We start from the raw sequence: 84,941 nt of genomic DNA, 5'->3' as shown, positions 1-84,941 counted from the left end.
AATATCCATTTTCAAACGCTTCTTTAGTTCTGTGGGGATCGTGAAAATATTCCCTGAACAAATATGGACTTTTAATAAGAATTTCATCCTCTGTTCCAATGACGACATTACATTTTTCCGGAACCCTTCCTACTGAATTCTTTTTGTAAGGGATGGAAGGCGAATAGTAGGCTACAAGCAATGCTTCGGTGGAACCATAGTTCTCCAGAATCCTAGTTTGGAAACATGACTCAAATTGTTTCATCAAATCATAATGAAGTTTTGAGGAGCCACAAATCACATATTTCAATTCCCCCTGAAACTTTCTGCTATACCGATTGCTCATATGCAATAGAGCTGACAGCATGGAGGGTACGGAAATAAATAAATTCCCTCCCCAATCGTGTACAAGGGAATCAAATTCTGCGGCGATTTGGGCGTTGAATGTTCTTGTTAGGATCGTCGAAGCGCCAAAAATAAAAGGTTGCAGCGTGCTGTATGTCCATCCGTCGATATGATAGACAGGCATGGATTGGATAAACCGAGTACTTTCATTAACAGTCAAATCGTCCCCATAATCTTGGATATTCTCTATAAATGAACCGCAATAAATGATTGTGCCTTTAGGTTCTCCCGTGGTCCCAGTAGTGAACATAATTGCTATGGGATCGTCTGGGGTAAGTTGAGCATCCATGAACGTTTGATTAACTTGCGGAACTAATCGAGTAAAATCAACCTCATATGTATTAATGAACGGGAAAGTAAGGTCGTTGTGGCTTTTATGGAGAATAAGCTGCGGATTCAACTTGCTAATAATACTGTCGAGCTTGTTAGGCCCATAGGTAGTAGACAACGGTACACAAACCGCACCAAGCCTTAAGATGGAGAAGTAGGAAATTACAAATTCAATTTCGTTATCAAAAAATACGGCTACGTTGTCTCCTTTTCTTACATTTTTAGACCATAGTATATCTGCTAGATTAGCCGTGAGTTGCTCCATATCTTTGTAGGTCAGAATTAATTTCCTTTGGGGCTCAATAATGAAAGGGCGATCAGAAAATACTTTAAAATAATGTAGCAGAAAGTTATCCTTCACGCTGCACCTCACATAGAGTATTTGGCATCACGCAATTCGGGGAATTAGTCTTATGTAGTTGTTCAATCGTTTGCACAAATGGAAATGAAAACCCTTTATCTGCATATATATTACTTTCATATTCTATTATTTGTCAACCATAAAAAAAATTGCCGTTTCATTTGTTGTTTCCATCGGAATTTAGCCAGGTACGAACCACCGCTGTGCATATTCGGAGGAGAGATGGTATAGTGTAGGTTGGCAAAAATGAAGTGTTCGCGAGGTTAAGATGAAGAGTTCGATGAATCAACTACTGTTTCACTCCGCGCCGCAGGGCGTACCCGGAGCCAAGGCTCCACGGGCACCGAAGGCTTCGGCCCGGACAAGCCTGGAGCTGGTGCCGCTGGGCGACCCGGATTCCGCCTATTTCCGGGAACTCGAGGCGGGCGGCATCCTGCTGAATGCCGCACAGATCAAAGCGGTGCGGCATGGCGATGGGCCGCTGCTGACGCTCGCCGGGGCCGGCTCCGGCAAGACGAGCGTTCTTGTATGCCGGACCGGCTATCTGCTGTCCATGCGCCGGATTCCGCCCGGCAGGCTGCTGCTGCTGACGTTCTCAAGCCGGGCGGCCGCCGAAATGCGGGAGCGGATCGGCCGGCTGCCGGGCATGCAGGAACGGAACCTGTCCGGCCTTCAGGCCCGGACATTTCATTCCTTCTTTCTCTATTTCCTGCGGCGTCAGGGAGTGAGGGAAGATATTTTTCACGAGACGCGGCGCCAGCATATTCTATTGCAGACGATAATGCGCGAAATGGGGCTGGCCAAGGATGCCTACCCTCCGGAATCGCTGCTCTCGATTCTCTCCTCCGTGAAGATGAATATGCAGGGTGCGGACACCCTGCCGGATCTGACCGAATCGGATAAGGAAATCCGGGAAATTCTGCTGCGCTACGAGAGATGGAAGCGGGATAACGGCAAAATCGATTTCGACGACGTGCTGCTGGACGCCTACCGGATGCTGCTGGAGCGTCCCGAGCTGTTGGCAGAGCTTCAGCGCACATATTCCCATATCATGGTCGACGAATTCCAGGACACGAACGCGCTGCAGTATGAGCTGATCCGGATGATCGCCAGCCCCCTGAACAATCTAATGGTAGTCGGGGACGACGACCAGACGATCTATTCCTTCAACGGCGCGCGCAGCGACTTCATTCTGGAGTTCGAGCAGGTATACGAGAATGCCAGGGTGATTACGCTGGATATCAATTACCGTTCGGGACCATCAATTATCGGGCTTGGAAACGGGATCATTCAGGGCAACATACGCCGCCGTTCCAAAAGCCTGCGGGCGGCCGTTCCGGACACCGGACGGCCTCGGTATCTCCGCCCCGCCACCGCCGACGAAGAAGCGGAGGCTCTCGTGAACGAGATCATCTCCTCCGTGGAGCGGGGAGAGCGCAGGCATGGCGACTTTGCCATCCTGTACCGGGCTCAGAGCAGCAGCCGTGCCGTGCTGGAGCGGCTGCTGCTTCAGAACGTGCCCTACGTCGATTACGGCGAAGGGCGGCTGCTCTATGAGCACTGGCTCATCTCGCCGGTGATCAGCCATTTGCGGCTCTCGGTGAACCGCCGGGATTTCGAAGCGATGGAGGATATCCTGCCAACCCTGTATGTGAACCGGGAGCAGGGGATGACCCACATCAGGCGAATGGAGGCCGTACAGCCCAAGAAAGGGCCGCTTGTCTATCTCTTAAGCCTGCCCGGCCTGGCGGACTTCCGCAAGGAGGCCATCTCGGACCGGCTCGCGATGATCCGGGGTATCCGGACGCTGACCCCGGTTCAGGCCATCCGGCAGCTTCGGACTTCCTTCTATGATTCCTTCGTCCTGGCGGATGAGCGCCATCAAGCGACGCTTCACCGGGAGACGCTGAAGGAAATGCTGGACGAGCTGGAGCTGTCGGCAGGAAGGTTCGGCGAGCTCCAGCTGTTTCTCGATTTCATCGACGATGTGACGGCGCGGAATGCGCATCACAAGGAGCCCGGCGGGAACGCGGGCGAAGCTGGCGACCGGGTCTCCCTGATGACGATTCACAAGTCGAAGGGGCTGGAGTTCCCGGTCGTCATGCTCCTCGGCGCTTCCGAGGGCATTCTCCCGCACAGCTCCGCGCTGGACGCCGGCCGTCTGAAGGACCGCAAGACGGCCGAAGGCGGCGGCGCCGACGCGCAGGCGCTGCTGGAAGAGGAACGGCGGCTCGCATATGTCGCCGTGACCCGGGCGCGGGAGGAGCTGTACATCAGCTCTCCCGCGCTGCACGGGGGCCGCAAAGCCCCGGTGTCCCGCTTCATGCTGGCGGCCTTCGGCGCCAGCCCCGAAGCCGCCGCCGCTACAGAGGCGGCGGGCGGGACACTGGCCGCCGGGCGCAGCGGCGGCCAAGCCGGCGCGGGCCGCGGGCGCGCCGGAAGCGATGCGGCGCCGGCTGCGCACGGCGCCGCAGAAGGCCGCGCGCGAAGCAGCGCCGGCCATGCTGGCGGCGCGGCAGGCGGAACGCGCCGCGCCGGGTTCTCGGCCGCCGAAGCGCTGGCGGCCGAGAACGCCCTGCTGGACCGGTCCGAGGCCAGCCTTCCGGACCGGGACATTCCCGCCGCCTGGCCGGCGGGACCCGGCGGGAGCGGCCGCTTCGGCGGCGGCGCGGCGCGCCACGGGGGCAGCGCCCGATCCGGCGGCGCTTCGGACAGCGGGGCGCGCGGCTCTGGGCGCACCCGCACCGTCGCCGTCTGGAGCTGTCCCGCCGGGTCCTGTCCCGGCTGGATGCGGGTCAAGAGCGGCGGCGCCGATGACGGCCTGAGCCATAAGCCCTGCCCGCTCTGCGGCTCGCCGATGATCCGAACAACCCGGGAAGTCCCGCTATAGCCGAGCTGGCTCGCGGCTCCCGGAAGCCAAAAAACTCCGGCCGCCCTCATTCAAGAGGATGCGGCCGGAGTTTTTTGCAATCCATCAGCATGGGATCGGTCTTCCCACCTGTCACTTGTTCAGTCTTCTCATTTGTCGCTGGATCAATCTTCCCATCTGTCACCTGATCGTTCTTCGCACAGGGCTGATGCCGGTTGCGGCCCCCGCCTTGTCACCGCGAATGAAGCAGCAGCTTCGTTCTTAGCAAATCACCCTCAGGCTTAACCTGCCCTCGGCACATTACGTCCAGGCCCACAGGAAAGCGTCCCGGTCCCAGGCGATCCGCCCGCGGTGCAGCTTGCGGAAGATCTTCTTCACTTCCTTATCCAGAGAAGCGTTGCCGTTCTCGTTCACATAGATGAACTGCTCGCCAAAGTTCGCTCTTACATAGTCGATCGCATCGGCCTGGTAGAGGGTCCCCGTGAACCGGATCTCCTTGACCATCCATTCGGCTACCGTCTGCGCTGTTGGTGCCGCTGTATCCGTCATACCACATACCGCCTCATTTCTGTCCTCGCTTCAGCTCTATCTTACCAGATTCATCAGCCAGAGGAACAGGATGAAGACGGCAGCCGTTGCGCCGAATGCAATCAACGCGTTCAACAGCCGCTCGCCGGCGTATTCCTTCGGCTTCACAGCGGCTCTCGCATTGCGCGGCAGGTATTCCTCCGGTTCGTCGTGAGCCAGGAAGCTGACCTCCCTGGCTTTCTCCGATTTGGATTTCGGGTGATCGGGGAACACGAGTCTCCCTCCCCTTTCTTCCTGATTTCCAAGGATTATACCATATTTTTCTATAAATGTAATGTGATCTTGTACCCAATTATGGGGACTGTCGCTCGCCAGGAGCCTAACTGCGCCGCACTGCGGAGTTCACCACTCCGTACCGGTACAGCACCTTCCGGCCGAACCAGCCGAACAGGCGGTCCGTGAAGAAGCCCATGAAGCCCAGGCAGAACAAGCCGACGAATATCCAGTCCGTGCGGAAGAATAACCGCGAATTCCAGATTAAATACCCTACACCTTCATTGGCGGCGATCATTTCCGCCCCGATGATAGCCATGTACGAGGTGCCCATCGCCAGGCGAACACCGGTATAAATATGGGGCGTCGTCGCCGGAATGACCACATGGAGCAAAATTTGCCACTCGCTGGCGCCCATGCTGCGGGCCGAGCGGATTTTATCCTCCTCTACGGCCAGTACGCCGGTCAGCGTGTTCAGCACGACGATGAAGAAGGTCGCGTACATAATCAGTGCGATTTTGGACTGCTCCCCGATGCCGAACCAGACCAGAAACAGCGTGATGAAGGCAATCGGCGGGATAAACCGGATGAAATTCAGGAAGGGTTCGGCAAAAATCCGGATGATCCGCACCCGCCCGATCGCGAGTCCCACCGGAATCGCCAGCAGGCTCCCGAGTGTCCAGCCGATCAGGACGCGGAGGAAGCTGATGCCGATATACTGCATAAGAGTGCCGTCCATCAGCAGCTCGCGGCCCCCTCGAACCGTGCTCCACGGTCCCGGAATGACGTCCGGCCCATACATCAGCGCCCCTATCTGCCACAGCAGCAGCACCGCCGCCCACAGCAAGGTCACGGAGACCCATTTGCGCTCGATCCATTTCATTGCTCTGTTCACCCGCCTTTAGTGTTCAAAATGGCTTTCGATTTGCCCCAGCAGCTTGTTGAACTCGGGAGCCGTCACATCCCGCGGATAAGCCTGGGCGTTCTCGTAAATATCGGTAATTCTCGAAGACGGACCGACGGACATGATGCCGATCCGCTGCCCCAGCAGCAGCGCCTCCTGAATGTCATGCGTCACGAAGATGACCGTCTTGCCGGTCTCCCGCCAAATCCGCACCAGCTCATTCTGCATCGTCCGGCGCGTCATGGCGTCGAGCGCTCCGAATGGCTCATCCATCAGCAGAATTTCGGGATCATTCGCCAATACTCTCGCCAGCTGCACCCGCTGCTTCATGCCCCCGGACAGCTCCTTCGGAAATTTCTTCTCATGGCCGTCCAGACCCACAAGCCCGATATAGCGGTCCGAAATGACGCGGCGCTCGGCTTTGGGGGTCTTTTTCATCCGGAGTCCGAACTCCACGTTCTCACGCACGGTCAGCCAAGGAAAAAGAGAAGAATCCGCCTGCTGGAACACAACCGCCCGGTCCTTCCCCGGCCGCTCCACCTCCTGCCCGCCGATCCGCAAGCTGCCTCCGCTCTTGGCGACGAATCCGGCGACAATGTTCAGCAGCGTCGACTTGCCGCAGCCGCTGGGGCCGAGAAGAATGAAGAATTCTCCCCCCTTGATGACCAGATCGACATCCTTGATGATATAGTGAAGCTCTCCGGAAGTCTGTTCGCTGTAGCTCTTGCGCAGCGCTTCAATCTGAATGCCGTTCCGCTCGGTATGACTGCTGTTCCGCTCTGCGGGCAGGGACATAATGATGCACCTCCTATTTGGTGTAGGTCACTTGATCAGGCAGCGCTTGACGCAGCGGGTCCAGGCTGATTTTATCCGCCAGGTCGAAATCTTTCTCAATAATGCCGCTATCAACCATGTATTTCTTCTGTGAGGCAAGACTGTCATAGGCCGCCTGCGAAAATCCAACCTTCCATACGTTCTTCGGCAGATCCTTGAGCGTCGCTTCCTTCGGCTGCTTCAGTTCCTTGTACATCAGGTCGGCCGTTTCATCCGGATGAGCCTGCGAGTATTCAGCCGCCTGACTGACGGCTTTCAGGAAGCCCGCGACTACGTCCGGATGACTCTTGATCAGGTCATTCCCGGACACAATCCCTGTGCCGAGCCGAACCTTCGTCTTCGACATATCGCTCAGCTCATGGACGCCTTGCAGGCTCTGAAGCTTCTCCAGAATCGCCGCCCCGGTGAACCAGGCCCCATCGACGGAGCCTTGCTTCAGAGCAATGTATGCCTCGTCAAAAGCGCCCTGCCCAACGAGTTCGGCATCCTTCACATTCAAATTGTTCTGCTTGAAGTACTCATCCCAGAGATAGGGCAGGAACGTGCCGCGCATGAAGCTCAGCTTCTTCCCCTTCAAATCCTCCGGTGTCTTAATTTCGTCCTGGACGTACAGCTTCCACTGTGCAGCCGCATCATCGGTCGCCTGACCGGCCGAGGCGATGATGGCGTAATCACCCTTCGACACGGCGTTCAGCAGCGGGAAGTCCGCGCCGTAGGCCACATCGACCTGCTTGATGAACAGCGCGTTAACGCCTTCGGCCGGGGTTCCGAAGTTGACGATTTCGGCGTCGATGCCGTTGTCCTTGAAGAAGCCCTTCTCCAGCGCTGTGCGGAACACGGGGTTCGTGCCGGTATCCGCGATCTTCAGCTTGTAGAGCTCCTTTGGAGCTGCAGCGGAATCGGACGAAGCCGCGGCATCGCCTTTGGAGCTGCAGCCCGAAAGAATCAGGAGAAGCGAGAGCAGAAGCAGCAGCGGCGAAGCGGACTTGGTTAACTTATGATTCACGGTTATACACCTCTTGGATTAAGTATGGGTGGAAAATAATGCATCTTCGCTTGTTATCAGCAGCTATTACGGCAAGCCCGGGAGGCCCGCCCTGATGGGGCGCCTCTCCGGGAATGTCGGGCCTGGCTGCCGCCGCTCACGCCCGGCGGCGGCCTTCATCCGAAGTCGCGACGCAGGCCGCGCCCTCCACGAAGGGCAGCGTTGTGGCGACGCTGACGACTGAATCGCTGCCTTTGGCGGCCGCGCCCGGAACTCTGAACTGCGTGGCGTCAATCGGTTCAATGGCCGTCTCCTCGGGCTTCGCCAGCTGCGGCACCCATTCATAGGGGAGACGATACGAGCGATAGACCATGTTGGTGTTTCTCTTATCCGTATAAGGAGAGATGTACTCCCAGACCACTTCGTAATCCTCCGTCACTTCGAAGAGACGGCCGTTCGAGCCCTCGGTAATCAGCGTATTGCCGTTCGGCAGCCGCTGCGCCGAGCTGATGTACGGGCTGTAGAATTTATAGGAGTCGGTCGGCACCGAGAAGCCGGCCTCGGCTCCGGTATACTGCCACACGACTTCCAGAGTTTCCGGGTCGATCTCCAGAACCCGGGAGTGGTCGCGGATCGCGTTCTTCTGTCCGAACGGTGAAGCGGGATTTGGCAAGCCGTAGCCGCCCCAGCCGCCGTTGTCGAATACGAGCAGATTGCCTTCGCCCGGCAGGCCCTTCGGAATGATATGGGCGTGGTGCTGGCCGATGATCCAGCCGATGTGCTTCACTTCCGGCAGCGAGTAGTCCGGTCCGAGCCGCCAAACGATGCTGCCGGTTCTCCGGTCCGTAATCGCAATGATGTTGGCTTCGCGGGCATCCCAGATAATGTTGTCCGGATGGAACCGCTCGTCGCCCTGGTCATACAGCCGGTTAGGCCCGACATACGAAGCCGAGTTGATATGCAGCCAGTCTCCGACACCGCCGCCCAGATCCCCGAAGGACCGTGTGTTGGGGTCGCGGAACAGCACATTCCGGGCCGCCTGGTCAAAGCCCAGTTCCTCGAAATGGTCGCTGGCCTTCCACTCCCACAGAACGCTGCCGTCCCAGTCCACTTCAAGAATGACGTCATCCAGCAGCTCTTTGTCCGAGATTTCCGGCTGATGAACGTTTTTGTGGGCAAGCACCAGCGTTTTGCCGCCGGTTGCATTCGGTTCAAGACCCGGTGCGTAATAGCCGACCGGATTGCCCTCGCGCTGATAGTCATGATGCTGGCGGGCATACCACAGCGGCTCATAGCCGGGATCTTCGATATGCTCGTAGCCGTTGTATTTCCAGACGATGTTGCCGTCCCAGTCCACCTGAACGAGATCAACATTATCCTGGATGCCGAATTTCGGATCTCTGCGCCCAGTGCTGCCCAGCACATAACCGCCTGGAAGCACCTTGGCCGGGAAGCCGATCAGTCCCTTCCACAGACGTACTTCGCGGCCGTTCATGTCGATCAGAACGACGCCCTCATCCCCCGCCTGATAGACGGTATAGCCGCCCCAAGCCTTGTCCGGATTATAAAGTGTTGCCCCTGTCGGATATACGGTAGGAAACCCCATACTCACATTTCTCCCTTGTTATATGAATTATTATTGAATTAATAAGTCAAATATCGGCTTTGTGTCGTTACTGACTTCGGCTTCTGCTCGGTTCCTCCGGGTGTTAACGGCTCGGCATTCCGCTTCGCAATCTCCATGACCGCTTCGGAGAAGCCGTCCAGATTGCCGATTACCTTCTCGAACGCTCTTGCCTGAGAGTTGAGCTCTTCGGCCCCGAATCCCTCGAACAGAAGCGTAATACACGCCGATCCCACATCCCGTTGACGCTCGAACATCTCCTGTCCCTTGTCCGTGATCCCGAGAAGCACGGTGCGCCGGTCGCCTTCCTTCCTTCTGCGAACCGTGAAGCCGGCCGCATCAAGCTTGTCGCAGAGCGCGGTGATGGCACCCGAGGTCAAATCAAGCTGCTCGGCCAAATCACTGAGTCTCTGCTCGCCTTCCCGGATGATCTTGTGCAAAATCAGCATTCCGGGCAGCGCGATCCCTTCCACACTGATCCGGTCTCTCTCCTTCACGAACCTTCTGACCATCTTCCGGAACAGCCAGTCTGCCTCCTCCAGCCTTTCCCAATCTGCTTCCTGCATGTCTCATGCTCCTTTACCCTTTGTTCAAGCCGAATAAAAAAGGCTCCTGCAGCGCGCCCATAGGAAGGGTAGCGATGCAGGAGCCTTTGGATGTCCAATCAGCTCATCGTCATTATTCACTATTCATTAATTCAGCGTTGAAAGATCATATCCGAATAATAAACCCATTATTCACACTAGTCAAGTAGGTATTTGAAAATCTTAAGCTTATTTTAAACCTTCCTTAAGGCTCCTGTCACATTCGCAGGTTAAAATAGAGTCATGGGCGGCACCTTTTCCCGCCCGGCACGTAATAACTGATGTCGGAACCTGATCCGAGCCTGCAACCAATGATTGCACCATGAACGGCAGCCGTTCCCCGGAGCGTACCGGGAATTCAAATCCAACACACGAAACGAAGAGAGGAATCACATATGAATCTGAATCGAAATATCAAGCGAGTGATGATTGTCGGAACGATGGTTGTCGTAATGTCCATCGGAGGAAACAGCTGGGGGGCCAAGAGCGTCAGCGCCAGCCCCGTAGCCAAGCTCTCCGCAGCCGTTCCCGCTGCGGCCGCCGGAACGATGTCCTCCTCGAAGCGCGACAACTTGCTGGGAGCGCTCAACCAGTCCTCGGACGAGGACTTCTACTACGCCCTGTATGAAGGGCGTTCACTGGCCGACATTGCCGAAGGCAGCGGGGCCGATGTCTCGCAGGTGATCCAGTTACAGAGCGATCAGCTCATCGCCCAGCTTGATGAGCGGCTGGCTTCCGGCAGCATTACCCGTGAGCAGTATTACGACTACATAGCGGAGGTGCCGGACATTATCCGAAGCAGCGTCTATCAGTTGTAAGCGACATCAACAAAACGCAGCACATACGCAGACGACCCGCCCCCCATAGCCTGGAGGGCGGGTCGTGTTTGTTATTACCGGACATTCTCGCCGGTAAATGCTCCCTTAACCCGAGCGGGTCTAGCCCCGTCCGGGGACGCTTTGCTTCTGCCGGTATTCGGTCGGTGTCAGCTGAAATCTTCTGCGGAAGATCTGGGTGAAATGCCGCATATCCTGATAGCCGACGCATTCGGCGATTTCGCTCAGCTTGAGCGGGGTGTTCAGCAGCAGCAGCTTCGCCTGGTCCAGCCGCAGCGAAGTGACGTATTCCTTAAAGCCGAGCCCCGTCTTCTGCTTGAACAGCTGGCTGAAATAGGCCGGGTTCAGATAGACGACGGATGCCATTTTCTCTAAGGAGAGGTCTTCGCGGTAATGCTCCTTGATATACTGCAGTGCCACATCGATGGCCTTCTCGCTGCTTCGCTTGACGTTCTCCGGTTCAAAGGCCTGGGTGTTGAACGCTTCCCGCAGCCGGTTCACGACCTCCGGCACGACATTAAAGTCCGTGTTCAGCCCGGAGTGGATGATCTGGAACGGAACCTTGAGCACCCGCCCGAGCTGGCTTTTGACATTGTCCTGAAACGCCTTGATCCCTTCCCCGTCCTTCAGGCTGATCAGGCCAAGCAGCGTCGCCTGGCCGAAATTGACGACCACGCCGCAGCCGTGCTGTTCGATCAGCTCGGACAGCACGTTCTCCACGATAAAGTGCTCCAGGCGCAGGCTGTTCTCGCCCTCCATCCGTACCATCGTCAAATAGAAGCTCCGGTAATCCTGAACAAACGGACCGATATCAAGGTTCCCGATATCAAGCCCGGACGCCAGCCGACGGAACACACCTTCCTGCAGATACTTTAGGCTCGTCTTCAGCCGCTCGCCCTCCAGCGAGAGCCGGCTGTCCCGGCGGATCTCTTCGGCTAGACTGTCGATAAGCTCATGCAGCCGGCTTTTACCGATCGGCTTCAGCAGGTAATCCCGGGCGCCGAGCCGCACCGCCTCCTGGGCGTAGGCGAATTCGCTGTGTGCCGAGATGACCACCCATTTGACAAACGGGTATTTGCGTTTGGAGATTCGCATAAATTCCAATCCGTTCATGCCCGGCATCAAAATATCGGTCAGCACGATATCGATCCGCTGCTCTTCCATGATGCGTACCGCCTCTTCCGTAGAAGCGGCGGCCTCGACATGGTACTCCGGATGAAGCTGGACAATCGTGCGGCTTATTCCTTCCCGGATGGCGCGTTCATCATCAGCAATCAAAATATTCATGAGTCGGCTTCTCCTTTCCGCGGACGCGGCACGACGATGGCAACCCGCGTTCCCTCACCGGGATAACTCTCGATATGCAGACCATAGCCTTCACCGAACATATTCCGCAGCCGGCTATGCAAATTCTGGAGCCCGATTCCGCCCTTGCCGGATTCCTTCGGACTCTCTTCCTCCAGCGAATCTCGCAGGCGCTCCATCGCTTCCGGCGACATGCCTGCGCCGTTATCCTCGACGACAATCCGGAGCGCGCCGTCCTCCTCCCGGGTGTACACCCGAAGCAGGCCCTGACGGTTCAGCGGCTCCAGTCCATACTTCACCGCATTCTCGATAATCGGCTGAACGGACATCTTCGGCAACTGGACGTCGAGCCACCGCTCGTCGATATCCGTCACGACCTGAAGTCTGCCCTCCAGCCGGATCGAGATAATGGTGAGGTAATGGCCGATTTGCTCCAGCTCCTCCCTTAGCGTAACGGGGGCGCCGCCTTCCCACTGGCTGCTGTAGCGGAACATGGACGACAGGGAGAGCACGAGCTCGCCCAGCTGGTCATTGCCTTTTTCATCAAGCATCCAGTAGATCATATCCAGTGTGTTATAGAGAAAATGCGGGTTAACCTGCGACTGCAGCGCATGCAGCTCGGCGTTCTTCTCGCTGACGGAGGAAATTTTGACCCGTTCGATAAGCTCCTCGATCCGCCAGACCATCCGGTTGAATGACGCGACCAGAATGTTGATCTCCTGATAAGAGGCTACGCTCAGTGTGCCCCGGAAATTCCCGATCTCCACCTGCTTCATTTCGCGGATCAGCTTCTTGAGCGGCGACGATATGGTCCGGGAGACGATGGAGGCGATCAATGTGGATACAATGATCAAAATGGTGAAGACGATCAAAATGTACCGCTGCATCTGCATAAGCTCCACGTTGAGATCCCGGTCTGGCGTAACGCTGACGACCCATAAATCGGAGAAGGGCAATCTCGATGCGGCAAGCAGCTGGTCCGAGCTCTGCCTCACCACCACATCCTGGGCGCCGTCCAGAAAGTCAAGATCCTTAAGCTCCTGATCCGCTCCCTCCGATGAGGAGATGATGCTGCCCGACTTCGCCATCAGATAGACCTGGCTGTGCTCCCCCAGCTTCAGATTGTCCAGAGCGTTCAGCACCGGCTGGGGATTCATCTCAAACAGCACGAGGCCGATCGGCTTATGCTCGTTCAGATCGTAGATTTGCCGTCCGAAGGCGAATACCGGACTTTTCTCCTCCCGGTCGATGAGGGATTGTTTGTAGACGCCGAGCCATACCATTTTGCCCGAGGAAGCCTGTACCTGACGGTACCAGCTCTCGCTGCGGTAATTCGGGTCCAGCACATTGAAATAGTTGCCGTAATTATAGACCTTGCCTTTATCTGTAAGAACATGGATGCCGACCAGATCATCCCGTGAATAAAAAATAGCTCCGAGAATATTCGTGATCGTTCGTTCGTTAATGTAAGCAACCGCCGGCTCTGTCGTTTCCTCGTTCAGCAGCCGGATCATGTCGAAATTGTTGCTGAGCGATTTGGAGAGGCTGTCATAGCCCTGATACAGCAAGCTGAACAGACCGGCCGTCTGCGCCGCATTCTTCTGCGACAGGTCGCTGATCTTCTCGTGCAGCTGAACCGTTGTCCGGTTGTAGTACAGCAGGCTGACCACCAGCAGAATCCCTGACATGCAAAAAAGAAACAGCAGAAACAACCGGTGATGTATGGAATGAAAGCCTCCTCGCAAAACAGACTCCCTCCCTCATCCTGGCGTTTCCGCTGTGCCTCTATTATAGATCGGGCTGTTGCCCTTTTCAATGAATCGCTTACAGTCCTGAACAATCGCTTACGGCAAGCATTGCCCCGCATCACCCGGAACCCCGGAGGATTTGAACTTATTGGCCGTTGTTATCTTTGGATTTCTGACGGGATTCCCTTCGTCCTAAACTCAGCCCTTTACCGCTCCGGCAACCATGCCCTTCGTGATCTGGTTCGAGAGGAAGAAGTAGATCAGAATAACCGGCAGCGCGCCCATGATCAGGAAGGCTCCGATATCCCCGTAATTCACCGAATACTGGCTGACGAATGTGTAAATCCCGAAGGGCAGCGTCTTGAGCCGCTCGGATGAGATGAAGGTCGCCGCCAGGATGTATTCGTTCCAGATCGAAATGAAGGTCAGGATGCAGACCGTCATCATCGGAGGAACCGACACCGGCATAATGATGCTCCGGAAGATTCGGTAAATGCTGGCTCCATCAATGAAGGCCGATTCCTCGATCTCATGGGGGATGCCCTTCATGAATCCGCTCAGGATGAACACGGAGATCGGCGTCGAGAACGCGATGTAAGGCAGAATCAGGGACAGATGGGTGTTCAGGATATGCAGATGCTTGAAAATAATCATCAACGGCAGCAGCGTTGCCTGCATCGGGATCATCATCCCCATCAGGAACACGGTCATGACCGCTGTGCCGTAGCGCCACCGGAAGCGGGTGATCGCATAGGCGACCATCGAGCTAAGCACGATGACGCAGATCATCGTAACCCCCGTGACGAGCACGCTGTTGGACAAGTACTTGAGATAGCTCCCCGACTCGAAGGCCTCCTTGTAGTTATGCCACTGCCACACCTTCGGCAGCGAGAAGAAGCTTCCATCCATGATTTCTTCATTCGTCTTGAGCGAGTAGAACAGCAGCCACAACAGTGGATACAGCTGGGTGATGATGGGCACGGCGAACAGCACATACACGAGCCCTTTCTTGATTTTGGCCCGTCCTTGGGTCCGGCTCTTATACTCCGGCTCAGACTGGGCCGGATAACGGATGCCTTTCTCCCGGGAGAGACGGAGCTCCGATTTATTTTTGATTTCGAGCATTGGCCCGCACTCTCCTTTCCTAGCTGAATTTTCGTTCAAGCTTGCCCATAACCGTATTGATGATGACGGTACAGATCAGGCACAGAATAACCAGGAAGGCGGCGATGGCGCTTCCGTATCCGTATTTGAGCGACAGGAACGAGCTGTTATACATATGCGTGGAAATAACGTCCGTAGCGTGAGCCGGTCCTCCGCCGGTCATGACCATGACCAGTTCGAAGGCCTGAAGCGAGCCGATGAACGCCAGCACCAGCGATACCTTGAATATGGGCACGATTAGCGGCAGCGTAATGTGACGGTCGGCCTTGAAGCCGTCCGCGCCGTCGATTTTGGCCGCTTCGTAAATTTCGTCGGGAATGTTCTGAACACCGGTGTATTGAATCAGCAGATGATAGCCGAAGTACTGCCAGAGCGATACGAAATACAGGGCGAACATGGCGATCTTCGGTTCGGTAAGCCAGTTATGCGTCCAGCTCGAGAGTCCGAGAGCCGCCAACACGCCGTTCAGCATGCCGCCCGCCGAGACCGGATTATAGATCGTCTTCCACAGCTGTCCGATGATCACGATCGACAGGATGACGGGTGTAAAATAAATCGAAACGAGCGTATTGCCCTTCTTCACATGACGGCTCAGCATAATGGCCATCCACAGACAGAGCGGGATTTCCAGCATGGACGCCACGGCGTACAGCAGCGTATGCCGGACCGCCGGCCAGAAGACGGGGTCGCTTGTGAACATCGTCTTGAAATTGGCTAGTCCTACAAATTTCGCGCCGGTAATGCCGTCCCATTGAAGAAGACCGGTATAGAACGATACAGCGATCGGCATAAATACAAGACATACATATAACACTAGACAAGGCAGCACGAAGACGGCTATCGTCCGTGCAGGCACCTTCAGTACTTTCATAGTTCTCCGCCCCTTTATCCCCGGATTCGGCGCCGGGGAGGCCCTAAAGTTGGGCCCCCCACTACGCCTTGCCGCTTAAACTCTAAGGTTTCTTCTATTTATTGGATTCGTATGCAGATTGATGCTCCTTGGCGACCTGAGCGGAATCCACTTTTTGCACGAACAGATTCTGGATACTGCTGAGATGCACCTGCGAGGTTGCCGGGTTCATCGTATTGTCGAAGGAGAGATCCCCGCCTTTGACCTGGTTGAACAGACCGGCAACGGTGATAGCCAGATCGGAATAACCGGCAGCCTTCAGGTCGCCGTCAACCTTCTGACCAATGCCGACCGCATTCTTCAGGTCGAACTGCGTCTTCGGCAGGTTCAGCGTGAAATAGTTCAGGAAGTCCTTGGTCTCCTGCAGATGCTCGCTGTTGGCCGAAATCGCGAACGCGCTGCCTGGAGCCAGCATGAATTCGTTCGGATCGCCCTTGCCGTCAACGGTCGGGAACTGGAACGCTCCGACCTTGCCGGCAACGGAGGAAGCGTCGATGGCGCCCGTCTCCCAGGTGCCGATGATCCACATGGCCGCCTTGCCGGATTTGAAGATGTTGCCGCCTGCGTTGGCGTCAATCGATGTCGCGCCGTCCGGGAATGCACCGGCCTGAACGAGATCCTGGAAGCGGTCGACCGCTTCGATAAAGGCGGGGTCATTGAAGGTCTTCTTGCCGTCAACAACATCCTTCAGGAATCCGGGGCCGCCGTTCGTGCGGAGCAGAATGTTCATGAAGAGGAACGAACCGGTCCAGGAATCCTTCTCTCCGATGGCCAGCGGCGTAATGCCTTTGGCTTTCAGAGTCTTCACATCCTGCAGGAATTCGTCGAACGTCGTCGGCGGTGACGAGATGCCGGCCTTCTGGAACAGGTCTTTGTTATAGAAGACGACCTCGATATTGTTGCCGTCCGGCAGCGCATACACATTGTTGTTGAAGCTGTAATAGTCGAGCAATCCGGCTTGATAGGTGTCCTTCAGTCCGCCCTTGTCGATGACATCGTTGAGCGGAGCGAGCAGACCGGCATCGACGAACGGCTTCATCTGCGCCGCGGGGTTGACCATCGTAATATCGGGAATTTCCTTGGAAGCCGCCTGGGTCTTCAGCTTCACTTTCTGCTGGTCGGTGTTCAGCGTATCCAGTTCAATGTGGACATTGGGATGTTCCTTCTCGTACTGGCTGACCAGCTGGCGCACCATCTTGTAGTTGGGTGTCGTCGGGTCCGGGTAGATGTTCTGAAAGGTAATCGTGACCTTCTTGCCGCTGTCTCCTCCGCCAGTGCTTCCCGAGCTTGGGCTGGCGCTGGATGATGATGTATTTCCATCGTTGTTATTCGAACTTCCACATGCTGTCAAGCTCAGCGCCATGGCGGCGGTTAATGCGATGGACAGCATTTTAAATCGCTTTCCTGTAGCCATTTATCGTAACCCCCTGTGCTTTGTGATGTCTTCATTATTATTCAGTACAGCGCTTCCAACAAGATGTAAAATAAAGGATTGAGGTTTGTTTTTTATAGGTATGCACAAAACGCCTGCAAGCCCCTGACCGAGCGGCTGCAGACGCTGGTCACATACATGCACAGGAAGCAGCAAAACTGCCCTTTGAATCACTCCATACTCACCATCGCCTCCTGCGGATCGCCCCCGTTCTGCTCGTGCAGCTTCTTCGCCACATCCTCTACAATGCCCTTTGAATGCCGCCAATCGGAGAAATCATAGGCATGCAGAAACCCGCCGATTTTATAGCTGTCGCTGTTAGCGGCAATCCATGCGTAATCCTGAGCGCTGACCAGCAAAATCCGTTCGGATATGCTGTTGATTTGTCCGAACAAGGGGTCTGTTACCGCATTCCCGACAGGGAAGGATCTTGCACCCTCGGGCGAATCGATGCTCAGCTCGGCGGGCTTCTCATCCATCACTCGTCCGTAGCCGTCATTGACATCGTATGGAAGTCAAAACACAAAGAAACCAACCCCCGCAAGGATTGGCTTCTCTCTAACTTATAATTTGATCCTATTACAGCTCCATCGGCTTTCACACCTAGGCCTCTTTCCCATCCGCCTTCCCGCGCTTGATGTCCAGAATATCCAGCACGAACACGAAGATCGGAATGCCAAGAATCAGGCCCCACACGCCCAGATAATGTTCGGAGAACAACAGCACAATGAACGTGTAGAACATCGGCAGATTCATCTTGGAGGACATCAGCTTCGGGTTCAGGAAGTAGCCTTCGATAAAGTGCAGTACAGCGATCATGATCAGCACATACACCACCATCATCAGGCCGCCAATGTTGTAGCCGATGATGCACAGCGGAATGAGCGAGATGATAAATCCGGCCACCGGAATGAGACTGAGCAGGAAGATCATGACGCCCAGCGCGAACAAGTACGGGAAGCCGAGGATGGTCAGTCCGATCACGGTAAACGATGTATTGAACAGCGCGATCAGAATCTGCGCCTCGATCACCTTGCCGAAGGACAGAATGAATTTCTGCCCGAAGTATTCCAGCTCGTTGTAGAACCACGCAATTTTGCTGTTCTTCATCCGGGAGGTGAAAGACACGATCCGGTTTTTTTCCAGAATGAAGACAAAGCTTAGAATAATCGACAGCACAAACGTCGTGCCCCAGTTGCCGATCGTTGTAATATAATTGAAACCACCTTGCAGGTACTTCTCATAATTAAGATCTTTCACCGTGGTGAACAAATATTGGACGATATCATTCTGCGGAATGTTGTCCGGAGTCAATGAGATGAGGAAGTTGGTCAACTGCTTGACCTGGTCGAATACCTTGGGCAGATAATGAACCAGCGCCAGCACGAGCGTTGTAATCATCGCCAAATAAAGGATAATAATGATCACTTTACTGTTCACTCGCATATAGCGGCTGATCCGCTTGCTCAGCAGCACCTGGAAGCTGTTCATGATATAAGCGATCAGAAACGTAAGCAGCACCAGATTGAGCATATCCCGAATCCCGTACAGCAGCAAGCATACCAGCAGTAAAACCCCGAATCTGCGGACCGTCAAGTTCGAAAAATAACGCTTAAGCAATTCCATTGTCTCTCTCCATTCGCCTGCATTTGACACTACATTTTATTCTACCCTACTCTGTGGCTCTCCGCACTCTCTAAGCTATACGGCATAACCAGCCATGTGTTTCAGCTTTACGTAAAATCTCGTCTTTCATACCCTTACCCGGCCGGTTGGACCCGTATGCAATACATAAATTAGCTGAAAATGCAAATATGCCCGTAAAGAAGCGGGGCAAGCTCTTGCAGGCGGAGAGCAGGACATAGACCGAAAAGAGGGGAAGCTCCTCATGAGACGGAGCTTCCCCTCTTTTATTGGAACAGATAGGTATTGCTTCAATTCGCTCCTCGGGACATCCTTGGATTTCCCGGACGTCCGGTTCGCCAAGAACGTACCTGTACAGCTTGAATTGGTCGGAAGGATACTCGGCGATATACGACCGTCTTGCCGTCCTTGCTCCATATGACTGAGGGCAGGCTTATGTAAGGCCGCTTGACGGGAAGATCGGTAACAGAGTCGTCCTCTTCCTTGAACAGCGCCTGTTTGCGCTCCGCTATGAGCCCGCAGGCGAAAGCCAGAACATCGCCGTCAGGGGACAGGAATCAGTCGAAGGAGGTCACCTCTTCCAGCTTGCTGTATACCGTCTCCCTCAGCATGTCAAAAAGAGAACTCGATCCCTTTATCCAAATCGGTCATCGAAAGCTCATAGCCCACCCGTCCTATTCCGACACTTCCACCGTTATCGCTCCCCAGCTCTCGGTGGCCTCACCCTCGCTCGGAAGGACGCTGAAAGTCGGAGCATTGATATAGATACGATAAGACCCCGGATCTTTCAGGGTAATCGTGCCGCTGAACGCCCCATCTTTTACCGGGCAATTTTGGGCAGCTACCCTCTTGAAGTCCTGCATGACATCCTTGTTGTCCGGCTCGTAACGCTGAATGACCAGCTTCAATTGTGTGACCGGATATTCAGGGATGTCGGCCACTCTTCCCGCAACCGTGAAGGATTGCCCGGCCTTGAGCTCCAAATATCCCCCGGACGGGGAGGTTACGGTCAGAGCCTTCGTTCCAGCCTCCGTCAGGCTTACCGGTACCAAGGATGGATCGACCGGATTATACCTCACCCGTATGCCTCCTGCACCCATTCCAGGTGAACTGATCTCCAGCGGGTTGATGCCCGGCTCCAGCTTAACGCTCACTTGGAGCCGGTTATAGAGCGCCCCGTTCAGGGAGATGTCCTTCCCGACGATCTGCGAGCGGACTTCATCGTTCCAGGCCCCCGCTCCGAGAGCGGACAGCGTGCTCGGCGTATACAGCCTTTTATCGTATAGTACGGTAAAGACTGCCTGCGCCTCTCCGGTCTCCCAGAATGGCTGCAGGACCTCCGCTTTCTTGTCGCTCCATCCCCAGACAAGCCTGCCGCTCGACATCCCGGACGAAATACCGAGCAGCGGAAGCGCCCGAACCGGAATATACATCGCCCCCTTGATCAGCAGCGGCGCCGGTATCGTATAGGTTTCAGCCGGCATCGCCTTGTCCTGTGCATCGTATATGAGGGTTGAACCCGCACGGAAGCGGAATTCACCCCAGTTCGTAACCACCCGGGCCTGATGCTTCGAAGAATCCCAAAGGGCGGAACTGGCTGCTCCCGAGCCGCTCAAGGCCCTAAGAGGAACGTACAGGCTGCCGGCACTCCGAACGGGCGCAGCCGTCTTAAAGGGTTGTCCGTCAAGGGATGCGCTCCCATCAGACAGGCTGATCTTCAGCTCGTGCCGGATCAGCTCGAATTTCATAACATCCTGAACCGCAGACACACTCCCGTCGGCAGAAGCCGTGGCAGATGACAAGCTCCCCCCAACAAGCAGCGTAATCCCCAGCAGCAGGGCCAATCTCTGTGTGAAAAATTTCATTCTCATTTCCCTCCCGCTTTCAAAATTATTCCATCTATTCTGACGGCTTCCCCGAACGAAAGTTACGCAGGCCGGACTCGAAATTCATGAAAAAATCGCTGAGGGAGGAATAGGGAAGTGGGCGCCTGCGCTTCGAAAAGCAAAATCAGCCCTTTGAAAATACCGGTCTTGCGATGAGCTTAAGGCCCGCCGCATGATGAGCGCCGTCCCGGATTCGGCAGGCAGTTTGTTGCGGAACGCGAAATCCACCCGCATATGTGTTGTTTGTTTTTCACATAACAAAAATAACGATATTATGTTTACTTCGCACGGAATTTTGTTTATTTACTAAATTTTTTATTTACTTATTAGATGTTATGTTTATTTACTACAGTTTTCTTTCCTAATATCGTGTCACTCCTGCACAATTAGAGAAATTTTTTCCACAAAGCCGCTAAAAACACAAAATAATTATATGTAATCGCATAACAATATGCTAATATCTGAATAACAAATCGATACTCCTTAACGCGGTGCTGGAGAACAGGACCGAGGTACAGAGAAGGAGAACAGCAGAAAATGAACGAGGGTATTTGATTCTATTGTAAGCGCAACCAAATATGTTGCCCTCATATCATGACAAGCATGGAGGTTATTTGTGAAACCGCTTGCTTTCATGTCACGTGGGTTTGCATAAAAAAAAATTTAATGAGGTGGTAATGCGTGTCTTTGCGTAAGTGGTCCATGACCTTGGTCGCATTTGTTCTGCTCTTCTCAGTAATCGTTGTCCCTCCGGCAAAAGTAAGTGCGGCTAGCGGATTTTATGTAAGCGGAACCAAGCTAATGGGTTCCAACGGCAGCCCTTTTATTATGCGGGGTGTCAACCATGCACACAACTGGTATAAGGATCAGCTCTCGACAGCTCTTTCGGCTATTGCCAAGACCGGCGCCAATACCGTCCGGATCGTGCTGTCCGACGGCAAGAAATGGTCGCTTGACGATGTAAATACCGTAAAAAATATCATCAGCCTGTGCGAGCAGAACAAACTGATCGCCATCCTGGAAGTGCATGACGCCACAGGAAGCGACAGCTATTCCGATCTGGACGACGCAGTGAACTACTGGATCAGCATCAAGGACGCACTTATCGGCAAAGAGGACCGCGTTATCATTAACATTGCCAACGAATGGTATGGAACATGGGATGGCTCTGGCTGGGCCAATGGCTACAAGCAAGCCATTCCGAAGCTGCGAAACGCAGGCCTGAGTAATACCCTTATCGTTGACTCGGCAGGTTGGGGCCAGTATCCGGCGTCCATCATTAACTACGGTACTGAAGTGTTCAATGCCGATCCTCAGAAGAACACGATGTTCTCCATCCATATGTACGAATATGCAGGCGGTAATGCGACAACCGTTAAGTCCAATATCGACGGAGTCCTGAACAAGAATCTCGCGCTCATCATCGGAGAGTTCGGCGGGCAGCATACGAACGGCGACGTTGATGAAGCGACTATCATGAGCTATTCCCAGGAGAAGAGCGTCGGCTGGCTGGCCTGGTCCTGGAAGGGCAACAGCAGCGATCTGGCTTATCTGGATATGGCGAATGACTGGGCGGGCAACTCGCTTACTTCCTTCGGCAATACGGTCGTTAACGGCAGCTACGGAATCAAATCGACCTCCGTGCTGAGCAGCGTATTCGGCGGCGGTTCCGGCTCAGGTTCCGGATCGGGCTCAGGTTCAGGCTCCGGAAGCTCTGCAACTACTTTATACGATTTCGAATCAGGAACCCAGAGCTGGCAGGGCAGCAACGTGTCCGGAGGCCCTTGGACAACGAACGAATGGAAGTCGACTGGAACTTATTCCCTGAAGGCTGATGTGAACCTCTCTGCCAATTCTGCGCATTACCTGTACTATACCGGCGACCAAAGCCTGTCCGGCAAAAGCACGCTGAAAGCGACGGTCAAACATGCTTCCTGGGGCAGCGTCGGCAGCGGAATCTATGCGAAGCTATATGTGAAGACCGGATCGGGATGGACCTGGTACGACAGCGGAGCGACGCTGATTAACTCTTCCGGCGGAACAACGCTGAGCCTGTCCCTAAGCAGTATCCCGAATCTGTCCCTGGTCAAGGAAATCGGCGTTCAATTCCTGGCCTCCTCGAACAGCAGCGGCCAATCGGCTGTCTATGTGGACAGTGTGACAGTTCAATAATCATCAACTACACCGTAGCATCCATGCTACGCAAGAATGCCCGGTTCGCTCCTGAACCGGGCATTCTTTATGGCGTTTTATAATCGCTTCATCAATTCCACGACCTGCTCTGTCGTGCGAATGCGGCCGATGCGGGGAAAGATCGTCTTGCAGACGTATTCATGCTCCTCTGCGTTTCTGGCCGTCATGGCATCCGTGACAAAGACCTGGTTGTAACCGTGCTGGTACGCCTCCCGGGCCGTCGTGTCAACACCGATCGAGGTGGAGATGCCGCAGAGCACGATGGTGTCGATGCCCCGGCGGCGGAGCTGCAGGTCCAGATCGGTTCCGTAAAAAGCGCCCCACTGGCGCTTGACGATCAGGTGTGCGCCGGGAACATCGCCCAGTTCAGGCACGAGCCGGTCGAAGCCCTCGGGCAGAGCCCCGCGCCCCGTCACCAGGTCCGTCTTCGGGGCCGGCGCATCCTTGCCGTCCGTCCAGGATACGGTGACGAGTACGATATACGCGTCCCGCGCCGCAAAAGCATCCTTCAACCTCACTGCCCGCTCCACGACCTGCGCACCTGAATAAGGCGCGGCCGGGGCAGTTCCGGCGATTCCGTTCTGCAGGTCGATGACGACAAGCGCCGTTTTGTTCGGGTCAAGCAATTCCCCGTTGTGACTCATCATTTCGTTCATATGCTCTCTCCATTCCGGTTTTTCATTTTCGTTCAAGCCTCGCCCTTCCGACCGGCGTTCACTGCAAATGTCTGTCTGTTCGCCTTCATTTTCCGGTACACATTCGTATACACCCAGACCGCGTTCAGCAGCAGCAGCGCGCTCGTAAAGGGGAACACGTACCGGACGCCAAGATGGCCGGCTATCTGTCCGCCCAGTACTGAACCGCCAAAGACGCCCAGGTATCCAGCCGAAATGGTGAATCCGAAGACCCGGCCCGTCATGTCGTCCGGCGTAATAATCTTCACCAGCGTATTAACGGAGGGACTGAGCCCCGCCACCGTAAGTCCCAGCAGGAAGCGCAGAAGCATCAGCTCCCATGGGGTGCGCACGAACGCCTGCGGTATGATGATAATGCCTGCTGCAATCAGGGCATACAGAATGACCTTGTAGGCGCCGACGCGGTCTGACATCCGTCCCAGCACAGGAGCGGCCAGCATGTTCGCCACACCCGACGCCGAGAAGATCAGCCCGGCCAGCAGGGCGACGTGGGCGGCGTTCTTCGTCAATTGATCGACATAGACGGTGATGACCGGCTCTACCGAATAGTTGGCCAGCGAGATCATGAAGAAGGTCAGGAACAGCGTTAGCGTCAGCTTTTTCTCCGGAACCCGGCTCCAGACCTGCCGCAGACTCTGCGTCTTCGTCTCCTTGCGGACAAAGTTCTCCTTCACGTACAGCAGCGTCGTCACGAATGCGATCAGCATGAGCGCGCCCGTGATGAAGAAGACGTTCCGCATGCCGAAGGTCTCGCCGATATACCCGCCGACCAGCGGCCCAAGCAGCGAACCGGCGATGTTCGCCGTCGACAGCGTGCCGAGCGCCACACCCGCATGCGCCTTGTCCGTCTGGGTCGCAATCAGCGTCGTGCAGGCCGTGCTGTAGCCGGTGATGACGCCCTGAAGCAGCCGAAGTCCGACCAGCACATACACATTCGGTGCGAATCCCATGCAACCGATGACCAGAGCCATTCCGAGGCTCGCCCGCAGCAGCATCGGCTTGCGGCCGAACCGGTCGGCGGCGCGTCCCCAGATCGGCGAGAAGACGGCGGAGACGATATACGTCACGCCGAACGCGATGCCGGAGAGCTGGGCGATATGCGAGTCGCTGCCCACTCCCAGATGCCGGATGTACAGCGGCAGAATCGGCGCAATCTGGCTCATCCCGATGCCGGTGACGAACATGCCGAACCAGCAGACAATCAAATTCCGTTTCCACAAAGGCATGCCTCAAGACTTCCTTCCGCACCAAGCGTAGATACGAATTGCCATGAACAATCCATAACCCATTGTATAGCCGGAATTCACCTTGGAACATGCACAAACCTGAACTCCATGGACATTTTTGCTGTGAAATTCGATGGACAGACTCTTCGAACCGCTTGGATGGCAGGCCCAAATATCCGGACGCGGTAAGTTCGTAATGACCAGGTACACTGTCAAATTACGCCGATAAAAAAAGCATCCCTCCGCCTCAACCAGGGCAAAGGGATGCTGAGAGAATGCTTATCGCGCCACCGAGGACATCGCTGCTGGGCGGCCGATCGATACGGACAGCTTGCCGTCCTTCAGATCCACCGTCAGCACCGAGCCCTCTTCGGCTTCGCCGGCGATCAGCGCCCGGGCAACCGGCGTCTCCAGGCTCCGTTGGATGAATCGCTTCAGCGGCCGCGCGCCGTACACGGGATCGAAGCCTTCCTTCGCGATGAAGGACTCCGCTGCGTCGGTCAGCACGAGACCGACCTGACGGTCTGCGAGGCGGGCCCGCAGGCCGTCCGCCAGCTTGCCGACGATCTGCCGGATTTCTTCAAGCGCCAGCGGCTTGAACATGACGATATCGTCGACACGGTTCAGGAACTCGGGGCGGAAATGGCCCCGCAGCTCCTGCATGACGCGCTCCTTGACCGCGGGCGTCAGATCGCCGTTGTCATCCGTGCCCTGAATGAGATGCGGCGAGCCGATATTCGAGGTCATGATGACAATCGTGTTCTTGAAGTCGACGATGCGGCCCTGCGAATCTGTCAGACGGCCGTCATCGAGCAGTTGCAGCAGGATGTTGAACACATCCGGGTGCGCCTTCTCGACTTCGTCCAGCAGCACCACGGTATACGGCTGGCGGCGGACCGCTTCCGTCAGCTGGCCGCCCTCTTCATAGCCCACATAGCCCGGAGGCGCTCCGACCAGCCGGGATACGCTGTGCTTCTCCATATATTCGGACATGTCGATCCGAATCATACCGTCCTCGCGGTCGAACATCGCTTCGGCCAGCGCTTTCGCCAGCTCGGTCTTGCCGACGCCGGTCGGACCGAGGAACAGGAACGAACCGATCGGCCGGTTCGGGTCCTTGATGCCTGCTCTTGCCCGCAGCACGGCATCGGCGACGAGCGATACCGCTTCGTCCTGGCCGACGACGCGCTTGTGCAGCGTCTCTTCCAGCCGCAGCAGCTTCTCGCGCTCGCCTTCGACGAGCCGGGTCACCGGAACGCCGGTCCAGCGGGAGACGATGTCCGCGATCTCGTCCTCGGTGACCGCCTCGCGCAGCAGCCGGGCGTCGCCGTCCTGATTCGCGGCTTCCTCGGTGGCCTTCACCTGCCGCTCAAGATCGGGAATGACGCCGTAGCTCAGCTCGGCCGACTTGTTGAGATCGTATTCCTCCTGCGCGCGCTCCAGATCCTTGCGCGCCTGCTCCAATTTCTTCTTCAGCTCGCGGATGCCGGAGATGGCCGATTTTTCTTTTTCCCAGCGGGCCGTCATTTCCATATGCTTCTCTCTGAGATCGGCCAGCTCACGCTGGAGCGATTCGAGCCGACGCTTGCTGGCGTCGTCGGTTTCTTTTTTGAGGGCAGCCTCTTCGATCTCCATCTGCATCAGCCGTCGGGTCACCTCGTCCATCTCGCCAGGCATGGAGTCGATCTCGGTCCGGATCATCGCGCAGGCCTCGTCGACGAGGTCGATCGCCTTGTCCGGCAGGAAGCGGTCCGTGATATAGCGGTTCGACAGAACACCGGCCGCTACAAGGGCACTGTCATGGATTTTGACGCCATGATGCACCTCGAACCGCTCCTTCAGCCCGCGCAGAATCGAGATCGTATCCTCCACATCCGGCTCGCTGACCAACACCTGCTGGAAGCGGCGCTCCAGCGCCGGGTCCTTCTCGATGTACTTGCGGTACTCATCGAGCGTCGTCGCACCGATACAGTGCAGCTCGCCCCGGGCCAGCATCGGCTTCAGCATATTGCCGGCGTCCATCGCGCCTTCCGTCTTGCCCGCGCCGACAATCGTATGCAATTCGTCGATGAATAGAATGATCCGCCCATCGCTCTCCTTGATTTCCTTCAGCACGGCCTGGAGCCGCTCCTCGAACTCGCCCCGATACTTCGCCCCGGCGACCAGCGCGCTCATATCCAGCGAGAAAATCGTCTTGTCCTTCAGCCCCTCCGGCACGTCGCGGCGGACGATCCGGTGGGCCAGCCCTTCGACGATCGCCGTCTTGCCGACGCCAGGCTCCCCGATCAATACCGGATTATTCTTCGTCTTGCGGGACAAAATACGAATCACCCGCCGGATCTCGCCGTCGCGGCCGATCACGGGATCGATCTTGCCCGCCCGTACCTCAGCGACAAGATCGCGGCCGTACTTCTCCAGCACCTCGTAGGTGGCTTCCGGCTCGCGGCTCGTCACCCTCTGATGGCCGCGAATCTCCGCCAGCACCTGCAGAAGCTTCTCGCGGGTAACGCCGAGAGCCTGAAAGACGCGGGCAACCTCGCCGTTCCCCGCTGCTCCACCGGAAGCCATCGCCAGCACAGCATGCTCTACGGCAACGAACTCATCCTGCATCGCGGCCGCTTCCCGTTCAGCCTCTTCCAGAACCGCAATGAGCGCCGGTGATGCGTAGCGCCGCATCGTCTGCGCGCCCGAGCCGCCGACGGACGGCTTGCGGTGCAGCAGTTCTTCCGCGCCCCGCAGCATCTCGGCGACGGGCACATTCATCTTCTGCAGCAAGCGGGGCAGCAAGCCCTCCTGCTGCTGAATCAGCGCCTTCAGCAGATGGGGGCTGTCGATCTCCTGATGTCCGGCGGCGCTCGCCAGCGACTGCGCTTCGGCCACCGCCTCCTGCAGCTTCTGCGTCAATTTGTTAAAGTCCATAGATGTCCCATTCCTTTCCTCTCCAAATTGCAGTACTCGAATCATTTTATTAACGATTGATTACGGGACAATTGATGTACAAGAACGTATTCCGGCGCCGATTGTCCGTTGCCGGGGGATAGTCGTTGGTAGGGATAGTTCGCTTCCAGGACGTCTCCCGGGATTGCCCGCTGGCGGGGATATAGTCCGTTGCCGGGGGGTCGTCCGTTGCCCCGGATAGCCCGTTGCCGGGAGGCGTCCGTTGCCGGGACGCCTCTCGGGATTTGCCCGCTGCCGGGGATATAGTCTGTTGCGGGGAATAGTCCGCTGCCCGGGGACAGCCTGTTCAGGGATAGCCCGTTGCCGAAGTTCTTCCGCCGCTGCGGATTATCCCCGTGAAGCCGCTCCGCGCCGCTGTCCCCGCTTCTTCATCCCCGCCTCATAGCCCGAGGCCTGCTCAAGCTGGCGGTACAGCGATTTCTCCGTTTCGCTTACGGGCTGCGGTACATCAATCTCGATGTCGAACAGCACGTCTCCATCGGTGCCGTTCTCCTTCTTCAATCCCTTGCCCGGAATGCGCAGCGTCTGGCCAGGCGCGATGCCGGCGGGAATCTTCAGCTTGACCGCGCTTCCGTCCGGCAGCACGGCCTTGGCTCCTCCGCCAAGCACGGCCTGCCAGGGCGCAATCCGCAGCGTTCCCCGCAGGTCGCCGCCGCTGACCTCGTAGGTGTCATGCGGACGAATCCGCAGCACTATCAGCAGCTCGTTCTCCTCGGGGCGGTCTCCACCGCCTTTTCCCGGCACCGTTACCACTGTACCGTCTCCCGCCCGGGGCGGGATGCTGACGTTCACCGTCCGGCCTCCCGCCTGGACGGTGACACTGCCTCCCTTGTACGCCTGGTCCAGCGTAATGTCGAGCTGGGCTTCCATCATGCCGCCCATGCCGCCCATATTGCCCATGCTCCCCATTCCGCCCTCGCCTCCGAAGCCGGCTCCCCCGCCTCCGGAGAAGAAGTCGAAGCCCGCCCGGTCCGCCGCGCCCCGGCTGCCGAAGAACCTCTCGAACAGATCGCCCTCCGGCATATCCGAGCCGCTGAACGAATAGCTCCATCCTCCGTCCTGCGGCCCCCGGGACGAGCCTCCTGACGATGCTCCACGTCCGAAGCCGTAAGCGGGAGCCTCATCATAGACCTTCCGCTTCTCTTCGTTCCCGAGCGTCTCGTAAGCTTCGGCGATTTTTTTGAACCGTTCCTCCGCCTCCGGCGCTTTGTTCACATCGGGATGCCACTGCTTGGCAAGCTTCTGGTAGGCTTTTCTGATCTCCTGCCTGGACGCGTTCTTGCCGACTCCAAGCACGTCGTAATAGCTCTGCTCCGCCACTTGTTCGAACCTCCTTTCATCCTCTACCCTTTTCTTCACCTGTTATCAGGGGTATAAACGCATATCCGCCCGGCTCCAAAGAAAAAGCGCATTATAGCGGGAATAACCATCTACAATGCGCTCCTTCTATGACTGATGTTCTCGCCCATTTCGGCACAGGCCTAAGCCGGAGGCCGGCGTTAATACCGATAAGCGGCCTCAGCGCCTGCCATCCTTACTCACTGAACTTACTGATCTTCGCCTTCGATTTCAATGCGCTTGCCGCCCGCCTGCTGCCGCTTCGGAACTTCGAGCTTCAGGACACCGTTCTTCAGGGAGGCGCGAATGCCATCTTCCTCAATGTCCTCGACATAGAACCGGCGGATGAATTCGCCATATCGGCGTTCTCTGCGTACAGTCTTGCCTTCCGTATTCTCTTCGGTGTTCTCTTCTCCGCGCACCGCCTTGATTGTCAGGTACGGGGCTGTATAGTCGATATCGATGTCGTCTTTATTAAATCCCGGAAGCTCCGCTTCGATCAGATAGCTGCCATCCTTCTCACGGATATCCGTGCGGAAAGACAGTGTGGAACTCTTGATCGGAGCGAAGAAGTCGTCGCTGAACAGATCGCCGAAGCTTTTCGCCAGCTGGCCGAAGGCCTCGTCACGACGTTTTCCAAATGGAACCAGATCAAACATTCTGCATTCTCCTCTCAAAATTCAAATTTGGGTCGGTCGGTTTGACTTTGACTTTATTTGACCTTATGCCTTAATTATAGTCCGTTGCACCGATGACTTCAAAGGGCATTTTCGCGTAAAACAAGCCAAAATCAGCCGTATGATCCCGTTTTACGAGGTCCAGATTTCCATTTCCATCAATTTGACCTTTTTTGACCTTTTGATCAACTTCTCATTGCTTCTCTCCTATTTTTTCTGAAAAAACCCTTTCTTATCCGTAAAAAAGTTCCTCGGCTTCTTTCGGCTACTCGACCCTCGTCTCCCTGACTGGCAGACTCTTTGGCTCTCCGGCTTTCACCTTCGACATCCAACATCCCGATTCTCCACTCACCGCCTAAATGAGCTCCCGCTCCGCCAAATTCCGAGAGATATCCTCCCGCAGCACCGCAGCCGCGATGTTTAAGCCGCCTTACCTGATTCAGCGCCCCGGGTACCCGGCGTCCGCCGCTTCCACAGGTACAGCGTCAGCCCCGCATAGAACAAGACGACCACGACGCTCATATCCCCCGCGATATACTTGGCAGCCTGCGACTGCTCCGCGAGCACGGTAGACAGGATCATCCAGAACAGGTTATGACTCGTATGCAGCATGGAGGCGGCCCAGACGCTTCCCGTCCGCAGACGAAGCTCGCCGATCACCGGAGCCAGAAAGACCGTGCTCGCCAGCGCAAGCGGGAGCAGAAGCCACAGATTCTCATTGCTGTGATATTCCGTCGTATTCAATATGACCGGAAAATGCCACAGTCCGTGGATGAGGCCGTTCAGCAGCATTGCTTTTTTCGTGCCCATTCCCAGCATGCGCGGCAGCAAATAGCCTCTCCAGCCCAGCTCTTCACCCATCGACTCCACACACACAGATTTCACATAGACCAGTACGATCACGGCGGGGAACGCCTTCCACGGGATTCCCTGAAAATCCGCCGGAATGTCCAGCTTCGACCAGCCCAGCGCCCAGACGATGCCGGAGCCCACAGCCAGGGGAATCAGAGGTATCAGCAGCGCAAAGAACGCCCCCCGCCATCCCGGCAGCTTCTTAAGACCAAGGGCTGCCCAGCCCTTGCGGGAATAACCATCGCGGGTCACAACCAGCATCATAATCAGCACCGCCAGAGCGGGTGTCAGCATGTAGAAAAAGCCGCTGATCCCGGGAATATAGCTGCATCCAAGCCCCAGCGCCAATACCAGCACCGTATAAATCGCCGCCTTGACGGAATCCTTCAATCCGGTAAACATCTTCATCATCCTTTTCTTCATCCGGTCACTCATGCCGGGAGTTGATTTCTTATGAATTCAGCTTACGGCAAAAAAGTCATACCCGGTCAGTGACGAACGGCTAAAAAGAAAAGCGCGCCCTCCCGGTAAGGAAAGACGCGCTATTAACGTGCGGTACAGGCGGCTGGCGGTGCGGCGGCATATGCGGATCAGACAAACCGTTTCCCCATAATTCGCCTAAAAGTCATGTAGGGGATCGCCCGTCATATGACCGGCTGCCCCGTCTGTGACTCTCCAGGGCATCGGCCGCTTCGGACTTCAAGGACTGGCAGCGTCAGAACAAACCCTCCTCAGCCGCCTTCCGCATGGCGGAGGCCCGGTTCTGCACATTCAGCTTGGAATAAATGCTGGAGATGTAGTTCTTGACCGTGCCCTCGGACAAATACAGCCGCTCCGCGATCTGGCGGTTGGCCAGACCGTCCGAAATGCAGCGAAGCACCTGCAGCTCGCGTTCGGTCAGGCCGCCGAATGACTCCTTCGCGGGAGCCTCTCCGCCTGTTATGCCGCCGCTTCCGGTCAGGCTCCGCGCGAACAGGGCGCGGGCCACCTCCTGCGTAATCATCGTCTCGCCCCGGCGGACGAGGCGGATCGCGCCCGCCAGATCGGCCGGGTCAATCGCCTTCAGGATATAGCCTTCCGCGCCGGCGTTTAGCGCGCCGGTCACAATATCCATCTCCTGAAAGGTCGTCAGGATGATGACCTTCACCTCCGGAAGCTTCGCCTTAATCTCCCGGGTTGCCTCCACACCGTCCATGACCGGCATATGAATGTCCATCAGCACGACATCGGGCAGCAGGCTTTCCGCCAGCGCCACGGCATTCCTTCCGTTCCCGGCCATGCCGGACACCTCGATGTCCGGATTCATGCCAAGGACGATGCCAAGGCTTTTGCGGATCAGATCCTGATCTTCGGCGATCAGCACGCGAATCTTATCCATATTCAGGCTCCTTCCTCCATCATCGTACTGCCCGCCAGCCGGATGGCCGGAACAGTGCAGACCAGCTTCATTCCCGCGCCGGGCGAGGATGACAGTTCAAGCGTTCCGTTCAAGCCTGCCAGACGGTCGCTCATCGACTGCAGTCCAAAGCCCTTCACGGGCTGATCAGTCCCGATCCCATTGTCCTCGGCGGTCAGAACCACCTCACTCTGTTGAAACGCCAGCGTAATCCGCGCTTCTTGTGCCATGCCGTGGCGCTTCGCATTCGTCAGCGCCTCTTGAAGGCAGCGGATCAGCGTCAGCCTGATTCCGTCCGGCAGGAGATACTCTTCGCCTTCCACTGCAAGCGGCACCTTCATGCCGGTATGTATTTCGAATTCGCCGGCGATCCGCCTCAGGGTCAGGCTGAGCCGGCGTTCCTCCCGCTCGGGGGCAATCGCGTGGATATGCCGCCTTACCTCGTCAAGGCCGCTCCGCATATGCGCCAGCAGCTCGCGAAGGCTGTTCTTGGCCTCCACAGGATCATGGTCCATCAAATAATAGACCGCATCCAGCCCCACGATGGAGGCGGTAAACGTATGCCCGACCGTGTCATGCAGCTCCCGCGACAGCCGTCCCCGCTCTTCGGCCAGCGTCAGTTCCTCGATCTGCCTTGCGTAGAGCTCCAGCGTCGCGTTCTGCTTCCGGATAATGCCGTACATGCTCCGGATTTGCTGGTAGGAATCAACCAGCCTGCGGAAGCAGAAGCCGATGACAAGAAGCACGAGCCAGTTGGCCAGCGCATCGACAGCTTCTACTCTCGAAACTTCCGGCAGTCCGCCGGCCAGCAGGATCGGAAGCGCCAGGGCGACCGGCAAGGCCCAGGCCAACTGCCTTCCCGTGCAGAGATAGCCGAGCGTCAGGAAGGGAACCTGAAAGAACGAGAATAGATGCCCTTGGCCACCTCCGGCCAGCAGGAACAGAATTCCCGTGATCGCCAGCTCGGCGGCGGGAGCCGCCCAGCGTGGAGCCTTGGGGCTCCGGTGCAGCGCCATGGGCAAAGTGAAGGACAGGACATACCCGAATGCTCCAAGCTCGAAGAGCAGAGGCGGGACCTGCTCCTGATGAAGGTACCACATTCCCGATATCCCCCACACCGCCCGGATCACGAACATGACCCCGTCCAGCCAGTGCCGTCTCGACACCCGCATATTCAAGTGAATCTCCCCTTTCCCCACAGCTTTCCTCAATTCGTTACTGCCGGTTCATTACTGTAAGAATAATCCACACAAAGGCTTCCCGGCTACCCCTTCCTGAATATTAGAAAAGCTCTAATCGGAGTCTTGCCGAAGAGGCTTCTGAGTCCTTTCCTTAGCGGTTGTTTTTAAATAAAAAAAAGGCGGTTCGCCTTAATACAGCGCCCGCCACAAATAAAACGTCGCGTAGGCTTCCCAGCCCCGCCATTTCCCGAACATCTCCGTAAGCTCCGCCACTGTCGGCTTCCGGTCCATGCCGAGCAGGGAACGGACCGCGTTATGCAGCCCAACGTCGGTCACCGGAAAAGCGCCGGCATCGTACAGACACCGCATTCCTACATAGTGGGCTGTCCAGGGGCCGATCCCCTGGATGGACGTAAGGCGCGCCAACATTGCCTCCGAATTTGGCAGCGCCAGCAGCTCCGCCCGGCTGAGCTCTCCACCCGCAATCAAGGTGGCGACGGTCCGGATCGTCCGCGCCTTCCCCCGGCTCAGCTGAAGGGTGCAGAGCTCTTCCTCCGAAGCCGCCAATAGCGCTTCCGGCTCCGGGAAGAGATGATAGCGGTGCCCCTCCCACAGCATCGACTCTCCATACTGCTCCGCTAGCCTTGCCTTCAGCCGATAGGCAAAGGCGAGGTTAACCTGCTGGCCGAGGATCGCCCAGCAGAGCGCTTCGAACAGATCGGGAATGCCAACGATCCGTAAGCCCCGGTAGCGCTCTGTCAATGGACCGAGCAGATGATCGCTCCCGGCCAGCTCATAGAATGGCCGGAGATCACGATCCAGGTCGAACCAGTCGGTGATATAGCGAGCCAGAGCCGCCGCAGCGTCCTCTCCCGGCGGCTCCCCGTCCAGCAGCACCACCGACAGCCGTCCCGGCACCGGGGAGACCAGCCGGATCAAGAGCGGCTGCCCGTCCCCGTGAAACAGACGGGTTACCCCCTCTTCGTCCGTCCGGTACAGACATTCCAGCGGAGAGCGGGCCATATAGTCCAGGCAGGCTTCCCAGTTGAACAGCTCCGGCAGCGGAAGCTCAAAAAGCAAATCGCTCATGGCCGGCCTCCGCTACATGATGAATGCCTTCCAGCTGCAGCAGCTCCTGCTTCAGCTGAAGCCCCCCCGCATAGCCCGTCAGCGTGCCGTTCGCCCCGATAACCCGGTGGCAAGGCAGCAGGACAGGCAGCGGATTCTTTCCGTTGGCGGCCCCGACCGCCCGCATCGCTTTTGGCCGGCCGACCGCAGACGCCAGCTCCGCATAGGTTATAACGCGGCCGTAGGGAATGCCGCCCAGCGCCGTCCATACCTCGCGCTGGAATGATGTGCCGCGAAGATCGAGCGGCAGGCTCTTGAAGTCCTCCGGCTTCCCGGCGAAATAATCCTCCAGCCGGGCTACCGCCCCCCATTCCCGGAAGGGGGCCTCCTCGGCAAGGACGAGGCTTCCCGGTGCGAAGCGGTTCAGCCAGGCCTGGGCCGTCTCTTCCGTGTCATGCTGAAAGGACAGGCGGCACAGCCCTTCGCCGCTGCCCCACAGCGTCCATTTCCGGTTCCCCAGCTCAAGGGTATGCCGGTAAATTACATTCGCGTTCATTCGCGATCCCTCCTTGATGTTGTTCCCGGTATGTCGTAGGCGATACACCCTCATGCCGCTGAAACCAGGCGGCGAAATGCGAGGCCCCGCGCAGGCCGACCGCCCGTCCGATCTCGGCCACGGGCCTGCCGCTGCCTTGCAGCAGCTCCCGTGCCCGGGCAAGCCTCACCTGCTCCAGCGCTGAGGCCGGTGTTACGCCGGTCACCGTCTTGTAGACGCGGTGAAGATGGGACGGGCTGATCTTCAGCCGCTTCGCCAGCTCCGGCAGCGTCAGCCGTCTGCCGTACTCGGCGGCTATCACCGCATTCGCCTGCGCCGCAAGCACGGCATCGGGCCGCAGCGCCCCGCCTTCCTCGGGGCGGCACCGCTTGCAGGGGCGGAAGCCCGCCTGAAGCGCCTCCTCCAGCGAGGGATAGAATGTGATGTTGTCCGGCTTCGGCGTTCTCGCCTTGCAGGAAGGCCGACAGACAATGCCGGTCGTCCGGACTCCCGTATAGTAAAGGCCGTCATAGGCAGCGTCGCGATTGACGACCGCCCGGTAGACAAGGTCGAACAATTCCTGTTCCATGCAGCAATCCCTCCACATCGCCCATTATACACGGTTAACGTACCCCGGAGACTGCCCTGGAACAGGATAGCAAGATTTCGACAGCCGGAAGGGTCCTGCGGAGCGTCAGGAAACAGCGCGAATACCGGAGAGTTTAGACGGAAAGGGAAGGCCCCGGACGAAATAACGCTGCTGCGCCGAACAATGCGCTGGGCAAGAAGCAAAGGACAGCGATGCTCGCTCGATTCACTAAGGAGAGTACTAAGCGCCGCTTGGCCCTGGTTCTAAGACCAGGGACCGATCCTAGAATCGGCTCCCGGACGGTTTGGCCGGGGATTGGAGCGGCTTATACTTGAACGGTAGCCAAGGAGCGGAACGATAAAGAGGTCCCGGGCCTCTTCCCAATCAGGTCCGCTTAGGAACGGCCGGTTTAAATTGCGTTTACAGAAATGCTTTTTAATGATTCTGTTCCGGCCCGAATGAGGCCATCCATTTTGATTTGAGGTGATTTCCATGAAATCCGGCGCTTTATCCGCGAGCAACAACAAATTCCTGGTCATGGCCGGCCTTCTGATCGGCCTGATCTTCACGGAGCTCGACGAAACCGTGGTATCGACGGCGATGCCGACCATCATCCGCCAGCTCCACGGTTTGGCCCTGTACGGCTGGGTGGCCGGCATCTATATGCTTGCCCTCACCCTGTTCATGCCGATTCTCGGCAAGCTGGCCGATCTGTACGGCCGCAAGCGCATCTACTTAAGCTGCATGACGCTGTTCATCGGCGGCTCCCTGATCAGCGGGCTTGCCCAATCCATGACGATGCTGCTGGCCGGCCGGGCCATCCAGGGCATCGGCGCGGGCGGCCTTATGCCGCTGGCGCTCGTAATAATCGGCGAGCTCTTCCCCCTGGAGCAGCGCGCCAAAATCCAGAGCCTCTTCGGCCCGCTCATGATTATCCCGCAGCTGCTCGGCCCTACGCTCGGCGGCTACATCGTTGGACACCTCAGCTGGCATTGGGTGTTCCTGATCAATCTGCCGGTAGGCGTTATTGCCGCCACCCTGCTCTCGAAAGGGCTGAAGGAGACCCGAGGCGAAGAGAAGCCCCGGATCGACTGGGCCGGAGCAGGCACGCTGATGTCCGCTCTGCTCACCCTGCTTCTGGCGCCCGTGCTGATCGACAACCAGGGTTACGCCTGGTCATCTCCGGTCATCCTTGCACTGCTGGCGGCATCCCTTCTGCTGTTCACGCTGTTCGTAATCATCGAGCGGCGAACGAGCGAGCCGCTCATCCCGCTGCATCTGTTCCGCAACCGGAACGTCGTCGTGCTCTCCATCCTCGTCTTTACGCTGATGCTGGGCATTATGGGAGGCATCGCCCTGTTCCCGTTCTTTGCCCAGAATGTCATGGGCCTGACGCCGACGGCTTCCGGCTATATGACTCTGGCCTTTATGGCGGGCGCGATCCCGACCAGCATCGCGTTCGGATTTCTGATCACCCGTGTCGCTTACCGGACACTGTTCATCTCCTTCTTCACGCTGCCGATATTGGGCTTCTATATGCTGTCCCATATCGGCGTGCACACCGGAGTCCTGTACATCATCGCCAGCTTCGTCATTCTGGGCATCGGAATGGGGGCGCTATTCGGAGGAGACAACCTCATCGTCCAGGAATCGGTAGACAAAAAGGACAGCGGGATCGCCCTCTCCACCGTCCAGCTGTTCCAGTCGCTCGGCGCGACGATCGGACTCAGCGTGTTCGGCAGCCTGCTGTCCGGACATATCAGCAGCGGCGTCGAGCCGCTCAAAAGCCAGCTGCCGCCAGGTACAGCGGACAATCTGGCTTCTGGCGGCATTCCCGCCGGCATTTCGCCGGGATTGGCGGACGAGGTGAAGAACGTATTCGCCCACGCTTTCCAGAACATATTCTCCATCTCGCTGATCTTCGTCGTTGCAACCTTTATCATCTGCTGGTTCCTCAAGAAGGAAGTGCTGACACCGGAGACGAAGGAAGAAGCCGCGGCCTGACCGCCATTCCCGGACCGTTGATAACCGCCTGGTGCATCCTGCCAGACCATCCGTCCCGCCGACAAGACCGCAACCCGCACCGGGCTGCGGTCTTTGCTTGTCCCGGCAATTGACCGCCCCCTATTCCAGGATAAGTCCCCCATTCTTGCGCAGACTGCTGTGAATCCGTCTCTTCTCTACTCTTGCAGACCCGGCGGCTAATCAATAGCCGGGATTACTTGCAGAGTGCTGCATCGGTTTATCTGGTTCCGAAGCCCTTCCCCGGAACTTCGCCAGCTGTGCTGGGTCTCTTTTTCGCAAAAAATGTGATATAAATCGCAATTCTCTACAATTTTCAACAGGATTTTTTGACATGCCGTCGAATTAACTCCTCATATACGGGATATCGGACCAGATATCTGCTTACATATATGACGGTCGGTTTGACCTATGGGAGGACTGGAAATGCAAAAACGTCCATATTCGGAAATCGAGCCGCAGCTTCGGACAGGGGATTTGATCCTGTTCAGCGGTCAGTATGAAATCAGCAAGCTTGTCGAGAAACTGGAGGGAAGTCTTTGGTCCCATGTCGCTATGGTCGTACGCATTCCGGAGATCGAGACTCCGCTGCTGTGGGAGTCCACTGCGCTGACGAATTTGCCCGACGCCCTGATGCATGATCACCTGACCGGGCCGAAGCTTGTCGATCTGCGGCAAAGACTGGAGACCTACGGCAGCGATGTGGTTCCCTATGTGCCTCCCCGCTATGCGGTGAGACCGCTGGAAGTGGAGCGGACCGAAGAGATGATCTCCAGCCTGCATGAGCTGTTCACGAAGCTTCACGGCATTCCCAATCCGGGACAATGGAAGATGATTCTGGAAGTCATTGAAGGACGGTTCTTTCATATCCGTTCCAAGCTGGACAACTACACATGCAGCGAGCTGATTGCCGAGTCCTTCATCGAGATGGGCCTGCTCGATCCGAAGGCCGTTATCAACGGCTTCATGCCCAGCGATTTCTCCAGCGACGGGCATTTGAAGCTGATCAAGGGACAATTCGGGGATGAAATCGAAATCGATCTCACCGAAAGCCTGTCCCGGAACTGACCGGACGGAGATGAAAGCTCTGCACACATCCGTATCTAAGGCGGCCTGCCTCATCGCCGCCCTGCCGCGCGCGTTAGCGGGCGGCTTGATTGCGGTTCTGCTACTGCTGTCATTCGGTTCCGGGGCGGCTGCGGCTCCCGTCGACCAGCCCGATGATTCCGCCTCCCTTGCCGGAAATACAGACCTGCAGGGCATCCTGCGCATCATGGAGGACAAGGACGGCTCACTGACTCCCGAGCAAGCGGCCGATCCCGCCATGGATGCCCTTTACGAGCCCTACTCTTCCAGCGGGTTCGCCGGCACCTTGAGCAAGTCCGTCTACTGGGTGAAGCTTGATCTTTACAACGATGCGGTCAGAACCAGAGACTTCATGCTGGAGCTCAGCAAGCCTCAGCTCGGAAAGGTTACGCTGTATCAATTCAACGATGAGCGCAAATTAACAAGCGAGACCGTTACGGGCAGAAGACTGCCCTTCCATGACCGCAGCTATATTCACCGCAACTTTATTTTTCATCTTTCTTTCGCGCCGATGTCCGGGGAGAAGCTGTATTTCAAAATCGAGACCGATACCTTTCTCCAGCTTCCCATGAAGCTGTGGGATACACAGAGCTTCCTCGAAAAAGAACAGCACCAGGACCTGCTGTTCGGCGTCTATTACGGCATTATGCTGGTCATGGCCCTCTATAACATTTTCCTGTTTATTTCCATCCGGGAACGGACTTATTTGTATTATGTGCTGTTTATACTGTCTTTTGCCGTCATGCAGGCAGTTTGGGACGGCTTCGCCTATCAGTTCCTCTGGCCGGACTTCCCCGGCTGGGAGGTGAAGGCCAATCCGGTATTTATTACGCTGACCGGCTTGTTCGCCTGCCTCTTCTCCCAGAACTTCCTGGCGGTGCCGAAATACTCGCCGCGCATGGCCCGGATCATGCGGTTCTTTACCGGTCTGCTCATCTTGTCGCTTCCGGCCATATTGCTGCTGTCGCCTGCTGCCGGTACACGTCTCGCGGTCTATCTTTGCTCCATCAGCATCCTGCTCTGTCTCGGGGCGATTCTCGCCGTCCGGTTCCGCATCCGCTCGGTGTTCTTTTACATTTTCGCCTGGATCGTGTTGTTCGCCGGCGCGCTGCTCAATATTTTGGCTGCCTATAAGCTGATTCCCCTGAACTTCTGGTCGCTGTATTCGATCCGGTTCGGCTCGGCCGCCGAGACGGTTCTTCTGTCGCTTGCGCTCGCCGACCGATTCAACGGCATCCGTCATGAGAAGACGCTTGAGGAGAAGCAGGGAGCGCTGCTCAAGCAGCTGCACGAGACGACGAAGAGACTGACGTCCACGCATGATCTGGACGAGCTGCTTCAATTTACGATGACAAGCCTGTCCAAAATTACGGCCTGCGAACACGGCTTTATTTTGCTGGCGAAAGAAGGCGGGTATGAGCTCAGAGCCCAGACGGGAGCCGGCCCCTGGTACGGGCTGAATCCTGCGGAACCGGAGAGCGAGCCTTTTCTCCGCAGGCTGATTTTGGAGAAACAGCTGATCCTGCTCTCGGGACATGAAGGTCCTTCCCTGCCGGACCCGCTGGCCCGCACCTTTCTCGGCATACCCATTCTGTATCATGACCGCATGATTGGCGCCGTTGTGCTGTACAGCTATTTTGCAAGAAGAATTACGGGGAACGAACGAGGCATTCTGCGAGATTTTGCGGGTCAGGTCGGGATATCCATGGAAAATGTCCGGCTGTTCTCCGAAATTAACCGCCTCGCCTCTATCGACGGTCTGACGGGAGTGTACAACCGCTCTCATTTCTTGAAGCTTGCCCGCAGACATCTGGCGCAATGCCGGAATACGGGAGTCCCCCTGTCGCTGATCATGGTCGATATCGACCATTTCAAGAGCATCAACGACAGATACGGCCATCTCATGGGAGACAAGGTCATTCAGGAGACGGTGAAGCGGCTCGCCGAACTGGCCCAGCCACGCGGCATTATCGGCCGGTATGGCGGAGAAGAGTTCGTCCTTGTGCTTCCGGGCGTTACCGCGCCGCAGGCGATCCATCTGGCCGAAATTATGCGCAAGAGCATTGCGGCCTCACCGGTCTCCATACAGGGCGAGTCTGTCAGTTACACGATCAGTCTGGGTCTCTCATCGCTCGGTCCGGATACGTCCGAGATCACCGCGCTGGTGGATCAGGCGGACCGGGCGCTGTACCTCGCGAAGGAGAGCGGCCGAAACAGCGTCAAAACCTTATAGGACGCTCCCGATAAGCCGCTCCCGGCAGAGGGGAAAACATGTTCGGGAAAATGGTATAATAGGAAGATCTCAAAATGAACGAGGAGAACACCTTCCATGCAATCGACACCCGTACTTGACGATGCCGGATGGAACCGGCTGATTCAGGACGCAGCCTATTATTTCGACGACCTGACCCTGAAGCGGGGGTTTCAATATTACAAGCAGGGACGAGTATCTTCCCTGCAGTCGCCTTCCGCCGGTCTGCTTACGGCTTTCGTGGACGGCAGCGAACGGTACAGCATCGAAATGGTGCTCGGCGCCTTCTCTATCAGCAGCTGCAGCTGTCCGGTCCTGGGACCTTGCAAGCATATGGCGGCCGTGCTGATGGATTACGCCGGATTGCAGGGCCGGCCTGTGCCGCTGCTGGCAAATGCCCAGTCATCTGCCCGGACGCGGATGGCGGGGAATGGCCGAGGCGAGGCGGCAGGCTCTGCGGATTCCGGACCGGCAACCCGCAGGGAGCTGTTTCCGCCCGGCGCAGGCCGTATTGGCGTGGACGAAGCCAGAGGATCGTCCGGGCGGCGGATACCTGCTGACAGCCATGTGGCGCCGGAGGGCTTATCCGGGAGGAGCGTGAACCCGGCTCTTCATACACCCGCGCCTGCGGAAGGCGATTCCTACGCAGAGCGGACGCCGGGGCCGGGCGGCGCTTCCGGTATGTCCGGTGCTTCCGGTGTGCCCGGCGCTACCAGTCTATCCGGTACTTCCGGTTCGGGCCGCATCCATGTTCGGGGAGCCGCCATCTCCCTTGCGGAGCGGGGACGCCTTATTCCATCCATGAATATCGCCCAGTGGCATGAACTGTTCGGGCAGTGCCTGTCCAGGCTTGCGGGCGAAACCCGAAATCCTCGCTATGTCGAAGAGGCGCTTGCCGCAATCTTACGCATCAAGCCGGTCCTTGACCCCGAGCCGGAGAAGCTCTTCGCCCTGCATGCGCGCCTGCATGTGCTGGGGACGCTGACCGTCCGCTCCGGAGGCAGTCCCGGCTCCTTCATGCCTTCGCTGGGCTACTATACCCATCTTGCGGTCACAGAGCTGCAGGATGGTATCGAAGGGATTCTGCAGGAGGAACTTCACTTCGTCCAAGAGCCGGCGCTTCACAACCGGATTCTGGATACGCTCGGGCTTCTTCGCCATGAAATGCTGTCCGCAGGCAGGGAGCAGGCGTTCTATTCCCGGCTGTACGTCTTGTTGTGGCGGAGGTGGATTCTGCCGTCCATGGAGAGCGTCCCCCTCATCCCGGATGAGCTGCGCCGTCTGGAACGGGAACAAGAACGGCTCGCGGGGGCTTACGCCACGGCGGCGCTGACCGCACGCGCCTGGCTGCACCATCAACTGGAGCAAGACGGTGAAGCGCTGGATTTGCTTAAGGAAGCGGCTGACCGCCCGGGCTTTCACCCCCAGGCGCTGGGCTCCTTCTGGGAGTCCATGACGGAAGCCGGGGAGTGGGAGCGTCTGGTGCGGTGGCTTAAGGAAACCGGCCCCCTGCTGACCGGTTATCACCCGAAAATCCTGGAGGATTATGCCCGTTTCTGGGAAGAAGCCGCCACTCGGCTGCCCGAGGCGGAGCCCTTCATGTGGAAGTCGCTGACCGCCATGCTTCCCCTCAGCGGGGACATTTACGAGAGGCTGCTGCTAAGCCGCGGACGCTTGCGGCAGTGGATGGATTATCAGCTCAGCTCCGGCAAGGACCCGCTGGACTTCCGGGTGCGCGATCTCCAGCCCCTGGAGAAGGAGGCGCCCGAGCTGCTGCTGCCCTTCTATCATCAGGGCGTGGAACGGTACGTCGCGGAGAAGAACCGGGCCGGATACAAGACAGCGGTGAAGCTGCTGAAGAGGCTGCAGAAGCTGTATAAAAAACGCAGGGACGAGGAGCGCTTCGACGCCTTCCTCGGCGCCTTCTCGCAGCGCCACAGCAGGCTGCGCGCGCTGCAGGAGGAACTGCGGAAAGGAAAGCTGATTCCATGAACGGACAACTTCTTCACCTAACAGTCCGCGCCGGACTCAGCGAACACGGAGACGCCCTGCTGTACGGTCTGGCGGATAACGGCTCCGCGCTGCCGGGCATGCGGCTGAAGCATCTGCTCTTCGCCTGGCATGCAGATTCCTGCTTCGGCACGGAGCTTGCGGTACACAAAGCAGGGGAAATCGAGCTCGTGGTTCTGCCCGCCGAGATGGTTCTCCCCTTCTTCGCTTCTCCCGCCCTGCTGAACCATGTTGGCTGGAGCTGGGAGGAAGAGACGGCGGCGCTTGCGGCATTGGCCCCGCCGCTGCTCCACTGCCTGGAGAACAGGCAGTACGTGCCCAGTCTGGCCGCCTACCGGCAGGGCCAGCTCCAATGGACCTGGGAGGACCGGGTCCTCAAGGAAATCGCTGAGGAGGCGGCGAAGAGCGCGAGGAATGCGGATCGCACCGCTCTTCATGCGGCTTCCGGTGATGCAGACCGGTCCAGGGACGGCCAGTCCGGGCTTATCGAGTCCGGGCCTAGCCAGTCTGGGCTTGGCCCGGACTCCCGACGGGAGCCGGACGGCGCAAGTGCCGGAGACGGCAGCGGCGCCGATTGGGCACATACGCCGGATGGGCCGGCACCGCTGCAAACTGTGGCTGAGCCTACCGGTACCGCTGCGGGTAATTTGGCGGCGGCGCTGAAGCGGCTCCGCGAGGACGCAGATTTCGCTGCGGGAGTCCGGGCGGCGTTCTCCGCAGCCGTGAACCGGCTGCGGTATGGCACGGAAGCGCTCGCCGCCGATCTCCGGCGGGAATACCCGATGCTGTTCGAGCGCGCTCCCCGCGCCGTCCTTGGGCTCGACGCGGACAGCTGGCTTGTCTCCATCGGCTGGAAGGCCGATGTGCTGCCGTTCCGGCCTGCGCTCCAGCTGCTGGAGCCCTTCAAGGCCGGGCCCTGGCGGATTCGGCTCGTCCTTCAGGACAAAGCCGATCCCGCTTCGCTCGTTCACGTCCGGCTGGCTTCGGACGGAACGGCCCGCGGCGACTGGCCTCCGGCCTGGTCGCCGCATGTGGAGAGCCGCTCGGCCGGCTGGCTGGAGCGGCTGCGGGCTTGCCTGCCGCCGGTGCGCTTCGCGGACGGCGGCGATGTATTGGTCCGCCCGCTGGACGGGGCGGGCGCCTGGAGCTTCCTGACGGCGGAGAGCCGCCGTCTGCTGGAGGCAGGCTGGCTCGTGCTTCTGCCAGCCTGGTGGGAGGCCGCGAGCCGCCGGAAGCCCCGGCTGCGGGCCAAGCTCCGCCCCGAGAGCGAGAGCCGGGGCGGACGCTCGCATATGGGAATGGACGCCATCATCGAATTCGATTGGCGCGTCTCGATCGGCGACGTCGACCTCTCGGAAGAGGAATTCGCCGCGCTCGTCGCCCGGGGCGAGCGTCTCGTACGCTTCCAGGACCGCTGGATTCCGCTCGATCCCGCTCTGCTGGCCCAGATCCGCAGAGCGATGGACGGCATGGACAAGTCGGAAGGCATGACGTTCCAGGATGTTCTGCAGCTTCATCTGCTGAATGAAGAGGATGCAGATGAGGACGCCGCCGAAGGAGAGCCAGGCGAGACAACCGATGAGACGGACAACCGGCTTCAGTTGGAAGTCGAGCTGAACGAGCAGTTCGTGAAGCTGATGGGCCAGCTCAGCGGCCATGAGAGCCGTCCGCAGCCGGAGCCGCCTGCGGCTCTTCAGGCCCAGCTTCGGTCGTATCAGCTTGAAGGCTACGGCTGGCTCGTCTTCCTGCGCCGCCACGGCCTCGGCGCCTGCCTGGCCGATGATATGGGCCTCGGCAAAACCGTGCAGCTCATCTCCTATCTGCTTCACGTCAAGGAAGAGCGTGGCGGAAGGCCGAATGCCCCCCGACCTTCGCTTATCATCTGCCCGACCTCGGTTCTGGGCAACTGGCAGAAGGAGCTGGACCGCTTCGCCCCCTCCCTGCGGGTCATGCTGCATTACGGGGGGAACCGGCTCAGCGGGGAGGCTTTCTTCGCCGCGGCTGCGGAGCATGACGTCGTGCTCACCTCCTACGCCACCGCGTCGCTGGATCAGGAACTGCTGGCCGGACTTACCTGGTCGGCCCTATGTCTCGACGAAGCCCAGAATATCAAGAACGCGCAGACCAAGCAGTCGATGGCGGTCCGCAGCTTTCTGGCTCTGCATCGGGTCGCCCTGACGGGCACGCCAATCGAGAACCGGCTGGCCGAGCTCTGGTCCATCTATGATTTCATCATGCCGGGCTTTCTCGGCTCGCTGCATGCCTTCCAGGTACGCTTCATCCAGCCCATCGAGAAGGACGACGATGCCGGACGAACGGCCGAGCTCCGGCGGCTTGTTCAGCCCTTCATGCTGCGCCGCAAAAAGAAAGACCCCGCCATCCAGCTCGATCTGCCGGACAAGAACGAGATGAAGAGCTATATTCATCTGACCGGTGAGCAGGCGGCGCTGTACGATCAGACCGTGAACGAGCTGATGAGCAAGATGAACCAGCTGGAAGGGATGGCCCGCAAGGGGGCCATCCTCTCCGCGCTGACCCGGCTGAAGCAGCTATGCGACCACCCTGTGCTCATTACGAGAGAGAGTGATCTTGCTGATGACTCGGCAGAGGAAAGCGGAAGAGAATCCGGCGGCAGCGTGCAGCTGGGTACGCAGCTCAATGCACAGCTCATCGAGCGTTCCGCCAAGCTTGAGCGTCTGGTCGCCATGGTCAAAGAGCTGCGGGAGGAAGGCGAACGCTGTCTAATCTTCACCCAATATATCGGAATGGGAGAGATGCTGCGGCGCGTGCTTCAGGACGAGCTTGGCGAGCCGGTGCTGTACCTGAACGGCAGCACCTCCAAAAACGCACGGGACCGCATGATCGATGCCTTCCAGGCGGGGCGGGAGTTCCCCCTGCCGCTCGGTTCATTAGATAGTGCAGACTCCGGTTCCGGCCCGACGGACAGGTCTTCCGGCGTATTTATCCTGTCACTGAAGGCAGGCGGCGTCGGCCTGAACCTGACGGCCGCCAATCATGTCTTCCACTTTGACCGCTGGTGGAACCCTGCCGTGGAGAATCAGGCGACCGACCGCGCCTACCGCATGGGCCAGACCCGGGATGTGCAGGTTCACAAGTTCATTGCCCTCGGCACGCTGGAGGAGCGGATCGACGACATGCTGGAGAGCAAGCAGCAGCTCAGCGACAGCATTATGGCAAGCTCCTCCGAGAACTGGATTACGGAGCTGTCCACGGAAGCGCTGAAAGAGCTGTTCTCGCTGCGGCGCGGACTGTCGGGAAGCTGAATGTATTCGGAACCACAGAAGCCATGCTCCTTTATCGACGGAGCATGGCTTTTTCCAATTGTACCAACGGCTTTCGTCAGCTTAAGAGCAGGGGCTAATTCTGTAATCTGATCCGGTCAATCCGTTAGTGTTTCCATACATCTTCATATTCGGGATTCCGTCTGAACTGAACGCCGACGTAAGAGCACTGGGGGATGATTTTGGCTCCTTCCGCCCGCGCCTCATCCGCCAGACGCTTCAGCAGACGCTGGGCTATATTTCCTCCCCGGTAGTTCGGCGCCACATAGGTATGGTCCGCCACCCAGGTATGCTCGTCTTTGGGAATGTACGTGATTTCGCCGATAGGTCCTTCTTCCGTGCGGATGACAAAGGCATTCCGCTCCTTGTAAATGATGCCGATCTCTTCGGTTTCCCTGTTGTCCATGTATCTCCCTCCTTCCGGAACCGTTCAGGTCCGTATTCTTACTTTACCCATCTGGCACGCTTTTTTTCATGTTTTTTCGGTAAAGTCGGGTGTTCCGGGCTTTATCACAGCTTTTACGAAAACCGGCATCTCCGGAATTTTCATTTACCTAAATTACCGCCAGAATTTACACGGATATGAACGCCTCAAGCATATCAGGAACATATATTCCCAACCCGGCTCCAGAATACGTTCAAAAGGCTCATCCACTCTCTTTGATATGGCAGACAACCTAACCTTTCTTTTTTGAAGCATGTCTTTTGCCTCAACCTCTCCATGACCATCCGCATAAATATTTCTAATTATTTCAGCATTAAACCTTTAAATTCCATCATATCTTTCCATCTATGTTACATATCAAGTTATATTTTTCACAAATCTCGAATTTTCTTCTGGATTTTACAATTTACCGATGGTAAAATCTTCTTAATCTTTTTTTCCTACTAACCAAGGTGGAAATAGAAATAGGATTAATAGAAAAGGAGAATTCTACATAAGTTCATTCACCCGGGCTGGTAGGCTCATCTATTCACACAAACATTCGGGAGGGATTTTTTTGGAGTGGGGCAAACTTACACGCAAGCTGTCCGTGACAGCTCTGGCTTTGGGAGTAACAGCCGGAACTATTCCGGGCGCGGCCTTTGCGGCCGAAGGCTTGCAGTCGCAGTCATTAAAGAACAGTATCTCAGTATCTCAAGCAGCAAATGTATATGTTTCTCCCAAAATTGATACTTCTTCTTCCAAAAAAGTGCGTGTTATTGTTCAACTTAGTGGACAACCGGCTGCCGTCGGACACTATGCTGCAAAGGAAGGGTTCTCATCGCTTGCCACAGCGTCAACTGAGTCTGCGGTAGTAAGCCAGCAATCTGATGTTCTAAGCAAAGCTAAAAACGAAGGTCTGAACCTTAAGGTCAACTATCAATACGATACCGTGTTGAACGGCTTTGAGGTTACCATTCCTGCGAATGAAGTTCCGGAGCTTGCCGGAATTTCGGGAGTCAAATCCATCTATGAGAACAGCACATGGTACACGATTCCCGATGAGGCAGTGGACGAAAGTACCACTCCGCAAAACGATAGCGCTCCTCTGGATCAGATCCATGCGACCTGGGCATGGGCGAATAGCTATACGGGCGCTGGCCTGAAGGTTGGCGTTATTGATACGGGCGTTGATTATAAGCATCCTGACATCGCCCCGGCGTATAAAGGCGGATGGGACTCTTTCTACAATGACAACGATCCTTACGAAGAGGCTCCGATTTCCGTTGAGGACGATGTTTACGGTACAGGTTACGAAGGTACTTATCACGGCACTCATGTCGCCGGTACCATCATTGGCCAGTTCGAGAACAGAACCGGTGATATCGCCCAGAAAGGTGTAGCTCCCGACGCCGAGCTCTACGCCTATAAAGTACTGGGACGCAATCTTGACGATCCCAGCACTTCCTCCGGTTCTTCCGCACAGGTTATCGACGGTATTGAACGTGCGGTGAAGGACGGCATGGACGTCATCAACCTTTCGCTTGGTTCCGATGCAGAGAAGGATGTCAACTCTCCCGACTCCATCGCCATCAACAACGCCGTCCTGTCGGGTGTCGTGGCTGTTATCGCCAACGGCAACGCAGGGCCAGGGTACTTCACTCTTGGCTCGCCGGCGGTATCCCAGCTGGCGATCTCCGTAGGCGCGGTAACAAGCCCGACCAAGACTTTCTCCAATCATCTCAAAGTGGAGATTGAAGACGCCTCGGTCAGCACCGCCACCTATGCAACTTACAATGATGTTAACGCAATGGCATGGAAAATCGCGAAAGAAGATTTTGCATCCATTATTGGACCTGATCCGGTTCCGGTCGTCTACGCAGATTTAGGGGCGGATGAAGACTACACGACCAATGACGTTGAAGGGGCGGTAGTCCTGGTCTCCCGCGGCGAGCTGGCCTTTGTCGATAAAATCGCCAATGCCAAGGCGCATGGAGCCAGAGCTGTTGTTGTATTTAACGGGAACACGGACGGCAACCATAATGCCGATCTGCGAGACAGCATCACTAATCGCGACGGTTACATTAATTCCACAATCGGCGACGGCTTTGATTATATTCCGACTTTTGACATGAAAGGTAAAGAAGGACGGGCATTGGCCAGAGCTATTCTCGCCAATGAAGGGAAGAAAGTGTACTTCACTTTCGATTCCAACTATAATCCGGGTAATTCCGCAGGCGACGAACCCGCCAGCTTTACTTCCTGGGGACCTAACGTCGACGGAAATCTCAGCATCAAGCCGGATATTGTGGCTCCTGGTGTAGGCATTCTGTCGACTTGGCCGGCATACGGCAAATACGACGAAAATGCCTCCTATGCTGAAGCTTACAACCGGATCAGCGGTACCAGTATGGCAACTCCTCATGTCGCAGGTCTTGCCCTGTTGATTAAACAAGCGCATCCGGACTGGACTCCTTTCGACATTCGCGCAGCCCTCGCCAACACGGCAGATGTGATCGGCGATGAAGGCGATAATTTCTACGACGTGTATATCCAAGGTCCAGGACGGGCCAACGTTGAGAATGCCATCAAGACGAGCGCCCTGTTGCAATCGGTAGAGCCAATCAGCATTCTGGACAAGAACTTCCAGTCCCAGAGCATCATTAACTACAATGATTCCGCCAGCTTCGGTCTGATGTCGGCAGGCGCATCTGCAGTCAAGAATTTGCAGTTGAAGAATACGGGCGGCTCAAGCCTAACCTACTCGGCAACAATTGACTGGCATGGCGGTCAGCCTTCCGGTATTACCGCAGAGCTTGGTCAAAGCGAAATCACCGCTACGGCAGGTACAGCAACACCATTTACCCTTACATTGGGTGTCGACGCCAACGCTGAAGAAGGCGCGACCTATGAAGGGCAAGTAACGCTCAAATCTGCAGGACAACCGGACCTGCACCTGCCGTTTGTCGTGAACATCGGCACCGAACAGCCTGATTGGGGAGCCGGTGTTCAAGAGCTGGCTCTGGGCAAGAAAATCCTGGGCACTAATGATTCGACGCCTCTCTCCTTCAAGCTCACAGCCGAAGATGTAAACTATTATGAAGTTGACGTTATCGGTCTTAATGACAAGACTCTGGGCTACTATACGGCACAAACAACCGGAGAACCGAAAACAAACTTCCAGCCCGGACAATATTCAACAGTCGTAAGCACCACCTATCATCCTTACGACAGCAACGGCTATCCTATTCTTAATACGGATGGCTCGCCCGCAGTGGCCAAGCTGACTGATGGCACTTATAAAATTGCGGTTATCGCGGCACCCGTCAAGGATAATACGAGCGTGCCTGTAAGAATTGATCCGTATAAGGACGATTATTATAGCGGTTATACCGCATTGCTCGTATCCGGCGATTATATCTCCGGCGGCGGCAGCACTGGCGGCGGCGGTTCCTCAACTGGCGGAACAGGTACAACTACTGTAACGACCAGCCCGGCAGGAACAGCAATTGTCGATGAAGGAGCCAAGCAGATAACGGTTAATCCGACGATCACGACTCAAAATGGCGTAACCAGCCTGACAATTGCCGACAATACTCTGGCAACTGCACTGGCAAGCGCAACATCCGCTCAGAATGCTATCCTCATCTCGGTTCCATCGGTAACAGGCCCGGTTGTACTGAGCCTGACGGCGGATCAGGTGGCGAAGCTCGCAGCACTGACTTCCGACACGAAGATCATCGTAAGCACGAAGGATTCGGCTGTATCCTTGCCGGTATCTCTGCTGAAGAATAGCCCGGCAGGAGCATCCCTGAGCCTCAGCGTGACTCCGGCTGCAGGGTCATCCGCCAAGTTCACAGCGGCTTCGGCAGGCTCGACGGTTATCGGCACGCCGGTATCCTTTGAAGCCAGCTGGACTACAGCAACAGGCAGCACCTATCTGACTGTACCGAACAACACATTCATCAAGAGATCCTTCACCGTTCCTGGTGAAATTAAAGCCAACACGGCCGGCGTTCTCTTCGAAGAGAATGGCAAGATCACTCCGGTAGGTTCCGTATTCAAGGCTCAGGCTGACGGAACTACGCTGGTTACGGTAAGCCGTCCGGGCTTCTCGACTTATGCCGCCGTTAGCCGTCCGGCAGCGTTCACGGATATCGCGAACTCTCCGGCCGCTTCCGACATTCAGGCTCTGGCGAACAAGCTGATCTTCCAAGGAACTTCGGCTACAACCTTCTCGCCGAAGAGCAACCTGACCCGCGCCGAATTCACAGCTATTCTGGTTCGCGCACTCGGTCTTCGCACTGACGCCACGGCTTCCTTCACTGACGTCAGCGCCACTAGCTGGTACGCTAGCGATGTAGCCGCTGCTTCCAAGGCTGGATTGATTCTCGGTGTAGGAGGCGGCAAGTTCGCACCTACCGCGAGCGTATCCCGTCAGGAAATGGCTGCGATTCTGGATCGCGCCGTGAAGCTGGCCGGAATCAAACTGACTGCTTCCAATCCGTCCTTCACGACTTACAGCGACAGCACCCAAGTTGCAAGCTATGCGAAGGACAGCATTCAAACGCTGACTGCCGCAGGCATCCTGAGCAGCGATTCGGGTTCGGCCTTCAATCCGAAGGCTCCGGCAACCCGCGAGACCATCGCTGTAGCTCTGCATCAGCTGCTGGTTAAAGCAAATCTGTCCGAGTAATTCCCGCTAATCTCAAGCAAAAACCGGCAAGGAGAAATCCTTGCCGGTTTTTTGGCGTTATACCAGGGCAGCCGCTTTTCGCCATGTCACCTCCCCACACAAGGATAAACGCCTTACGGCGTCCTTAGACGCCATGCGTTTACCGAGAAATAGAAGGCTGTAATAAGCGCGCGGCTTATACTTTCTTATATTTTGACAAAAGCGGCCGCTTCCGGGATTCTTATCCCATACGGAAGCGGCCGCTTTCTTAACCTGCCTGTCGTTCCTATTGTATTCGAGGAAGCGCGTCTTTCATTACGCGTCTTTCATGGTGTTCAGCCTTCAGCCAGCAGAGTCAGCACGGTCTCCAGCATGACGTTAACGCCTTTTTCACAGTCCTCATAAGGCGTAAATTCCTCTTCGCAGTGGCTCTTCCCCCGTACGCTGGGCACGAAGATCATTGCCGACGGCAGGTAGCTGGCGACGAACTGGGCGTCATGTCCGGCGCCGCTGGCCATTTTCCTGGAGGAATAGCCGAGTGTTTGGGCCGCCTTCTCAACAGCCCCGCATACCCGTTCATCGAACCATACCGTATCCCGGCCCCACAGCTTCTTCTTGCTCACCTCGCAGCCGCCAAGGGATTCAGGAAGTCCGTTAATGATCTTCACCACTTCCTCGATCACCGATTCATCCTTGTGCCGCGCCTCGACTGTGAACACGACCTTGTTCGGAATGACCGTATGCACATTGGGATAGACATTGACCCTGCCCATCGTGTACACCAGTTCGGAGTCCAGACCGCCCAGCTTGCTCCGCAGCTCCGTCACCAGGTCGGTCGCGGTGAAGAACGCGTCATTCCGCATATCCATCGGCGTCGTACCGGCATGATTCGATTCCCCGGTTACTTCGATCTCGTAGCAGACCATGCCGACAACGCAGTCGACCAGTCCGATCGACAGGCCTTCTTTTTCAAGGACAGGGCCTTGTTCGATGTGCAGCTCCAGATAAGCCGAAGCTTCCTTGATGCGGTTGCTCTCGTCGCCTTGATAGCCGCTGGCTTCCAGCGCCTCGCCGAAGGATACGCCGTCCCGGTCCTTGCTCTTCAGCATAGCTTCCTTATCGAACTTGCCCGACAGCACGCCGGAAGCCATCATGGACGGTTCGAACCGGGCACCTTCTTCATTCGTAAAATTCATGACCGTGACCGGAATCTTCGGCTTGATGCCATGATCCACGAGCGTCCGAACCACCTCAAGTCCCGTGATAACACCGAGCACACCATCGAAACGGCCGCCTTTGACCACTGTATCCAGATGGGAACCCATTACAATCGGAGGCTTATCCTCGGTACCCTCAAGCGTTGCGTACATACAACCCATATCGTCCACCTTGACGGTCATGCCCAGACTCTCGCAGCAGGAACGGAAGTAGTCCCGCACCTTGATATCCTCTTCGCTGAAGCACAGCCGGGTTACCCCGTTCGCGGGCGTCCGTCCGAAATCGGCAAAAGCCTCGATGGTTTCCTTGAGACGGGCTCCGTTAACGAAAATGTTTTGCGTCTGCATTCGATCTCCTCCGTCCAGTCTTAGTCGTACCTCAACTCTATGTTACGGCCCGTATCCTCTCATTTCATTGTACAGAATGTAATAAGATTGACCCGGAGGGACTATTTTTATGTGACATTCATGTATAGATTTTCTGCCATATCCAACGCAAATCCGCTGCAACTAACACAAACCCTACATCGCCAAAGGGCAAGACGCCCCTCTTAACGCTCCACTCCGGGTTTCCCGGTGTAGAGATACAAGACGCAGGGAACATCCGGCTCCGTGCCACCCCGCCCACGTGGAAAACATCCACGCACACAGTTTCAGCACCCAGAGTTCCTCAGTCAACAGACATGCCGCGCCGGCAGCCTCCTTAAAGCGAAGCCTCATTCTGCGCGAACCATTGATTCAACTGACGAGTCTCTTCCGTTAAAATATCGAGGTAGATCGAGAAGCGGTAATGGGTATCCTTCAGCTCCCGGCCCGTAATCTCCGCAATCCGGTTCAGCCGGTACATCAAGGTATTCGTATGGATATGCAAAAAAGACGCGGATTCCTTCAGATTCCCGTTAAAAGTCAGGTAGACGGCGATCGTCTTGACGAAGTCCGTCTTGTGCAGCCGGTCATGCTCCTTGAGCGGATAGAGCAGCGGACTGCGGCGTCCCCGGCTTCGCTTCTGCTCCATGATGGCGGGAAGATGGGCCCAGAACCCTATACCCTCATACAGCAAAAGCTCCCGCGCCTGAAAGGGAAGCAGCCGCTTGATCTCGACGATGGATGCCGCCTCCGTATAGGCAACAGCCGCCGACAAATACTCTCCATAGTACAGGCTGCAGCCGCCGGAGATGCGGCAATCCTCGCTTTTGCCAAGCTGGCCGGCGATACTCTTCATATAAGAAGAAAGGGCCGCCGCCTCTTCCACATGCGGCTGCAGGGTGAACAGCAGGATCATCCGGTTATGCTCGGTGGTGAGGAAGACCGGCGTTATGCCCGGGATGCCGCCTGCCGCCTGCCGGAACTTCACCAGGAATGATTCGTCTACGATCCTGTCTGCCTCCGGCTCAAATACGCCGATATAGAACCCCCTCGGAAGCTCGATACCGTCCTCTGCGGCGTCTCTGCGAATATCCTGCTCCGTGCCGTAATGCGACGTCAGGAGCTTCCAGAAGAAGTCCTCGCGCGCCTGGTTCTGCTTGCTCTTCCAGCCCCGCTGCTTCAGTAAATAGCGCGCGGCGGTCAGCGCTGCCCGCTCCACGATTCGCTCGGCAAAGCCCTCAGCCAGGTTGCCGGCGTCCACCACCCAGATATAGCCCAGCACTTCCTTCTGGTGCTTGATGCACATGGCCAGCCGGGGGCCGAGCCCAACCTCCATCACACCGGGAATCCGGATGGGATGGGGGGTATTTTCGAGCTGACGCATGATTCCCTTCTTGCGCAATCCGATGATGACTGAATCCGGTACCCTTTTGCCGATAATGGTTGAAATCCGTGCCGGATCGCTCTCGAACTGATGGGAGCTGTATCCGACCACATGGTGATTGTCGTCCTCAATGGTCACCTGGGATCGCAGCGATTCGCTGATCGCATCCGCCAGAGACTCCATATTGTCAAAAAAACGGTCAAAGGATACGCCCGCTTCTGTCATAGTCCCCCTCCAGCCTTCAGAGAATGCCAAACCTTATTAAGTACGTATCAGGTTTTTCTATTATAGTACGGCGAGCCCCGGCCTGACTATAACCGGAAGGGCTGTTATGGCAGAAAATCTGCCATCATTATATAGCGAAGGGCCGAGATGGCCGTTAATGCAGACTCACCGGGGACCGGGCTCCGAATATGAATCCATCTCTTCCCAGAAAAAAAGAACAGCGCCGCATAACGGCCGCCGTTCTTCATACATTCCTTCTCTTCATTGGAATCGTCCGACATCATGGACTCTCTCTGTATATTGGGGTTCTCTATATGTGTTAAATCAGGGTGAACTCTTGGGACATTGCTTGGACGACGGTGAAGCATTCTTCGCCGAGCGCTTCGGCTACGGCCTGGCAGGTGATCTTGCCATTCGCAATGTTAACGCCGTTCATCAGACCTTCATTCTCCTGAACGGCTTTCAGCGCACCCTTGCCCGCGATTTGCAGCGCGTAAGGAACGGTTACATTCGTCAGAGCAATGGTCGAAGTCTTGGCTACGGCGCCCGGCATATTGGCTACGGAGTAATGCAGTACGCCATGCTTCTCGAAGACCGGATTGTCATGTGTGGTGACATGGTCGATCGTTTCGACGATACCGCCCTGGTCGATTGCCACGTCGACGATAACGGAGCCCGGTTTCATGGTCTTGACCATTTCTTCCGTTACCAGCTTCGGCGCTTTGGCTCCCGGGATCAATACGGCGCCTACGAGCACATCGGCTTCGGCAACCGCCTTGGCGATATTGTACGGGTTCGAGATCAGCGTGTTGATCTGTGCGCCGAAAATATCGTCCAGCTGGCGGAGTCTGTCAGCGCTGAGGTCAACAATCGTCACTTCCGCTCCAAGACCGATAGCCATCTTCGCCGCATTCGTTCCGACCACGCCACCGCCGATGATGCTGACCTTGCCTCTGCTTACACCGGGAACGCCGGCAAGCAGGATGCCCTGTCCGCCGTAGTTCTTCTGCAGGAACTGGGCTCCGAGCTGTACGGACATGCGCCCGGCCACTTCGCTCATCGGAGTCAGCAGCGGCAGGGTGCGGCCTTCGGTAACCGTCTCGTAGCCGATTGCGAACACGCCTTTCTCCTTCAGAGCAGCCGCCAGGGCAGGCTCCGGAGCCAGATGCAGGTACGTGAACAGGACCAGACCGGCGCGGAAGTAGCCGTATTCGCTCTCAAGCGGCTCCTTCACCTTCATTACCATCTCAGCACTGGCCCACACATCGGCGGCTCCAGCAATCAGTTCCGCTCCCGCAGCTGCATATTCCGCATCCGTAAATCCGCTGCCAAGGCCTGCGCCCTGCTCGACCAATACCTTGTGACCTTCCTTGACAAAGCTGACGACTCCTGCCGGTGTAATGGCTACGCGATTCTCGTTATTCTTGATTTCCTTGGGTACTCCGATGATCATTCTACACATCTCCTGTCTGTTGAATGTATCTTATGTGAAGAATGATAACATACCCTGCGGCTTTTCCTTTTGGTGAAATCTCAAAACTTTACCTGCCATGATTGTGTTTTATCACAATGCAGCGGTCAGCCGGTCGTTCAGCAGGGAGAATGCCGCCTCCAATTTGTCCTTCGGAATCCCTCCATAGCGGTCGCCGATGCTGACCTCGAAATAGCAGGAATTCTCGCCGGTTTCCCGCAAATAATGCGTAATACCAAGGCCTGTCTCCTCATACAGCCCGATCAAGAGAGGCTCCATCGCCTGCTTCGGCAGACTGAAATGTACATGAAACATGTTGGAGACCGGAGTCTTTGGAAGCGCGCTCACACCCCGGCATTTGTGAAATAAACCCGCGAGCTCCCGAGCATACCCGTAGTACCTTTCCATGTTAGGTAATCTCTCTTCGAAGTAATAATCAGCCGAAAGAATATAAGGATACAGGCTGATAAGATCGCCGCCATGTCTTCTTTTCCAAATCTTCGACTCCTCCGTCAGCCCGGTGTCTCCCGCCAGAATCGCCCCGGCAATTCCGCCGATTCCCTTATAAAAGGATATATAGACGCTGTCGAACAGGGCGCAGACCTCGGCTGCGGTCTTCCGGTAATAGGGCAGCACTTCGAACAGTCTTGCTCCGTCGAGATGAAGAGCGATCCCTCTCTCGCGGCAGTAAGCGAAAATCGCTTCAAGCTCTCCGTATTCCGGCAGCTGGCCCCCGATTTCCCGCTGGGGTAGCTCAATGAGTAGGCAGGATATCGGCTCGTTCAGCGCCTGGATATCATCCAGGGTAATCAATCGGTCTTTGCCGCCAAGCAGCACCGGCTCAATGCCGTGCAGTTCGTGAAGTCCCCGCTGCTCATGAATTTCCAGATGGCACAGCGGATGATAGGCAACCTTCCTGACGCCCTGGCGATCACACCAGATCCGCAGTGCAACCTGCTGCGCCATGGTGCCGCTGGGGAAGAACACGGCCGCTTCCTTGCCGAGCACACCGGCCATTTTATTCTGGAAATCTTCAATCAGCTTTCCCGAGCCGTATACGTCGCTGTCCAGTCCGCCATCCCAGGCATCCAGCGCATCCTTCAGCATCTGGACGTTCCGTCTTCCGTGACCGCCCAGGGCATACTCCGCCCGATTGAACGCTTCCAGAAGCGGATTCGGGCTTGTCATGACAGGGTCACCACTTCATACTTCGCCGACAGCTCGATAAAATGCCCCATGCTGGACACTTCACCCGCATAGAGCTGATCGCCCACGCCATAATAGTTGACGCAAGTGGAGCAGGCCAGCACGGGAACGCCCCGTTCCTGAATTTCCTTCAGATGCAGGGAAGCCATCGATTTGCCTGTCAGCGCCAGCACGCCCCGGTTCACGCAAAAAATGGCGGCCGGCAGCGATTCCTGCTGCTTCAGCAGGGTGAAATAGGTTTCAAGCAGTTGTTCGCCAAGCCGGCTGTCACCCGTTCCCATTGTATCGGTTGTTAAAAAGATTACTTTTTCGTTCACAATGAATCATCCTTCCGTCAGATATGGCATTTATGCGCTTATCCGCGCACATGCCGATGTTACTAGTATATAACATGCCTTAAGGGTGCGGGACGGTAAACCTCATAGATGAAAATTCGGGGCCGCTGTGCTACAATACTGAAATTGGCAAAGGGAAAGTCTTAGGGAGGTTTATTAATACGCCATGCTTATTATTGGGATCGCCGGCGGAACAGGGTCCGGCAAGACAACGGTCGCACGGTCGGTAATCGAACGGCTCGGGGCCGGTGAAGAAGTCACGTTCATCTCACAGGATAATTACTATAAGGATCATTCGCATCTCAGTATGGCCGAACGCGGAGCAATCAATTACGATCACCCCTTCGCCTTCGACAATGAGCTGCTGATCGAGCATTTGAAGCAGCTCAAATCGGGACAGGCCGCTCATGCGCCGGTCTATGATTTCACAGTCCACGCCCGCTCCACCACCGAAACAACCCTGCTCCGGCCTAACCATATCATCATTATCGAGGGGCTGCATGTGCTGTCCGACGAGAATCTGCGGCAGCATCTCGACATTAAGGTGTTCGTGGACACCGATCCCGATGTCCGCATTCTCCGCAGAGTGCTGCGGGATATCGAGGAACGCGGCCGCACGATCCAGTCGATCCACCAGCAGTATTTGACGACAGTCAAGCCGATGCATGAAGCGTTCATCGAGCCCTCCAAAAAATACGCCGATCTCATTATTCCGGAAGGCGGACATAATGAAGTCGGCATCCAGCTTCTCGCCGTTCTCACGGAAAAGTATTTGACCGGCGAGAAGTGGACAGGCGCTTAAGCGGCAGCCCGCCTACGTGAACAGCACCTGCGAATATCGCCTGCTGCACACAAGCCCCGCCGCGTTCCTCCACAATTGGGAGTTTCACAATTGGGAGTGGGACGCAGCGGGGCTTGTTTTGGGATCAGCAGAAATCAGGGTTACTGGCGCCCCCCGTTCTCCGGCTTGCTCACCCCATGGAAATGTGATTTGACTTGGGCCTCGGGAAGCACTATTATTTACTCAACGATCGTTTAGTGAAAGTGAGGATGCTTGCTATGTCTGAACCAAGAAGCAAAAGAATGACCAACCGGGATATGCAAGCTGCCGAGCGAAAGCAGCAAATCCTTGAAATCGCCAAGCGTTTGTTCGCGGAGAAAGGCTACCATGCGACCTCCATGCGTGAATTAAATAAAGAAATCGGCATGGCGGAAGCTTTGACCTATCATTATTTCCCCGGAGGAAAGCTCGAAATCCTGAAATCCGTTCTCCAAAGCGCCCAGGAAGAGAGAATTTCCAGCTTCGTAGCCTTGTTCGGCGAGGCGTTTGATGATGGCGGGCCGCTTGATCGGATCCTTCTGGACCTGATTGATGGGATTGCCGGACGGCTGATGAAGGACCAGCAGTATTTCCAGATTCTGTTCCGGGAACGCAGCTTGCTGGATCATGAGCAAAAAGAGGCTCTGGAGTCGCTCACCAGACAGCCGTTCCGTACCATGTCCGCCCGCTTGATGAAGCTTGCCTCCCGGAAGCAGCTGCGCCCTATGGATTTTGAAATGGCCGCCTCCCAATTTTTGTCCCATGTCGTGGTCCTTATCGTTCAAGAAATGATAAACGGACGTGTCATGCCGCAGGCGGAAATGAAGCGAATCGCTGATTTTTATGTCCAATTGTGGTCCAAGTAGTTTTTTTTAGGAATTTAACTCAACGATCGTTCGGTAAGTTAAATCCTTGAATTCAACAAGAAAGGGAGAGCTGCAGCATGAAGGAAATGATCCGGACGGAGCGCCTGACCAAACGCTATGGAAACAGAACCGTCGTTGACGAAGTTTCATTATCGGTTAGCCAAGGGGAAATCTACGGATTCCTGGGATTGAACGGTGCTGGTAAAACAACGACAATCCGCTCCCTGCTCGGAATGATCAAGCCCACATCCGGCGAGGTGTATCTGTTCGGGCAGCGGCTCGCCGAGGGAGGAAAGCAGCTCTGGAACCGGGTTGGCTATATGGTAGAGGCTCCTGCCGCGTACCCCGATTTTACAGTGAGGGAGAACCTGCGGCTGTTCGCAAGAATGCGCCGAATCCCGGAGCGCAGAGCCGTCGAATCCGTTATGGAGAAGCTTCGCCTGAGCCCCATGGCGGATATCAAAGCCAAGCATCTATCCTTGGGCAACATGCAAAAGCTGGGGCTGGCCAAGGCTCTCATGCATGATCCGGATATCCTGATTCTGGATGAGCCGACCAACGCGCTTGATCCGGCGGGTATTGTCGAAATCCGGGAATTGCTTATCCATCTCGCCGCTCAGCAAGGGATTACGGTCTTCATCTCCAGCCACATTCTGGAGGAAATTGCGAAGATGGCTTCAAGGATCGGCATTATTCATCAAGGCGCACTCCTTCAGGAATTGACAACGGAGGAATTCGAGGACATTCGCCAGAAACGGCTGTATATCGGGGTATGCGATCAAACGGCCTCTGCCCTGTCCACACTCAAGGAGAACGGTTATCGTGCACGAATCGGTGAGAGTGGATGGCTGGAGGTATGTGACGAGCCAGCGGTACGTCATCCGGAAGCTGTATCGAAGCTGCTGGCCGACTCAGGCCATCCGGTATCCATGCTCAAAGTGGAGGAAGAAGAGCTGGAGTCCTATTTTCTAAAAACAGTCGGTGCGAAAGGAGCATGGGAGGCATGATGTCTTGGCTTGCGGCAATCCGCGTGGAAAACACCAAATTATATCGTTCCTATGTCTTCATTGGTATTCTGGCATTCTTTCTGTTCGTGACCGTTGTTCGCGCGGGTGAGAGTGATTGGACGGTCTATCTGCAAAATGTTGTCTTTATGTTCAGCAGCGTATTCGGGATCATCGGCTTTGGCGCGGTCGTGAGCTGGACGTTCGGACGCGAATACAGTGATCGGACCTTCAAAGATTTGCTGGCCCTTCCCGTCCCGCGCGGGACGATTGTGATGGCCAAGTCGGCAGTTGCCGCTTCCTGCTGCTTCATTCTTGCCCTGATTACTTTCGGCTTCGCTATAATGACCGGATTCATCGCGGGCATGCAAGGCTTCTCGACGGTCGAGGTGAAGCATTATTTGATCCAGCTGATAATCGCAGTCTGTCTGCATGTGCTGCTGTGTGGTCCTGTCGCCTTCATCGCAAGCGCAACACGAGGTTATCTGGTGCCGATCGGGTTCGCTTTCACTACTCTTATGGTCGCTTTGATTGCGGGCCCGACGCCACTGGGAGCTTATCTGCCCTGGTCCATACCGGCTCTTCAGCTAGCCGGAAGCAGCACCTCGGAGTTCCCGCTAAATGCGGTGAATTACATGATTCCCGTTATAGCCGGTGCGGCTGGCCTGGCAGCGACCTGGGCCTGGTGGCGCTCGGCGGATCACAAGTAGCACAAGCGGAGGGCATAACGGCATGAAAGTAAGAGGGTCTGGAGCCATCGGCTAAATATTGCTGTTAAAAAAAGAACCGTCCGGTATTCCCGAACGGTTCTTAAGTATGTGCTAGTCCCCTGTTCCGCCGCGTCCAAAAGACGCTGAACGGCCGGCTGTTTAGTCTTCGAAATCGACGTTATGATACACCTGCTGCACGTCTTCCAGGTCCTCCAACACATCGATCAGCTTCTCGAACTGGGCTACGGTATCTTCCGGCAGCGTCACATAGTTCTGCGGAAGCATCGTCAGCTCGGCCACCGTAAATTCGGTGACGCCCGCATTCTTCAGCGCTTCCTGCACAGCATGGAACTGCTCCGGCGCGGCATAGACGATGACGGCTTCATCCTCTTCAAGGATGTCGCGCGCGTCGACGTCTCCTTCCATGAGAATTTCCAGCACTTCGTCGGCGCTCTTGCCAACGAGGCCGATAACGGCCGTGGAATCGAACATATAGGAGACCGAACCGCTGACGCCAAGGCTGCCGCCGTTCTTGCTGAACGCGGCGCGGACTTCAGAGGCGGTGCGGTTGACGTTATTCGTCAGCGCATCAACGATGATCATCGAGCCGTTCGGGCCGAAGCCCTCATAGCGAAGCTCGTCGTAAATCTCGTCGGAATTGCCCTTCGCCTTCTCCAGCGCGCGGTCGATAATCGCCTTCGGCACGTTATAGGTCTTCGCGCGTTCCAGCACAACCTTCAGCGCACGGTTCGATTCCGGGTCCGGCTCTCCCTGCTTGGCCACCACATAAATCTCACGGCCGAATCTTGCATATATACGACTTGTGTTGGCGTCCTTAGACGCTTTCTTCTCTTTAATATTGTTCCACTTGCGGCCCATAAGTATCGCTCTCTTTCAACTGATATGATTACCAAAAATTAAACGCAGTCCTACATATTATACTCCTGTCATTATATCTATTAAAGGGGGAGCCGGGCAAATCGGCCGACTTTTCCCCTTATACGTTCACATATTTACGGTAAACCGAATCGTCTTGAATCGCCTCTCCGACCCGGCGCATGGCGGCGAACATCTCACTCAGCAGATCATTCCCCTTCCAGGAAGCAGGGAGCAGGCATGCGGGCAGGACAGGATCGATGAGACCGATTTCGCTGATGACATTGCCGATCTCCAGAAACAGCAGGAACGCCCCGCGGTCATCGGCAGGCATATTATCCGCCTTGGGCAGAAACTCCTGGCGGAACCAGGCTTCCTTCTCTTCATAGATACGGTGAATGTCCCCGATCGGCCAGATTTCGCCCGCTCTGCCGGGAGTATCCAGGCCGGGGACTGCGCAGCCCGACGCGACCGACAGACAGGAGGCCAGACGCTTCTCGGCCGCGTACTGCGCCAGATTATCCGAGTGGTCCCAGGGAGAAATGTAGACGCTATCATACAGACGTCCGAAGCCAAGGTCGCGCAGATGATTGACCAGCATCTGGCGCTGCCTTCGCAGACCGTCCGGAAATTCGAACATGACGATCTGCCATTTATGATCCCATTCGGCCGCAGGCAGCTGCGGCTTCCGGTTAAATGAACGGACAAACGACTTGCCAACTTCGGTGATGCGGTAGCGCGAACGCTCTGCGGATTCAATGTACCCCATCTTCTTCAGCCGGGCCAGCACATTGCGGATGTACTGTCCGGACCGGCCGTCCGCTTCATACAGCCGGACCAGTTCCTGCGCTTCGATCACTTCGGCACAGGAGATCAGATAGACGATCTGCTTCTCGATGGACAGCATGGACAACCTCCGAAATACAACAAGCATTTTCAACCAGTATACCCGATGAACAGGGGTAAAGAAAACCACTACCATGCAGGCGGCCAACCCGTAAGTCCTCCGATGCGGCCATCGGCTTCCGGTTGATAGATGACGTCCGCCTGTCCGAGGGCGCACCAAAGCCGGCGGATCGCTCCGCCGGCCGGCTTGTTGCAGTTCTATGCTATTCAGCCGTGGCGCTTCCGCTCAAAGTGGTGAGTCCTCCCGCACCCAGTCTGCATGACTCTCCGGGCGCAAGGACCGCTCCTTTCCGTCCCTGGCTCTCCAAGCGCTTCAGCCAGGCGGCTGCGTCCTGGATAATCGGCGGAAAGGTATTATAATGCATCGGGATATATGCCCCCGCCTGCAGCCATGATGCCGCAATGAGGGAGTCGTCCGGCCCCATTGTGAACACATCGCCGATCGGCAGCGCCGCCGCATCGAGCCTGTTCAGCTCGCCGATCAGCTTCATGTCACCGAACAGTGCGGTATCACCGGCATGGTAGAAGGTGAAGCCGCCCATCGTAAGCACGATTCCGGCCGGCATGCCGCCTTCCTTCACCCCGCCTCCCTCAAGCTCGATGCCCGATCCGTGAAAGGCTTGGGTAAGCTTAACCGTGCCCCAGGGGAACGAACGGAAGCCCCCGATATGCATAGCTTCCGTCGCCACCCCCTGCTCTGACAGATGAAGACAAACTTCATAATTCGCAATAACAGGACAGCCGCAGCGGAGCGCGATTGCGGCGGCATCCATCATATGGTCCATATGGCCGTGAGTAACCAGAACAGCATCAACCGTAATGTCCTCCGGCTTCGCAGCCGCGAGCGGATTGCCCGACAGGAACGGGTCGATAATGACAGAATAGGATTCATGGCTGACCAGAAAGCAGGAATGCCCCAGATAACGGATATTCATCGTGATCTCTCCTTTTGGAAATTAAGATGGCAGTTCTCCGGACACGGAGTGCGGAGCAGAAGAACCGGTGCGGCGCATCAGATAGGACACCGCAGAGACGAGCAGGAAGCCGGCTGCCAAGCCGAGCATCAGGACGCGGAAACCGAACTCATCCAGCGCGAACCCGCCCGCGACGAGCAGGAAGGCGTTCCAGAAGCCGTACATCCGCTCCATGGAAGACAGCACAGCCGTGCGTTCAGTCGGTTTCATTCCCGGGCCGCTGAGCTGCCCGACAGCCAGCGGCCTTGCCCCTCCCGAGGCGAGCCCCATAATCGCTACGGCCAGCGCCGCGCTGGCGATATGCGGCGAAAGGGCGAGCAGAAGCATGGACGACAGCGACAGCACCGTCGTAAGTATCACGAGCCGGTTCTCGCCGATGGCGGCCCCGACGCGGACGGCGTAGCGGGCCGAGACGAAGCCGAGCAGGGTGAACAAACTGAGCACAAGTCCGAACTGCAGCATGCCGATGTGCAGCGTCCGGTTCAGCAGAAACGGAATAAAACCCACAAAAGGAGCCAGCGTAAAGGCCCGGACAAGCGCGTAATATCTCTTCCAGAAGCGCTGCCCGCTTGTTAACTCCAGAGCAGGACGAGCCGCCTTGTCCCCCGCCTGCGGCTTCGCTGCCTTCGATGCTCCCGCGGGCGTCGCAGGCCGGCTCCCTGCCGGCCCGGCTTCCCGAATGCCGAGAATTACGGCGGCCGATACTACATTGGCTGCGATCGACAGATAAAAGGGAATCCGCAGACCGTTCTCCATCAGGACGCTTCCCAGAATCCCCGCCAGTAGAACGGACAGGAACATGAAGCTCGCCGACGAGGATTCGGTTCTGCGGTACTTCTCCTGATCCCCTTCCTCGAAGAGCGACCGCAGCAGGCTGGAATCCGTGCCGGCCGCCAGGCTGTACCCGAGCCCGCAGACGATCTGTCCCGCCAGAAGAACGGCGGGATGCGGAGCGACGATCAGCAGCACAAGCCCCAGGCCTTTCAGACACTCGCCAATGGCGATGACCTTCGGCTGCGCCATCCTGCGCATGGCCCTCACGTTCCATTTCGCGGTCAGCATGACGACCAGACCATAGGCTGCGAGCATCAGCTCGATTTCTGGCAGAGACAAGTCCTGCCTGTAGAAGAAAATAAACAGAATCGGCAGATGGAAGTAACAGCGCGAGACAATTCGGTATACATAGAAAAGAGCTACATTACTCATGAGCGCCTGCTCCCCGGGGGCCGGAGGCGGCGCTGCGCGCCCGAAGCAGCTCCGGATACACGGACGGATCTTCGATCAGGCCGGGGAAGTGGCCGCGGATGCGCTCCAGCGGAACCAGCCCCTGCCGCACAAGCACCGGCGGCTGAAACGACAAATCAATGATCGTATTGCCTTCAATCTCCGTTCCCGCCCTCTTATCCGGGCTGGCAGAAGGCCCCTGCAGAATGAGGTCGACCTTGCCGCTCATATGCGCCAGCGCCTGCTCCAGATCAACAAGACCCGTTCCCATTCCCGACAGATTGGCTGACGTTACGGCAAGCGGATGTCCATAAGCCTCGGTCAGCGTCTGCATAGCGGATTCTCCCTGCCAGGTCAGTCCCACCGTTGGCGCACCGCAGGTTAGCCGTTCGGGAAAAGGATAGTTCTTGTAGAAGATCAGAGTGAGCTCGCTCGGCCATACTTCCTGCAGAACGCCTGGGTCGAGCGTGTCAGGAAGGGTTACCAGGCCGTCAAGACCCTCAAGCGAGGAGATCGATACAGTCAGCGGACCGAACTTGGTCCGCTTCTTCACTTCGAACACGCGCTCGACGGCCTGCCCATTTCTGGGATCGCACATAATGTTATAGTTGGACCGGGACGGGCCGATCACCAGGCCGCCCGCCTTAAGCACCGACACCGCCCGCTCAATGGACTGCCCGCTGACGGGGACGAGCTGCTCCTGCATCATAACACCACCTCCGGCGCAAGGACCTCGCCTGCGTTCCCGGCAAGCGCATGACCGAACCATGCAGCCGGTCTTTGCTTGTGGAGTTCGCTCCTGTATATGGCCTGCGGATAGATGAGCCGGTTGTGCACCGCCTGCTCCATAATATGGGCGCACCAGCCGACACAGCGGCTGACTGCAAAGGTCGGGGTAAACAACGATTCGTCAAGCCCGACGATGTGAAGCACCACGGAAGCGTAATAATCGACATTGGTAACAAGCTGCCGGTCCGGCTTATACTCCTCCAGAAGGCGATGCGCTGTCTCTTCTACCGACACCGCCAGCTTCAGCAGCGGATGCTCCGGCGCATGACGGAGAGCCAGCTCCTTCAGCATTTCCGAACGGGGGTCACGGCTCTTGAAGATGCGATGTCCGAAGCCCATGATGCGGCGGTCGGATTCCAGTGCCCTGCGAATCCATTCCTCCGCACGATCAGGGCTTCCGATCTCGCGGAGCATCTCCAGAACTTCGGCGGGCGCGCCGCCATGCAGCGTTCCCTTCAAGGCTCCGATCGCCGCCGAAGCGGAGGAGATCAGGTCGGATCGGGTCGATGCGACTACTCTGGCCGTGAAGGTGGACGGGTTGGAGCCCAGCTCCTGGGTAAGCACCAGATAAGTCTCCAGCATTTGCCGCTGACTGTCTGTCGGTACTTCCCCGAGCAACATATAGAGGTAATTGGCAGTATGGTTCAAGTCCAGCCTTGGCTCGACAGCTTCCCGGCCCTCCAGCCGGGCTCTGCGGTAGGCAATGATGGCCGGGATTTTGGAGACAATTCCGGAGGCCTGCTCCCATGACGGAGGCCAGACGCTCTCGCAGTCCTTCAGCGCAGAGACGGCGGTCTGCAGTACACTCATCATGTCAACCTCTTCCGGAAGCTGATCCAGCGTCAGCTTGACATGCCGCGGAAGAAACCGGCGCGCCGCGAGAATGCGCTGGAACTCCTCCAGCTTATCGGCAGCGGGCCATTTACCGTACCAGAGCAAGTAGGCCACTTCTTCAAAATTCCGGTTATGCTGTAGTTCCTCCGCCGGATATTCCCGGTACATAATCCGGCCTTCGTCACCGTCGATACAGGACAATCCCGTTTCAAAGGCGGCGACTCCCTCCAAACCCTCGGCAACTAACATTCCTCTCTGCACCTCTACCACTCCCACTCGGCCTTTTTTATAATCAATAATAAGTCTGCAGACTCGTTTCGGATTATATTATGCCGAGTTTTAGGTTGTCAATAATTTCCTTTACATATTTTAATTATGTACACTCTTTCTTCCATATCTTGTCCAAAAAAAGCGCGCTAGGGTTTCCCCTAACGCTCTTCTTGTCATATCGCTCTTATGAGTTAAGGGCTGAACCCTTAATGATGTGTAGTGCAGGCCATAGCACCCATCAGGCCCGGCCGGTTCGCCCGGCCTTGAAATCCGTGCATGCCGGGTAATGCCCAAGACCCTACTCCGCCGGCAGCAGACGCACGCTCATATCGAGCGGCTTCGCGAAGAACAGCGCCGTCGTCACCAGCACATCGACGCCGGAAGCCGCATAGCTTGGCGCATTGTGTTCGTCGATGCCGCCCGCCGCCAGCAGGACGATCCCGGGGTTGATCTCCCGCAGCCTGGCGCTGGCTGCAAGCAGCTCCTCCGGCGGCAGCTTGTCGAACTGCAGGCAGTCCGCCCCCGCCCGGCATAAGGCCAGAGCGTATTCCACGGAATCGGTCTCGACGACCAATTTCTTCTCCGGAACCTTCGCCTTGATGCCGGGAATCCGGTCCAGCAGCGCCTCCGGACCGCCGCAGAACGCAGCATGCTCCTTGAATACGAGCACGGTCTCCGACAGCCCGAGCCGATGGGGCGAAGCGCCTCCGCACAGAATGGCCTTTACGCTCAGCGCCTTCGTACCGGGGAAGCTCTTGCGGGTTGAGGCCACCGATACTTCCGGATTAACGGCCCTCACGCTATCGACCACGCGCCTTGTCTTCGTCGCAATGCCCGAGCTGCATTCGAGCAGGTTCTGCGTCACCTTCCAGGCCATCTGAAGCGCGCCCGCCGTGCCTTCGGCCGACAGGAACACCTCTCCCGGTCCGACTTCCGTTCCCGAGGGAAGGCTGAAGACCGGCGAAACGCCCAGCTTGGCGAAGATGCGCAGCACCTCCTCCGTTCCGCATAGAACCGCTTTTTCCCTGGAGTAATACTCAATCCTCCCTTTGTAATCGCCGATGCCAAGAGCCCATGTGGTCAAATCCAGGTAAGGAATATCCTCTCCGATCATCTTGTCGATGGACTCATCGGAAATGTATATCATGATCCCGCCTCCTTTCGCCGCTATCGCTATCCAAACGTTATATCATGAGGTATGGCAACATTGTATTATCCCGGTCCGGAAGAACAAATGAGCTAATTCATACTCCGGCCCCAAATGTCAATTATTCTGACTTCGGTTTCGTGAACGAAGCGGAAGTCTCCGTGTTTTTTCCATATAATCATAAATCTCTGTTATTCTATATCACATCAAACCTTAAAATTATTTAAATTTTTTGTGAAATGCGCCATTTACCTGTAAATATTGCTAATCGTATTACTTTTTTGTTGTCGCTAGATGATAGAGTTTATGCTACACTTTATAGACAACTTCATATTGCAAGAACAAATGTCTCTACTGCTCTGTCGGCATGGACGCGCCTTATCGATAGCACGGCGCTGCATCTGTCACCTGTACCTTTTCAAGAATGACATTTTCACAAAAGGGAGGCGGTAAGCATGACGTTCTTGGAAAAATTGTTAACGTATCGGGACAAAGAGAACGACCTCAACTGGGAGGGCACTTTTCTCGATTACTTGCAGCTCGTTAGAGAGAATCCGCGAATCGCCGGGACATCGCACGAACTGGTCTACCGGATGATCGAGGCGGCAGGCATCACCGAGCTGGGAGACGGACGAAGAGAATATGCGTTCTTCAGCGGAACACTCTTCGGTCTCGAAGACGCGATTCAACTGCTTGTGGAAGAATACTTCCGGCCTTCAGCCCAGCGGCTTGACGTCCGCAAGCGCCTCCTGCTTCTCATGGGGCCGGTGAGCGGCGGCAAATCGACACTTGTCACGCTGATGAAGAACGGTCTGGAATCCTTCACCCGCACGCCGGAAGGCGCCGTGTATGCCATTAAAGGCTGCCCGATGCAGGAGGAACCGCTTCATCTGATCCCCCGCGAGCTTCGCGAGGAATTCCGCAAGGAATACGGGGTGCATATCGAAGGCGACCTCTGCCCGGTATGCAGGATGACGCTGGAGCAGGAATACGGCGGACGAATTGAGGAGATGCCCGTTGTCCGGGTGCTGTTCTCCGAGAGCGACCGGACGGGAATCGGGACCTTCGCTCCCTCCGATCCGAAGTCGCAGGATATCGCCGATCTGACCGGCAGCATTGATTTTTCAACCATTACCCGCTACGGTTCGGAATCGGACCCCAGAGCCTACAGGTTCGACGGGGAGCTTAATAAGGCCAATCGCGGCCTGATGGAATTTCAGGAAATCCTGAAATGCGACGAGAAATTTCTATGGAATTTGCTCTCCCTGACGCAGGAAGGCAATTTTAAAGCGGGACGCTTTGCGCTCATCTCCGCCGACGAACTGATCATCGCTCATACGAACGAAACCGAATACCGCGCATTCATCTCCAATAAGAAGAACGAAGCCCTCCACTCCCGCATGATCGTCATGCGCATACCCTACAATCTCAAAGCCGGACAGGAAGAACGCATTTACCGCAAGCTGGTAGACGCCTCCGGGCTGAACAACCAGGTGCATTTGGCGCCAGGTGCGCTCTGGACCGCCTCCGTATTTACCGTCATGTCCCGTCTCAAAGAACCCAAGAAGCCCGGAATCGATCTGGTCAAAAAAATGTATCTCTACGACGGCGTGGAAGTCGACGGCGTCAAGAAAGCCGATGTGGACGAGCTCATGCGCGAGCATCCCGACGAAGGCATGTCCGGCGTTGATCCCCGGTATGTCATCAACCGGATCTCCAGCGCCCTGATCAAAGGCAGCAAGTCCTGCATCAATGCGCTGGATGTGCTCCGCTCGCTCAAGGAGGGGCTTGACCAGCATCCGTCCATCTCCAGAGAAGAGCGCGAGCGTCTGCTCAATCTCATCACCCTGGCCCGCAAGGAGTACGACCATAAAGCCAAGACCGAAGTGCAGCGTGCGTTCGTCTACTCGTTCGAGGAATCGGCGCATACGATGCTCAACAACTATCTGGACAATGTCGAGGCTTATTGCAGCGGCCACAAGATGAAAGACCCGATCACCTCCGAGGAGCGTGATCCCGACGAGAAGCTGATGCGCTCTATCGAGGAGCAGATCGGCGTTACCGAGAACCAGAAACGGGCTTTCCGCGAGGAAATCCTGATCAAAATTTCGTCGTTCGCCCGCCGCGGACGGCAGTTCGAATATACGTCGCATGAGCCGCTGAAGGATGCCATCGAGAAGAAGCTGTTCGCCGACCTGAAGGACGTCATCAAAATCACAACCTCGACCCTCAACCCCGACGAAACCCAAGTGAAGCGCATGAACGAAGTCTCGAAGCGCCTGATCGAACACCACGGCTACTGCGCGACCTGCGCCAATGAGCTGATGAAGTATGTGGGAAGTTTGCTGAATCGGTAACCGGGGGACTAGCCCGTGTGCCGTTTCAGTTTGCTGAATCGGTAACGGGCAGTATGGCCCGGTCCGTATTCAGTCTGCTGAATCGTTGATATCACATGATAATCCGGGAGGTGGGCGGCATGGACAGCAGCAGCAACCGCTTGTTCGTGATCGCGCGCGACGACTGGTCGCTGCACCGCAAGGGAGAAATCGACCAGGAGCGTCATAAGCGCAAGGTAAAAGAAGCGATTCGGCACAATCTCGCCGATCTCGTAAGTGAAGAGTCGATCATCATGCCACAGGGCGATAAGGTGATCAAGGTTCCAATCCGCAGCCTGGACGAGCCGAAGTTCCGGTTCAACAACCGGGACAAGCCCCAGGTTGGGCAGGGGCAGGGCGGCACACAGGTCGGCGATGTCATCGGCAAGGCCGGCCAGGGCGATCCCGGCGCGCCGGGACAGGGACCGGGGAAGGGTCCTGGCGAGGCCGGCGACCAGCCCGGCGTCGACTACTACGAAGCCGAGCTGACAATCGACGAGCTGGCCGAGCTTGTATTTGAGGATTTGAAGCTGCCGAGGCTCAAGCCGAAGACGGCGCCAGATATGACTGTGGAGGACGTCCGGTTCGACGATGTCCGCAAGCAGGGCATGATGTCGAATGTCGACAAGAAACGCACGCTGTTCGAGGCGATCAAGCGCCAGGCACTGAGCAGTGGCCTGTCTGGCGGCGGAGCGGCCGCCTGGTCCGAATCAGGCGGCTGGGAAGCGCCTGAAGATGGCGGAGCCGTGCCGGATGGCGGCGGCGGATACCGCGGCGATTTGACCGCCCTCGGCCTCACCCTTGGGCTTGGGTCGGCTTCCGCCGGCGCCTCCTCCTTCCCCTCTGCCTTCGCCCCGGAGCCGGCGGCATCCGTCCCTGTCCTCGGTCCCATTATCGGGGACGACCTCCGGTTCAAGACCTGGGAGGATATCCAGAAGCCCCAGTCCTCGGCCGTCGTGCTGGCGATGATGGACACCTCGGGGTCCATGGGCACCTTCGAGAAATATGTCGCAAGGAGCTTCTTCTTCTGGATGGTCCGCTTCCTGCGGACCAAGTACGAGAACGTGCAGATCCGCTTCCTGTCGCACTGCACGGAGGCGAAGGAAGTCGACGAGGAATCCTTCTTTCGCAAAGGCGAAAGCGGTGGGACGAAATGCTCCTCGGTCTACGATCTGGCCCTGGGCATTCTGGACAGCGATTATCCGCCCGGCCAGTTCAACGCCTATGCCTTCCATTTCTCCGACGGAGACAATCTGGACAGCGACAATCCGGTTACCATGAAGCTGGCGGGCGAACTGCTGGAGAAGGTCAACATGCTCGGCTACGGCGAGATCCGACAGCATATTTACGGGAACAAACGGCTGTGGGAATCGCTGGCGGGCATCGACTCGCCGTCTTTCGTCCGGTCAGTGCTCAAGGAGAAAGAGGATGTCTTCAAGACGCTGAAAGCATTCTTCGGCGACGAAGTGGCGGCGAGCTGATCTTATGGAGTGCCGATTCTGCCAGCGTATAGAGACTGCCAAAATAATACGCATTGAGACTTATCAAATTCTCAAATTCATACGTGTCAGGAGGGACAGGCGATCATGTTGGAACAGGATGCACAGCAGCTGGAGCAGGCGGCGGAGCGCCTGACGGAGCTTGCGCTTGCAAGCGGGCTTGATTTCTTCCCGATGCGCTATCAGGTATGTCCGGCCGAGGTGCTATATTCCATCGGGGCTTACGGCATGCCGACCCGGTTCGCGCACTGGAGCTTCGGCAAAGCCTACCAGCGTATGAAGATGGAATACGATCACGGCCTCAGCAAAATCTACGAGCTCGTCATCAACTCCGATCCCTGCTACGCGTTTCTGCTGGACAGCAACACGCTGCTGCAGAACAAGCTGATCGTGGCCCATGTGCTGGGCCACAGCGATTTCTTCAAGAATAACGCGATGTTCGCCGGCACCGACCGCAAAATGGTCGACCGCATGGCTGTCTTCGCTGACCGGATCGAGGCGTTCAGCCATGATTACGGCGCGGATGAGGTCGAAGCCTTCCTGGATGCCGGAATCGCCATCCAGGAGCATGTCGACCCCTTCGTCCGGTTCGGCACAAGCGACGGATTTCGTGAGAACGACGGCGGGATCAAGGACGTGATCGGCTATATCGCCGGCAACAGCCGGTATTTGGAAGAGTGGCAGCGCGAAATTCTGTACATGCTGCGGGCGGAAATGCTGTACTTCTGGCCCCAGATGGAGACGAAGATCATGAACGAGGGCTGGGCGAGCTACTGGCATCTCAAGCTGGTCCGGGAGCTTGAGCTCAGTGACTCGGAAATCGTGGAGTTCGCCAAGATGAACGCCGGCGTCATCCAGCCCTCTCCGGGAAGCATCAATCCGTATTATCTCGGCCTGATGATGCTGCGGCATATCGAGAAGAAGCAGGGCCAGGACGCTCTGTTCGAGATTCGGGAGATCGAGTCGGATGTCTCGTTCATCCGCAACTATTTGACGAAGGAGCTGGCCGAGGAAATGGATCTGTTCGTCTTCAAGCGGGAGGACAGCGTCTACCGGGTGACGGCCAAGGATGTCAATGAAATCAAGGACAACCTGATCCGCTCCCGCACCAACGGCGGGTTCCCCTATCTCACGATCAAGGATGACGACCTTCACGGCCGGGGCGAGCTTCTGATCGACAACCGCTTCGAGGGCCTGGAGCTGGACCGCAAATACGTGGAGCGCACGCTCCCGATGGTATACCGGCTCTGGGGCCGGAGTGTGCACTTACGCACCGTCGTCGACGGCCAGGAGAAGACGTACGTTTATGACGGCAGACAACTGGCGGGATAAAGGCAATGCAGGAGGTCACGGGCTGCTCTCCCCGCAACAGGCCGCCCGGCTTGAAAGTATGACCGATTCAAATTTCGGGGTAAGTCCCCTTACCAACGGATTCACTACTCAAATCCTAGTCGGCCAAGGTATCGGCGGCGCCCCTGCAATCGACAGCCTCGGCCTTCCTGATTCAGCCGCATAACGAAAGAAGCGTCCCGCCGACAGGCCGGACGCTTCTTTCGTTATGGGTGGGTGGCTAACCGTTATCCCTTAGACTGCGGCCGGTTCACTGCGGAAGACCATGAAGCCGCTCAAGTATCATGCCACAGACCGTCCGCAGAGGCGCTACAGTCGTATAACTGCTCATACGTGAAGCCCGCGCTGCGAAAATATCGACTATTTTATACGCCACGTCATTATATAAACGTCTTTCTTGATAGGATTATATACATATTTAATTTTCATCCCTTCAATGCCGCATTATGGAAAACCCAAATCTTTTTCGGATAATGGTTACAATTATGTGATTAGGTCCAAAAGGGGAAATACAGGAGCAAAATCCTATACCTAGGTGGTAAAGAAGGTGCACTATGGAGGTATATACCCCACCCTGTTCAAGCTTTAAACTAGAGTTAAAACACGTTTTTCGGGTACCAGAAAATCCAAGAACCAAAGAGGTGAACCGAACATTGACTGACTGCAAACCGTTGTCCGTCGTCATCATCACACAGAATGAGGAGGAAAAAATTGAGCAGGCCATCCTGTCCTGCCGTTCTTTCGCGGACGAAATTGTCGTCGTCGATGGAGGAAGCACGGATGGAACGGTTGCGATCGCGGAGCGGCTGGGCTGCGATGTCTATCATAACCCATGGCCGGGCTACGCCAAGCAGCGCATCTTCGGAGCTGACCAGGCCCGGAACAACTGGATCTTCTTTATCGATTCGGATGAAGAGGTTAGCGCAGAGCTGCAGAAATCGCTTCAGGATTGGATAGCTCGTCCGGAGGATGGCATCAAGGCCTATAACATATACCGGATCGGGGATTTCATGGGTAAATGGATGCCGAAGGGTGAAAATATCGTACGGCTCTACAAAAAAGACGAGGTTGCGATGAAGGATGTGCTTGTGCACGAAGGACCTGACGTGGACCCGTCCAGCGTTCCCGTTCTGGAGGGTGTGCTCTGGCACCACGGTTACCGCAGCATCGGGGATCATGTGCAGCGATTTAACAAGTATACCGATCTCGAGGCCCGGAAGGACTTCGACAGACAACGCCCTTTCAGTCTGATGAGACTGCTGTTCAGACCCCCGGCGAAGCTCGTGTATACCTTGTTTGTCCGTAAAATGATTACGAAAGGCGTTGCCGGATTCAGCGTCGCTTTCTTCTGGATGTACTATGAGTTTCTGAAGGAAATCAAGCTCTATGAGCTGCACCGCACGGAGAAGAAGCAGAAGCCCGTGTACATCGTCGAAAGCGAGAAACATCCGGTATAAAGGAGGAGAACCTGATGCGTATTCTTCACATTGCCAATCATGTCAAGGAGACGGGCAACGGCATCGTCAACGTCATGATCGACCTGGCCTGCGAGCAGGCGTCAAGAAATCATCAGGTGGCGGTCATGTCGGCGGGCGGCCATTACGAAGATCTTCTGGCCCAGCATGGCATCCGCCATTTCCGCCTCGACCAGACCCGGAAGCCCGCTCAGATCATGCGGGCTGTTTTTCATTTCCGGAAGATGGTCGCCGATTTCTCACCGGACATCATCCACGCCCATATGATGACAGGCGCTGTGCTGGCCCGCTACCTCAAGGGGTTCCGCAAGTACAAGATCGTGACCCATGTCCATAATGAATTTCAGAAGAGTGCCGATTTCATGAAGGTGGGCGACCGGGTGATCGCGGTGAGTCAGGCGGTATCGCAAGCGATGGAAGGACGGGGCGTCAACAGGGACAAGCTGCGCGTCATCCTGAACGGAACGATCGGCAGTCCGCGCGACTCGGACCCTGCCGCCGTGCAGCTGGAGGGCCGGCCCATCGTAACGGTAGCCGGCATGTATGAGCGCAAGGGCATCGCCGACCTGATCGATGCCTTTAACCTGACGGCCCAGGAGCATCCCGCCGCCAGGCTGTACATCGTAGGCGACGGTCCGGACCGGGCGAAGTTCGAGGAGCGGGCCGCAGCCTCTCCTGCGGCAGACCGCATCATCTTCGCGGGCTTTCAATCAGACCCGCGCCGCTGGATGAAGGCGGCGGAGATCTTCGTGCTCGCCTCGCACAAGGAGCCGTTCGGGCTTGTGCTGATCGAAGCTCGCCAATCGGGCTGCGCCATCGTCGCTACGGGCGTAGACGGTATCCCCGAGGCGCTCGATCACGGGGAAGCCGGCCTGCTCGTGCCGCCCCGGGAGCCGAAGTCGCTGGCCGGAGCGATCAGCAAGCTGCTTGGCGATGATGTGCTGCGCCAGCGCTACCGGACCCGCGCCGCCGCGAACCTCGAGAACTACCACGTCGGACGCGTGGCAGAGGAGATGCTCGGCGTGTACGGCGAGCTGCTTCCGGCGGCGGCCCTGCCCGCCCAGGCGGCGGGGAGCAAGCCGGGCATGTAACTGCGTCAGGCCGGATGCTCTATGCCGCCGGCCGCAATCAGTGAACCCAAATCGGCCCCCTTCCCCACATGAAACCGGGAAGGGGGCCGATCCTATCAGAGCCTGATCTCATGACGGGCGCAACCGCCTCGCTCGGGATCAGGCTCCCTTCAGCTTATCCTGCGCATGCTTCAGGGAGATGTAATCGGTGCTGAACGCAATGCCGCGCTCCTTCAGTTCCTCTCCTATTCCCATGCCGATCCGGCTGACCAGCACAAGGCCGCAATCAGACACCAGCTCCAGCAGCTTCTTCAGCTGCTCTTCACTGTGTTTGCCGGTGAAGCCGTCCGTCCCGGTACGGCGAACCTCTACCAGTCTCCACTCTTCTTCCTCCGAGATATCGTAGACGACAAACTGCTCGCAGCTTCCGAAATGCTGATCGATCCACTCTCCGTCGCTGCTCCCGAGCGCTACCCGCTTCGCCATATGGTCTCTTCTCCCCTTCCTGCATCCAGGTTATGAACAACACTATATCGCCTGAGCATCGAAAACCCAAGACCGTTCAAGAAAGCGTCGGAAAGAGCGGCAGCTATGCTGACATTAGGACCTGGCTCCAGCCAAGGATAAACGCCTTACGCCGCCCTTGGACGCCATGCGTTTACCGAGAAATAGAAGGCTGTGATAAGCGCGCAGTTAATACATTCTTATATTTCAGCAAAAGGGCTGGCCGGATGCTTCCGGCCAGCCCTTAAGTCCATATTATTGAAGTTGAATCAGGAAGAACAGGCACCGGCCTGATCGCTCATCTGGCAGCCGGTCTGGTAGCCCTGGGGCACCTCGCCGAGTCCAGACTCCTTGATCACATTGTCGTCGAAACCGGCCACGAGCCGCCCTTCGATATTCATCAGCGGACGCTTGATCAGAATCGGATCGCTGCACAGCAGCAGAAGCGTCTCCTCCGGGGAAAGTACTCCCGGAACGACCCGGCCCTCCTTGACGGCAGGAGCGTTCGGATTGAACCATTCCTCCACCGTATGCCCGGCCAGATAAGGCCGCAGCGTCTCCGGGCTCCATTTCTCGTCCAGCAGGGAACGTTCCTCCACCGTATGCCCGAAGCTTTGAAGCAATTCCTTCTGCCGAATGCCTCCCCGGCATCCTGCTTTGGTATAGAAAATAATATGCGCCACCCCGGCACCTCCCCAAGACGATTGATCTTCCCATCTTAAGGGCTGCCGCCAGGCGGCGCAATGAAGCTTCTCATATAATCTCTACCGGAATAAGGACGCTATATAACGCGGTGTCTGTACCATTTTTGACCAAGGAACCGTTTGAAGAAAATGCTGCCCCGGATTGCCCATTCACAGTCCATTGCGAGCCATACGCCGAGAATTCCCATATGGAACACGATGCCGAGCAGGTAGCCGAGCACGATGCGGAACAGCCACATGGACAGCATGGAGACGATCGACGTATATTTGGAGTCTCCCGCCGCCCGAAGCGCCGAAGGCACGACGAAGCTGATGGACCAGAGCGGAACCTGCGCAATCGTATTGATCAGTACGATCAGGAAGATATCATCCACAATTTCGGCTGGCGGATGGAACAAGGTCAGGATCGGGTGAAAGAACGGGAGAACGAGCAGTCCCATGACTACAAAGGAAAGCGAGGACACTGCAATAAAAGATTTGACGAACTTCTTCGCATCCCCGACATCTCCCCGCCCCATGCACTGGCCGACCACCGTAATGATCGTAATGGACAGCGCATTGGCTGGAATCTGCATGACCCCCGCGAAGGAGGCGGCTATCGCATTGATGGCAATGGCATAGGTGCCCATGCTGACGATAAAGATTTGGGTCAGGATTTTGCCCCCATTAAAGAACATCTGCTCCGCAGCGAACGGCATGCCGATGAACATGATCCGCTTGAGCATGGACAGGTTGACGGAGATAATATCCCGGAGCTGGATCCGCAGGCTGCTGTCCATCCGGAGCAAATAGAAGAGTGCGCAGAAAGCCCCCAAATAGCGGGCGATATTGATGGAAAGCGTCATGCCGTGAATGCCCATATGCATTAGGTTGATAAAGATCAGGTTAAGCGCGACATACACCAGATTCATGATCAGCGACAACACAAGCGACGCCCGGGTCCGGCCGATGCCCCGCATCGCGCCGCAGACCGCCTCCACCACCGCAATGCCAAGGTACGAAATGCTGCTGCCGATCAGGTATATGCGGGCGTTGGACATGACATCCGGATCGGCGGCCCCGAACAGAATATTCAGCAACGGGCCATGAAACAGAATGCCGAACAGGCCGATAACAAACGCCAGCAAGGATACAGAGGACACGGTTCCTGCGGTCGCCTTGGAGACCATGGCATCGTTGCCGCTGCCTTTATATTGAGCCACGACCACCGTACCGCCAGTCGACACCGCAATGAACACGCTGATCAGAAAAATATTAATCGAATCGATCATATTGACCGCGCTGATTGCCGCAACGCCCGCCGAGCTGATCATGGCCGTATTGATCAGGTTAAGCCCTACTACAAAGATCTGGTCAATCAGAACCGGTATGAAGAGCGCGATGACCTGCCGGTAATCGATCGCCTGACCGGAGAAATATTTGTCCAGGAATCCTTGTTTCACGTTTGCATTTGGCTGTATCAATGCCCTCACTTCTTTTCTGAATGAATTTGCCGGACCCGGAGTCAAGCCCCGGTTAACTCAAGCTCCGACCTGTCAGCCGCACTGTAGAACATTTTTCATATTATATTTATATCTCTATCATTATATTTAATTATAATTAAACATATTTAGATTCCGGAAAAGAGTGATTTCATGAAACTCGATATCGTGGATGCAACCTGCGGTTATAACGGAACGGAAATTGTCCGGAATATAACCTTCTCGGTGCGGACCGGAGATATGGTCTGTCTGCTCGGACCAAACGGTGCGGGCAAGACAACCCTGTTCAAGAGCATTCTGGGCTTCCTGCCGCTGATCCAGGGCGAAATCCGGCTGGACGGGCAGAACATGGCTTCCTTACCGCCTCGGGTTCTCGCCAAAATTGTCAGTTACGTGCCTCAGGCCCATACACCGCCTTTTGCCTATAAAGTGCTGGATGTCGTCCTGATGGGCAGGACCGCCCATATCGGAATGCTGTCTTCTCCGTCGAACAAGGATAGGGCGCTGGCTGCCCAGATGCTGGATGATCTTCGCATTTCTCACCTGGCCCGCAAAGACTATACGCAAATCAGCGGGGGAGAACGCCAGCTTGTTCTGATCGCAAGAGCCCTTGCCCAGGAGCCCAAGCTGCTCATTATGGACGAGCCAACTGCCAATCTGGATTTCGGCAATCAAGTCCGTGTATTGGAGGAAGTCCAGCGGCTGTCCCGAAAAGGGCTGGGAATCCTGATGACCTCCCATTCCCCCGACCACGCATTCCTCTGTTCAACCAAAGTCGCGCTTATGATTCGAAATCAGGGCTTTCTCTTCGGTGAAGCGGCCGATGTGGTGACCGAACAAAATCTGAAAGCAGCTTATGGAATAGAAGTCAGATTGACCGAGGTGAAGGACTCTCACGGACGCACAATCCAGACATGCGTGCCTCTGCTCAATCAGTCTTTATAGAAACCGGGTGCGGCGCGCGGTGAACCTCCGGCTCACGAGCGAGCGCCCATCCCCCCCATTCCTGTATCCATATTGAAAGGTGTACGAAAAAAGTAAAAACCCTTCATCATCGAGAAGGGTTTAAGGTGAAGCTTGANTGCGGTCGAGAGGACTCGAACCTCCACGGGGGGTTAGCCCACACGGACCTGAACCGTGCGCGTCTGCCAATTCCGCCACGACCGCTCGCAGGAGCACTAATCATGCAGCCACGAGAAATAATATAACACAATTCATAGAGAAGGACAATAGGAATTTTCGGAGCGCAGCCTCCGGGGCTTCATTCAAAGCCCCCCGGAGGATTATCGGGATCAGCAGATCTCCCGGATGACCACAAGCTCCTTGCATCGTCCGGGTTCGGGAACCGGAACCGCCGACATCAGCGCCCAGGAATAAGGATGCAGCGGCTGGTCGAACAGCTCCTTGGTCGGCGCCGGGCCCGAAGCTCTCTATTTTGCCAGCTGGAGTATCAGTACTTGTACCGAATGGGCAGGCAAATCCAGAGTCACAGATGGTCCGTCGAGCGTAATTTGACGTCTCACCGGCGCAATCTTCTCGTCATTCTTCTTGTTCACATTCGGCACGTTAACCAGCGAAGCCTCGCCGGTTAACGTGATCAGCTCCGCCTCCGCCTGAACATCCACAGTCTCCAGAATCAGCTCGGTTCTCTTATCCACCCCGTCCGCATTCACCAGCTTCACGTACACCTGCCGGTCATCCTTCGTAACCGAATGGAAGACTTCCTTGTTGTAGGCTTCCAGCTTATAATCCAGAGCGCGGCTCGCCGTCTCGCCGTCCGTGTAGGAGCAAATCAGCCGATCGCCCGTCTCACCGCCGTAATTGACAGTCACCGTATACTCCGTCATACAGGCAAGCGGTTCGTAACACGCCGCTCTAAGATTGCCCGCCGCTGTGCTGGAGGAATAATCGCCGAGCGTATAAGCCTCAACGCCTTGCTTGAACACCTTCACGCCTGTGGTGCTGCCGCCGAACCCGACCGCATACTCCAGCACATCCTTGTTCGCCGGGGCAATATCGGTCAGGCCCGCACCGATGGTGAAGCCGTCCTGACCGCTTATTTTGGACAAAACCGTCGTAACGGTGTAATCCGACCAGTCCTCATTCAGGATATACAGACCGTTCAGGCCGTTATCCTGGGCCTTCAGCACAATTCCTTCGCCTTCCTGGACCGTATAGCCCACCGATCCGGGAATGGTCTGCCACAGCGGACTCAGCGGCTCGGCAAAATGCTGATCGAGCAGCACACCGCCATCCTTGTTCGAGGTGACCGTCACGCGCTTCACCAGCACCTCCGCGCTGCCTGTTGCAAGCTCGATTCCGCCATGCGGCTTCAGCTCCATCACCCGGCCCTGCCGGTAAGTGGAGAAGGACGTTCCAAGCACCGTGTGCCCGATGTACTTGGCGTAGAGCTGCTGCACATAGTAGTTCGGCGTGAACCAAACCGTCTCATCATCGAACCAGATGCAGTCCGGGGTCCAGCGGTAGGTGCCGTCCGTCAGCACCTTGTTGAACAGCGGAGCGTAGGCCGCCAGGCGGACAACGTCGGCATTGTTCTCAAAGCCGGTCATCAATGCCGCTTCAGCCACCGCGCCTGCGAGCGTGTTTTTGTCCGTGGACGCATACTCTCCGACGAAGACTTTGGAGGTCTCCTTCCAGTTGATGCTGCCGTCCCCGTTGTACGCCCGGTAATAGTAGTTGTAACGGTCCGCATTGCGCAGCAGATAGTCGTTGGAGCGGTAGTAATGCTCATCTGCGATCGTATCCATATAGTTCGGCTGCTTGGCGTACCAGGTTACCGTCTCTTCGATGACCTCATGGCCGTCCGCAAAAGCGACCTTCGCAGATCCTTTCAGATCGCCGTTCAGGAACTTCCAGCCCTGCTGATAGGCATCATCGTCCGCCTGGGCGCCGACAGTAGAGATAATATGCAGCTCGTAGCCGGGATATTGCTCCTCCATATACGCATCAATCGCCGTCTTGAACACCTCGAAATTGGCAAAAAACTCCGTGCCCCAGTTCTCGTTCCCCACGCCGAGATAGTGAAGCTTGAATGGAGCCCCATGCCCCATTTCTCTGCGCAGCGCCGCCCATTCATTATGCTGAAAATCAGTGCTGATGGCGAAATCGATCAGGTCCGTGAAGTTCTTGATGTAGTAATCCCGCAGTTTGCCCCCAGCCGGATGGGCGTAATCCGAACGCGCCTGGCACAGCACTCCGCAGGCCATGACGGGCAGCGGCAGGGCGTTCAGGTCCTCGGCGAGCTGGAAGTATTCCATGTACCCGAGACCCATCGTCATCATGTAGCCCCAGACGTTATAGTTCTCCTTGCGAAGCTCGATGCGTCCGACGGAGTCCTTCCAGTCATAGACGTTCTCCCAGATGAAGGAGCCTTCGGAGATGCAGCCGCCCGGGAAGCGCAAAAACTTCGGATGCAGATTGACGAGCGCGTTCACGAGATCCGGACGCAGACGATAGTTCGGATTGCCAAGATAGTTGGCGTGGGCCGACGGCGAGCGTTCTTCTTTCCTGGCGCCCCATACCTCCTGGGGCATGAGCGAAACCATGTCGATGGAGATGTCTCCGGCAAAAGTCAGTTCAAGCTGGCCCAGTTTGGTGCTTGTTCCGGTAAGGACGAGCGTGCGGTCTGTGCCGTATTTTTTCCACTTGCCGCCGCCTTCGACTTCAAGCGTAACCGCAACGCTGATGGGAGAGCCGTCCGGTCTCTGAAGCTGGAGCGTAATGCTTCCCGCCGACTCGGCCTTTGCCCATATGGTAAAGTCATACCTGGCGCCTTCCAGGATCGACATCGCGCAGTGTCCGTTGGCGTCGGCGAAGCCCCGGTTGCGAATGGTCGCTCCGTCCGCGACCGTGACGTAATAGGCGTTCGCGTCTGGATCGTCCACGCCGAAGAACTCATTCAAGCCGCCGGAAGACTGCGGCGTCATCTTGTCCGTGTCGCCGGACCAGGCGAACAGCGGATCGCGGGTCCGGCCCGTCGAGCAGCCGCATTCGCCCGATGCATGCGAATACGTGTCGAACGCGAAGGATTCGAAGGAGCGGTTCTGCACAAGCTCCGCATAGATGCCGCCATCCGCCGCGTTGTTGATGTCTTCGTAGAACAAGCCGTACATGACTTCGCTGACATCGGCGATTTCCTTGTTGCCGTGGATCGTCAGCGTATAGGGCGGCACGCCCTGCGGAACGACCGACACGTCGAAGCTCTTCTCCAAAGAGCTGTCGCCCCGGGTCAGCACCGCCGTAAGCGTCACTGCGGCGGCGGAAGCAATCGGCTGTACCTGCCCGCTGTGAGAGAGTGCTTCCGGATAGCTGGAAATCCAGTCGGCTTTGACCTTGCCGCCCATCAGCGTCTGAGGCAGCGCCACGTCCCGGGTTATGATATTCGCCGGAAACGTCAGGTACTTGTCGCGGGCCAGCCGGATAATCTCGTCATCACTCAAGGAGTCGCACATGACCTCGATCACTTCATCCTCGGTTAAGCCCGCGGCATAGATGCGCATGTCCGACAGAGCCCCGGTCAAATCGTCATCGGCCCCGTACTGCGAGCGGCCCAGATAATTCCGGCTGTAGCTGTCCGGATCTTCAAAGGCCGCGAACCAGCGGCGTAGCTGGGCGTAGTTGCCGCTTGAGGTCTGGCTGATCGAGCCGTCGGCGATCAGTTCTCCGTTCACGTAGATAACCGGGCCCGCGCTGCTGAGTGTTCCGCCTTTCGTGCCGGTAACCGACAGCGCAACATGCAGCCATTCGCCGGATGGGAAGCCCCTGCCGGGGTCCACCGTCAAGTCCCCGCCGGAGGACAGCGTGCCGCGCAGATTGCGGGTCAGGAACAAATACGGCCCTTGTTCGCCCTTGCCGAAATCGAAGAGCCGCTCCCACACGCTCGTTCCCCTGTTCAGATTAATCCAGGCCGTTACTGAAACGCCTGTGTTATCGCTTACACTTTGCAGCAGATCAGCAGGCAGCTCAAGATAGGATGAACCGCCCCGTCCTCCCTTTAATATGACAGCCGGTCTGCCAGCGACGGCCCCAATCTCCGGCGGATTGCTGCCGGCAGTCTTTCCGTCTCTCCCCTGCCCTGAACTGTCCTTGCCTGTATGGCTCGCATTGTCGAACTTGTAATGCGCAATCCGCTGATCCCGGTAAGTCGTCATTCGCTTCTCCTCCATTTATTTAAAATATGTATGAAATGATTCATATTTTTATAACTTATACTCCTATACTACTCTATTCATGCAGAATATCAAGAGAAACTGTACGGAAAATGAGATTTTCTTCTGTTATGTTCACGCAATTATAAAATAAAAAGATCACCCCATCCCATTTCGGCAATGAGATGATCCTGGGAATCACCATCAGGCTGTTTTCTTCTACCTTTCGAAAACATTACGAAAACCAGATCATCCACTCAACAGGCAACATGGACAGCACAAATAGGCGAGCAAATCGTGCAAACGTAAGGCTAGCGTGCTGAGGCAAGGAGGCAGAAGCCGTATCAAATAGCCATTTCAGTAAGACGTAAGCGATCAGAGCTCCAAAAAGTTGGCCGTACATGGCGTTTTCGGTGGTACCAAAGAGCGTAGGAATATTCAAATGCTGCTTAATCCAGAGGAAAAAGACCTCGACTTGCCAACGTGCTTTTTACATCAGAGCAATCCGTTCGGCAGTAACCTGCATCAAATCGGTAACCACCCGAATCTCGCGATCTTGGTAATCATGAAAAATAACTACACAGTGATGTTTGCTAGAACGGCATTGAGCCGTACCCAATTGGCAGATCAGATCGTGAAGAATCGGAGAATCGGGTTGTGTCAGTCGACGCAATACAAAAAGCAACCCGTTTTAGGGCTGCTCATGTATTACTAAAAACTATTATCACTTATTTTCAGATAAGTTGCATCATAGACAACGATCACTTCTGTTTCGGCTGTCGTTTTTATAACGTCATACGAAACTTCGTTTTGATTAAATTCTGATACAGACAGTTGTTGCTTTTCATAGACTCCATCTTTTGTATAAATTACATCGGGATGGTCTAGACGTTCCAAAACATAATCAGGAACAATCGCTTCTACTGTATCAGTTACTGGTTTAACTTGATTACCCTCAGCAGCCTGAACGTTTATTCTGCCCATTAAGATGAATGAGCTCACTAGCAGTGTAGCCAGCCCTATAATAATTGGTCTGACACGCAATTTTCACACCTCCTTTCAGTTTAGCCGATAGTATAACCATTACCTCTAACAGGCTTAAAACCGCTTGTGTGGTTACTAATGAGTAAATATACTGGATTTGAAGCGGTGCCGCTTTCCCCGAAAAACTGGAATAGTGAACAGCAGGCAAACCACTGGCTGATGCACAGTCTGCTCCGGCCCGGTACCCTGACCATTCTTGCATTGTTGCAACGCACCAGTATTGCAACAAAGTATGAAGCGTAAATTTTCGCGCCTTGTCGTGGTAACCCGCCATTTCAGCTACGGCTGCTACTTCTTCCGGTGTCACAACCGTTTGAAGGATAACGGGATCGTGATGGACTTTTTCATGGGAGTCGTCACCTTTCGGTTGAGTTTGTAGGGGTACAAACATTTTACCGAGTTGACAACCTTTTTTCTACCATTTAGCGGTTATTCAACCCATCATTTACGGGTAAATAACAGACATGCCAAAAAGACACCCCTCCGGGTCAATGTCATTAAGATAAGGCACAGGCCCAAAAATGAAGAAAAAGAGCAGGTCATCGTACAGATGGCTCGCTCTTTTTTT

Annotated in this window: 67 protein-coding genes, 1 tRNA gene and 1 pseudogene; 21 read left to right on the top strand and 48 right to left on the bottom strand. The window is 56.4% G+C overall.

Annotation, left to right across the window (positions count from 1 at the left end):
• Positions 1–1,075: class I adenylate-forming enzyme family protein (locus tag KIH86_RS26915; protein WP_223110762.1), on the bottom strand; the 1,075-nt coding region annotated here is incomplete at its 3' end.
• Between the two features lie 280 nt (positions 1,076–1,355).
• On the opposite strand from KIH86_RS26915, the gene KIH86_RS26910 reads away from it, so the two are divergent.
• Entirely contained in the window at positions 1,356–3,965 is a 2,610-nt protein-coding gene (locus KIH86_RS26910; RefSeq protein ID WP_223084481.1) for a UvrD-helicase domain-containing protein, read from the top strand.
• Positions 3,966–4,244: 279 nt separating this feature from the next.
• On the opposite strand, the gene KIH86_RS26905 is transcribed toward KIH86_RS26910, so the two are convergent.
• From KIH86_RS26905 to KIH86_RS26875, 7 genes are all read right to left on the bottom strand, one after another.
• Positions 4,245–4,493: a DUF6953 family protein gene (locus KIH86_RS26905; RefSeq protein WP_223084482.1), complete on the bottom strand. Its 249-nt coding sequence runs from the start codon at positions 4,491–4,493 to the stop codon at positions 4,245–4,247.
• 36 nt (positions 4,494–4,529) lie between these two features.
• Positions 4,530–4,745 (bottom strand): hypothetical protein, encoded by a 216-nt coding sequence (locus KIH86_RS26900; protein WP_223084483.1) that lies wholly within the window; start codon positions 4,743–4,745, stop codon positions 4,530–4,532.
• A 106-nt stretch (positions 4,746–4,851) separates the two neighbouring features.
• Positions 4,852–5,628: an ABC transporter permease gene (locus KIH86_RS26895; RefSeq protein WP_223084484.1), complete on the bottom strand. Its 777-nt coding sequence runs from the start codon at positions 5,626–5,628 to the stop codon at positions 4,852–4,854.
• Positions 5,629–5,646: 18 nt separating this feature from the next.
• Complete coding sequence (locus KIH86_RS26890) at positions 5,647–6,444, bottom strand: ABC transporter ATP-binding protein (RefSeq protein WP_223084485.1); 798 nt, start codon at positions 6,442–6,444, stop codon at positions 5,647–5,649.
• A 13-nt stretch (positions 6,445–6,457) separates the two neighbouring features.
• Entirely contained in the window at positions 6,458–7,489 is a 1,032-nt protein-coding gene (locus KIH86_RS26885; RefSeq protein WP_235775624.1) for an ABC transporter substrate-binding protein, read from the bottom strand.
• A gap of 136 nt (positions 7,490–7,625) precedes the next feature.
• A complete protein-coding gene (locus KIH86_RS26880) occupies positions 7,626–9,074 on the bottom strand; it encodes an aryl-sulfate sulfotransferase (RefSeq protein ID WP_223084486.1) in 1,449 nt (482 codons plus the stop codon).
• A 38-nt stretch (positions 9,075–9,112) separates the two neighbouring features.
• Positions 9,113–9,658, bottom strand: a complete 546-nt coding sequence (locus KIH86_RS26875; protein WP_223084487.1) for a MarR family winged helix-turn-helix transcriptional regulator — start codon at positions 9,656–9,658, stop codon at positions 9,113–9,115.
• A gap of 413 nt (positions 9,659–10,071) precedes the next feature.
• Between KIH86_RS26875 and KIH86_RS26870 the strand changes: the two genes are divergently transcribed.
• Complete coding sequence (locus KIH86_RS26870; protein WP_223084488.1) at positions 10,072–10,494, top strand: hypothetical protein; 423 nt, start codon at positions 10,072–10,074, stop codon at positions 10,492–10,494.
• A gap of 120 nt (positions 10,495–10,614) precedes the next feature.
• Here KIH86_RS26870 and KIH86_RS26865 read toward each other — a convergent pair whose 3' ends face one another.
• The 8 genes from KIH86_RS26865 to KIH86_RS26830 all read right to left on the bottom strand — a co-directional run bounded on the left by KIH86_RS26865 (position 10,615) and on the right by KIH86_RS26830 (position 20,580).
• Entirely contained in the window at positions 10,615–11,799 is a 1,185-nt protein-coding gene (locus KIH86_RS26865; protein ID WP_223084489.1) for a response regulator transcription factor, read from the bottom strand.
• Entirely contained in the window at positions 11,796–13,505 is a 1,710-nt protein-coding gene (locus tag KIH86_RS26860; RefSeq protein ID WP_407672359.1) for a sensor histidine kinase, read from the bottom strand. Before KIH86_RS26860 ends, KIH86_RS26865 begins: the two co-directional genes overlap by 4 nt.
• 258 nt (positions 13,506–13,763) lie before the next feature.
• Positions 13,764–14,690 carry a carbohydrate ABC transporter permease gene (locus tag KIH86_RS26855; RefSeq protein WP_223084491.1) on the bottom strand — a complete coding sequence of 309 codons (927 nt, stop codon included), beginning with the start codon at positions 14,688–14,690 and terminating at the stop codon, positions 13,764–13,766.
• A gap of 19 nt (positions 14,691–14,709) precedes the next feature.
• Positions 14,710–15,600, bottom strand: a complete 891-nt coding sequence (locus KIH86_RS26850; protein WP_223084492.1) for a carbohydrate ABC transporter permease — start codon at positions 15,598–15,600, stop codon at positions 14,710–14,712.
• Between the two features lie 94 nt (positions 15,601–15,694).
• Entirely contained in the window at positions 15,695–17,053 is a 1,359-nt protein-coding gene (locus KIH86_RS26845; protein ID WP_223084493.1) for an extracellular solute-binding protein, read from the bottom strand.
• A gap of 188 nt (positions 17,054–17,241) precedes the next feature.
• Positions 17,242–17,550, bottom strand: a complete 309-nt coding sequence (locus KIH86_RS26840) for a hypothetical protein (RefSeq protein ID WP_223084494.1) — start codon at positions 17,548–17,550, stop codon at positions 17,242–17,244.
• Between the two features lie 124 nt (positions 17,551–17,674).
• On the bottom strand, positions 17,675–18,697 hold the full coding sequence (locus KIH86_RS26835) for an AI-2E family transporter (RefSeq protein WP_223084495.1): 1,023 nt from the start codon (positions 18,695–18,697) through the stop codon (positions 17,675–17,677).
• Between the two features lie 692 nt (positions 18,698–19,389).
• Complete coding sequence (locus tag KIH86_RS26830) at positions 19,390–20,580, bottom strand: copper amine oxidase N-terminal domain-containing protein (RefSeq protein WP_223084496.1); 1,191 nt, start codon at positions 20,578–20,580, stop codon at positions 19,390–19,392.
• A 702-nt stretch (positions 20,581–21,282) separates the two neighbouring features.
• On the opposite strand from KIH86_RS26830, the gene KIH86_RS26825 reads away from it, so the two are divergent.
• Complete coding sequence (locus KIH86_RS26825; RefSeq protein WP_235775623.1) at positions 21,283–22,773, top strand: glycoside hydrolase family 5 protein; 1,491 nt, start codon at positions 21,283–21,285, stop codon at positions 22,771–22,773.
• Positions 22,774–22,850: 77 nt separating this feature from the next.
• Here KIH86_RS26825 and KIH86_RS26820 read toward each other — a convergent pair whose 3' ends face one another.
• The 11 genes from KIH86_RS26820 to KIH86_RS26770 form a co-directional block, all read right to left on the bottom strand.
• Positions 22,851–23,450, bottom strand: coding sequence for an isochorismatase family protein (locus KIH86_RS26820; RefSeq protein WP_223084573.1), 600 nt, complete (start codon positions 23,448–23,450; stop codon positions 22,851–22,853).
• Positions 23,451–23,482: 32 nt separating this feature from the next.
• Positions 23,483–24,715 (bottom strand): multidrug efflux MFS transporter, encoded by a 1,233-nt coding sequence (locus tag KIH86_RS26815; protein ID WP_223084497.1) that lies wholly within the window; start codon positions 24,713–24,715, stop codon positions 23,483–23,485.
• Positions 24,716–24,994: 279 nt separating this feature from the next.
• Positions 24,995–27,634 carry an ATP-dependent chaperone ClpB gene (clpB, locus tag KIH86_RS26810; protein WP_223084498.1) on the bottom strand — a complete coding sequence of 880 codons (2,640 nt, stop codon included), beginning with the start codon at positions 27,632–27,634 and terminating at the stop codon, positions 24,995–24,997.
• A 366-nt stretch (positions 27,635–28,000) separates the two neighbouring features.
• The gene (locus KIH86_RS26805) at positions 28,001–28,993 is read right to left on the bottom strand and encodes a DnaJ C-terminal domain-containing protein (RefSeq protein WP_223084499.1); all 993 of its coding nucleotides are present in this window, start codon (positions 28,991–28,993) and stop codon (positions 28,001–28,003) included.
• A 227-nt stretch (positions 28,994–29,220) separates the two neighbouring features.
• Positions 29,221–29,670, bottom strand: coding sequence for an Hsp20/alpha crystallin family protein (locus tag KIH86_RS26800; protein ID WP_223084500.1), 450 nt, complete (start codon positions 29,668–29,670; stop codon positions 29,221–29,223).
• 438 nt (positions 29,671–30,108) lie between these two features.
• Complete coding sequence (locus KIH86_RS26795) at positions 30,109–30,975, bottom strand: type II CAAX endopeptidase family protein (protein WP_223110761.1); 867 nt, start codon at positions 30,973–30,975, stop codon at positions 30,109–30,111.
• Positions 30,976–31,255: 280 nt separating this feature from the next.
• Positions 31,256–31,918: a response regulator transcription factor gene (locus KIH86_RS26790; protein ID WP_223084502.1), complete on the bottom strand. Its 663-nt coding sequence runs from the start codon at positions 31,916–31,918 to the stop codon at positions 31,256–31,258.
• 2 nt (positions 31,919–31,920) lie between these two features.
• Positions 31,921–33,108, bottom strand: a complete 1,188-nt coding sequence (locus KIH86_RS26785; RefSeq protein WP_223084503.1) for a sensor histidine kinase — start codon at positions 33,106–33,108, stop codon at positions 31,921–31,923.
• A gap of 198 nt (positions 33,109–33,306) precedes the next feature.
• Entirely contained in the window at positions 33,307–34,206 is a 900-nt protein-coding gene (locus KIH86_RS26780; RefSeq protein ID WP_223084504.1) for a DNA-3-methyladenine glycosylase 2, read from the bottom strand.
• Complete coding sequence (locus KIH86_RS26775; RefSeq protein WP_223084505.1) at positions 34,187–34,741, bottom strand: methylated-DNA--[protein]-cysteine S-methyltransferase; 555 nt, start codon at positions 34,739–34,741, stop codon at positions 34,187–34,189. The genes KIH86_RS26780 and KIH86_RS26775 overlap by 20 nt, the downstream gene beginning before the upstream one ends.
• Positions 34,707–35,309, bottom strand: a complete 603-nt coding sequence (locus KIH86_RS26770; RefSeq protein ID WP_223084506.1) for a bifunctional transcriptional activator/DNA repair enzyme AdaA — start codon at positions 35,307–35,309, stop codon at positions 34,707–34,709. Before KIH86_RS26770 ends, KIH86_RS26775 begins: the two co-directional genes overlap by 35 nt.
• 492 nt (positions 35,310–35,801) lie before the next feature.
• On the opposite strand from KIH86_RS26770, the gene KIH86_RS26765 reads away from it, so the two are divergent.
• The 5 genes from KIH86_RS26765 to KIH86_RS26745 all read left to right on the top strand — a co-directional run bounded on the left by KIH86_RS26765 (position 35,802) and on the right by KIH86_RS26745 (position 45,962).
• Positions 35,802–37,313, top strand: coding sequence for an MDR family MFS transporter (locus KIH86_RS26765; RefSeq protein ID WP_223084507.1), 1,512 nt, complete (start codon positions 35,802–35,804; stop codon positions 37,311–37,313).
• A gap of 444 nt (positions 37,314–37,757) precedes the next feature.
• Entirely contained in the window at positions 37,758–38,399 is a 642-nt protein-coding gene (locus tag KIH86_RS26760; protein ID WP_223084508.1) for a C40 family peptidase, read from the top strand.
• Positions 38,356–40,650 (top strand): 7TM diverse intracellular signaling domain-containing protein, encoded by a 2,295-nt coding sequence (locus KIH86_RS26755; protein ID WP_223084509.1) that lies wholly within the window; start codon positions 38,356–38,358, stop codon positions 40,648–40,650. Before KIH86_RS26760 ends, KIH86_RS26755 begins: the two co-directional genes overlap by 44 nt.
• A gap of 96 nt (positions 40,651–40,746) precedes the next feature.
• Positions 40,747–42,660, top strand: a complete 1,914-nt coding sequence (locus KIH86_RS26750; RefSeq protein ID WP_223084510.1) for an SWIM zinc finger family protein — start codon at positions 40,747–40,749, stop codon at positions 42,658–42,660.
• On the top strand, positions 42,657–45,962 hold the full coding sequence (locus KIH86_RS26745; RefSeq protein WP_235775622.1) for an SNF2-related protein: 3,306 nt from the start codon (positions 42,657–42,659) through the stop codon (positions 45,960–45,962). The genes KIH86_RS26750 and KIH86_RS26745 overlap by 4 nt, the downstream gene beginning before the upstream one ends.
• 124 nt (positions 45,963–46,086) lie before the next feature.
• Here KIH86_RS26745 and KIH86_RS26740 read toward each other — a convergent pair whose 3' ends face one another.
• Positions 46,087–46,386 (bottom strand): GNAT family N-acetyltransferase, encoded by a 300-nt coding sequence (locus tag KIH86_RS26740; protein WP_223084511.1) that lies wholly within the window; start codon positions 46,384–46,386, stop codon positions 46,087–46,089.
• A gap of 595 nt (positions 46,387–46,981) precedes the next feature.
• Between KIH86_RS26740 and KIH86_RS26735 the strand changes: the two genes are divergently transcribed.
• Entirely contained in the window at positions 46,982–51,100 is a 4,119-nt protein-coding gene (locus KIH86_RS26735) for a S8 family serine peptidase (RefSeq protein WP_223084512.1), read from the top strand.
• A gap of 314 nt (positions 51,101–51,414) precedes the next feature.
• Here the strand turns inward: KIH86_RS26735 and KIH86_RS26730 are convergent, their stop codons facing one another.
• From KIH86_RS26730 to KIH86_RS26710, 5 genes are all read right to left on the bottom strand, one after another.
• Complete coding sequence (locus KIH86_RS26730) at positions 51,415–52,644, bottom strand: Zn-dependent hydrolase (protein WP_223084513.1); 1,230 nt, start codon at positions 52,642–52,644, stop codon at positions 51,415–51,417.
• 355 nt (positions 52,645–52,999) lie between these two features.
• Positions 53,000–54,271: a PucR family transcriptional regulator gene (locus KIH86_RS26725; RefSeq protein ID WP_223084514.1), complete on the bottom strand. Its 1,272-nt coding sequence runs from the start codon at positions 54,269–54,271 to the stop codon at positions 53,000–53,002.
• 319 nt (positions 54,272–54,590) lie between these two features.
• On the bottom strand, positions 54,591–55,724 hold the full coding sequence (gene ald / locus KIH86_RS26720; protein ID WP_223084515.1) for an alanine dehydrogenase: 1,134 nt from the start codon (positions 55,722–55,724) through the stop codon (positions 54,591–54,593).
• A gap of 111 nt (positions 55,725–55,835) precedes the next feature.
• The gene (locus KIH86_RS26715; RefSeq protein ID WP_223084516.1) at positions 55,836–56,930 is read right to left on the bottom strand and encodes a threonine aldolase family protein; all 1,095 of its coding nucleotides are present in this window, start codon (positions 56,928–56,930) and stop codon (positions 55,836–55,838) included.
• Positions 56,927–57,265 carry a DsrE family protein gene (locus KIH86_RS26710; protein ID WP_223084517.1) on the bottom strand — a complete coding sequence of 113 codons (339 nt, stop codon included), beginning with the start codon at positions 57,263–57,265 and terminating at the stop codon, positions 56,927–56,929. Before KIH86_RS26710 ends, KIH86_RS26715 begins: the two co-directional genes overlap by 4 nt.
• Positions 57,266–57,449: 184 nt before the next feature.
• On the opposite strand from KIH86_RS26710, the gene udk reads away from it, so the two are divergent.
• From udk to KIH86_RS26690, 4 genes are all read left to right on the top strand, one after another.
• On the top strand, positions 57,450–58,085 hold the full coding sequence (udk, locus tag KIH86_RS26705) for a uridine kinase (protein ID WP_038693065.1): 636 nt from the start codon (positions 57,450–57,452) through the stop codon (positions 58,083–58,085).
• A 257-nt stretch (positions 58,086–58,342) separates the two neighbouring features.
• Entirely contained in the window at positions 58,343–58,969 is a 627-nt protein-coding gene (locus KIH86_RS26700) for a TetR/AcrR family transcriptional regulator (RefSeq protein WP_223084518.1), read from the top strand.
• A gap of 77 nt (positions 58,970–59,046) precedes the next feature.
• A complete protein-coding gene (locus KIH86_RS26695) occupies positions 59,047–59,976 on the top strand; it encodes an ABC transporter ATP-binding protein (RefSeq protein ID WP_223084519.1) in 930 nt (309 codons plus the stop codon).
• Complete coding sequence (locus tag KIH86_RS26690) at positions 59,973–60,683, top strand: ABC transporter permease (protein WP_223084520.1); 711 nt, start codon at positions 59,973–59,975, stop codon at positions 60,681–60,683. Before KIH86_RS26695 ends, KIH86_RS26690 begins: the two co-directional genes overlap by 4 nt.
• 159 nt (positions 60,684–60,842) lie before the next feature.
• Here the strand turns inward: KIH86_RS26690 and KIH86_RS26685 are convergent, their stop codons facing one another.
• From KIH86_RS26685 to modD, 7 genes are all read right to left on the bottom strand, one after another.
• Positions 60,843–61,562, bottom strand: coding sequence for a YebC/PmpR family DNA-binding transcriptional regulator (locus tag KIH86_RS26685; RefSeq protein ID WP_223084521.1), 720 nt, complete (start codon positions 61,560–61,562; stop codon positions 60,843–60,845).
• A gap of 118 nt (positions 61,563–61,680) precedes the next feature.
• Positions 61,681–62,493 (bottom strand): PaaX family transcriptional regulator C-terminal domain-containing protein, encoded by an 813-nt coding sequence (locus KIH86_RS26680; RefSeq protein WP_223110760.1) that lies wholly within the window; start codon positions 62,491–62,493, stop codon positions 61,681–61,683.
• Positions 62,494–62,668: 175 nt separating this feature from the next.
• The gene (locus KIH86_RS26675; protein WP_223084523.1) at positions 62,669–63,400 is read right to left on the bottom strand and encodes a metal-dependent hydrolase; all 732 of its coding nucleotides are present in this window, start codon (positions 63,398–63,400) and stop codon (positions 62,669–62,671) included.
• Between the two features lie 21 nt (positions 63,401–63,421).
• Positions 63,422–64,645: an MFS transporter gene (locus KIH86_RS26670; RefSeq protein ID WP_223084524.1), complete on the bottom strand. Its 1,224-nt coding sequence runs from the start codon at positions 64,643–64,645 to the stop codon at positions 63,422–63,424.
• A complete protein-coding gene (locus KIH86_RS26665) occupies positions 64,638–65,372 on the bottom strand; it encodes an L-threonylcarbamoyladenylate synthase (RefSeq protein ID WP_223084525.1) in 735 nt (244 codons plus the stop codon). Before KIH86_RS26665 ends, KIH86_RS26670 begins: the two co-directional genes overlap by 8 nt.
• Entirely contained in the window at positions 65,369–66,535 is a 1,167-nt protein-coding gene (locus KIH86_RS26660) for a citrate/2-methylcitrate synthase (protein WP_223084526.1), read from the bottom strand. The genes KIH86_RS26665 and KIH86_RS26660 overlap by 4 nt, the downstream gene beginning before the upstream one ends.
• A gap of 319 nt (positions 66,536–66,854) precedes the next feature.
• Positions 66,855–67,703, bottom strand: coding sequence for a ModD protein (gene modD, locus KIH86_RS26655; protein WP_223084527.1), 849 nt, complete (start codon positions 67,701–67,703; stop codon positions 66,855–66,857).
• A 455-nt stretch (positions 67,704–68,158) separates the two neighbouring features.
• On the opposite strand from modD, the gene KIH86_RS26650 reads away from it, so the two are divergent.
• The 5 genes from KIH86_RS26650 (at position 68,159) to KIH86_RS26630 (ending at position 75,493) form a co-directional block, all read left to right on the top strand.
• Complete coding sequence (locus KIH86_RS26650; RefSeq protein ID WP_223084528.1) at positions 68,159–70,060, top strand: PrkA family serine protein kinase; 1,902 nt, start codon at positions 68,159–68,161, stop codon at positions 70,058–70,060.
• A 119-nt stretch (positions 70,061–70,179) separates the two neighbouring features.
• Positions 70,180–71,559 (top strand): DUF444 family protein, encoded by a 1,380-nt coding sequence (locus KIH86_RS26645; RefSeq protein WP_262416489.1) that lies wholly within the window; start codon positions 70,180–70,182, stop codon positions 71,557–71,559.
• 105 nt (positions 71,560–71,664) lie between these two features.
• Positions 71,665–72,909, top strand: coding sequence for a SpoVR family protein (locus tag KIH86_RS26640; protein ID WP_223084529.1), 1,245 nt, complete (start codon positions 71,665–71,667; stop codon positions 72,907–72,909).
• Between the two features lie 671 nt (positions 72,910–73,580).
• Positions 73,581–74,384 (top strand): glycosyltransferase family 2 protein, encoded by an 804-nt coding sequence (locus tag KIH86_RS26635; RefSeq protein ID WP_235775620.1) that lies wholly within the window; start codon positions 73,581–73,583, stop codon positions 74,382–74,384.
• Between the two features lie 14 nt (positions 74,385–74,398).
• Complete coding sequence (locus KIH86_RS26630) at positions 74,399–75,493, top strand: glycosyltransferase family 4 protein (RefSeq protein WP_223084531.1); 1,095 nt, start codon at positions 74,399–74,401, stop codon at positions 75,491–75,493.
• 138 nt (positions 75,494–75,631) lie between these two features.
• Here KIH86_RS26630 and KIH86_RS26625 read toward each other — a convergent pair whose 3' ends face one another.
• The 3 genes from KIH86_RS26625 to KIH86_RS26615 form a co-directional block, all read right to left on the bottom strand.
• The gene (locus KIH86_RS26625; RefSeq protein ID WP_223084532.1) at positions 75,632–75,958 is read right to left on the bottom strand and encodes a NifB/NifX family molybdenum-iron cluster-binding protein; all 327 of its coding nucleotides are present in this window, start codon (positions 75,956–75,958) and stop codon (positions 75,632–75,634) included.
• Between the two features lie 287 nt (positions 75,959–76,245).
• Complete coding sequence (locus KIH86_RS26620) at positions 76,246–76,659, bottom strand: ArsC/Spx/MgsR family protein (RefSeq protein ID WP_223084533.1); 414 nt, start codon at positions 76,657–76,659, stop codon at positions 76,246–76,248.
• A gap of 98 nt (positions 76,660–76,757) precedes the next feature.
• A complete protein-coding gene (locus KIH86_RS26615) occupies positions 76,758–78,122 on the bottom strand; it encodes an MATE family efflux transporter (RefSeq protein ID WP_235775619.1) in 1,365 nt (454 codons plus the stop codon).
• A gap of 192 nt (positions 78,123–78,314) precedes the next feature.
• Between KIH86_RS26615 and KIH86_RS26610 the strand changes: the two genes are divergently transcribed.
• The gene (locus tag KIH86_RS26610) at positions 78,315–79,106 is read left to right on the top strand and encodes an ABC transporter ATP-binding protein (RefSeq protein WP_223084535.1); all 792 of its coding nucleotides are present in this window, start codon (positions 78,315–78,317) and stop codon (positions 79,104–79,106) included.
• A 137-nt stretch (positions 79,107–79,243) separates the two neighbouring features.
• On the opposite strand, the gene KIH86_RS26605 is transcribed toward KIH86_RS26610, so the two are convergent.
• The 5 genes and pseudogenes from KIH86_RS26605 to KIH86_RS26585 form a co-directional block, all read right to left on the bottom strand.
• Positions 79,244–79,328, bottom strand: a tRNA-Leu gene (locus KIH86_RS26605).
• 125 nt (positions 79,329–79,453) lie between these two features.
• Positions 79,454–79,546, bottom strand: coding sequence for a hypothetical protein (locus KIH86_RS26600; RefSeq protein ID WP_235775625.1), 93 nt, complete (start codon positions 79,544–79,546; stop codon positions 79,454–79,456).
• 45 nt (positions 79,547–79,591) lie between these two features.
• Complete coding sequence (locus tag KIH86_RS26595) at positions 79,592–83,332, bottom strand: alpha-L-arabinofuranosidase C-terminal domain-containing protein (protein ID WP_223084536.1); 3,741 nt, start codon at positions 83,330–83,332, stop codon at positions 79,592–79,594.
• 232 nt (positions 83,333–83,564) lie between these two features.
• A pseudogene (locus tag KIH86_RS30235) lies at positions 83,565–83,807 on the bottom strand (IS4 family transposase); the annotation flags it as partial.
• Between the two features lie 233 nt (positions 83,808–84,040).
• Positions 84,041–84,373: a hypothetical protein gene (locus tag KIH86_RS26585; protein ID WP_223084537.1), complete on the bottom strand. Its 333-nt coding sequence runs from the start codon at positions 84,371–84,373 to the stop codon at positions 84,041–84,043.
• A gap of 78 nt (positions 84,374–84,451) precedes the next feature.
• On the opposite strand from KIH86_RS26585, the gene KIH86_RS26580 reads away from it, so the two are divergent.
• Both KIH86_RS26580 and KIH86_RS26575 read left to right on the top strand, forming a co-directional pair.
• The gene (locus KIH86_RS26580; RefSeq protein WP_223084538.1) at positions 84,452–84,616 is read left to right on the top strand and encodes a hypothetical protein; all 165 of its coding nucleotides are present in this window, start codon (positions 84,452–84,454) and stop codon (positions 84,614–84,616) included.
• The gene (locus KIH86_RS26575; RefSeq protein ID WP_223110759.1) at positions 84,606–84,752 is read left to right on the top strand and encodes a hypothetical protein; all 147 of its coding nucleotides are present in this window, start codon (positions 84,606–84,608) and stop codon (positions 84,750–84,752) included. Before KIH86_RS26580 ends, KIH86_RS26575 begins: the two co-directional genes overlap by 11 nt.
• The last annotated feature ends 189 nt before the right edge of the window (positions 84,753–84,941 follow it).

The organism is Paenibacillus sinensis (genome assembly GCF_019904155.1).
Taxonomy (GTDB): Bacteria; Bacillota; Bacilli; order Paenibacillales; family Paenibacillaceae; genus Paenibacillus_AQ; species Paenibacillus_AQ sinensis.
Note: the sequence above shows the minus strand (reverse complement) of the source record. Positions and strands in the feature narration are given on the sequence as shown.

Bases quoted from the DNA above. Each gene is read 5' to 3' on its own strand.
- KIH86_RS26880 (WP_223084486.1), bottom strand. From the start codon at position 9,074: ATGGGGTTTCCTACCGTATATCCGACAGGGGCAACACTTTATAATCCG.
- KIH86_RS26715 (WP_223084516.1), bottom strand. From the start codon at position 56,930: ATGACAAGCCCGAATCCGCTTCTGGAAGCGTTCAATCGGGCGGAGTAT.
- KIH86_RS26790 (WP_223084502.1), bottom strand. From the start codon at position 31,918: ATGGATAAGATTCGCGTGCTGATCGCCGAAGATCAGGATCTGATCCGC.
- KIH86_RS26725 (WP_223084514.1), bottom strand. From the start codon at position 54,271: ATGACAGAAGCGGGCGTATCCTTTGACCGTTTTTTTGACAATATGGAG.
- KIH86_RS26835 (WP_223084495.1), bottom strand. From the start codon at position 18,697: ATGGAATTGCTTAAGCGTTATTTTTCGAACTTGACGGTCCGCAGATTC.
- KIH86_RS26745 (WP_235775622.1), top strand. From the start codon at position 42,657: ATGAACGGACAACTTCTTCACCTAACAGTCCGCGCCGGACTCAGCGAA.
- KIH86_RS26780 (WP_223084504.1), bottom strand. From the start codon at position 34,206: ATGAGCGATTTGCTTTTTGAGCTTCCGCTGCCGGAGCTGTTCAACTGG.
- KIH86_RS26855 (WP_223084491.1), bottom strand. From the start codon at position 14,690: ATGCTCGAAATCAAAAATAAATCGGAGCTCCGTCTCTCCCGGGAGAAA.
- KIH86_RS26860 (WP_407672359.1), bottom strand. From the start codon at position 13,505: ATGTCAGGGATTCTGCTGGTGGTCAGCCTGCTGTACTACAACCGGACA.
- KIH86_RS26800 (WP_223084500.1), bottom strand. From the start codon at position 29,670: ATGTTTGATCTGGTTCCATTTGGAAAACGTCGTGACGAGGCCTTCGGC.
- modD (WP_223084527.1), bottom strand. From the start codon at position 67,703: ATGATATACATTTCCGATGAGTCCATCGACAAGATGATCGGAGAGGAT.
- KIH86_RS26665 (WP_223084525.1), bottom strand. From the start codon at position 65,372: ATGATGCAGGAGCAGCTCGTCCCCGTCAGCGGGCAGTCCATTGAGCGG.
- clpB (WP_223084498.1), bottom strand. From the start codon at position 27,634: ATGGACTTTAACAAATTGACGCAGAAGCTGCAGGAGGCGGTGGCCGAA.
- KIH86_RS26815 (WP_223084497.1), bottom strand. From the start codon at position 24,715: ATGCCTTTGTGGAAACGGAATTTGATTGTCTGCTGGTTCGGCATGTTC.
- KIH86_RS26625 (WP_223084532.1), bottom strand. From the start codon at position 75,958: ATGGCGAAGCGGGTAGCGCTCGGGAGCAGCGACGGAGAGTGGATCGAT.
- KIH86_RS26610 (WP_223084535.1), top strand. From the start codon at position 78,315: ATGAAACTCGATATCGTGGATGCAACCTGCGGTTATAACGGAACGGAA.
- udk (WP_038693065.1), top strand. From the start codon at position 57,450: ATGCTTATTATTGGGATCGCCGGCGGAACAGGGTCCGGCAAGACAACG.
- KIH86_RS26685 (WP_223084521.1), bottom strand. From the start codon at position 61,562: ATGGGCCGCAAGTGGAACAATATTAAAGAGAAGAAAGCGTCTAAGGAC.
- KIH86_RS26630 (WP_223084531.1), top strand. From the start codon at position 74,399: ATGCGTATTCTTCACATTGCCAATCATGTCAAGGAGACGGGCAACGGC.
- KIH86_RS26650 (WP_223084528.1), top strand. From the start codon at position 68,159: ATGACGTTCTTGGAAAAATTGTTAACGTATCGGGACAAAGAGAACGAC.
- KIH86_RS26700 (WP_223084518.1), top strand. From the start codon at position 58,343: ATGTCTGAACCAAGAAGCAAAAGAATGACCAACCGGGATATGCAAGCT.
- KIH86_RS26770 (WP_223084506.1), bottom strand. From the start codon at position 35,309: ATGGAACAGGAATTGTTCGACCTTGTCTACCGGGCGGTCGTCAATCGC.
- KIH86_RS26870 (WP_223084488.1), top strand. From the start codon at position 10,072: ATGAATCTGAATCGAAATATCAAGCGAGTGATGATTGTCGGAACGATG.
- KIH86_RS26640 (WP_223084529.1), top strand. From the start codon at position 71,665: ATGTTGGAACAGGATGCACAGCAGCTGGAGCAGGCGGCGGAGCGCCTG.
- KIH86_RS26850 (WP_223084492.1), bottom strand. From the start codon at position 15,600: ATGAAAGTACTGAAGGTGCCTGCACGGACGATAGCCGTCTTCGTGCTG.
- KIH86_RS26730 (WP_223084513.1), bottom strand. From the start codon at position 52,644: ATGCAGACGCAAAACATTTTCGTTAACGGAGCCCGTCTCAAGGAAACC.
- KIH86_RS26895 (WP_223084484.1), bottom strand. From the start codon at position 5,628: ATGAAATGGATCGAGCGCAAATGGGTCTCCGTGACCTTGCTGTGGGCG.
- KIH86_RS26740 (WP_223084511.1), bottom strand. From the start codon at position 46,386: ATGGACAACAGGGAAACCGAAGAGATCGGCATCATTTACAAGGAGCGG.
- KIH86_RS26840 (WP_223084494.1), bottom strand. From the start codon at position 17,550: ATGGATGAGAAGCCCGCCGAGCTGAGCATCGATTCGCCCGAGGGTGCA.
- ald (WP_223084515.1), bottom strand. From the start codon at position 55,724: ATGATCATCGGAGTACCCAAGGAAATCAAGAATAACGAGAATCGCGTA.
- KIH86_RS26875 (WP_223084487.1), bottom strand. From the start codon at position 9,658: ATGCAGGAAGCAGATTGGGAAAGGCTGGAGGAGGCAGACTGGCTGTTC.
- KIH86_RS26755 (WP_223084509.1), top strand. From the start codon at position 38,356: ATGAAATCGAAATCGATCTCACCGAAAGCCTGTCCCGGAACTGACCGG.
- KIH86_RS26575 (WP_223110759.1), top strand. From the start codon at position 84,606: ATGAAGCGTAAATTTTCGCGCCTTGTCGTGGTAACCCGCCATTTCAGC.
- KIH86_RS26690 (WP_223084520.1), top strand. From the start codon at position 59,973: ATGATGTCTTGGCTTGCGGCAATCCGCGTGGAAAACACCAAATTATAT.
- KIH86_RS26890 (WP_223084485.1), bottom strand. From the start codon at position 6,444: ATGTCCCTGCCCGCAGAGCGGAACAGCAGTCATACCGAGCGGAACGGC.
- KIH86_RS26845 (WP_223084493.1), bottom strand. From the start codon at position 17,053: ATGGCTACAGGAAAGCGATTTAAAATGCTGTCCATCGCATTAACCGCC.
- KIH86_RS26645 (WP_262416489.1), top strand. From the start codon at position 70,180: ATGGACAGCAGCAGCAACCGCTTGTTCGTGATCGCGCGCGACGACTGG.
- KIH86_RS26905 (WP_223084482.1), bottom strand. From the start codon at position 4,493: ATGACGGATACAGCGGCACCAACAGCGCAGACGGTAGCCGAATGGATG.
- KIH86_RS26765 (WP_223084507.1), top strand. From the start codon at position 35,802: ATGAAATCCGGCGCTTTATCCGCGAGCAACAACAAATTCCTGGTCATG.
- KIH86_RS26595 (WP_223084536.1), bottom strand. From the start codon at position 83,332: ATGACGACTTACCGGGATCAGCGGATTGCGCATTACAAGTTCGACAAT.
- KIH86_RS26865 (WP_223084489.1), bottom strand. From the start codon at position 11,799: ATGAATATTTTGATTGCTGATGATGAACGCGCCATCCGGGAAGGAATA.
- KIH86_RS26785 (WP_223084503.1), bottom strand. From the start codon at position 33,108: ATGCGGGTGTCGAGACGGCACTGGCTGGACGGGGTCATGTTCGTGATC.
- KIH86_RS26820 (WP_223084573.1), bottom strand. From the start codon at position 23,450: ATGAACGAAATGATGAGTCACAACGGGGAATTGCTTGACCCGAACAAA.
- KIH86_RS26680 (WP_223110760.1), bottom strand. From the start codon at position 62,493: ATGCTTGTTGTATTTCGGAGGTTGTCCATGCTGTCCATCGAGAAGCAG.
- KIH86_RS26695 (WP_223084519.1), top strand. From the start codon at position 59,047: ATGAAGGAAATGATCCGGACGGAGCGCCTGACCAAACGCTATGGAAAC.
- KIH86_RS26910 (WP_223084481.1), top strand. From the start codon at position 1,356: ATGAATCAACTACTGTTTCACTCCGCGCCGCAGGGCGTACCCGGAGCC.
- KIH86_RS26675 (WP_223084523.1), bottom strand. From the start codon at position 63,400: ATGAATATCCGTTATCTGGGGCATTCCTGCTTTCTGGTCAGCCATGAA.
- KIH86_RS26775 (WP_223084505.1), bottom strand. From the start codon at position 34,741: ATGAACGCGAATGTAATTTACCGGCATACCCTTGAGCTGGGGAACCGG.
- KIH86_RS26760 (WP_223084508.1), top strand. From the start codon at position 37,758: ATGCAAAAACGTCCATATTCGGAAATCGAGCCGCAGCTTCGGACAGGG.
- KIH86_RS26670 (WP_223084524.1), bottom strand. From the start codon at position 64,645: ATGAGTAATGTAGCTCTTTTCTATGTATACCGAATTGTCTCGCGCTGT.
- KIH86_RS26795 (WP_223110761.1), bottom strand. From the start codon at position 30,975: ATGAGTGACCGGATGAAGAAAAGGATGATGAAGATGTTTACCGGATTG.
- KIH86_RS26660 (WP_223084526.1), bottom strand. From the start codon at position 66,535: ATGTTAGTTGCCGAGGGTTTGGAGGGAGTCGCCGCCTTTGAAACGGGA.
- KIH86_RS26750 (WP_223084510.1), top strand. From the start codon at position 40,747: ATGCAATCGACACCCGTACTTGACGATGCCGGATGGAACCGGCTGATT.
- KIH86_RS26830 (WP_223084496.1), bottom strand. From the start codon at position 20,580: ATGAAATTTTTCACACAGAGATTGGCCCTGCTGCTGGGGATTACGCTG.
- KIH86_RS26580 (WP_223084538.1), top strand. From the start codon at position 84,452: ATGAGTAAATATACTGGATTTGAAGCGGTGCCGCTTTCCCCGAAAAAC.